Annotated in this window: 90 protein-coding genes, 3 tRNA genes and 2 pseudogenes (2 of these 95 cut by a window edge); 50 read left to right on the top strand and 45 right to left on the bottom strand. The window is 46.3% G+C overall.

All coding sequences use genetic code 11. The features are described 5' to 3' along the window. The 4 genes from infB to ACTQ16_RS04545 all read right to left on the bottom strand — a co-directional run. Positions 1 to 1,067, bottom strand: the 5' end (the start) of a protein-coding gene (infB, locus tag ACTQ16_RS04530; protein WP_441936312.1) for a translation initiation factor IF-2. 1,843 nt of this gene lie to the left of the window's left edge; 1,067 of the gene's 2,910 nt are visible here — the first part of the coding sequence; its start codon is at positions 1,065 to 1,067; the stop codon falls past the left edge of the window. 64 nt (positions 1,068 to 1,131) lie between these two features. Next, positions 1,132 to 2,394 carry a transcription termination factor NusA gene (gene nusA / locus ACTQ16_RS04535; RefSeq protein WP_153122273.1) on the bottom strand — a complete coding sequence of 421 codons (1,263 nt, stop codon included), beginning with the start codon at positions 2,392 to 2,394 and terminating at the stop codon, positions 1,132 to 1,134. A gap of 3 nt (positions 2,395 to 2,397) precedes the next feature. After that, a complete protein-coding gene (gene rimP, locus ACTQ16_RS04540; protein ID WP_294968781.1) occupies positions 2,398 to 2,865 on the bottom strand; it encodes a ribosome assembly cofactor RimP in 468 nt (155 codons plus the stop codon). A gap of 154 nt (positions 2,866 to 3,019) precedes the next feature. Further along, on the bottom strand, positions 3,020 to 4,684 hold the full coding sequence (locus ACTQ16_RS04545) for a S41 family peptidase (RefSeq protein ID WP_441936421.1): 1,665 nt from the start codon (positions 4,682 to 4,684) through the stop codon (positions 3,020 to 3,022). Between the two features lie 212 nt (positions 4,685 to 4,896). Between ACTQ16_RS04545 and ACTQ16_RS04550 the strand changes: the two genes are divergently transcribed. Next, positions 4,897 to 4,970: transfer RNA gene (locus ACTQ16_RS04550), tRNA-Asn, on the top strand. A gap of 50 nt (positions 4,971 to 5,020) precedes the next feature. Then, positions 5,021 to 5,094, top strand: a tRNA-Asn gene (locus ACTQ16_RS04555). Between the two features lie 163 nt (positions 5,095 to 5,257). On the opposite strand, the gene pnp is transcribed toward ACTQ16_RS04555, so the two are convergent. Beyond that, entirely contained in the window at positions 5,258 to 7,582 is a 2,325-nt protein-coding gene (gene pnp / locus ACTQ16_RS04560; RefSeq protein ID WP_441936314.1) for a polyribonucleotide nucleotidyltransferase, read from the bottom strand. Between the two features lie 194 nt (positions 7,583 to 7,776). Here pnp and ACTQ16_RS04565 point away from each other — a divergent pair, with 194 nt between their 5' ends. The 12 genes from ACTQ16_RS04565 (at position 7,777) to ACTQ16_RS04620 (ending at position 19,501) form a co-directional block, all read left to right on the top strand. Beyond that, complete coding sequence (locus ACTQ16_RS04565; protein WP_441936316.1) at positions 7,777 to 8,955, top strand: thioredoxin-like domain-containing protein; 1,179 nt, start codon at positions 7,777 to 7,779, stop codon at positions 8,953 to 8,955. Positions 8,956 to 9,090: 135 nt separating this feature from the next. Beyond that, positions 9,091 to 10,548: a sialate O-acetylesterase gene (locus tag ACTQ16_RS04570; protein WP_441936318.1), complete on the top strand. Its 1,458-nt coding sequence runs from the start codon at positions 9,091 to 9,093 to the stop codon at positions 10,546 to 10,548. Between the two features lie 63 nt (positions 10,549 to 10,611). Beyond that, positions 10,612 to 11,175, top strand: a complete 564-nt coding sequence (locus tag ACTQ16_RS04575) for an NUDIX domain-containing protein (protein WP_441936320.1) — start codon at positions 10,612 to 10,614, stop codon at positions 11,173 to 11,175. 76 nt (positions 11,176 to 11,251) lie between these two features. Then, positions 11,252 to 13,579 (top strand): type I DNA topoisomerase, encoded by a 2,328-nt coding sequence (gene topA / locus ACTQ16_RS04580; protein ID WP_293631521.1) that lies wholly within the window; start codon positions 11,252 to 11,254, stop codon positions 13,577 to 13,579. A 52-nt stretch (positions 13,580 to 13,631) separates the two neighbouring features. Continuing rightward, positions 13,632 to 14,159, top strand: a complete 528-nt coding sequence (locus ACTQ16_RS04585) for a shikimate kinase (protein WP_441936322.1) — start codon at positions 13,632 to 13,634, stop codon at positions 14,157 to 14,159. 67 nt (positions 14,160 to 14,226) lie between these two features. Next, positions 14,227 to 16,119 carry a biosynthetic arginine decarboxylase gene (gene speA, locus ACTQ16_RS04590; protein WP_294967823.1) on the top strand — a complete coding sequence of 631 codons (1,893 nt, stop codon included), beginning with the start codon at positions 14,227 to 14,229 and terminating at the stop codon, positions 16,117 to 16,119. Between the two features lie 103 nt (positions 16,120 to 16,222). Further along, on the top strand, positions 16,223 to 16,993 hold the full coding sequence (gene argB, locus ACTQ16_RS04595; RefSeq protein WP_153122264.1) for an acetylglutamate kinase: 771 nt from the start codon (positions 16,223 to 16,225) through the stop codon (positions 16,991 to 16,993). 249 nt (positions 16,994 to 17,242) lie between these two features. After that, positions 17,243 to 17,758 carry an RNA polymerase sigma factor gene (locus tag ACTQ16_RS04600; protein ID WP_294967820.1) on the top strand — a complete coding sequence of 172 codons (516 nt, stop codon included), beginning with the start codon at positions 17,243 to 17,245 and terminating at the stop codon, positions 17,756 to 17,758. Next, positions 17,748 to 18,248 (top strand): pyruvate ferredoxin oxidoreductase, encoded by a 501-nt coding sequence (locus tag ACTQ16_RS04605; protein WP_441936324.1) that lies wholly within the window; start codon positions 17,748 to 17,750, stop codon positions 18,246 to 18,248. Before ACTQ16_RS04600 ends, ACTQ16_RS04605 begins: the two co-directional genes overlap by 11 nt. Before the next feature lie 402 nt (positions 18,249 to 18,650). Next, on the top strand, positions 18,651 to 18,944 hold the full coding sequence (locus ACTQ16_RS04610) for a nucleotidyltransferase domain-containing protein (RefSeq protein WP_294967818.1): 294 nt from the start codon (positions 18,651 to 18,653) through the stop codon (positions 18,942 to 18,944). Further along, entirely contained in the window at positions 18,937 to 19,227 is a 291-nt protein-coding gene (locus ACTQ16_RS04615) for a DUF4160 domain-containing protein (protein ID WP_441936326.1), read from the top strand. Before ACTQ16_RS04610 ends, ACTQ16_RS04615 begins: the two co-directional genes overlap by 8 nt. 4 nt (positions 19,228 to 19,231) lie before the next feature. After that, on the top strand, positions 19,232 to 19,501 hold the full coding sequence (locus ACTQ16_RS04620) for a DUF2442 domain-containing protein (protein ID WP_294967814.1): 270 nt from the start codon (positions 19,232 to 19,234) through the stop codon (positions 19,499 to 19,501). Between the two features lie 610 nt (positions 19,502 to 20,111). Here the strand turns inward: ACTQ16_RS04620 and ACTQ16_RS04625 are convergent. The 4 genes from ACTQ16_RS04625 to ACTQ16_RS04640 all read right to left on the bottom strand — a co-directional run bounded on the left by ACTQ16_RS04625 (position 20,112) and on the right by ACTQ16_RS04640 (position 25,573). After that, positions 20,112 to 20,990 (bottom strand): hypothetical protein, encoded by an 879-nt coding sequence (locus tag ACTQ16_RS04625; RefSeq protein WP_441936328.1) that lies wholly within the window; start codon positions 20,988 to 20,990, stop codon positions 20,112 to 20,114. Between the two features lie 80 nt (positions 20,991 to 21,070). Further along, positions 21,071 to 21,904 carry a CPBP family intramembrane glutamic endopeptidase gene (locus ACTQ16_RS04630; RefSeq protein WP_441936330.1) on the bottom strand — a complete coding sequence of 278 codons (834 nt, stop codon included), beginning with the start codon at positions 21,902 to 21,904 and terminating at the stop codon, positions 21,071 to 21,073. A 51-nt stretch (positions 21,905 to 21,955) separates the two neighbouring features. Further along, entirely contained in the window at positions 21,956 to 22,894 is a 939-nt protein-coding gene (locus ACTQ16_RS04635; protein ID WP_441936332.1) for a bifunctional riboflavin kinase/FAD synthetase, read from the bottom strand. Between the two features lie 39 nt (positions 22,895 to 22,933). Beyond that, positions 22,934 to 25,573 carry a calcium-translocating P-type ATPase, PMCA-type gene (locus tag ACTQ16_RS04640; protein ID WP_441936334.1) on the bottom strand — a complete coding sequence of 880 codons (2,640 nt, stop codon included), beginning with the start codon at positions 25,571 to 25,573 and terminating at the stop codon, positions 22,934 to 22,936. A gap of 176 nt (positions 25,574 to 25,749) precedes the next feature. On the opposite strand from ACTQ16_RS04640, the gene ACTQ16_RS04645 reads away from it, so the two are divergent. The 4 genes from ACTQ16_RS04645 to ACTQ16_RS04660 all read left to right on the top strand — a co-directional run bounded on the left by ACTQ16_RS04645 (position 25,750) and on the right by ACTQ16_RS04660 (position 28,411). Then, positions 25,750 to 25,823, top strand: a tRNA-Ile gene (locus ACTQ16_RS04645). A 196-nt stretch (positions 25,824 to 26,019) separates the two neighbouring features. After that, the gene (locus ACTQ16_RS04650) at positions 26,020 to 27,603 is read left to right on the top strand and encodes an AAA family ATPase (RefSeq protein WP_441936336.1); all 1,584 of its coding nucleotides are present in this window, start codon (positions 26,020 to 26,022) and stop codon (positions 27,601 to 27,603) included. Between the two features lie 222 nt (positions 27,604 to 27,825). Next, positions 27,826 to 28,077 carry a prevent-host-death family protein gene (locus ACTQ16_RS04655; protein WP_287562838.1) on the top strand — a complete coding sequence of 84 codons (252 nt, stop codon included), beginning with the start codon at positions 27,826 to 27,828 and terminating at the stop codon, positions 28,075 to 28,077. After that, a complete protein-coding gene (locus ACTQ16_RS04660; RefSeq protein WP_294967801.1) occupies positions 28,067 to 28,411 on the top strand; it encodes an addiction module toxin RelE in 345 nt (114 codons plus the stop codon). Before ACTQ16_RS04655 ends, ACTQ16_RS04660 begins: the two co-directional genes overlap by 11 nt. Before the next feature lie 267 nt (positions 28,412 to 28,678). Here ACTQ16_RS04660 and ACTQ16_RS04665 read toward each other — a convergent pair whose 3' ends face one another. Both ACTQ16_RS04665 and ACTQ16_RS04670 read right to left on the bottom strand, forming a co-directional pair. Beyond that, positions 28,679 to 29,638: a hypothetical protein gene (locus tag ACTQ16_RS04665; protein ID WP_441936339.1), complete on the bottom strand. Its 960-nt coding sequence runs from the start codon at positions 29,636 to 29,638 to the stop codon at positions 28,679 to 28,681. A gap of 53 nt (positions 29,639 to 29,691) precedes the next feature. Next, positions 29,692 to 30,093 (bottom strand): DUF3997 domain-containing protein, encoded by a 402-nt coding sequence (locus ACTQ16_RS04670; protein WP_287562843.1) that lies wholly within the window; start codon positions 30,091 to 30,093, stop codon positions 29,692 to 29,694. 145 nt (positions 30,094 to 30,238) lie between these two features. On the opposite strand from ACTQ16_RS04670, the pseudogene ACTQ16_RS04675 reads away from it, so the two are divergent. The 3 genes and pseudogenes from ACTQ16_RS04675 to pafA all read left to right on the top strand — a co-directional run. Then, positions 30,239 to 30,490 (top strand): annotated as a pseudogene (locus tag ACTQ16_RS04675) (hypothetical protein); the annotation flags it as partial. A 321-nt stretch (positions 30,491 to 30,811) separates the two neighbouring features. Then, positions 30,812 to 32,782, top strand: coding sequence for a heavy metal translocating P-type ATPase (locus ACTQ16_RS04680; RefSeq protein ID WP_441936423.1), 1,971 nt, complete (start codon positions 30,812 to 30,814; stop codon positions 32,780 to 32,782). A gap of 81 nt (positions 32,783 to 32,863) precedes the next feature. Beyond that, entirely contained in the window at positions 32,864 to 34,474 is a 1,611-nt protein-coding gene (gene pafA, locus ACTQ16_RS04685) for an alkaline phosphatase PafA (RefSeq protein ID WP_441936341.1), read from the top strand. A 138-nt stretch (positions 34,475 to 34,612) separates the two neighbouring features. Here pafA and aat read toward each other — a convergent pair whose 3' ends face one another. The 4 genes from aat to ACTQ16_RS04705 form a co-directional block, all read right to left on the bottom strand. Continuing rightward, entirely contained in the window at positions 34,613 to 35,278 is a 666-nt protein-coding gene (aat, locus tag ACTQ16_RS04690) for a leucyl/phenylalanyl-tRNA--protein transferase (protein WP_427876784.1), read from the bottom strand. Between the two features lie 6 nt (positions 35,279 to 35,284). Then, positions 35,285 to 37,519, bottom strand: coding sequence for an AAA family ATPase (locus ACTQ16_RS04695; RefSeq protein ID WP_441936425.1), 2,235 nt, complete (start codon positions 37,517 to 37,519; stop codon positions 35,285 to 35,287). A gap of 167 nt (positions 37,520 to 37,686) precedes the next feature. After that, complete coding sequence (locus ACTQ16_RS04700) at positions 37,687 to 37,989, bottom strand: ATP-dependent Clp protease adaptor ClpS (protein ID WP_153122911.1); 303 nt, start codon at positions 37,987 to 37,989, stop codon at positions 37,687 to 37,689. Positions 37,990 to 37,999: 10 nt separating this feature from the next. After that, a complete protein-coding gene (locus ACTQ16_RS04705) occupies positions 38,000 to 38,506 on the bottom strand; it encodes a flavin reductase family protein (RefSeq protein WP_153122913.1) in 507 nt (168 codons plus the stop codon). Positions 38,507 to 39,348: 842 nt separating this feature from the next. Between ACTQ16_RS04705 and ACTQ16_RS04710 the strand changes: the two genes are divergently transcribed. After that, entirely contained in the window at positions 39,349 to 41,406 is a 2,058-nt protein-coding gene (locus ACTQ16_RS04710; protein WP_441936344.1) for a TonB-dependent receptor plug domain-containing protein, read from the top strand. Positions 41,407 to 41,551: 145 nt separating this feature from the next. On the opposite strand, the gene ACTQ16_RS04715 is transcribed toward ACTQ16_RS04710, so the two are convergent. Next, complete coding sequence (locus ACTQ16_RS04715) at positions 41,552 to 42,535, bottom strand: cation diffusion facilitator family transporter (protein WP_441936346.1); 984 nt, start codon at positions 42,533 to 42,535, stop codon at positions 41,552 to 41,554. Between the two features lie 492 nt (positions 42,536 to 43,027). Between ACTQ16_RS04715 and ACTQ16_RS04720 the strand changes: the two genes are divergently transcribed. The 9 genes from ACTQ16_RS04720 to ACTQ16_RS04760 all read left to right on the top strand — a co-directional run bounded on the left by ACTQ16_RS04720 (position 43,028) and on the right by ACTQ16_RS04760 (position 52,915). Beyond that, a complete protein-coding gene (locus ACTQ16_RS04720; protein WP_441936348.1) occupies positions 43,028 to 44,275 on the top strand; it encodes an ATP-binding protein in 1,248 nt (415 codons plus the stop codon). A 584-nt stretch (positions 44,276 to 44,859) separates the two neighbouring features. Then, positions 44,860 to 45,303, top strand: coding sequence for a DUF1016 N-terminal domain-containing protein (locus tag ACTQ16_RS04725; RefSeq protein ID WP_118201734.1), 444 nt, complete (start codon positions 44,860 to 44,862; stop codon positions 45,301 to 45,303). A gap of 61 nt (positions 45,304 to 45,364) precedes the next feature. Next, positions 45,365 to 46,591 carry a nucleoside recognition domain-containing protein gene (locus tag ACTQ16_RS04730; protein WP_200756657.1) on the top strand — a complete coding sequence of 409 codons (1,227 nt, stop codon included), beginning with the start codon at positions 45,365 to 45,367 and terminating at the stop codon, positions 46,589 to 46,591. 69 nt (positions 46,592 to 46,660) lie between these two features. After that, entirely contained in the window at positions 46,661 to 47,020 is a 360-nt protein-coding gene (locus tag ACTQ16_RS04735) for a four helix bundle protein (protein WP_118201736.1), read from the top strand. Positions 47,021 to 47,099: 79 nt separating this feature from the next. Continuing rightward, entirely contained in the window at positions 47,100 to 48,563 is a 1,464-nt protein-coding gene (locus ACTQ16_RS04740) for an oligosaccharide flippase family protein (RefSeq protein ID WP_441936351.1), read from the top strand. Between the two features lie 50 nt (positions 48,564 to 48,613). After that, positions 48,614 to 49,156 carry a hypothetical protein gene (locus ACTQ16_RS04745; protein ID WP_441936353.1) on the top strand — a complete coding sequence of 181 codons (543 nt, stop codon included), beginning with the start codon at positions 48,614 to 48,616 and terminating at the stop codon, positions 49,154 to 49,156. Between the two features lie 47 nt (positions 49,157 to 49,203). Next, positions 49,204 to 49,365, top strand: coding sequence for a hypothetical protein (locus ACTQ16_RS04750; RefSeq protein WP_287592854.1), 162 nt, complete (start codon positions 49,204 to 49,206; stop codon positions 49,363 to 49,365). 18 nt (positions 49,366 to 49,383) lie between these two features. After that, positions 49,384 to 50,520, top strand: a complete 1,137-nt coding sequence (locus tag ACTQ16_RS04755; protein WP_441936355.1) for a Fic family protein — start codon at positions 49,384 to 49,386, stop codon at positions 50,518 to 50,520. Between the two features lie 253 nt (positions 50,521 to 50,773). Beyond that, positions 50,774 to 52,915, top strand: a complete 2,142-nt coding sequence (locus tag ACTQ16_RS04760; RefSeq protein ID WP_441936357.1) for a S46 family peptidase — start codon at positions 50,774 to 50,776, stop codon at positions 52,913 to 52,915. A 218-nt stretch (positions 52,916 to 53,133) separates the two neighbouring features. Here the strand turns inward: ACTQ16_RS04760 and ACTQ16_RS04765 are convergent, their stop codons facing one another. From ACTQ16_RS04765 to ACTQ16_RS04775, 3 genes are all read right to left on the bottom strand, one after another. Further along, entirely contained in the window at positions 53,134 to 55,881 is a 2,748-nt protein-coding gene (locus tag ACTQ16_RS04765; RefSeq protein WP_441936359.1) for a beta-glycosidase, read from the bottom strand. 14 nt (positions 55,882 to 55,895) lie between these two features. After that, positions 55,896 to 57,068, bottom strand: a complete 1,173-nt coding sequence (locus tag ACTQ16_RS04770) for an ATP-binding protein (protein WP_441936361.1) — start codon at positions 57,066 to 57,068, stop codon at positions 55,896 to 55,898. A 165-nt stretch (positions 57,069 to 57,233) separates the two neighbouring features. Further along, positions 57,234 to 59,192, bottom strand: a complete 1,959-nt coding sequence (locus tag ACTQ16_RS04775) for a DEAD/DEAH box helicase (protein ID WP_441936363.1) — start codon at positions 59,190 to 59,192, stop codon at positions 57,234 to 57,236. Between the two features lie 329 nt (positions 59,193 to 59,521). Here ACTQ16_RS04775 and ACTQ16_RS04780 point away from each other — a divergent pair, with 329 nt between their 5' ends. Continuing rightward, positions 59,522 to 61,105 (top strand): DUF3843 family protein, encoded by a 1,584-nt coding sequence (locus tag ACTQ16_RS04780; protein ID WP_441936365.1) that lies wholly within the window; start codon positions 59,522 to 59,524, stop codon positions 61,103 to 61,105. 165 nt (positions 61,106 to 61,270) lie between these two features. On the opposite strand, the gene ACTQ16_RS04785 is transcribed toward ACTQ16_RS04780, so the two are convergent. Both ACTQ16_RS04785 and ACTQ16_RS04790 read right to left on the bottom strand, forming a co-directional pair. Next, positions 61,271 to 62,719 carry an AAA family ATPase gene (locus tag ACTQ16_RS04785; RefSeq protein WP_441936367.1) on the bottom strand — a complete coding sequence of 483 codons (1,449 nt, stop codon included), beginning with the start codon at positions 62,717 to 62,719 and terminating at the stop codon, positions 61,271 to 61,273. 179 nt (positions 62,720 to 62,898) lie between these two features. Next, positions 62,899 to 64,251: an alpha/beta hydrolase family protein gene (locus ACTQ16_RS04790; RefSeq protein WP_441936369.1), complete on the bottom strand. Its 1,353-nt coding sequence runs from the start codon at positions 64,249 to 64,251 to the stop codon at positions 62,899 to 62,901. Between the two features lie 173 nt (positions 64,252 to 64,424). Here ACTQ16_RS04790 and ACTQ16_RS04795 point away from each other — a divergent pair, with 173 nt between their 5' ends. Continuing rightward, positions 64,425 to 64,958 (top strand): TIGR00730 family Rossman fold protein, encoded by a 534-nt coding sequence (locus ACTQ16_RS04795; protein WP_441936371.1) that lies wholly within the window; start codon positions 64,425 to 64,427, stop codon positions 64,956 to 64,958. Between the two features lie 202 nt (positions 64,959 to 65,160). Here ACTQ16_RS04795 and ACTQ16_RS04800 read toward each other — a convergent pair whose 3' ends face one another. After that, positions 65,161 to 66,348, bottom strand: coding sequence for an FprA family A-type flavoprotein (locus ACTQ16_RS04800; RefSeq protein ID WP_441936372.1), 1,188 nt, complete (start codon positions 66,346 to 66,348; stop codon positions 65,161 to 65,163). 110 nt (positions 66,349 to 66,458) lie between these two features. Next, positions 66,459 to 67,394, bottom strand: a complete 936-nt coding sequence (locus tag ACTQ16_RS04805) for a carbohydrate kinase family protein (RefSeq protein ID WP_153122171.1) — start codon at positions 67,392 to 67,394, stop codon at positions 66,459 to 66,461. A 119-nt stretch (positions 67,395 to 67,513) separates the two neighbouring features. On the opposite strand from ACTQ16_RS04805, the gene ACTQ16_RS04810 reads away from it, so the two are divergent. Continuing rightward, positions 67,514 to 68,860, top strand: coding sequence for a M16 family metallopeptidase (locus ACTQ16_RS04810; protein WP_441936373.1), 1,347 nt, complete (start codon positions 67,514 to 67,516; stop codon positions 68,858 to 68,860). A gap of 133 nt (positions 68,861 to 68,993) precedes the next feature. Next, the gene (locus tag ACTQ16_RS04815; protein WP_441936427.1) at positions 68,994 to 69,656 is read left to right on the top strand and encodes a GDSL-type esterase/lipase family protein; all 663 of its coding nucleotides are present in this window, start codon (positions 68,994 to 68,996) and stop codon (positions 69,654 to 69,656) included. Between the two features lie 1,088 nt (positions 69,657 to 70,744). On the opposite strand, the gene ACTQ16_RS04820 is transcribed toward ACTQ16_RS04815, so the two are convergent. Together ACTQ16_RS04820 and ACTQ16_RS04825 are read right to left on the bottom strand one after the other, a co-directional pair. Then, a complete protein-coding gene (locus tag ACTQ16_RS04820) occupies positions 70,745 to 73,234 on the bottom strand; it encodes a hypothetical protein (RefSeq protein WP_441936375.1) in 2,490 nt (829 codons plus the stop codon). A 208-nt stretch (positions 73,235 to 73,442) separates the two neighbouring features. Beyond that, complete coding sequence (locus ACTQ16_RS04825; RefSeq protein ID WP_441936376.1) at positions 73,443 to 75,155, bottom strand: hypothetical protein; 1,713 nt, start codon at positions 75,153 to 75,155, stop codon at positions 73,443 to 73,445. 690 nt (positions 75,156 to 75,845) lie between these two features. Between ACTQ16_RS04825 and ACTQ16_RS04830 the strand changes: the two genes are divergently transcribed. Continuing rightward, positions 75,846 to 76,424, top strand: a complete 579-nt coding sequence (locus ACTQ16_RS04830) for a hypothetical protein (protein WP_441936378.1) — start codon at positions 75,846 to 75,848, stop codon at positions 76,422 to 76,424. A gap of 61 nt (positions 76,425 to 76,485) precedes the next feature. Here ACTQ16_RS04830 and ACTQ16_RS04835 read toward each other — a convergent pair whose 3' ends face one another. The 4 genes from ACTQ16_RS04835 to dapB are packed head-to-tail and all read right to left on the bottom strand — an operon-like array spanning position 76,486 to position 80,006. Continuing rightward, complete coding sequence (locus tag ACTQ16_RS04835; RefSeq protein ID WP_294972219.1) at positions 76,486 to 77,235, bottom strand: WbqC family protein; 750 nt, start codon at positions 77,233 to 77,235, stop codon at positions 76,486 to 76,488. A 46-nt stretch (positions 77,236 to 77,281) separates the two neighbouring features. Beyond that, positions 77,282 to 77,770: a S26 family signal peptidase gene (locus ACTQ16_RS04840; protein ID WP_441936380.1), complete on the bottom strand. Its 489-nt coding sequence runs from the start codon at positions 77,768 to 77,770 to the stop codon at positions 77,282 to 77,284. 11 nt (positions 77,771 to 77,781) lie between these two features. Then, positions 77,782 to 79,230 (bottom strand): S26 family signal peptidase, encoded by a 1,449-nt coding sequence (locus ACTQ16_RS04845; protein WP_441936381.1) that lies wholly within the window; start codon positions 79,228 to 79,230, stop codon positions 77,782 to 77,784. Between the two features lie 14 nt (positions 79,231 to 79,244). After that, a complete protein-coding gene (gene dapB / locus ACTQ16_RS04850) occupies positions 79,245 to 80,006 on the bottom strand; it encodes a 4-hydroxy-tetrahydrodipicolinate reductase (RefSeq protein ID WP_119248609.1) in 762 nt (253 codons plus the stop codon). A gap of 252 nt (positions 80,007 to 80,258) precedes the next feature. Between dapB and ACTQ16_RS04855 the strand changes: the two genes are divergently transcribed. The 4 genes from ACTQ16_RS04855 to dusB all read left to right on the top strand — a co-directional run bounded on the left by ACTQ16_RS04855 (position 80,259) and on the right by dusB (position 84,793). Beyond that, positions 80,259 to 80,672, top strand: a complete 414-nt coding sequence (locus ACTQ16_RS04855) for an acyl-CoA thioesterase (protein WP_294972226.1) — start codon at positions 80,259 to 80,261, stop codon at positions 80,670 to 80,672. 136 nt (positions 80,673 to 80,808) lie between these two features. Then, entirely contained in the window at positions 80,809 to 82,101 is a 1,293-nt protein-coding gene (locus ACTQ16_RS04860; RefSeq protein ID WP_441936383.1) for a DUF2851 family protein, read from the top strand. 361 nt (positions 82,102 to 82,462) lie between these two features. After that, a complete protein-coding gene (gene dprA, locus ACTQ16_RS04865) occupies positions 82,463 to 83,593 on the top strand; it encodes a DNA-processing protein DprA (protein WP_441936385.1) in 1,131 nt (376 codons plus the stop codon). A 213-nt stretch (positions 83,594 to 83,806) separates the two neighbouring features. Next, positions 83,807 to 84,793, top strand: a complete 987-nt coding sequence (dusB, locus tag ACTQ16_RS04870; protein WP_441936387.1) for a tRNA dihydrouridine synthase DusB — start codon at positions 83,807 to 83,809, stop codon at positions 84,791 to 84,793. Between the two features lie 72 nt (positions 84,794 to 84,865). Here the strand turns inward: dusB and ACTQ16_RS04875 are convergent, their stop codons facing one another. From ACTQ16_RS04875 to ruvB, 6 genes are all read right to left on the bottom strand, one after another. Further along, positions 84,866 to 85,744, bottom strand: a complete 879-nt coding sequence (locus tag ACTQ16_RS04875) for a hypothetical protein (RefSeq protein ID WP_441936389.1) — start codon at positions 85,742 to 85,744, stop codon at positions 84,866 to 84,868. A 67-nt stretch (positions 85,745 to 85,811) separates the two neighbouring features. Then, the gene (locus ACTQ16_RS04880; protein WP_254973618.1) at positions 85,812 to 86,846 is read right to left on the bottom strand and encodes a virulence RhuM family protein; all 1,035 of its coding nucleotides are present in this window, start codon (positions 86,844 to 86,846) and stop codon (positions 85,812 to 85,814) included. 20 nt (positions 86,847 to 86,866) lie between these two features. Next, positions 86,867 to 87,031, bottom strand: a complete 165-nt coding sequence (locus ACTQ16_RS04885; protein ID WP_254973615.1) for a hypothetical protein — start codon at positions 87,029 to 87,031, stop codon at positions 86,867 to 86,869. A 133-nt stretch (positions 87,032 to 87,164) separates the two neighbouring features. Further along, the gene (gene ybeY / locus ACTQ16_RS04890; RefSeq protein WP_006848933.1) at positions 87,165 to 87,599 is read right to left on the bottom strand and encodes an rRNA maturation RNase YbeY; all 435 of its coding nucleotides are present in this window, start codon (positions 87,597 to 87,599) and stop codon (positions 87,165 to 87,167) included. A 93-nt stretch (positions 87,600 to 87,692) separates the two neighbouring features. Further along, the gene (gene coaD, locus ACTQ16_RS04895) at positions 87,693 to 88,178 is read right to left on the bottom strand and encodes a pantetheine-phosphate adenylyltransferase (RefSeq protein ID WP_441936391.1); all 486 of its coding nucleotides are present in this window, start codon (positions 88,176 to 88,178) and stop codon (positions 87,693 to 87,695) included. Between the two features lie 21 nt (positions 88,179 to 88,199). Next, the gene (gene ruvB / locus ACTQ16_RS04900) at positions 88,200 to 89,234 is read right to left on the bottom strand and encodes a Holliday junction branch migration DNA helicase RuvB (protein ID WP_441936393.1); all 1,035 of its coding nucleotides are present in this window, start codon (positions 89,232 to 89,234) and stop codon (positions 88,200 to 88,202) included. 294 nt (positions 89,235 to 89,528) lie between these two features. Between ruvB and ACTQ16_RS04905 the strand changes: the two genes are divergently transcribed. After that, positions 89,529 to 90,500 (top strand): bile acid:sodium symporter family protein, encoded by a 972-nt coding sequence (locus ACTQ16_RS04905; protein WP_441936395.1) that lies wholly within the window; start codon positions 89,529 to 89,531, stop codon positions 90,498 to 90,500. Between the two features lie 220 nt (positions 90,501 to 90,720). On the opposite strand, the gene ACTQ16_RS04910 is transcribed toward ACTQ16_RS04905, so the two are convergent. The 4 genes from ACTQ16_RS04910 to ACTQ16_RS04925 form a co-directional block, all read right to left on the bottom strand. After that, positions 90,721 to 92,304 carry a S41 family peptidase gene (locus ACTQ16_RS04910; RefSeq protein WP_294970603.1) on the bottom strand — a complete coding sequence of 528 codons (1,584 nt, stop codon included), beginning with the start codon at positions 92,302 to 92,304 and terminating at the stop codon, positions 90,721 to 90,723. Positions 92,305 to 92,443: 139 nt separating this feature from the next. Next, positions 92,444 to 94,453 carry a DNA topoisomerase IV subunit B gene (locus ACTQ16_RS04915; RefSeq protein ID WP_441936396.1) on the bottom strand — a complete coding sequence of 670 codons (2,010 nt, stop codon included), beginning with the start codon at positions 94,451 to 94,453 and terminating at the stop codon, positions 92,444 to 92,446. Positions 94,454 to 94,552: 99 nt separating this feature from the next. Next, positions 94,553 to 95,704: an N-acetyltransferase gene (locus tag ACTQ16_RS04920; protein WP_441931902.1), complete on the bottom strand. Its 1,152-nt coding sequence runs from the start codon at positions 95,702 to 95,704 to the stop codon at positions 94,553 to 94,555. Positions 95,705 to 95,946: 242 nt separating this feature from the next. Beyond that, positions 95,947 to 97,251 carry an acetylxylan esterase gene (locus ACTQ16_RS04925; RefSeq protein ID WP_441936429.1) on the bottom strand — a complete coding sequence of 435 codons (1,305 nt, stop codon included), beginning with the start codon at positions 97,249 to 97,251 and terminating at the stop codon, positions 95,947 to 95,949. A gap of 586 nt (positions 97,252 to 97,837) precedes the next feature. Between ACTQ16_RS04925 and ACTQ16_RS04930 the strand changes: the two genes are divergently transcribed. Continuing rightward, a complete protein-coding gene (locus ACTQ16_RS04930; RefSeq protein WP_441936398.1) occupies positions 97,838 to 99,379 on the top strand; it encodes a carboxylesterase/lipase family protein in 1,542 nt (513 codons plus the stop codon). 82 nt (positions 99,380 to 99,461) lie between these two features. Here ACTQ16_RS04930 and ACTQ16_RS04935 read toward each other — a convergent pair. The 5 genes and pseudogenes from ACTQ16_RS04935 to ACTQ16_RS04955 form a co-directional block, all read right to left on the bottom strand. After that, positions 99,462 to 99,564: pseudogene (locus tag ACTQ16_RS04935) on the bottom strand (ORF6N domain-containing protein); the annotation flags it as partial. Positions 99,565 to 99,573: 9 nt separating this feature from the next. Continuing rightward, positions 99,574 to 101,079: a THUMP-like domain-containing protein gene (locus tag ACTQ16_RS04940; protein WP_441936400.1), complete on the bottom strand. Its 1,506-nt coding sequence runs from the start codon at positions 101,077 to 101,079 to the stop codon at positions 99,574 to 99,576. 759 nt (positions 101,080 to 101,838) lie between these two features. Then, positions 101,839 to 102,597, bottom strand: coding sequence for a succinate dehydrogenase/fumarate reductase iron-sulfur subunit (locus ACTQ16_RS04945; protein WP_022120108.1), 759 nt, complete (start codon positions 102,595 to 102,597; stop codon positions 101,839 to 101,841). Between the two features lie 15 nt (positions 102,598 to 102,612). Beyond that, entirely contained in the window at positions 102,613 to 104,595 is a 1,983-nt protein-coding gene (locus tag ACTQ16_RS04950) for a fumarate reductase/succinate dehydrogenase flavoprotein subunit (protein ID WP_217760073.1), read from the bottom strand. Between the two features lie 32 nt (positions 104,596 to 104,627). Continuing rightward, the gene (locus tag ACTQ16_RS04955; RefSeq protein ID WP_006848916.1) at positions 104,628 to 105,311 is read right to left on the bottom strand and encodes a succinate dehydrogenase/fumarate reductase cytochrome b subunit; all 684 of its coding nucleotides are present in this window, start codon (positions 105,309 to 105,311) and stop codon (positions 104,628 to 104,630) included. Positions 105,312 to 105,533: 222 nt separating this feature from the next. Between ACTQ16_RS04955 and mnmG the strand changes: the two genes are divergently transcribed. The 7 genes from mnmG to deoC all read left to right on the top strand — a co-directional run bounded on the left by mnmG (position 105,534) and on the right by deoC (position 112,398). After that, a complete protein-coding gene (gene mnmG, locus ACTQ16_RS04960) occupies positions 105,534 to 107,405 on the top strand; it encodes a tRNA uridine-5-carboxymethylaminomethyl(34) synthesis enzyme MnmG (protein ID WP_441936401.1) in 1,872 nt (623 codons plus the stop codon). Positions 107,406 to 107,699: 294 nt separating this feature from the next. Then, complete coding sequence (locus ACTQ16_RS04965) at positions 107,700 to 108,230, top strand: adenine phosphoribosyltransferase (protein WP_441936403.1); 531 nt, start codon at positions 107,700 to 107,702, stop codon at positions 108,228 to 108,230. A 114-nt stretch (positions 108,231 to 108,344) separates the two neighbouring features. Continuing rightward, complete coding sequence (uvrC, locus tag ACTQ16_RS04970; protein WP_441936405.1) at positions 108,345 to 110,192, top strand: excinuclease ABC subunit UvrC; 1,848 nt, start codon at positions 108,345 to 108,347, stop codon at positions 110,190 to 110,192. Between the two features lie 122 nt (positions 110,193 to 110,314). Next, a complete protein-coding gene (gene dtd / locus ACTQ16_RS04975; RefSeq protein ID WP_295347711.1) occupies positions 110,315 to 110,767 on the top strand; it encodes a D-aminoacyl-tRNA deacylase in 453 nt (150 codons plus the stop codon). Positions 110,768 to 110,788: 21 nt separating this feature from the next. Continuing rightward, entirely contained in the window at positions 110,789 to 111,049 is a 261-nt protein-coding gene (locus ACTQ16_RS04980) for a hypothetical protein (RefSeq protein WP_441936407.1), read from the top strand. Then, on the top strand, positions 111,046 to 111,372 hold the full coding sequence (locus ACTQ16_RS04985; protein ID WP_153122187.1) for a nucleotide pyrophosphohydrolase: 327 nt from the start codon (positions 111,046 to 111,048) through the stop codon (positions 111,370 to 111,372). The genes ACTQ16_RS04980 and ACTQ16_RS04985 overlap by 4 nt, the downstream gene beginning before the upstream one ends. Before the next feature lie 90 nt (positions 111,373 to 111,462). Beyond that, on the top strand, positions 111,463 to 112,398 hold the full coding sequence (gene deoC, locus ACTQ16_RS04990; protein ID WP_441936408.1) for a deoxyribose-phosphate aldolase: 936 nt from the start codon (positions 111,463 to 111,465) through the stop codon (positions 112,396 to 112,398). A gap of 152 nt (positions 112,399 to 112,550) precedes the next feature. Here the strand turns inward: deoC and ACTQ16_RS04995 are convergent, their stop codons facing one another. Further along, on the bottom strand, positions 112,551 to 113,528 hold the full coding sequence (locus ACTQ16_RS04995; protein WP_441936410.1) for a polyprenyl synthetase family protein: 978 nt from the start codon (positions 113,526 to 113,528) through the stop codon (positions 112,551 to 112,553). Between the two features lie 107 nt (positions 113,529 to 113,635). Between ACTQ16_RS04995 and polA the strand changes: the two genes are divergently transcribed. Further along, positions 113,636 to 115,343, top strand: partial view of a DNA polymerase I gene (polA, locus tag ACTQ16_RS05000; protein WP_441936412.1) — the 5' portion only. The gene runs 1,055 nt beyond the window's last position; 1,708 of the gene's 2,763 nt are visible here — the first part of the coding sequence; the start codon lies at positions 113,636 to 113,638; its stop codon lies off the right edge, out of view.

The raw sequence follows: 115,343 nt of genomic DNA on the forward strand, positions 1-115,343 counted from the left end.
CTCTTGCTGGTCAAACGGGCAAGAGTCTCCTTAACCTGGCGTGCTACAGCCTCGTCGTCCACCTCTATCTGGCGCTGGTTGCCGCGGTTGTTGTTATTGCCCTTATTATTATTGTTATTATTATTTCTGTTCTTGTTTCTGTTCTTTTTGTTGCCACCATTATTACCTCTATTCTGGCCATTACCACCATCGCCATTATTATTCTTTGCTTCGGCATTGATGTCAACACGCTCTTTGTTAATACGAACACGCTTCTTACGCTCGCTGTGCTGCTGAGCCAATTTTTCCTCACGTTCCTTACGGCGCTCCTCCTTAGACTTCTTCTTAGGACGAGTGCTCTGATTCAAAGAAGAAAGGTCAATCTTACCTAACACCTTAGGTTCGTTAGAAGACATTTTCTTCTCACTTTTCAAAGTAAAGACACTAGAGCCCCCTAAAGCTACAGCAGTCTGATCCTGCTGAGTCTTGTTATCTACCTTAGAAGGTTGGTTGTCTCCCTTGTGATGTGCAGCTTTCTGCTGATTGTGGCCATTCTGCAGCCCCTTAGATTCATGCGATTTTGCCTGTTGTGTTTTTTGCTGATTCTCCTGTTTCATATTCTGTTTATGTTGAGAGACATTCTGTTGTCTCTTCTCATCCTTATTTTCAGCCTTTACTATCTCTTTATTAGGCGCAGGACTGACGGCAGCAGTCTCTTGCTCATGCACCTCTGGCTTATCAGCAACAGACTGAACAGCAGATTTCTTACCGAGACTATCCAAGTCGATCTTGCCCAGCGGCTTATACTGCTGTCTGCCCGACTCCAATACGTTCTCGGAACGATTGTCCTTCTGTTCTGGCGCACGTTTTTTATCCTTAGTTTTTTTGGTAAAGAGCTTCTCTGCCTGATCACGAACTTCCTTATCTTTGCTAAAGGCATCATTCAATGCCTGATACTGCTCATCGCTGATTTTGAAGCTCGGTTCAGCCTTCACCTCTCCCAGTTCTTTTTTATTTTCAAGGAATTCAACTGCCGTTTGAAGACCTATATTTAATTCACGTAGTGCTTTATTTAATCTGATGCTCATATATATTTATTTATCTCCTATTTAATTTAATTAGATTCCCAGCAAGCACTAGCAAGCTAGGGAATTATTGTTCGAATTCGGTACGCAATACATTGATGACATTGTCGACAGTCTCTTCCTCCAAATCTGCCTTCTCAATCAACAAGTTGCGTGGAGCATTGAGTACTTGCTTAGCTGTATCGAGACCAATGCCCTTGATGGCATCAATCACCCACTGGTCAATCTCATCAGAGAATTCATCCAAGTAGATATCCTCATCAGCTTCATTATCATCCACTTCGCGGAATACATCGATAGTATACTCTGTCAGCATGGAAGCCAACTTGATGTTCATACCGCCACGACCGATAGCCTTGCTCACCTGATCAGGCTTCAAGAACACTTCAGCCTTTTTGTTCTCATCATCGATGTTTACAGAAGTAATGGCTGCAGGAGCCAAAGCACGCTGAATGAACAGTTTGGCATTATCAGTATAATTGACAACATCAAGATTCTCGTTGTTCAATTCACGTACGATACCGTGAACACGACTACCCTTCACACCGACACAAGCTCCAACTGGGTCGATACGCTCATCAAAGCTTTCAACAGCAATCTTTGCGCGTTCTCCAGGAAGGCGAGCAATACGACGGATAGCGATCAAGCCCTCTGCAATCTCAGGAACTTCAGCCTCCAACAAACGCTGCAAGAAAGCAGGAGCTGTACGGCTCAAGATAATCTTAGGATTATTGTTATCATTATCAACGCGGTCGATGACTGCACGAACGGTCTCGCCCTTACGATACATATCGCCAGGAATCTGCTCTGTCTTAGGCAAGATAAGTTCATTATTCTCATCGTCTACGATAAGTACCTCACGCTTCCAAACCTGGTAAACCTCACCAGAAATGATCTGTCCTACACGATCCTTGTACTTATTGAAAAGAGAATCGTGTTCCAACTCAAGAATCTTAGAAGCCAAAGTCTGGCGAAGAGTCAAGATAGCACGGCGACCAAACTTATTGAAATCAACCTTCTCACTTACATCCTCACCTACCTCGTAGTCAGGCTCAATCTTGCGCGCCTCAGTAAGTGTTATTTCCTTATTTTCGTCCTCTACTTCACCGTCAGCAACAACAACACGATTGCGATAGATCTCGAAATCGCCCTTGTCAGGGTTAACGATAACATCGAAATTCTCATCACTACCGAAAATCTTAGCAAGAACGTTGCGGAAACTTTCCTCCAACACACTTACCAATGTAGTACGGTCGATATTCTTGGTTTCTTTAAACTCGCGGAATGTATCAATCATACTCGCTGTAATTTCCTGATCTTTTTTAGCCATAGCTTATTTAAAACTGATTAAATATTTTGTATACTTTACTTTATCCATTTGATAAACGTGGTCAACCTCCTGCTTAACAGGACGTTTTTTTCCCTCAACCTTTACCTTTTCCTCTACGCCTACTGTGAAATCATTTCCGTCCACAGCTTTCAAGATGCCCTTTACTTTGACACCATCAGCATCAAGCACCTCTACCTCCTTACCAACGAAGTTGATATACTGCTGTGGAACCTTGAATGGTTGACCAAGACCAGCAGAACCAACTTCCAGTTCATAATCTTCCTCATTACGACTCAAGCGTTCCTCAATATATCTACTGAGGGCAACACAATCCTCAATCCACACACCATCAGCATGGTCTATCTCTACCACGATTCGATTGTCCGGACTGATTTCAACGCTAACCAAGAAATATTCCTTATCTTGGAGCCATTCTTCAACTAATTTTTTAACGACGTTTTTATCAATCATAAATACCTTATTAAAATAAAATGAGGAACTCATTCGAGCCCCTCATTCCACTGAACGTTTGCAAAATTACGAATATTTTTGAAATTCTCCAAAGATTTTCCTGTTTTTTATTCATAACCTGCGCATTTTTAATTGATTGTGCAGGTTTTTATACTTATTTTTTCACTGGATGCAGTATTTTTTCGTATTCTTCAGGTGATTGAAGCAACTTCATAGCAGCCTTCACCTGCTTATCGTAACGTAAAGAATTCTGTATGGCTCCTGCCTGGAAATAGTAAGCTGCCACTATCTCGTTTTCCAAAAGCTGCTTGATATATGTCTTGTTGTAATCCAGATCTTTTGCCACATTGTGACTCAGCTTTTTCTTCAATGCTTCAAACTCGGGCTTGGCATCATCGTAATAGCCCTCAAACTTAGCCAGTTTCTCCAAATCCTTCAGATACTTTTCCGTCTCACGGTCGTACTTAAAATCTACCTTTAGTACACGAGCCTTAAACTCATCATAATCAGCATCGGTAAGAGCAAAGTCTTTAGCTGGTGCAATGGTAGGATGCTTGGCAATATAATCTACCTCATAATTGAGCATCACCTCGTTGCTATCACGGGCACCAGCCAGATAAAATGCAATATTAGGCAACGAATCCGGCTTCACTTCCACATCAGGCTTAACACCACCACCGTCACGCACCTTTCTGCCTCCGGCGGTATAGAAAACCTTGGTAAGAGAATCTGGAACGTGCTCCACATAACCGCCCTTAGCATGCCTGTAGTTGAGCGCCTGCACACATCTGCCACTAGGAATGTAATACTTAGCAGTGGTCAACTTCATCTGACCATTATATGGCAAATCCATGGTTGACTGTACCAATCCCTTTCCATACGTGCGCGTACCTAATATAACTGCACGATCATAGTCCTGTAAGCTACCACTCATGATTTCACTGGCACTCGCCGTATTGTTGCTTACCAACACAACCATTGGCATCAGAGAGTCAACAGGTTCAACCTTGGTCTTATATACATTATTGGAACGCTGCAACTTACCCTTCATCTCCAACACAGTCTTTCCCTTCGGCAAGAACATATTGATAATATTCACAGCCTCACTTACAGAACCACCTACATTGGTACGAAGGTCAAAAATAAGACTCTTAGCCCCCTGCTTTTTCAAATCGATGAAGGCACGACGCACATCCTTGGCGCAATTATCTGTAAAGGAATTGAAGTTGATATAACCGATACCACCCTCCAACATACCGTAATAAGGAATGAACGGCATCTGGATGGTACGGCGAGTAACCTTTACCTTGAGAATCTTGCCTGTACTTGGTCGCTTTACCTTCAATATGAAAGACGTACCAGGGTCACCACGAAGATGGTCGCTCACATAACTCACATCCTTGTCGGTCATACTCTCATCATCGATACTCAAGATAATATCCCCCTTCTTCAATCCTGCCTCAGCAGCCGGCATATTCTCATATGGTTCGCTGATACAGACACGCTGTAACTGAAAGTTATAGCGTATCACAGCACCCACACCCGCATATTTACCGGTGAGCATATTTTTCAACTCATTGACTTTCGATTCCGGATAGTATGTGGTATAAGGATCAAGACTTCCCAACATCGCCTTGACACCATTGCCTACCACTTCTTCCGCATCGAGCGTATCCACGTACATCAAATCAAGATTCTTATAAATGGCATTGAATATATCCATGTTCTTCGCCACTTTAAAATCGTGATTCTTATCTATTTGTGCAAAAGTTGGCGCTGCAAGGAGCACCATAAGCAATGAAATCAATAGTTTTTTCATCATTATTTTATTGTATTATATATTCGCCTACAAAATTACTCATTTCTTCTTGAAAACCGCCATCTTTGATACAAAAAGTAGTGAAAACTGCTCAAAAATGCACTTTTTTAAGAAAAAAATAAAAAAAGTTAGAGAAAAATTTGGTTGAATGAAGAAAAGTTAGTACTTTTGCACACGCAAATAAGGAACGTTATGTTCTTGATGCAAAAAACGCTTCAATAGCTCAGTTGGTTAGAGCACCTGACTGTTAATCAGGGGGTCGTTGGTTCAAGCCCATCTTGAAGCGCAAGAGAGTTTCAGGTTAGCCTCGTAACTCATCTTCTTTCATAGCAAATTGCTTCAATAGCTCAGTTGGTTAGAGCACCTGACTGTTAATCAGGGGGTCGTTGGTTCAAGCCCATCTTGAAGCGCAATAAGAGTCATAAGTTTATCTTATGACTTTTTTTGTATCTATTTCCCAATATACTTTTCCATTCAACTATAACAGACCACTCCACACCCATCAAAACATAAAAAAGATGCATCTCCTCCTTTCGGAAAAGATGCACCCTAACATATTTCACTTATAATGTACTATTCTACATCATTGTTATGGTCCAAAGAATCGTTAAAATCCTTTGGAGCCTGCTCTTCGTTATGATGCTCATAACGACGTGGCTGACGAGCAGGACGCTCACCGCGACCCTCACCATGGCGCTCATCACGACGGCCGCCACGACGCTCACCGCGCTCAGGACGTGGACGACGCTCACGCTCAACATAACCCTCTGGCTTCTCCATCAACACACGGTGAGAGAGCTTGTACTTGCCAGTCTTAGGATCAATCTCCATCAACTTCACCTTGATCTTGTCGCCTTCCTTGATGCCAGCCTCTTCAACTGTCTCAAGACGCTTCCAATCAATCTCAGAGATGTGGAGCAAACCATCCTTACCAGGGAGAATCTCTACGAAGCAACCGTAAGGCATGATAGAACGGACAGTACCCTCGTAAACCTCACCAACCTCAGGAACAGCTACGATAGCCTTAATCTTAGCCAAAGCTGCATCGATAGAATCCTTGTTAGGAGCAGATACCTGTACGTGACCCTTGCCATCAGTCTCCTCGATAGTGATAGTAGCACCAGTATCCTCCTGCATCTGCTGGATAATCTTACCACCAGGGCCGATAACAGCACCGATGAACTCCTTAGGAATATCGAATGCTACGATACGTGGAACCTGTGGTTTCATCTCAGCACGTGGCTCAGAGATTGTCTCCATCATGCAGTTGAGGATGTGCTCACGACCAGCCTTAGCCTGCATCAAAGCCTCCTCAAGAATCTCGAAGCTCAAACCGTCGCACTTGATATCCATCTGTGTTGCGGTCAAACCATCGCGGGTACCAGTGGTCTTGAAGTCCATGTCACCCAAGTGGTCCTCATCACCAAGGATATCACTGAGGATAGCGTACTTGTCCTCACCTGGGTTCTTGATAAGACCCATAGCAATACCTGAAACTGGCTTCATCATAGGAACACCTGCATCCATCAGGGCGAGAGTACCGGCACAAACAGTAGCCATAGAAGAAGAACCGTTAGACTCGAGAATCTGGCTTACCAAACGTACTGTGTAAGGGAAGTCAGCAGGAATCTGACCCTTCAAACCACGCCATGCCAAGTGACCGTGACCAATCTCACGACGGCCTACGCCGCGCTGAGCCTTAGCCTCACCTGTAGAGAATGGAGGGAAGTTATAGTGAAGGAGGAAGCGCTGGTAGCTCTTCTCGAGCACACCGTCGATAAGCTTCTCGTCCATCTTTGTACCAAGAGTACATGTAGAGAGAGACATGGTCTCACCACGCTGGAAGATAGCGCTTCCGTGAGGCATTGGGAGTGGAGAAACCTCGCACCAGATAGGGCGGATTTCTGTAGTAGCACGACCATCAAGACGCAAGCCCTCATCGAGGATGCAACGGCGCATAGCATCGCGCATTACGTCATCATAGTAACGGGTAGCCTCAGCGTGCTTCTCCTCCAAGTCTTCCTCAGAAAGATCGGTATGAGCAGCGTCATACTTCTCAAGGAAGTCAGCCAAAACCTTGTCGAAAGCATCCTGACGGGCATGCTTCTCCAAAGCCTGGTGGTTGATATCATAAGCAGGCTTGTAAAGCTCAGACTTAATCTGCTCACGGAGTTCCTCGTCGTTGATCTCGTGGTCGTACTCACGCTTCACGTCAGTACCCTTCTCCTTAGCCAACTCATACTGGAGCTCGCACATAGGCTTGATAGCCTCGGCAGCAGCCTTGAGGGCACCGATAAGATCCTGCTCAGCAACTTCCTTCATCTCACCTTCTACCATCATGATGTTATCCTTGGTAGCACCAACCATGATATCCATGTCAGCCTCTTCCATCTGCTGGAATGTAGGGTTAACGACATACTCACCATTGATACGAGCTACACGAACCTCAGAGATGTAGTGCTCGAAAGGAATATCTGAACAAGCCATGGCAGCTGAAGCAGCGAAACCTGCGGGGGCATCTGGCTGGTCAACACCATCGGCTGAGAGCAACATTACCTGTACGTAAACTTCTGCATGGTAGTTAGAAGGGAAAAGTGGACGCAAAGCACGGTCCACGAGGCGAGAGGTAAGGATTTCCTCATCGCTAGCCTTGCCTTCGCGCTTGGTGAAACCACCAGGGAAACGACCAGCAGCACTGTACTGCTCACGGTAATCTACTTGCAAAGGCATGAAATCTGTACCCGGAACTGCATCCTTTGCTGCACAAACAGTTGCGAGAAGCACTGTGTTACCCATGCGGAGAACCGCAGCACCATCAGCCTGTTTTGCAACTTTTCCGGTCTCAATTGTGATGGTTCTTCCATCAGGCAACTGAACACTTTTTGTAATTACGTTCATCTAAATTAAAAACTTATTGTTTTGTCTAACATCTAAAATATCTAAAACGGTGCAAAGATACCTCTTTAATAATTAATAAACGAATAAATGAGCAACTATTTTCAACTTTTTTAAATATTTTATCTATCTAAGATGCATTATTACCAATTTTATTACTACCTTTGCAGTCGATAATTTTGCAAAATCATAAATTCATGAAGATAACTAAACTCTATTCAGCAGCAGTGATTATGGTCGCTGCCCTGGCTTTAATTTCTTGTAACAACAAGAAATTTCATATCAACGGTATTATTACCGAGGCTAAGGACTCTATGCTCTATCTGGAGAATATCAGTCTTAACGGCCCTGTAAAAATAGACTCCGTAAAACTGGGCGAAGATGGTACTTTCAACTTCCAGGAAAACGCAATGGATTCTATCACTCCAGAATTCTACCGACTCCGCATCGCCAACCAGACCATCAACCTCAGCATCGACTCTACCGAGACTGTTACAGTAAAGGCAGCTTATCCGCAGATGAGTTACAAGTATGAGGTAGAAGGTTCAGAGAACTGCAATACCATCAAGGAATTGTCACTCAAGCAGATGTTGCTGCAGAGCAACATCAACGGCATCGTTAAGAATCCGAATATCGGTGTTGACTCAGTAGATGTCATCGTGGCCCGCATGCTGAACGATTACAAGCAAGATATCAAGAGGAACTATATCTTCAAGGCTCCTATGCAGGCTTCATCTTACTATGCTCTCTTCCAGACTATCCAGCTCGGCAATACGAATTCCCTCATATTCAATCCGCGCAACAACAAGGAAGACGTGAAGGTGTTCGCCGCCGTAGCTACCAGCTGGGACACTTATTACCCAGGCGCAGAGCGTGGCAAGAACCTGCACAATATCGCCATCGAAGGAATGAAGGATATCCGCATCATAGAAAACCAGATGGCTCAGCAAAAGATTGACGCCAGCAAGGTACAGGTTAACGGCTGCATAGAACTTGCCTTACAGGACAATCAGGGACAGATACGCCGCCTCTCTGACCTCAAGGGCAAGGTAGTATTGCTCGATTTCCATGCCTTCGCAAGTAGCGAAAGTACCAAGCGTATCATGATGCTCCGCGAACTCTACAACAAGTACCATGCTGCCGGACTGGAAATCTATCAGGTATCAGTAGACCCGGACGAACACTTCTGGAAAACATCTACAGCAGCCCTTCCATGGATTAGTGTACGCGACGAGAATGGTATTCAGGGGAAAAGCTTGACTTTATATAATGTACAAAGCATCCCTACCTTCTTCCTCATTGACAGAAACAACACCTTGCAGGCTCGCGACGCCCAGATTAAGGATTTAGACGCAGCCATCAAAAATCTCCTATAAATATAGGTAATCAGAAGTTTAAGTTTGAAAGTCAGAAAAGTTTTTCCAGCTTCCAAACTTAAACTTCAAGCTATAGATTTCGCTCTATAAGATAAAGACAATTTATAAACAACAATAAACTTTAAACACTAAAAAATGAATAAGAAATTTTTAGCATTAGCAGCTTTGGCTCTTATCACGACAGGAGCACTGGCTAAAGTAAAGTTGCCACATATCTTAGGTGACAACATGATTATCCAACAAGATTCAGAAGCCAACCTTTGGGGCTGGGACAAGCCAGGCACAACAGTAAAGGTAAGCACCTCATGGTCTTCAAGAATTTATTCTACCCAAACTGGGAAAGACGGCAAATGGGCAGTCAAAGTCTTGACACCCAAGGCAAGCTACACCCCGCTCTCCATTACATTTGATGATGGAGAGAAGACTACCATCAACAATGTTCTTGCAGGCGAAGTTTGGGTTTGTGCAGGTCAGAGTAACATGGAGATGCCCGTAAAAGGATTCGGCAACTGTCCTGTTGAAGGATACAACAAGGTGGTACTTGAAGCCAATCAGTACAAGGGCGTTCACTACGTAAAGATTCCTAGCGTGATGAGCAGCAAACCTCTTGATGACGCCAACTGCGAATGGAAGACCATCAATTCAGAGACGGTAGGCGATGCTTCTGCCACTGGCTATTTCTTTGCCCAGGTAGTAAACAAGGCACTCGATGTGCCTGTAGGTCTGGTCATGGCCAACAAGGGCGGAAGCCGTGTAGAAAGCTGGTTAGACCGTGACTATCTGAAAAAGAACACGAAAGAAGATCTCGACTCCCTCAAGATGACGAAGAATCCTAAGTTCAAGTGGGACTTCCTCTACCCTCTTCTTTGGGGCAACGGAACCTTCCATCCTATCCTCAACTACAGCGTAAAGGGGATTCTCTTCTACCAAGGCTGTTCTAACGTAGGCGACCCGGCAGGTCAATATACCCAGCGCCTTGCTGATCTTGTAGCCCAATGGCGTCGTGATTTCAAACAAGGAGAGTTACCATTCTACTTCGTTCAGATAGCACCATATCATAATGGCGATGTCAATGGTGACTGGGGACCAAGACTCCGCGAGCAGCAGTTTAACGCAGCCAAGGTGATTCCTAACAGCGGCATCGTGTGCACCGAAGACCTGGTTTACCCATACGAAGTGGAGCAGATACATCCATGCCAGAAACAGCCTGTAGGCGAGCGTCTTGCCCTCCAGGCGCTCAGCAAGACCTACGGAGTAAAGGGACTCTTCAGCGAAAGCATGACCTTCAAGGAGATGAAGATAGTAGGCGACACCGTGAAGGTTCACTTCGACAACACCTACGGAGCCTACAACCGTTTTGAAGGCATCAAGGGCTTCGAGGTTGCAGGCGAAGACAAGGTATTCCACCCTGCCACAGCCAAGCATTTCTGGCAGGAAGGTGGCAACGACGGATGGAACGAGTGCATCGTCGTAACCAGCCCAAAGGTAAAGAAGCCTGTGGCTTTGCGCTATTGCTTCCGCAATTTCCAGCTTGGCAACATGGCCAATGCCGGTGGACTTCCGCTCTTTCCTTTCCGTACAGACAACTGGTAATCAACAACATAACGGTCGATCTTGGATTAATCCAAAGACCGACCGTTCTTTAATATATACATTATGAGTCACGTATTAGATAAATTCAAGTTTTGCCCCGTTTGCGGATCCCCGAACTTCGAAATCAACAACATCAAGAGCAAGAAATGCACAGACTGCGGATTCTCCTACTATCTCAACCCTAGCAGCGCCACAGTAGCCTTCATCCTCAACGAGAAAGACGAGCTTCTGGTAGTTCGCAGAAAGAACGAACCTGCCAAGGGAACCCTCGACCTGCCTGGTGGTTTTGTCGACATGGACGAAACCGGAGAAGAAGGCGTGGCAAGAGAAGTAAAAGAGGAAACTGGGCTTGACGCCATAGAAGTAAACTATCAGTTCAGCATCCCCAACCTCTACCTTTACTCTGGCTTTCTGGTCCACACCCTTGATATGTTCTACATTGTCAAGGTAAAAGACCTCTCTCACGTTGAAGCAATGGACGATGCCGAAGAGTCCTATTGGATTCCTCTTAAAGCCATCCATCCCGAAGAGTTCGGATTAGGTTCCGTAAGACAAGGAGTCATCAAATTTCTTGCAAAAACACAAGACGAAATAATGAAAAAAGCCCCGAAACATTTAAAAAACTAAAAAAATCGCTATATAATAAGGTATAAGCAAAAAGTTTATTTACTTTTGCAGACCAAAAGAAATTGTGTAGAAGCGTATGCAAGAAAATTTAGTAATCGTCGAGAGCCCTGCAAAGGCCAAGAAAATCGAAGAGTTTTTAGGTAAAGACTTTAAAGTAATGTCTTCTTACGGTCATATCCGTGACCTGAAGAAGAAGGAACTCAGTATAGACGAGAAGTCCATGGAACCTTGTTATGAGATTCCAGAGGAGAAGAAAAAACTCGTCACAGAATTAAAAGCTACAGCGAAGCAAGCCAAGAAGATTTGGTTAGCATCCGATGAGGACCGCGAGGGAGAAGCCATCAGCTGGCACCTTTGCGAAGTTCTCGGATTGGATGAGGAGAAGACAAGCCGTATCGTCTTCCATGAAATTACCAAACCTGCCATCTTGGACGCTATTGAGCACCCACGACATCTGGACATGAACCTGGTGAATGCCCAGCAGGCTCGCCGTGTACTCGACCGTCTGGTAGGTTTCAAGCTTTCGCCTGTATTGTGGAGAAAGGTGAAGCCTGCACTCTCTGCCGGCCGTGTACAAAGCGTTGCCGTACGTCTGATAGTAGAACGTGAGCGTGAGATTCAGAAGTTCAAGAGCGAACCATACTACCGTGTCAACGCCATCTTCGCTCTCATCAATGAGAATGGTGGTGCTACAGAGGTAAAGGCAGAACTTGACCAACGTTTCAAAACCCATGAAGAAGTAGAAGCCTTCCTGGAGAAGTGTAAGGACGCCAACTTCTCTGTAGAAACAGTGAGCAAGAAGCCACTGAAGCGTACACCGGCGCCACCTTTTACCACCTCAACCTTGCAGCAGGAAGCTGCCCGCAAGCTCGGCTTCACCGTAAGCCAGACCATGATGGTAGCACAGCGCCTATACGAGAGTGGACGAATCACCTACATGCGTACCGATAGCGTAAACCTCTCTTCCCTCTGCACCAATGCAAGCAAGGATGAGATCATAAAGGTTTACGGCAACGACTACAGTAAGCCACGCACCTATCATACCAGCTCTAAGGGAGCACAGGAGGCTCACGAGGCTATCCGCCCTACATACATGAACGAGACAAGCATCGATGGAACCAGTCAGGAAAAACGTCTCTATGAACTGATCTGGAAGCGCACACTCGCTTCACAGATGGCTGATGCCTTGATTGAGAAGACAACAATTACCATCAATATCGACAATGCAAGCGAAAAGTTCATTGCCAATGGCGAAGTTGTTTCTTTCGATGGTTTCCTCAAGGTTTATCGTGAATCTACTGATGAGGATGAAAATGCAGAAGATGCAACTCATCTCCTGCCTGCCATGAAAGAAGGCGATGCTTTGCAGCGCCGTGAGATTATTGCTACAGAGAAATTCTCTCTGGCTCCTGCAAGATATACAGAGGCCAGCCTCGTCAAGAAACTGGAAGACTTAGGCATCGGCCGTCCATCAACCTATGCTCCAACCATCAGTACCATCCAGCAGCGTGAATACGTGGTGAAGGGAGACAAGCAGGGCGTGGAACGTTCATTTACTGTAGATTCCCTGAAGGGTATCAAGGTTACCCAGAAAACCAAGAAGGAAATGGCTGGTTCGGAGAAGGGCAAGCTCCTCCCTACAGATATCGGCATCGTGGTAAATGACTTCCTGATTGCCAACTTCCCTAGCATCATGGACTATAACTTTACAGCAAACGTAGAGCAGAAGTTTGATGATATTGCTGCAGGAAAGACTGAATGGAACAAATGGATGAAAGACTTCGACAAGAGTTTTGAGCCAGAAGTGAAAGAAGTCATGAATGCACGCAGCGAGCACAAAGCCGGCGAACGCGAACTGGGCAAGGATCCTAAGACAGGACGTCCTGTATACGTAAAGATAGGCCGTTTCGGTCCTGTGGCACAAATTGGAAGTGCAGACGATAAAGACAAGCCTCTGTTTGCCCAATTGCCTTCCGACAAGAGTATCGAGACCATTACGCTGGACGAGGCGCTGGAGCTCTTTAAGTTACCAAGAGAAGTTGGTGAGTTTGAAGGCACTACCGTTACCATCGGTGCCGGCCGTTTCGGTCCATACGTGCTCCACAACCGCAAGTATGTAGCCATTCCTAAGGAAGATGATCCACTGACCATTACTTTGGAAAGAGCTATCGAACTCATCCAGGAAAAGCGCTCCAACGAGGAAAAGCGTCATATCAAGACCTTCGAGGAAGACGACAAGCTGGAACTCCTGAATGGCCGTTACGGTCCATACATTGCCTATGATGGAAAGAACTATCGCATTCCTAAGGCAAAGCAGGAAAACGTTGAAGCGCTCAGCTATGATGAATGCATGACCATCATCAAGGAAGCTCCTGAGCCAAAAACCAGAGGTCGTAAGAAATAAGAGAATCTGCCATCGCCCCAAAAAGAGCGATGGCAAGAAATAAACTGAAGAAATGAAGTCAATCATCATTATTGGATATATGGGTGCCGGCAAGACTACAGTCGGGAAAGCCCTCGCTAAAGAACTTGGCGTAATGTTCTATGATCTCGACTGGTATATCGAGAGTAGAATGAGAAAAACCGTGAAGCAGATTTTCGATGAAATAGGCGAAGAAGGGTTCCGCAAAATTGAACGCAACATGCTCCACGAGGTAGCTGAGTTTGAAAACGTAGTAGTGAGCTGCGGTGGAGGAACACCATGTTTCTTTGACAACATGGACTACATGAATCAATTAGGTGAAACCATCTATCTGAAAGCATCACCAGAGACACTCCATACCCACTTGAAGATGGGCAAGGGAGTGAGACCTCTCCTGCTCAATAAAACACCCGAAGAGGTTGAAATCTTCATCCGTGAGCAACTGAAGCTACGTGAACCATTCTACAACAAGGCAAAACACATCATAGACATCAATGTGATGGACGACTTCAACAAAATCAACGGGATGGTTGAGCAGATACGGAAAATGCTGAACGTATAATCGTGGCTATAATAATAAGGTAATATCATAAATAAACAAACAGATTTCTAGCAAGACAAGAACAGAAATGAAGAAATGGACTATTGAAGACTCGAAGGAGCTCTACAACATCGGTGGCTGGGGCACTTCTTACTTTGGCATCAACGACAAGGGTGATGTCTATGTAACTCCATGCAAGGATAACACGCAGATTGATTTGCGCGACATCATGGACGAGTTGGCATTACGCGACATCAACGCTCCCGTACTGCTCCGTTTCCCAGACATCCTCGACAACCGCATCGAGAAGACAGCCAGCTGTTTTCAAAAGGCAAAGGAAGAGTATGGATACAAGGGAGAAAACTTTGTCATCTATCCTATTAAAGTGAACCAGATGCAACCAGTCGTTGAGGAGATTATTTCTCACGGCAAGAAATTCAACCTCGGTCTGGAAGCAGGCTCCAAGCCTGAACTCCACGCCGTTATCGCCGTACAGGCTCAGAGCGATTCGCTCATCATCTGCAACGGCTACAAGGATGAGAGCTACATCGAACTTGCCTTGCTGGCACAGAAGATGGGTAAGCGCATCTTCATCGTGGTAGAAAAGCTCAATGAGCTCGACATCATCGCCAAGGTGGCAAGCAAGCTCAACGTGAAGCCAAACATCGGCATCCGTATCAAGCTCGCTTCTTCCGGCTCAGGAAAATGGGCTGAGAGCGGTGGCGATGCATCGAAGTTCGGTTTGACAAGCGCCGAACTGCTCACCGCCCTCAACAAGATTGAGGAGATGGGATTCCACGACTGCCTGCGCCTCATCCACTTCCACATCGGAAGCCAGATTACCAAGATCCGCCGCATCCAGACGGCTCTCCGAGAGGCTGCACAGTTCTACATCAATCTCCACAAGATGGGCTACGATGTAGATTTCGTTGATTGTGGCGGTGGTCTTGGCGTAGATTACGACGGCACCCGCTCTTCCAGCAGCGAGAGCTCCGTGAACTATTCTATCCAGGAGTATGTAAACGACTGTGTCTACACCTTCGTTGATGCAGCCAACAAAAACAATATCGAGCATCCTAACCTCATCACCGAGAGTGGCCGTTCGCTCTCTGCCCACCACTCCGTATTGGTGATTGATGTCTTGGAGACTGCTTCCCTGCCGGAAATGCCAGAGGAGTTTGAGGCAAAGGAAACTGACCACCAGCTGGTGAAGGACCTTTATGAGATATGGGACAACCTGAATCCACGCAACATGCTGGAGGACTGGCACGATGCTGAGCAGATTCGCGACGAGGCTTTACAGCTCTTCTCTCACGGCATCGTAGACTTGAAGACCCGTGCCGAGATTGAGGCGATGTACTGGAGCGTGTGCCACGAGATCAACAGTCTTGCCAAGCACATGAAGCACGTGCCTGAGGAGCTCAGAGGATTGGATAAGATTCTTGCCGACAAGTATTTCTGTAACTTCTCACTGTTCCAGAGCCTGCCAGACAGTTGGGCCATCGACCAGCTCTTCCCTATCATGCCTATCCAGCGCCTGGACGAGCGCCCTACCCGCAACGCTACCTTGCAGGACATCACCTGCGACAGCGACGGAAAGATAGCCAACTTCGTAACCGACGGTCATATCGGCAACGTTCTCCCACTTCATCCATTGAAGAAGAACGAACCATACTATCTCGGTGTGTTCCTCGTAGGTGCCTACCAGGAGATTCTGGGCGATATGCACAATCTCTTCGGCGACACCAATGCAGCCCACATCTCTGTAAAGGATGGCAAGTACTGCATCGACCAGATATTCGATGGCGAGACCGTGGAGGAGGTTTTGGATTACGTACAGTACAATCCTAAGAAGCTCGTCCGCCAGTTGGAACAGTGGGTAACCAAGAGTGTGAAGGAAGGCAAGATTTCTCTCGATGAGGGTAAGGAATTCCTGGGCACCTATCGCAATGGTCTCTTTGGATACACATATCTTCAGTAAGTGAAGAACGAAGAGTGAAGAGTGAAGAATTCAATTGCTTTACTAATCATAAAGTTCAATGTTCAAAGCTCAAAGTTCAATGTTCAAAGTTCAAAGTAACAATATGGAAAAAGTAACAGTAGTAAAGGTTGGCGGTGCCATCGTTGAAGACAGCGAGCAGCTGGCACGGCTCCTGAAGGATTTTGCAGCCATTCCCGGCAAGAAAGTATTGGTACATGGCGGTGGACGCCGTGCCACCAAGGTAGCCGCAGCCCTCGGCATTGAGAGCAAGATGGTAAACGGCCGTCGCATCACCGATGCAGATATGCTGGAGGTGGTAACCATGGTTTATGGCGGTTTGGTCAACAAGAACCTGGTTGCCAAGCTTCAGGCTAACGGCGTGAATGCCCTCGGCCTGACAGGTGCTGATATGGACGTAATCCACAGTCATAAGCGCCCATTGAAGGACGGCATTGACTTCGGATTCGTAGGCGACGTGGAGCGTGCCAACGGCAAGATGCTCCAGACCCTGATTAACGAAGGCATTACCCCCGTGATGGCTCCATTGACCCACGACGGAAAGGGCAATATCCTCAATACCAATGCCGACACCATCGCAAGCGAGACAGCCAAGGCTCTGGCTCCTTACTACGACGTGACATTGATATACAGTTTTGAAAAGAAAGGCGTACTCAGCAATCCTGAGGATGACGACAGCGTGATTCCAGTGATTACCCATGCCGATTTTGAGAGATACAAAGCAGACGGTACCGTGGCAGGCGGCATGATTCCGAAACTGGAGAATGCCCTTGCAGCCATCGACGCAGGTGTGAAAGAGGTGATTATCACCCTCGCTACCGCCATCGACGGGAAGCACGGAACTGTTATTAAGTGAAAAGTGAAGAACGAAGAGTGAAAAATTCATCACTCTTCTTTTTTACTCTTTCACATGTGGTTCAAGTACGGGCTAAGGCCCAAAAGCTCTTAGCCAAGGGTAGCCCCCTGGGGTTAGGAATGTGGGCTGCTATCGCCCTGTAAGGGCAAAAGCTTTCCACGCCAAATTTGTTAGAGATTGTTAAATAATAACTTTTTTAGTACTGGCCTGTAACTTTCTTACTGGTAAGTCGTCATTAATTATAGAGGGATGAAAAAAATCAGTTTCCAAAACGATGTTTTGCCACTGAAGAATAAACTCTTCAGGCTGGCCCTTCGCATTACTCTCAACCGGGAGGAAGCGGAAGACGTTGTGCAGGATACGATGATTAAAGTCTGGAATGCCCGCGAAAGATGGCAGGAGCTTGACTCAATCGAGGCCTACAGCCTCACCATCGCCCGCAACCTCTCGATCGACCGCATCAAGAAGATGGATAATCAGAACGATTCACTGGAAGAGCAGACCACGGAAAGGCTCGACGAGACATCATCCACTCCTTCCGAACGCATGATTCAGAAAGACAAGCTGGACATCGTAAGGAACATCATTAATGAACTGCCCGAGAAGCAGCGTAGCTGTCTGCAACTTCGAGACATCGAAGGAAAATCCTATAAGGAAATAGCAGACATCCTCAGCATCACCGAAGACCAGGTCAAGGTGAATATCTACAGGGCTCGACAAACAGTTAAACAAAGATTTCAACAATTCGACAGTTATGGATTATAAGTACATCAACCAACTTTTGGACCGCTATTGGAAGGCAGAGACTTCTCTCGAAGAGGAGGAGATTCTCCGCGCATTCTTCAGCCAGGACAAGTTGCCTGCCGAGCTGAAGCCATATAAAGCCCTCTTCTCTTACGAAATGGGCGAGGCTAAGCATGAGACATTGGGTGATGACTTCGACCAGAAGATGATGGCGATGATTGAGGATGAATACACCAAGGAGCCAAACAAGGCGAAGGTGGTTTCATTGACAGAGCGCCTGAAGCCGCTCTTCAAGGCTGCTGCCGTAGTAGCTATCGTCCTGACCTTGGGCAATGCTGCTCAGGTTCCTTTCCAGAACGATGTCGATAATCAGATTGAAAACGTAGGATATACAAAGAGCGGAAAGGGTGTTTCCGTAGCCATGGGCGATTCTGCTGCCGTTGATTCCATGCAGCGCACGGGCATCGACCAGGTGAGCACCACCAATGCAACTCCTACGATATTGAAGTAGTTATTTCTATGCTTTCTCTATATAAAAATCATGTTTAGTAAAACAATTATGAAACTGTGAAGTTTCAATTCTCTCAAATTTTTCATAACATACTAACGTATTAGGGCTGCCAGGATGTACTGGCAGCCCTTGCTATATGGTAAGAGGCAGCCCTCACGGGTTGCCTTTTATCGGATAATACGCACCAAATGGACTTATTACTTAAAACGAATGATAAATGAAAATATTTTCCTCATTCATGCGAGAGTTTAGAAAAAAGTTTGTATTTTAGCAGTGGGTCCGTAATAAGGCGTCTTACAAGATGAAATCACGTAACCGAGAAGTCATCTTCAAGGGCATCGAGCTGTCGTACTATTACGAAGGGTATAAAAGAGTGAAATGAAGGACATAAATATTATAACAATGAAGACAACATCTGAAATACTAAACCTTTTGAAGTCGTACAAGAGTATCGCTACTTCAAAATATGGATTGACAAAGATTGGCATCTTTGGCTCAGTAGCTCGTGGTGAACAGATTGACGAGAGTGATGTTGACGTTTGTTACGAAGGCAAGGCTCCTTCTTTCTTGACATTAGACTTGATACAAACCGACTTGGAAAAGTTGTTTGGAGCCATGGTCGATATGGTTAGGGTAAGAGACAGGATGAATGGCTTGCTTAAACAAAGAATCATGAAGGAGGGGATTTATGCCTAAAGTTCTTCTATACATAACAGCCAAAATCATTTGGAACTTTCTGTTCTATAACACAAATTTCCATGAGAACAGAGCTCATGTTCATGTAGGTAAGCGAGGAACAGAAGAACTCTGTAAGATTTGGTTGGAGCCAGAAGTAGAAATGGCAAAACAAGGAGACCTCACTGACAAACAAGCCAAAGAGGTTCTTGATATAGCAAAGAGATACCAAACTAAACAGCTTTACCAATGGAAGCAATTCAAGGAAGGTAAAACTATAAGAATAATAAAAATAAAAAAGTAAAAATATGTATCAGAATGAAGGTTATTGGAATGTGAAGCCTAAAATCAAGGCTGTATCTTTCCCAAAGAGAGGTAAGTTTGAAGTTACCCTGCAAGACGGTCGTTCTATAACGATGCCTATTTCTGCTTTTCCAAGCATGAAGAAAGTGCCTGTTAAAGAAAGAAACAACTGGTATCTAATGGGAGGTGGCTTCACATGGGATTCATGCCCAGAAGTAATCCATATCGAACAAATTTTAGGTAACTACGCTAATTATGCACATGAAGAGGCATAAGTCCTTACTCCCATAAACTATAGATATAATGCCAACACTTAATTGGATAGGAAAAGACAAAGTGGTGGGGCATCATAATGATGTGCCCTATCATGTATTGGAACATCAATACGGTTATTCTGCCGAAAAAGGGCAGACAACAGAACCAACCCATAGTGGCAACATGATTATCCATGGGGAGGTTTTCCTGATGGGGGTTAACAGGTTAACAGTTAACAGTCCGAAAATGCATACTACTCCCCACTCACATATAATAATAAGTATATATATTTATATATAACATAAGGTATGGGAAAGAGGGGGAGGATGCAAAAAACAGCTGTTAACTGTTAACCTGTTAACTCCTTGCCCTCTTTGTTAACGAATCTAACTCATAGTTTTCTTCCCCAAAACTCACCGTTTCTCGGTACAGAAGTCATCGTTTTCTTCTTGGCAACTCATCGCTTACCAAATCAAAATCCTTGTTTTTTTAATGATTTCATGTTAAAAAAATAACACGGACAAATTCAATTTGTCCGGACTAATTGTCCGATGACTTATAAACAACTGATTATTGGATAGTTACAAGCATCCGGACAAAAGAGCCGGACAAATTCAATTTGTCCGTGTTTTATTTTTCAACCGAAAATCGAATATAAGTTCTATCATCGAAGCTCTTATTGCCCTCTACGATGCCCTTGGTGGCGATAAAGGAATGGATGTTCTGAGGGTCGTTGGCAATCTGCTCTACCAATGCCACCTCGCTCGCTGCCAAGGTTGGCTCCAGGAACGGATAGCCATCGCTCGCCAAGACTATCTCGGAGGAGGAGACAAAAATTGTACCTGATGCAGAAACAGAGTCAGAACAAGGGACTGAATCTGATGCTGGGACAGAATCTTGAACAGAACAAGAATCTGAAACAGAGACAACCTTCACTCCCTCCCGATAGATAGGAAATCCATCGATAACCGTATAGGTCCGGTTCTGCCCCGAAAGCATCGCCTTGATAAGCAATGGCTCTATCTGCTTTCTAGCCACAGCAGGCGAAAGTCCCTGCTCTATCAGTTCTACCCTCTTTCTGGCAATCTCCTGCTCATAAGGCTTGCCGTTCTCATAGAGCTTTCCATCGATGATGGCCTGGCAATCGCCCAGCATCCAGACTTCATTTCTTGTCCGGCTATAAAGGATAGCCGAGGCGGTAAGCCGCTCTTCCGGATGTTCCTGCAACCGCTCTTCCACCCCTAGCTTTTCATACACCTTATTATAAATATAGGCAGTAACGTCCTGGCAGAAATCATCTACCGAGGCATCCGCCTTCAGTTCCTCCCGGATGTATTCCGAGATAAGCATCATGGCGTATCTTCCGTTCTTCATATCAGGATTGAGATGCTTCGGAGTCTTGCTCGTACTGCCATCAATCACAGCGATGAAATCATCGGTAACTACCATTCCATCCTCACAAGCCTCCTGGCTCTTCTTTCCTATAATGCTGCTTTCTATTATCTTCATAAAATCTACTGATCTATCTGATTATATATCTGAAAAAAGGCTACCCATTCAGGTAACCTTTTTACTCGTTTATTTATCTCTTAAGCCTTTGCTTTCTTTAATCTGATAATCATCTGTATAAAACTTGGAATCATGATGCAGAGAGAGAAGCCTACGGCATAATACATGGTCTTCTCATCGCCATGGAAGAGGTCGATGAGCTTGCCATCGCTCTGCGGCATGATATTGGAAAGTACATACGCCATCGTGTTGTTCACCCAGTGGAGCAGGATGCCCGGAACAAGACTCCCGGTGCGATAATACATCCAACCCAGGAGTAAGCCCAGCAGGAGGGCATTGACAAACTGCGCTACATTGGCGTGAGCCAGACCGAAGATGGCAGCCGAAATCATGATGGCTACCCAATGGTTCTTCTTGCTCATAAGACCCAGCAGGGTGCGGAGAACGGCTCCACGGAACACAACCTCCTCAGCAAAAGGCGCCAAAACGCCGATAGCCACATAGCCCCAAGGCTCCTTCATGAGCGATGCGAGTATCTGCTCGGCATTCTCGTCCATCTCGATGCCTATCTGCTCATAGATGAACTCCAGAGGAATGATGGTTCCCAGGGTGAACAATGCCACCCAGAGAAGCGTTGCCCAAGGCTTGGAAAGCAGATAATCGCGGGTCAGCGGTGTCCACTTCGTCTTCAGGAAGATGACGAGGGTGATAACGTTGCTGAACGCTGAGGTAAGCGCCGTCAGGATAGGATTGCTGCCCGAACTGATAGCCAGGAGCGTTGCCTGGTAACCTTCGCCCTTAATGCCCGCCCAGATTCCTACGCCAGCATACATCACGATAATCTGTACTACTATAAATATAATAAGGTAGAGGACGATATCCGTCAAACCTCTCTTTAAATTAATCTTTGCCATTGCTTTTACTGTTTTATAATTAATCGTTTATAGTTAATAGCATTCTCGCTATCATTCCGGTTCCTTTTCAAAGAGATCCAGCACGGTCTGCTCATCCTCTTTCAGCTGCGCCGCCAACTCCTCGGGACTGTCAAACTTCTGTTCGCCCCTTATTCGCTTCACGAAGCTTACGAGCAAGAGCTGGTCGTAAATATCGCCTTCGAAATTGAAGATGTGCGTCTCTAGCGTCAGTTGTCTGCCATTGAAGGTTGGGCGATTGCCCACATTCATCATTCCCCGTTTCCATACCACCGTATTCTCCAATCTTACTTTTACGGCATAGACACCAGGAGCAGGAATCAACTGTCCGAAATGCGAGATATCGAGATTGGCTGTAGGGAAGCCGAGTTTTCTGCCTTCATGGAATCCATTCACCACCTTTCCGATGAGGGTGTAAGGGAAACCGAGGCACCGGGCTGCCATCTCCACTTCTCCCTCTTTCAGGAATGAGCGGATTACGGAAGAAGAGATGTTGATGCCATCTATCTGGAAGGCCTCGTTCCTGATTACCTCAATGCCCATCTCCCTGCCGTAGCGCACGTAATCTTCGAAAGTCTCCTCACGGTTGTGACCGAATCGATGGTCGTAGCCGATGAAGAGTTTCCTTACGTTGAGATGGTCGTGGAGCACCTGCTGCATAAACTCTCTTGCCGACATCGCAGCCATCGCCTTGTTGAAATGCAGCACCACGGCATTATCCACTTCCGCCTTCGAAAGCAGCAGCAGTTTGGAATCGAGCGTGCTCAGCATCTCAGGCTGATAATCCGCCTGCAATACCTTGCGGGGATGCGCATCGAAGGTGATGACGGTAGATTGCAAGCCATCCTTTCGTGCTGTCTCTACGAGATGATGAATCAGGAACTGATGTCCCCGATGCACCCCATCGAAGAAACCGATGGTTGCCACACATGGCGGCAACTGCACGGTATCGTTATAATGTATTGTATTCATTCTATCTTTATCGTTCATATCAGAAGAATCCCCTGTGGGTTATCTTCTCTTTGCCATCATTCTCTTAAAAGCTCTCCATAGCTCGCCCACCCAGAGCACAACAGAGGTTGAGCCGATGATGAGCAGCCACTCGTGGAGCGACAATGGTGTGGTGCGGAACATTTCGCCACCAAAGGTGACGATAATCCACTGACCCACCAATACCAGTACAAGCACCAGTATCATTCCCTTATCCTTCAGGAAATGGCGGAAGGCGGTGTGATGACTCATCAGCGCCTTGGCATTGAAGAGGTTCCAGAACTGGATCATCACGAAGGTGGTGAAGAACATGGTCAGCTCATGCACATCTACTCCACCCTTGCCTCTGCGCTCACAGTAAACCAGCAGGGCAAACATCACGAGGAAGAAGACGATGCCGCAGAACAGGATACCGAAACCGATGCTCTTGTTGATGATGAAATCGGATGCCTTGCGTGGCTTATCCTTCATCACCTCGTGAGATGGAGGCAATGAGGCAAGTGCCAAGGCTGCGAAGGTATCCATGATAAGGTTCACCCAAAGAATCTGGGTTACCGTCAACGGCATTTCAGTTCCGATAACTGAGCCGCCAAGCACCAGCAGGAGGGCTGCCACATTGACTACCAACTGGAAGAAGAGGAAACGCTGCAGGTTGCGATAGAGCGAGCGTCCCCACATCACGGCGTTGGCGATAGACTTGAAGGAATCATCGAGCAGGGTCATATCCGAAGCCTCCTTAGCCACGGAAGTTCCCGAACCCAGCGACAAGCCCACGTGGGCATAGTGAAGTGCCGGAGCATCGTTGGTACCATCGCCTGTTACAGCAACCACCTCGCCACGCTTCTGGAGCATCGCCACCAGTCGCTGCTTATCGGTAGGACGGGCACGGCTCATCACACGGATATCCTTCGCCCGTTCGTAAGCCTCTTCATCAGAAAGAGCCTCCCACTGTTCACCCGTAATCATCTGCTGGTCGAGCGAGGTAAGAGAGCCATCTGCTCCGATATTCTCAGGTTCATCTTCGAAGACACCTATCTGCTTGCCTATCTCCAAGGCGGTGGCAGCCGTATCACCCGTAACCACCTTCACCTCGATACCCGCATGGCGGCACTCCTGCACGGCAGCAGGAACATCAGGACGGATAGGATCGGCAATGGCTGCAATGGCCTGCAACTGAAGATCGTTGGCATCGAGAAGTGCTACCACTTCGGCAGTAGAGGGTCTGGAAGTTCTCATGATAGAAGTTTCTATCTTCTTATAGGCGAATGCCAGGGTTCTCATCGCCTTATGCTGCCACTCGTCGAGTTCTTCGGCTGACTGTCTCAGCATTCTATCTTCGATGATGCATTTCTTCATCACGATTTCAGGCGCACCCTTCACGAAGAGATAGGTCTCGCCATCAACTTCTGCCAAGGTTGCCATCATCTTTCTCTCGGTAGAGAAAGGCAACTGCTTGAGCACATTCACCTGCTTGCGGAGTTCTTCATAATCCTTGCCCTGGGCATCGAGCCAGAGCAGGAGAGCCGACTCGGTAGGGTTTCCGATAGGTTTGCCGTCATTCAACTCGGCTGTAGAGTTGAGGGCGATGGCAGTATCGAGCAGCGCCTCATCGCCCTGCTTGAGTTCCAGGGCGCTCACCTGCATCTTGTTCTGGGTAAGCGTACCGGTTTTATCGGTACAGATCACGGTAACGGCACCCATGGTTTCGCAGGCATGGAGCTTGCGCACCAGATTGTTCGATTTCAGCATTCTTCGCATGTTGAGCGCCAGAGAAAGGGTAATCGCCATCGGCAATCCCTCAGGCACCGCCATCACAATCAGGGTAACAGCCATCATAAAGTATTTCAGCACGATTTCTGCCATATAGAAATAATCCTTGCCGCCCCATGCCGGGTTGGTGAGGATATCATGAATCAGGAAGATGAAGAAGGCTGCCACAGATACTACGGAGCCTACCTTGGAAATCATCTTTGCCAACTTATCGAGCTGCATGTGTAGCGGTGTCTCCACCGAAGTCTGCTCGGTAGATTTCTTCGCCACCTTACCAATCTCGGTAGCATCGCCCACGGCAGTAACCACGAACTCGCCCCTACCATTCATCACCATGGTAGAACGGAGGATGATGTTGCGTGGATAGGCTCCATCGCCACCGCCCTCCAGAGATTTCTCGGTAACGGGTTCGCCCGTAAGGGCAGATTCATTAATCTGCAGGTCGTTGCAGACGATGAGTTCGCCATCGGCAGGCACCTCGTCGCCCACTTCCACGAGTACCACATCTCCCACCACCACATCGTGGCGCGGAATTTCCATCACCTTACCATTGCGGCGCACCTTAACCGGCTGCTCTTCGCTGAGTGCCGTGAGCAGATTAAACTTCTTGGCCGCATCGCGCTCAAAGTAGAAGCCCACGGTAGTAGCAAGGAAAACAGCCACGAAGATACCGATGGTCTCCATGAAATTCTTTTCGATAAAAGCGAGGATGAGGGATACGAAAGCCGCCACAAGAAGTATCTGGATAATCGGATCGCGATACTTATCCAAATACAGTTTCCATAATGAAGTACGTTGAGGAGGGGTTAGCACGTTTTTGCCATGCTGTTCCCTACTCTGTTTTACTTGTTCGTCGGTAAGACCGATTCTTTTGTTTTTGTCTATGTCCATTTCTGAATAGAAATACTTTTCTTTTGTACGATTAATAAGTACATACGCACGTGTGCGCACATAATTTTGGTGCAAAGATACGCTATTTTTCTGATTCAAGGAAAATTTTTAAGATTTTATTTGGTTATTTGCCCAAAATCTAGTATCTTTGCACTCGAATTTGATAAAAATTCAATGGACTTGTAGCTCAGTTGGTTAGAGCAACAGACTCATAATCTGGAGGTCCTAGGTTCAAGCCCTAGCTGGTCCACTTTGAAAATCAAGCAGTTAAGCAGAAAGTGCTTAACTGCTTTTTTCGTTTCTGGGAAACAATGATTGAAACCGCGCATTCAAGCATGCAGAAAGAATGTACATCCTAAAAGCAACACCGTAATTCCTCTTTTAAAATTTGGTGGTTTCAATTATTTGCCGTATCTTTGCGCCATACAAATAAAGGAGAAAGGATTATGGCAAACAATGAATACAGAAAGCTGCCTATAGGCATACAATCTTTCAACAAGATAAGAGAAGAAAACTATCTCTATGTTGATAAGACTGACATCATTTGGGATTTGGCGAACAAAGGTAGAAGGTATAATTACTTGAGCCGTCCTCGCCGATTCGGAAAGTCTGTGCTCATTGATACGCTACAATGTTACTTTGAAGGAAGAAAGGAACTCTTCGAAGGTCTCAAAATCATGGACTTGGAGAAGGATTGGAAGGCATATCCTGTGATTCGACTCGACATGAGCCGTGGAGGAGCCAATGCAGAAACCTTGCGTTCGTACCTGAATCTGCGATTCGGATACTACGAAGAGAAATATGCCATCACTCCCGATCCTACCGCCCAGCTTGCCGACCGCTTTGATGCCATCATTACGACGGCATACAAACAGACGGGCTTGAAGGTTGCCATCCTCATCGACGAATATGACTCTCCACTCCAGCACTCTTGGAAGACCCCGGAACACGAAGCATGCACCGAGGTATATCGTGAAGTCTTTGCCATTTTAAAGGCCGATGATGAATACGAGCGTCTGGTCTTTATCACGGGCATCACCAAGTTTACGCAAATTTCCCTTTTCTCCGTGCTCAACAATTTAACCAACATCAGTTTCCTCCCTGAATATGCAGCCATCTGCGGCATCACTGAGGAGGAGATAAAAGAGAACTTCAAGCCTGAACTTGAAAAAATGGCAGAGGTAAACGGATGGACTTTACAGGAAACCCACGACAAGCTGAAGGACTACTACGACGGTTACCATTTCAGTCGCAGAAACATGGTTGACGTCTACAATCCTTTCAGCCTCATCAATGCGCTTGACACCCAGGATCTCAACAGTTATTGGGCATCATCGGGAGCCACTTCCATGCTGCCGAAGTTCATCAAGGATGCAGAGTTGCGCCTACCTGATTTTGAGGATTGCATGATTCTCCGCAACACATTGGAGACTTCCGATGTTACTGGCGGAGGTCCAGAACTCTTCTTATATCAATCAGGTTATCTCACCATCAAATCGTGCGTAGGAAATGTCTATCACCTAGGTTTCCCAAATGAAGAGGTAAAACAGGCTCTCTACGAATGCGTACTGCCTGCATTGACCATGCGAGAAGAGGCTGATACGCAGTCTCTGCAAGCGCAGTTGTACCAATATTTTGAATATAAAGAGTTAGACAAAGCGATGAAAGCGCTCAAAGCATTGGTTGCCGATGTGCCTTACAGCAACAAGAAGTTGGCATCCATGGATATGGAAGAGCGTTACCGACTGATCATCAGTACCATCTTGAATGCCATCGGCTTGAAGGTGGAAGTAGAGCACATGCTTTCTACTGGCAGAATCGACCTCATTGTCAAAACCACTCATCACATCTACGTAATAGAGTTGAAGTTAAGAAACAATGGAGGCAAGGAAGCTGCCATCAAGCAAATTCATGACCGACAATACCTGGAGCCTTTCAAGGCCGACAAGCGAGAGGTAGTAGGCTTAGGCATAGAACTAGACGAAGAAGGCAAAGGCGTTTTGGATTGGGAAATGGTAAATGAAGAATAAAGCAATAAACTACATTGGCAATAAATTCGGGAACTTCATTGTATGGATAATACTGCATGAAGAAATTCTACATTAAACACAAACCAACTTCTACTATTATGTGGAGGTTGGCTTTGTTTTTTAGCTAATTATCCATAAAAACAAAAATTTGGTTACCAAAATGGTTGGCAAGTCAAATAAAAACATTATCTTTGCACCGTAAACTTTAAAACATTTAAGATTATGTTAGTAGTCAGTACAAGAGATTTCAGAACAAACCAGACCAAATACCTTAAAAAGGCAAACGCTGGTGAACACGTGATTTTAAAGTCACGTACAGGTAGCTTCAAGATTGTACCTATCAGCTCAGATGATATTGTGAGCAACAAGAGAGACCTTGCAGCTGAACTTCGTGGTGCTTTGCAGGAAGTAAAAGACCATATGGAAGGAAAGAAACAACTTCAATCCTTAGACAGTCTTCTCGATGAGCTATAATCTTCACGTTTCTTCTTACTTTGCCAAAGAAGCCAAACGACTGAGTAAGAAATACCCAAGTTTCAAACATGACTTGGATAAATTCAAAAAGAGCTTGCAAGAGAATCCTCTTCAAGGAACAGAACTATCACCTGGCATCCGCAAGATACGAATGGCTATTGAGTCCAAACATAAAGGACTCTCGGGTGGAGCAAGAGTTATCACTTACAATGTTCTAGCACAAGAACAAAATGGAGAGATAGAACTCCTGTTGCTCTATGACAAGGGCGATACTGAGACTGTAAAACTCAGCGTGGTGAAAGAGATTATCAGAGAAATGGGGTTCTCTCTATAAAATGAATCCCTAAAAACTTTGCATCATGCAATCTATCGTTGCACCTGCAAAAAGGATGATTGTTGACTAATTTCATTCTATCAGTGTTCATTAACAGGTTGATAAATAGCATAAAAAGACTTGTAGCTCAGTTGGTTACACCTTGCTAAGTTCGCGGGAGTTAGTAAGGCTCGGCACAGACTCATAATCTGGAGGTCCTTGGTTCAAGCCCAAGCTGGTCCACTTTGAAAATCAAGCAGTTAAACTATTGCGGCTTAACTGCTTTTTTCATTGCAAGTTTGCTTGAATTTGGTCGATTTGTTTTTGCGTTTTCCGCAAAAGTTTCTTTGCCCATCTTACTCCTTCACCATGTTCAGAGAATGCGATATAATCTAGCCCTAACGCAACTAATTCTTTAAACTGCAAAAGAGCATCTTCAGATAAACCGTTAAACATCAACGCAACAGCATAGTCATACTTAACAAGAGGGTCATTGGGTTCTTGCTCAAAAGCTGCTTTTGCATAAGTTAAGCAACCTGCCTTATCCCCAATAGTCTTATAGGTCTCGGCAAGAATCGTCTTCAAATAATACTCTTTGGAATAACGCTTGCAAATGACACGAAGATAACGCACTAGTTTCTCCTTATTGTTACTCTCTTCCAAAGCATCAATCTTTTTCAAGATTCGATTCCGCTGAGATTCTGAAGCATATCCTATATCTGAAGCTTTTGCAACAGTCCTTGGATGACTATACTTTAATACTTTATAGAAAAGAACAGCTTCCTTTTTTGAGAAATCACTTTCAATACCTTTTCCTCGGTGTGACAAATGCTCTTCCATGAGAGCCAAGGCCTCCTTATCTTTAAAAAGGTGATAGAAACAATCTGCCTTATAATATCTGGAATCATTGATGACAGACTTTGCCCATCTGACACCATAGCCATTTTCCGCAACCTCCTCAATAGTCATATTTAAAACAACATCCCACTCTTCTATGGATTGCTCATATTTTTCTAATGACCAAAGGATTCTGCCACGAGTATAATTCAAGAGAGGCATGACAGGGCATACCTCTTTTGCTTTATCGGCATAAGACAAAGCTTCCTTATCTTTGCATCTGTTCCATAGGACATTTGCAAGTTGAGTCAACAAATAGCAGTTATTTGGTGACAAAGCAAGTTCCTTTCTCAACAGTTTTTCTGCTGCTGAGAAGGAATTGCTTTTTATGAGTTCTATCAACCTATCCATCTTACTGTATTATCTTCTTTTAGTATGAAAATGTTCCACTGCTCTTCACCGTATCATTTCTTATGTAAAGCTAGCTGAATTCTTAAAGAATCTACAATACAGCCATATCTACTTTTATCCAATGGACCATAAATCGTATCCTTAACTTTATCTATAATCCAAAACGTTCTTCCTTGCAGTTTCATTTGCTGATAATATTTAATATCCTTTCCGAACCAAACAGTATCATTGTCAAGTGCTGCTGAGTCAAAATTTTGATGTGCCACGATAAACTGTTCATTATAAGCATAATCTATAATTTCAGGAAATAGCACCAATGTGTCAACACCTTGCTCGTTTTGTTTATAAATGCCTTTTTCACAAAAAGAGTAACCGTTGCCTAAATCCCAGTAATCACCATGAATGCAACTTGTTACCAATAGCCCTATTAGTATAAATATCACACAATGTTTCATCTTAAAAGATTTTTATTATTCCTAATTTCCGTAACACCATAATTTAATTTTATAAGAGCAACACATAGTTGCTTTGGATTTTACCATGTCAGAAATTTCACTTATCTTAGTGTTGTATATAAAAACAAATAAAACTCTGAATGACATGGCAAAAATACAAATAAAATCTAAGAAACTTGCTCCTTTTGGAAGAATTCTTTCGTTTATGGAGTTATTTAATGCTCTTTTGGATCAAACAATAGATTTCACCTTGGGATTGAGATGTACATTGTATGGCTATTAATATAGTGAGATTCTACGTTCTCTAATGTTGGTATATCTTTGTGGCGGCTCATGTATTGAGGATGTTACAACACACCTTATGAAACATTTGTCACTCCATCAGTTTCTTCTTACTTTGCCAAAGAAGCCAGACGATTGAGTAAGAGTATCCGGCAAAAAAGAGGGCAACTGGAGCTTTTGCAACCAAGTTGCAGAAACCTTTTCGTAATTTTGCAACCGAAATAGAAAAAGGAACTGAATGTTCCTGGTTATATAGAACTAAAAGTATTGCAAAATTATGGAAGAAATGAAACATTCTCACGAACATCATCATGAATGCCATTGTGAAAATTCTCACGAACATCATCATGAACATCATCATGACTGCTCATGCTCCACAGAAGAACATGAGCACCAGGGATGCGGTTGCCACCATCATCACCATGAAGAAGGCGGTTTGAAATCCAAACTCATCCTTATCGGTGTAACTGTTATTCTCCTGATAACAGCTGTTTTCATCGAAAAGAATTACGACCTGGCTACCTGGCAGTTACTCCTCGTCTATCTCATTCCTTATTTATTAATAGGACACGAGACGCTGGGCGAAGCTGCAGAAGGCATTGCCAAGGGCGATATGTTTAACGAAAACTTCCTGATGGCTATCGCTACCATCGGAGCCCTTTGCATCGGATTCTTTCCTGGATCAGACACAGAATTCCCGGAGGCAGTCTTTGTGATGCTCTTCTTTCAGGTGGGCGAACTCTTCGAAGGATATGCGGAAGGAAAGAGCCGCGACAGCATTTCACATCTGATGAATATCCGACCGGATGTTGCAAATGTTGAAAGAAACGGAAAAGTAGAGTCGGTTTCGCCGGAAGATGTAAAGATTGGAGAAACGATTGTAATCCGTCCGGGAGAGAAAGTGCCTTTGGATGGTGTTGTTGTAGAGGGCAATTCAGCCTTGAATACCGTTGCCCTGACGGGAGAAAGTATGCCACGGGATTTGAACGAAGGCGATACTATCATGTCCGGTTGCATCAATCTTTCAGGAGTAGTTCGTGTACGCACCACCAAGAGTTTTGGCGAAAGTACCGTATCCAAGATTATTTCTCTGGTAGAGAGTGCAGACAAGAACAAGTCGAAGAGCGAGGCTTTCATCACCCGTTTCGCCCGAGTCTATACTCCTATCGTTGTTTTCGCAGCCATTGCCCTGGCGGTTATTCCTCCATTCCTGGCAGCAACAGGAATCGTAGGTGAAGGAACCTTTGGCGAGAACTTTCCGTTATGGCTCAACCGCGCCTTGATATTCCTGGTAGTATCCTGTCCTTGCGCCCTGGTCATCAGCGTGCCCCTCACCTTCTTTGGCGGCATCGGCGGAGCATCCCGGAACGGTATTCTCATTAAGGGCAGCAACTATATGGATGCTTTAGCCAAGGTGGGAACCGTTGTGTTCGACAAGACGGGTACCTTGACCCACGGAGAGTTTGCCGTGGCAGCTGTTCATGCTGATGATTCCTGCCCAGACCATTCATCCCACAATGCAGATAATGTGCATATTGGCGAATATTCAGACAAGGAGAAAATCCTGCTTCATCTGGCAGCTCATGCTGAACATTTCACTACCCACCCTGTCGGTGCAGCCCTGCGGACTGCCTTCCCGCAAGAAGCAACAGATGGCTGCGAGGTGACCGATGTAGAGGAAATTGCAGGACAGGGTATCCGTGCCCAAGTGAACGGAAAGGTGGTTTGCGTGGGCAACAAGAAGATGATGGAAAGCATCGGCGCCCAATGGCACGACTGCAACCAGGTGGGAACCATCATCCACGTCGCCATTGATGGCAAGTACGCGGGACATATTGTAATCAACGACACCCTTAAGGAAGAAAGTGCCCACGCCATCAGAGAGCTGAAAGAACTGGGAGTGGAGAAAACGGTAATGCTGACGGGTGACCGCAGAGAAGTGGGAGAAGATGTTGCCCACAAACTGGGACTGGACGAGTGCCGCGCAGAACTGCTGCCAACCGACAAGGTTTCGCATGTAGAACAACTGCTGAAGACGAAACCTGCAGGCAAGACGCTCGCTTACGTAGGCGATGGCATCAACGATGCCCCTGTATTGAAACGTGCCGATGTGGGCATTGCCATGGGTGGACTTGGAAGCGATGCAGCCATCGAAGCTGCCGATGTAGTACTGATGGATGATGACCCTAGAAAGATTGCCCTTGCCGTAAAGATAGCCAGAAGAACCATTCATATCGCTCACGAGAACGTGATATTTGCAATCGGAGTGAAGGTTGCCGTACTGATTCTCGCCACCATTGGTCTTGGAACCATGTGGATGGCTGTCTTTGCCGATGTAGGTGTTACGGTACTGGCTGTTTTGAACGCCATGAGAAGTTTGGGTAAAAATCGTCTTTTTTATCGTTAAATACCAAAATAAGTTGTATCTTTGCAACCGAATTATAATATACAATACTGAATGGTTATGTATAAAAAAGACATTTTGACTATGAATAAGATTTTTAAACTCATCTTCGTGCTCTGCTGCTTCTGCGGCATCGCACAGGCTCAGCCTCAACGACCTAAGCTCGTTGTAGGCATCGTTATCGACCAGATGCGATGGGATTATCTCTATCGCTACTACGCCCGCTACGGCGAAGGCGGATTCAAGAGAATGCTCGGAGAAGGATTCAGCGTAGAAAACTGCAAGATTCCTTACATTCCTTCGGTTACAGCCATCGGCCACTCTTCTATCTGGACCGGTTCCGTTCCTTCCATCCACGGAATTGCAGGAAATAACTTCGTGAAAGATGGAAAGGTAGTGAATTGTACTGCCGACGATACCGTTAACCCTGTAGGTTCCGACAGCAAGGCTGGCAAGATGTCGCCTCACAATCTGTGGGTAACCACCATCGGCGATGAACTCCGTCTGGCTACCAACAACCGCTCTAAGGTGATTGGTGTAGCCTTGAAAGACAGAGCATCCATCCTCCCTGCGGGCCATCACGCCAATGGCGCTTTCTGGTTTGATGACAAGTCGGGTAAGTTCATCACCAGTACTTTCTATATGGATAAGTTGCCAGAGTGGGTGAACAAGTTCAACAAGCAGAAACTCCCAAACAAGTATCTTTCCAAGAAATGGGAGACGCTCTACCCTATCGATTCCTATAAGGAGAGCACCAGCGATGACAACAACTACGAGAATGGAATCGCTGAGGGCGAGAAGGCTGTATTGCCACTCGACCTGCCTACCTTATATAAAAAGCATGGTTACAAGATTCTCCGCAACACTCCATTCGGCTGCAACCTGACTTTCGATATTGCCAAGGCTGCCATCGAGGGCGAGAACCTGGGTAGAAACACAGATACTGACCTGCTAACCATCAGCTGCTCTAGCACCGATTACATCGGTCATCAGGTGGGCGTAAACGCTATCGAAACTGAAGATTGCTATCTTAGATTAGATAAGGCTTTGGCAGATTTCTTCGCTTATCTCGACCAGACCGTGGGCAAGGGAAATTATCTCACCTTCCTCACCGCCGACCATGGAGGCGTGAACAACGCTACCTTCCTGCAGGATCAGCGAATCCCTGCCGGCATCTGGAACAAAAAGGGATTGGTAGATGAATTGAACAAGAGTCTGAAGACAAAGTTCAACACCGACAAGGATCTCGTGAAGACCATCATGAACAATCAGGTATTCTTCAATACAGACATCATCGAGGAAATCGGTCTGGATTACGCAGCCATCAAGCAGGTGGTAGTAGACAGATTGAAGAAAGACAAGGACGTGCACTATGCCTTCGACATGGAGAAGACCTCCACAGAGAGCATTCCTGAAGAACTGAAGTTCCGTGCCATCAACGGTTACAACCGTGAGCGCAGCGGAAGCGTCCAGATTGTACTGAAGCCAGCCCACTACGAATACGGCAACGGAAAGGGAACTACCCACGGAGCATGGAATCCATACGATATCCATATTCCTTGCCTGTTTATGGGTTGGGGCATCCAGCACGGCGAGAGTGCCCAGCCTCACTATATGACGGATATTGCCGCTACCGTCTGTGCGATGCTGCATATTCAGGCACCTAACGGTTGCATCGGCACACCGATATTCTAAATAAAATAAAGGCTAGGTTTCCCAGAATCGGGAACCTAGCCTTTATTATTTATTTCCTCTTCAAAAGAGAAACTCTTTTATTCTTTCATGCAGATTGTATTCTTCATGCATGATTATATTCTTTCATGCATGATTTTCCTAATCATCATTCATGATTTCCATATATTCCTCGTAGGAAATATATCTGCCACCCATCGACTTGAGATGCGGGGTTTCCAGCTGACAATCTATCATCTTACCTCCATGCTCCTGCAGATAACGAGCCAGGAAGATGAGGGCTATCTTTGAACCCGACGGAACCCTGGAGAACATGCTCTCGCCAATGAAAACCTTACCGATGGTAACGCCATAAAGTCCACCTACCAGTTCACCGGTCTCATTATCCCATACCTCCACGCTTGCCGCAAAGCCCTGCTCATGAAGGGCGGTGAATGCCTGGATGATGTTTTCGCCCAACCAGGCACCCTCTTCCTCATAGCGGCCATTGGTCTTGCTGCAGGCACGAATCACAGCATCAAAATCTTCGTTGATTCCTACGCTGTATCGGTTCTTCCTCAGCAAGGTACGCATGGAATGACTGATGTGGATTTCGTCCGGGAAGATGACGAAGCGCTTCATCGGACAGAACCAGAGAATCTCCGGCTGGTCGCGAAAGCTATACCAGGGAAAGATGCCGTTGCTGTAAGCCAGCAGCAGGCGGTCGATACTCAAGTCGCCACCTATCGCAAAACATCCGTCGTCATCGCCGTAATGCGGATCGGGAAAATAAATCTCTTCCGCATTTTCATCTATCTGTAATATCATCGCTTTCTAACAATTAATCACCAATTCCTTACCATCGAAATCTACGCAGCCCTTGCCTGCCTTCTTGAGCTTGCCGAAGAGCAGCGCCTTCATCAGGATTGGCTTCAGGCGGTTGCCGATGACACGGTCCATCTCGCGGGCTCCATATTCCTTGGTGAAGCCCCACTCCAGAATCTTCTCTCTTGCCGCATCGGTAAGCGTAATAGAAACTCCCTTTGCTGCCAACTTTGCATCGAGCTGACGAAGCTTCTTGGCTAGAATCAGTTCTGCCATGTGCTTATCCATATCGTTGAACACCACGGTATCGGAAAGTCGGTTGATAAACTCTGGCTTAAAGGTCTTCTTTACCTGAGCCAACATCGCCTCACCACGGGTTACATTGCCGCTGAAACCTACATTTGCCTGCGAAGCATACTGCGCTCCGGCATTCGATGTCATCACGAGGATCACGTTGCGGAAGTCTGCCTTCTGCCCCTTGTTGTCGGTCAATCGGGCATAGTCCATCACCTGCAGCAGGATGTTGTAGATGTCGCTATGCGCCTTCTCTATCTCATCAAGCAGGAGTACACAGTTTGGTGTCTTGCGGATGGCATCGGTAAGAAGACCGCCATCTTCATAACCCACGTATCCGGCAGGCGAACCGATGAGCTTAGCCACGGTATGCTTCTCGGTGTATTCACTCATATCGAAGCGCACCAGCTCGATGCCGAGCTCCTTAGCCAGCACACGGACCACCTCGGTTTTACCTACACCCGTAGGACCCACGAAGAGCAGCGAAGCCATCGGTTTGTCATCGTCCACCAGTCCTGCCTTCGCCATCATCACAGCCTCAACCACCTTATCCACAGCCTTGTCCTGACCATAGATCTTGTCGAGTATGCGCTGGCGGAGTGTAGCCAGAGAATCATTGTTTTCATCCTTGATGGCTGCCGCATCTATCTTGCAGACCTTGGTGAGAATCTGCTGGATAATCGCCTTGGTAACGTAAGAACGCTGGCGATATTCCACAGGATGCACCTCCAGATAAGCACCCGCCTCATCCATCAGGTCGATGGCCTTGTCTGGCAGACAGCGGTTGCTGATGTATTTGGCACTGGCACGGACGGCATATTCCAGAGCGTCCTTGCGATAAGTCACGTTGTGGAACTTATTGTATTTATATTGCAAGCCCTCCAATATCTTGATAGCCTCCTCCTCGGTAGGTTCCTTGATATCTATTTGCTGGAAGCGGCGCACGATGCCCTTGCTCTGAGCCATGTAGCGGTTGAACTCCTCATAGGTGGTGGAACCGATGAATCGGATGTCGCCTGCCTCCAGATACTGCTTGAGCATATTGGAAGCATCAGGTCCACCATCAGAGCCACGACCTGCACCTATCATATTATGAATCTCATCAATATAGATGATGGTGTTGCCTTCCTTGGCGGCTCCCTCCATCACCATCTTGATACGCTTTTCGAAATCGCCACGATACTGGGCGCCGGCAAGCATCTGTCCCATATCCATACCATAGATGCGGGCTCCCTTAAGACGATTAGGAACCTGATTCTCATTGATGAGCTTGGCAAGACCATAAACCAGGGCGGTCTTGCCTACACCCGGTTCACCGATGTGAAGCGGATTATTCTTTTCGGCACGACAGAGCACCTGGATGGTTCTATCCAGTTCCTGCTCTCTGCCGATAAGCGGATTATGCTCCTCCACCTTATCAGAGATACAGGTAACCAGATGATGCCAATCCTGAGGCTGTCGGTTTCTGCCTTCCTCCTCGTCTTCATCATAGTCATTGTCATAATCGTCGTCATCATAGTCGGCGCCTATGCCTATATTAGCCTCCGCAGCCTCGTTTTCCAGCGGATAATAGCTATCCACACTCGCCAGGAACTCGCCCTGCCGGTCGCCCACATTCTTGCACAGCAGGAAGGCGGCTTCTGAATTCTGCAAGCCAAACATTGCCTGTACGAAATGAGGCACGTTCACGAGTTTTCGGTCAGCGGCAGCAGCCAAGGCGCAAGCCGTACCAAACATCGTCTTGAAGAGCGATGAAGGCTCAGGCAGATATTTGATATTTTCAGGCACACGCTCCTGCTTGGCGAGCCATCCCACCAAGTCCTCGTGCATCTTGAAACTATCCACGCCCTCCTCCTGCAAAGCCTGGCAGAAGGCATACTGGCGGAGCAATGACAGGAGCATGTGCTCCGGCATCACAAACTCATGGTCGAAGAACCGAGCCTGCTTCATTGCGTCATCCATCAAGACACTCATATATCGGGTTAATCCCATACTATCCATCTATTCTTTTCCCTTCTTTTTTATGGGGAAAGCGAAAAAAGTAAATATCATTCTAGGAGCTATCGCCCCCAAAAATCACTCTAACTTGCCTTCACTTCCCTCTAAATTCCCATTTATTATTCTGGCATATAAGTGAGCTTCAGGGGATACTTCTGCGTACGGGCTTTCTCCATCGCTTTCTCCACTTTGCTCTTGGCGATGTCATAGCTGTAGGTGCCCACCACGGCTTTCTCTTCGTGATGAACCTTGAGCATGATTGCTTCAGCCTCAGCCTGCGACTTGAAGAAGATGGTTTCGAGGATGTCTACCACGAAGTCCATCGGTGTAAAGTCGTCGTTGAACATCATTACCACGTAACGCCCCGGCTCCTTGAGCCTCGTTTTCTGGCGTTCACGAATTGCTGTCTGTTCTTGAGCCATATTTGAATTATTACTTTGTATAAGCATTGGTAATCTCCACGACATAGACATCGTGGAATCCACCCTTGGCACCATACCACTGCAGCAAGTCCTTGTCGAGGAACTTCTCCGCTGTCATATTGTCCTTATAGAGTTTGCGGCATTCCAGGGTGAGTCGAGACTGTTCGAATGCAATGCTGCCGTTATCGGTCTCTACAGGAGTCAATCCTGTTTCCTTTGCCTTATCGAAATCACGTCCACTCTTAGAACCGCAGAAGTTATATATCTTTCGAGCCTCCTCGCTATTTCCGAGGAAAGAGAGGGTCATGAATTCATTCTCCTCGATGATGCCGTGAGTAAAGCGCTCCGGACGGATAAAAACTACTGCCACCGGCTTGTTCCAAAGCCATCCCAGGCAGCCCCATGAGGCGGTCATCATATTGAATTTCTCCTTATTGCCGGCACAAACCAGCATCCACTCCTTACCTATCGTGTCAAAGATATTATCATTCAGTTCTTTTACGTTGATCTTTTCCATTTTATCTGTTCCTTTCTTTTTATTTACTAATAGTTTTAATGATGAAATCATACAGCATTCAGCAAAAGCCATGCCAAGTCATTGCCGAAGGCTGCTCATATCAGTTGCAAAGATACAAGAATAATCTGAAAAAGCAAATGATTCTCCAAGAAAATCGCAAAATAGATAGGAATAGATTGCATCCTGCTCAAAACAATTGGCATAAAAGCCACTCTCGATTTTACTCTTCACTCTTCACCAAATCGCCGGGAACCCCTGTATTTATCGGCATTACGGGAGGTGAAGAGTGGTCCTTCACTCTTCACAACTCTTCACAACCCTTCACCACTTCTTACCTTCCTTCACCGGCAACTGCGTCCTGACGTTCAGCTTTTTATCTCAGGAGAGCAAAATATTGCCCTTGCCGTGGCAATATTTTGCCCCGACCAGGCACAAAACGAAACGTCGTGACAGAAAAAAATCTTCTACAGGACGATTATTTTTTCCTAGTAAGAGAATCCTCACATTTGGTACAGGAACGGACAGAAAGCCCTAAGACTATTAATTCTGAAAGGAAGAAAACTTCAAAAAAAGGTGAAGAGTAGTGAAGAGTGGTGAAGAGTGAAGGACCACTCTTCACCTCTCACACCCCCAGTGTTTATCGGCATTTCAGGCGAAAAGGTGAAGAGTGAAGAGTAAAATACAAATTCGCTTGATTTAAATTAAAACTTTACGATGGAAATAAAATAAATCACATTTTGCTTTGCCATTTCAAGGAAAGGCAGTACCTTTGCACCCCGAATGCCGAAAACCGAGCTGGCTTGCGGCTTCGATTTATTATTCATTTATAAACATTTTATTTAATGTACAAAACAATTTACAACAAGCGCAACAGCTTGAAGTTCAACCGATTCTCTAACAAGAACTACTCACTCTTCGCAGTTTTGGGAAGAGAGGTACTTGTTGGTGCACTCAGCGTTGCTACCCTGAGCCATGCCAAGGCAGCAGGCGTAAGCACAGAGGGAGCCAAGGTTGATTCTACCCTCTACAAGGGCGGAAAGGCTTACGAGCTGGATGCGGTGAGCGTTACCGGATCTCGTGCGCCGATGACTGTAGAGCAGTCACCTAAGATTGTGTCTGTCATTACCCGCGACGATATTCATCGTGCGGCTGCGCAGACTATCAACGATGTATTGAAATTAGCTACCGGCGTGGATGTCCGTCAGCGTGGTGGCTTTGGTGTTCAGACGGATATCTCCATCAATGGTGGAACCTTCGACCAGATTACCATTCTCCTGAATGGCGTCAACATTTCCAATCCACAGACTGGTCACAATGCTTCTGATTTTCCTGTAGCTCTTGCCGACATCGACCACATCGAAGTGCTAGAGGGGGCAGCATCGCGCGTATTCGGAACTTCAGCCTTTAATGGTGCCATCAATATCGTGACCAAGAAGGCAAAGAATGATGGAGTATCTGCAAGTGTAGAAGGCGGAAGCTTTGGAAGTTTCGGAGCACAGGGGCGTGTGCAGACGGCTTTTGAAACGGGCAAGTGGACTCAGGCTTATTCCGTAAGCGGAGGCTACAAGCGCTCGGATGGCGGCACGGAGAACAGCGACTTCGAGAAGGGACAGGGCTACGGCAATCTCTCGTTCTCTTACGACCAGCGTTTCGACATAATCGCCCAGCTGGGTATTGCTACCCAGAGCTACGGTGCCAACACTTTCTACAGCGCCAAATACAACAACCAATATGAGAAGACAGACCACGGTATGGCTTCTCTCAACCTGAGTCTGCACAACCAGGAGAAGACCTGGGAGATTGCGCCTCAATTCTATTATAACAAATTCAAGGATCACTATCAGTTGATTCGTGGAAAGGCTGGAGCTGCAGCAGGCGAGAACTATCACGACCTAGATGTTTATGGTGGTGGTCTGAATGCCAACGTGGCTTGGGCTTTGGGTAAGACCGCAGTGGGCTTCGATATCAGCAAGGAGTGCATCTACTCTACTGCATTGGGCGAGGAACTCGCAGAGAAAGACTATAAGGACATCTCGGGTTCCGACCGTCAATATACCCGAAAGGGTGAGCGCACCAACACCAACATCATGTTGGAGCACAACTTCATCTTCGGCGGCTTCACCTTGTCGGCTGGTGTCTTGGCTAACAAGAATACTGGTCTTGACAACGACTTCCGTTTCTATCCTGGTGTAGATATGAGTTATCGTCCTAACGACAACTGGAAGTTCTACGCATCCTGGAACAAGGCTCTGAGAATGCCTACCTACACCGACTTATATATAAGTAATGTGGTGCAGCAGGGCGACATCAACCTGAACCCGGAGAAGAACTCCACCTTCAAGGTAGGAACCCAGTATCGCCAGACCGGTTTTGCCGCAACCGTAAGCGGATTCTACGCACACGGCACCAACATGATTGACTGGGTTCAGACATCCGTGACCGAGCAGAATGACAGCAAGTATCACGTGATGAACATCGGAAAGCTCAACAACATGGGCTACAACGTAGATGCTACTATCTACATGAGAGAATTGGTACCAAACAGTTTCATCACCCGCATCAAGTTGGGTTATGCTTACATCTATCAGGATCATAAGACCGAGACAAACATTCTGAAATCACTCTATGCATTGGAGTATCTCAAGCACAAGGCTGTATTCGGACTGGATCATCAGATCTGGAACAAGCTTTCAGCTTCGTGGAGCGTAAGATGGCAGCAGAGAATGAATGGCTATCATCCATACACCAAGGTGGATTGTAAGCTGATGTGGGACGAGAAAAAATACAATATCTTCGTGAAAGCCGACAACATCACTTGCCACCGCTACTACGACCTCACAGCTGTTAAGCAGCCAGGTTTGTGGATTATGGCAGGAGCCAGCGTAAATCTCGGCCGATAATATAATCAGATAATAATCATCCCAAAAGATGATAAATATCCGAAACACGATTCGGATATCAAATAAAAGAACGAGCCTTGATGGAAGATTCATCCTACCGTCAAGGCTCGTTTCCTTTTATTCCGGCTATTTCCTTTTATTTCAGTTATTCCGGTTTCTGATATTTTCCGTTCACTTTAATCGGTTCGAGATGGATTCCCACATGGGTATCTGCGCCGAAGTGCTGCTTCAATCTTCGTTCGATATGGGTAGCATGCTCATGAGCCTCATAAAGCGAAAGAGAACCCGGCATGCGGACATGCATTTCTATCGCAATCTTGTTTCCGATGCGACGGGTACGCAGGTTATGAATCTCTCCCACTCCCTCTTCTTCATTTGCAATCTTCAGGATTTCATCTTCCTCCATTTCCGGAAGACTGGCATCCGTCAGTTCTTTCACAGACTGCGTCACCAGTCCCCAGGCAGCCTTGATGATGAAGGCACTCACGATGATGGCTGCAAGCGGATCGAGCACCGCCCACTTTTCTCCCAGGATGATGGCGCCACCAATACCGAACATCGTTCCGATACTCGATAAAGCATCGCTGCGATGATGCCAGGCATTTGCCACTACAGCCTCGGAATGATATTTCTTTCCGGCTTTAACCGTAAACTGATAAGCCCACTCCTTCATCACGATACTTACGATGGCAGCAATCAAGGCTACAATGCCCGGCTGCTGGAGTGTCTCGCCGCAGATGGCACGATAGGTCTTGGTAACGCCAGAATAACAGATCATCACACCCACCACGAAGAGCGAAATACCGATGATCGCTGTGGCAAGCGTCTCGTATTTGCCATGCCCATAATCATGGTCCTTATCCTTCGGCTTATTGCTCAGTTTTACGAATACCAGTACCACCACATCGGTGGCAAAATCGGTAAGCGAGTGGATTGCATCCGCTATCATGGCTGCCGAATGTCCGAGAATACCTGCAGCAAACTTCAGCACGAGCAGCACCACATTGATGATGCTTCCCGCTATCGTCACCTTATATACTTCCTTTACTCTATCCGCATCTGCGGAATGATTCTTTTTCGTTTCAGTGGGCATCTCTTGCTCGTTATTTATTCTCTCATTCTTGTCCATACTATAAAATATAACAGAAGTCCTTTGCTTCCTTAATAATGTTTTTGTATAACCAAATTCCTGTCTTTCATTAATTGAGCGGCAAAAGTACATCTTTTTTCTGAAATCGGATAAAAAGAGAGATTAAAAAAGTATAACGAATAGGGAATAATGTGATAGCGAAGAGAGAAAAGCATGGAATTCGACAAATCACCGAACTTAAAATATCAAGCCGTAACCGTTAATTCTGCGAAAGAAAACTGCGGAAATCCGCAACAATCTTTCCTGTTATGATTGTAAATATAGAGACTAATATCTACCTTTGCTACGTATAGACGATAGTTTTATGATTCTGTATTTACCATTATAAGTTAACGAACTTAAAATATCAAGCGGTAACCGTTAATTCTGCGAAAGAAAACTGCGGAAATCCGCAAAAATTCTACATAGAATTAATAAAAGTATTATCTTTGCAAAAGAAAAATGCGGAAATCCGCAAAAATCTTTCCTGTTATGATTGTAAATAGAGACAAATATCTACAAGAGTTGGTTAGTTCACGCCATAATGGACTGGTAAAAATCATTACCGGTATGCGCCGTTGCGGAAAATCCTTTCTGCTGTTTCGTCTCTTCAAGCGTTTCCTTGAAGACGATGGAGTCATGCCCGACCACATCATAGAAATGGCATTCGATGACTATGCATTCAAGGAGTTTCGCAATCCTGACAAGTTTTATAAGTATGTAAAAGAGAAGATTGCTGACGACCAACCTTATTACATTCTGCTTGATGAGGTACAGATGCTTGACGAGTTTGAAGATGTACTAAATGGATTATTGCATATTCCCAATGCTGATGTTTATGTGACGGGAAGCAATGCACGCTTCCTATCCAAGGATATAATAACCGAATTTCGTGGACGAGGATACCCAATACACGTTTCACCACTCAGCTTTGCTGAATTTATGACCGTATATGATGGCAACAAGCAGGATGGTTGGAACGAATATTTGCTTTATGGTGGTCTTCCGCCTGTTGTTTTACAAAAGACAGAAGAAGAAAAAGTGAGACTTCTGAACAGCCTCTTGACTGAGACTTACATGATAGATGTCATCAACAGAAACAAGATAAAGAACGATGCAGAACTCAACGATTTATTCAAGATTCTCGCATCGGGAATTGGCGGACTTACCAATCCGCAACGACTTGCCAATACTTTCCAATCTGTAAAGAATGTCTCTATAAGCTCTGCAACCATCAAGAAATACATCGAATATCTTGCAGATGCATTCTTGCTTGAGCCATGCAATCGCTATGACGTAAAAGGCCGTAAGTATATCGGAACGCCATTGAAATATTATTTTTCTGACTTAGGCATTCGCAATGCACTTCTCGGCTTTCGCCAACAAGAGAAAACCCATCTGATGGAGAATGCCATCTATAATGAAGTTCGCTACCGTGGATATAGTGTGGACATTGGCAACGTAGAAATCAACGGCGTGGACGAAAAAGGAACCAAAGTGAGACGGATGCTTGAAGTTGACTTTGTTTGCAACCAAGGCTACAAACGCTGCTACATCCAGTCGGCTCTCAGTTTGCCAGACAAGGAGAAGACGAAACAAGAACTTGCCTCTTTGCTACGTATAGACGATAGTTTTATGAAGTATGTGATAACAGGCGACCTCATCAAAAAATACCAAAACGATGACGGCATCGTATTTATGGACGTATTTGATTTCTTGTTGGATAAAGATTCTATATGAAAACATAAATAAAAGGAGGGTGTGTCATAAGTTAATGATTCACCCTCTTTTTGTTGGAATATTACTGATATGTTGTTGAAAAACATAGTATATGTTGTTGAGAAAGTTAGTATCTTCGGTCGCACAACAGCTGTTGTGCGCTTGCATAGCAGCTGATATGCGCATGCACAACAAGTGATGTGCATGCGGTGGTCAACTGTTATGCGCCAATTATTATCCAGACTTATGACACCCCCTCTTTTCTAAATAAAGGGATGTGAATTAACACATCCCGAGAGCACCTACCGTTGCTATGTTCTGACAATGCATGAAGTTTGCGAAGTTTCAGAAAGTCAAGAACAAAGCGCTAAGTATGCGCCTTTTCCATTATGTCGTGATCCTTACTCAGAATCATCGGCAAATATACGAATAATGTTTGAAAGAACAAAAGTTGTTAGCAAAAAATCCTCATTGAGGGATAAAAATCATCAAAATCCTCCATCTCTGAGGGATTTTTCTGTATTTAACCACGCTATGCGAAATTTTTATTGTACTTTTGCACCCGTGCTTGGAAAAGCAACAAATAAAACAGAAGAGTAAACGATATGGCAGAAAAGAATAGCATACCCCAATTCGTGAATAGCGAATCTATTATGTCGGATAGCAACTATGTGAAGTGGCTCTCCGATTTGAAAGGTCGTATTCGCATCGCCCAACTCAAAGCGGCTATCAAAGTTAATGAAGAGTTGCACAAGCTTTATTGGAGTTTGGGAGAAGACATTTGTAACAAGCAAAAGCTATATAAGTGGGGCACTAATTTTATAAAACAGCTTAGTTTGGACTTGCGTTCTGCATTTCCAAATGTAGAAGGATTTTCTTGGTCAAATCTTTATAAAATACGCAAGTGGTATCTCTTCTATTCTTCGCAAAATGAATTTTTGTACCAAGCTGGTACAAAATTAGAAACCTTAGAAAGTACTAGCGTTCCTATGCCTGCGATTTTGCTTCGTGTACCCTGGAGGCATCAGACTGTCATTGTCTCGAAATGAAAGAGCAATCCGCAAAGAATTCCACTAGCAATAACAACGATTAAGAAAGCATAAACAGAATATGGTTTTAAATTACATTTGGATAGCATTTTTCGTGATTGCGTTCATCTTCGCACTCATCGGATTGGCAATGGGAGATACGACTATCTTCCAGAAGATTGTAGATTCCACCTTCGATTCTTCCAAGAATGCCTTCGAGATTTCTCTCGGACTGACGGGCGTGCTCGCCCTCTGGCTTGGCATCATGAAGATTGGAGAGAAGGCGGGAGTAGTGAATGTGTTGGCACGAGCACTCAGCCCGGTCTTCACCCGTCTCTTCCCCGATATTCCGAAGAACCATCCGGTGATGGGAAGCATCTTCATGAACATCGCTTCGAATATGCTGGGACTCGATAATGCAGCAACACCAACAGGATTGAAGGCGATGCAGCAGATGCAGGAACTCAACACGAAGAAAGATACGGCGACGAATCCGATGATCATGTTCCTGGTTCTGAACACCTCTGGACTCACCATCATTCCTACCACCATCCTCGCCTTCCGTGCCTCCTACGGAGCAGCCCAGCCTACGGATGTCTTCATCCCTATCCTGATGGCTACGCTCGTGGCTACACTTGCCGGAATCATTATCACTTCGCTTTGGCAGCGCATCAACATCCTGCAGCCGGTATTGCTCGCTACTCTGTTGGGAATGTGCGCCTTCGTAGGCATCATCATCTGGGGATTCGGACAGATGGACAAGGATACGATGAACACGGTTACCACCTTGGCTTCTAACATGATTCTCCTGGGCATCATCCTCTGCTTCATCCTGGCGGGATTCTGGAAGAAGGTGAATGTTTATGATGCATTTATCGAGGGAGCGAAGGAAGGTTTTACTACTGCGGTGAAGATTATCCCTTATCTCGTAGCTATCCTTGTGGGCATCGGCGTGTTCCGTGCTTCGGGAGCGATGGATATGGTGATTCAAGGCATTTCTTGGTCGGTAGAACAATGCGGCTTGAATGCCGATTTCGTAGGCGCCCTACCTACCGCCATCATGAAACCGCTGTCGGGAAGTGGTGCACGAGGCATGATGCTGGAGGCGATGAAGAACTATGGTCCAGATTCGTTTGTGGGCAGATTGAGCTGCATCTTCCAGGGTTCCACCGATACCACCTTCTATATATTGGCTGTATATTTCGGAAGCGTAAGCATCAGGAATACCCGTCACGCCGTGGCTTGCGGCTTGCTCGCCGATTTGGCAGGAGTCATCGCAGCAATCGCTATAGCATACCTTTTCTTTTAAAGGTAAAAAAGTAAAAGGGTAAAAAGGTAAAAAAGACTTATATTATATATTCATCTAAAAAATGAAAATATGGGCAATAATGTCATTTATGAATTAAGTAAAAAGTTTGCCATACGAATAATCAAACTTTATGTTTTCCTCAAAGAAGAGAAACATGAATTCGTTATGTCTAAACAAATATACAGATGTGGTACAAGCATTGGAGCAAACATTGCAGAAAGCACTTATGCTCAAAGTACACCAGATTATATAAGCAAACTTAGCATCTCCCTAAAAGAAGCAAGTGAAACTCAATATTGGCTGGACTTACTTCAAGAAAGCAATTATATAACAACAGAACAATACGAATCAATATCCAATGATGTTAAGACAATCATAGGAACTCTCGTAAATATCATCAATAAATTGAAACAAAAAAATAATCAATAAACAAAAGTAAAAAGCGAAAAGGCAGAGAATCAAGCTTTCTTTTACCTTTTTACCTTTTTACCCTTTTACTTTTAAACATATGGCAAGTTTAAAATCACTCGCAAAGGATACCGCCATCTATGGTTTGAGCAGTATCATCGGCAGATTCCTCAACTATCTGCTTGTACCACTCTATACGGCAAAGATCAGCGCCGCCAGTGGTGGTTATGGTGTCATCACCAACATGTACGCCTATACGGCGTTACTCCTCGTTATCCTGACCTACGGAATGGAGACCACCTTCTTCCGTTTCGTCAACAAGGAGGGAGAAAACTCAGAAAAGGTTTATCACACAGTATTGAGCATGGTGGGCTTCACTTCCCTACTCTTCATCGCCCTGGTATTCCTCTTCATCACGCCTTTGAGCGATGCGATGGGCTACGCCGACCATCCGGCTTATGTATGGACCATGTTCGTAACCGTGGCTATTGATGCCTTCCAGTGCATCCCGTTCGCTTACCTCAGATACAAGAAGCGCCCATTGAAGTTTGCTGCCTTCAAGTTACTCTTCATCGGTCTGAACATTGCGCTCAACCTGGTTTACTACGTCATCATGGATGGTCACGATGTGGGCTATGCTTTCTACATCAACCTGGTTTGTACCGCCTCCATCACCTTCTGTTTCTACAAGGAACTGAAGGAAGGATTCATGGGCGAGAAATGCTCCTGGAGCGAATGTAAGGTGCTCGTCAGGAAGATGCTGGGCTACAGCTGGCCTATCCTCGTGCTCGGTATTGCCGGTATTCTGAACCAGACAGCCGACAAGATTCTCTTCCCTTACATCTATGAGAAGGGCGATGCTCATGCGCAACTCGGAATCTACGGAGCAGCCAGCAAGATTGCGATGATCATGGCGATGATTACCCAGGCTTTCCGCTATGCTTACGAGCCATTCGTATTCGGCAAGGCAAAGGATAAGGACAACCGACAGACTTACGCTTCAGCGATGAAGTATTTCGTCATCTTCACCCTGCTCGCCTTCCTGGTGGTAGTAGGTTATCTGGATGTATTGCGCCATATCATCGGTCGCGACTACTGGGATGGTTTGAAGGTAGTGCCTATCGTAATGGCTGCCGAAATCATGATGGGAGTATATTTCAACCTCAGTTTCTGGTACAAGCTCATCGACAAGACCATCTGGGGTGCTTACTTCTCGGGCATCGGTTGCCTGGTATTGATTGCCATCAACGTTATCTTCGTACCAGTTTATGGCTACATCGCATGTGCATGGGCTGGTTTCGCTGGATATGGAACAGCCATGCTTCTCTCCTACTTCGTGGGTCAGAAGAAGTATCCTATCAACTATCCGGTGAAGGAGATTATGATTTATGTGGTTCTCGCCCTCATCCTCTTCGCAGGAATGACCGAGGCAAACAAATACTTCTCTACCGCCATCGCCTGCCTCATCAACACGGTGCTCATCCTCATCTTCGCCGCCTATCTCGTGAAGAAGGATTTCCCATTGAAGAGTCTGCCGGTAGTTGGAAAGTACTTTAGAAAGTAAAGCATCTTATGAAATTATAAGAGCTGAAAAAAGAAGTTATAAGAACCGAAATGATGAGGAATCAACTCATAAACAGATTAAGTGTAAACGATATTTATTCTCTTTGCCTTCAGACGCAAGGCAAAGAGAATAATTGTTTAAAGGAAGAGCTTTACCAACTCACCTTCGATGAAAACGACCGTGTATCGTTCAATGCGCTTTGGGCTTTAACCCATTTCGACGAAGCCAACAACCCGTGGCTCTTTCAGAAGCATGATGCCTTGATAGATAGGGTTCTCGCAGAGAAGAATGAGACCAAGCGCCGCCTGATGCTTCAACTCCTTCTCCGTCAGCCTTTCGAGGAAGAATCACTCCGCTCCGATTTCATCGATTTCTGCATCGCCAAGATTACCGCCTGTTCCCAGCCCTACGCCATCCGCAGCTACTGCATGAAACTCGCCTACGAGCAGATGAAATACTATCCCGAACTCCTCGAAGAGTTAAGAATGGCTCTGGATATGCTGGAGCAGGAGGTTCTATCACCAGGAATGTTATCGGCAAAAAGGCAAATTATGAAGAAAATCAAGCGAAGCCTTGGAAGTTTCGGGAAATAGTCGTAACTTTGCAAACGTAATATTCTAACAATATAATACATAAATGGATGGAGATACAACTGAACGATTATCACAAAAAAGTCAATGCCCAGAAGATGGCTTCAATGGCTTATTGGCGAGAGCATCCGCTTTCGCTGGAGGAGTGCTTAGCTCAATTCAAGCGCTTGCGGGAACAACGGCTTGCAAGGGAGTCAAAATCGCAAAGTTAAATATCAAGCATTACATCTATGAATAAAGATAATATCAACGAGTTCGCATCCTTCGATGAATATCTTCGACAAGGAGAGCCTTTGCAGAAGGAAAGGGCCGAGAACTGGAAGACGGCTATCGGATTGCAGGCTGTAGATGGGCTGCAACCATCGGCGTATCTCATAGATGTGGCTAAACGAAATATCGAAGGGGAAATCACTCTGGATGAAACCAGAAAACTGATTGACTCTTACTATCAGAGCAAGACGGTCCGTACACCTAAGGATGAAGACGAGGAAGAGGCAGATAAGGTTTCTGCCAACATCGCAAAGATTCTCGCCAGCAAGACCTTTGCCTTCAATACCAACGGATATGTTTCCCTGCATCGAAGAATATTCGAGGGAGTATTCAAGCACGCAGGAGAAATCCGCCAATACGATATTTCCAAGAAAGAATGGGTGCTCGAAGGAGATTCCGTAAACTACCTGAATTGGGAAGACTTGCGAAGAGCCTTGGATTGGGATATTGAGCAGGAAAAGAACTTCCAATACAAAGGACTTTCGGATGATGAGAAGATTGAGCATATTGCCAAATTCATTTCAGGCATCTTGCAAATCCATGCTTTCAGAGAGGGAAACACCCGAACCACGGCGATCTTCACCATCCAATATCTCCGTTCGTTAGGATATGAAGTGAACAACGAAATGTTTGCCAAGCATTCCTGGTATTTCCGCAATGCCCTGGTTCGTGCCAATTATCGCAATATCAATAAAGATATAGAGTACTCTCCTATCTACCTTGTTCGTTTCTTCAGAAACTTGCTGCTAGGCGAAAGTTGGGTTCTCAAAAACAGATACTTGCATATAAATCCTACAGATGAATGGAAGGTACAGCCAAGACTTGCTACCCCACAAGCACCCCATACGCCTCATCAAAAGGTGGACAGAAAAGGTGGACAGAAAACAGAAAAGGTGGGCAGAAAAGGTGGACAGAAAACCAAAGACTCTATCCTTTCCCTTATCGCATCCGACCCATTTGTCACCACCAATGAGATGAGTAAACGATTGGAAATCAACCGAAGTGCCATCTCTAAACATATAAAGAAACTGAAAGAAGATCACATAATAGAACGAATAGGACCAGACAAAGGAGGGAAATGGATCATCAAAAAATAAGAAACACTTTTTTATGGCGCAAAGATAGCACTAATTTTTCACTTATACAAGAAAAACTCGCTACTTTTGTAACCTTTTTCATGTATAAGTGAAAAACATTGTGTTTTTATCGAATATTTCTAGTATAAGTGAAAGAAATAACTCTAAAAAGGAAACTTTGATGGAATTTTTCGCTTTTTTCTGTTCTACTTGATGTTATCTCGCAGAAAAATCGTAACTTTGCAAATCATATAACAACAACACAAAGAATAAAATGAAGAAAAAAGCAACGGTCCTTATCGCCTCTATCTTGGCGTTCTGCGGAATCAATACCGCACACGCTGACGAGGGAATGTGGACGATTTACAACTTGCCTAACGCTGTGTATGAGATGATGCAGCGCGAAGGCTTCAGTATGACTTACGACCAGCTCTACAACGGCGAGAACGCCTTGAAGAACGCTGTGGTTAACTTCTCTGGCTATTGCTCAGGCGTAGTCGTTTCTCCAGACGGTCTGGTATTTACCAACCACCATTGCGGTTTCGAGGCTATCAGAAGCCACTCTACCGTAGAGCACGACTATATGCTCAACGGTTTCTTTGCTAAATCTTACGCAGAGGAATTGCCTAACGAGAATATGTTCGTCAGCTTTATGGTTGACCAGAAGGATGTAACCGATAAGGTGATGAGCCTCGGATACGAGAAACTCGACAACAAGAAGCGCGATGAACTTATCGATTCTCTGGAGAACGAGATGACTACGGAGGTGAAGAAGAACGATTCTACCCTTCATATCACCGTTCAGCCATTCTACGAGGGCAACAAGTGGTACGCTACTACTTACCGCGACTTCACCGACCTGCGTCTGGTTTTCACCGTACCAAAGTCTATGGGTAAGTTTGGTGGCGATACAGACAACTGGATGTGGCCTCGCCAGACCTGCGACTTCTCTGTATTCCGCATCTATGCCGACCCTAAGACCAATGGTCCTGCTGCCTACAGCAAGGACAATGTGCCTTATCATCCAAAGCGTTGGGCACAGGTTTCTCTCCAGGGTTATAAGGATGGCGACTATGCGATGACCATGGGTTACCCAGGCAGCACAGAGCGCTATCTTTCAAGCTACGGAATCCAGACCATGCGCGATGCAGAGAATGCGCCTCGTGCCCAGGTTCGTGGCGTAAAGCAGGAGGTGATGCAGAAGCACATGCGTGCCGACGAGGCTGTACGCATCAAGTACGACAGCAAGTATGCCAGCTCTTCCAACTACTGGAAGAATGCCATCGGTATGAACAAGTGTATCGACTCTATCGGCATCGTGAATCTGAAGCGTGAGTACGAAACCCGTCTCCGTGCTTGGCAGGATACAGCCAAGGCAGCCAACGACCTCGCCCACAAGGTAGATTTCGACAAGCTCGCCAAGCTCTACAAGGAGAGCGCAGACGTGAAGTATGCCTGGACCAACTTCTCTGAATCTTTCACCAGAAGAAGCAACATCGAGTTCTCTACCCGTGCCATCAAGCTCCAGACCAACATGGAGGTGAAGGGTCCTGAGAAGAACAAGAAGAAGCAGTATCATGAGTTTGAAGATAACTCTGCAGAATGGGATATGGCGCTCGATAAAGAAGTGCTCGCTACCCTCTTGAAGAATTACAAGGAGCACGTAGACAGCAAGTGGTTGCCTAAGTTCTACAAGACCATCGACGCTGAGTTTGGCGGCAACTACGCCAAGTATGTGGATTATCTCTGGGAGAAGTCGCTCATCATGAAGAAGGGTGCCAAGCTCTACTTCAACAAGAAGGGATATGAGAAGGATCCAGGCGTCATCTTCGGTATGGATCTGAACGATGTATATGGTGATTTCGCTGCTCAGATGGGCAGCATCAACGATAGCATCGCCGAGCAGGAGAAGTATCTCTGTGCTGCCAAGCTCCGTATGGAGGAAGACATGCCTCACTACAGCGACGCCAACTTCACCATGCGATTGAGCTATGGTCAGGTAGGCGGTTTCGACCTCGGTGGCAAGCCATCAGGCTATTATACCACAGCCGAGAGTATCGTTGAGAAGATGAAGCAGGGCGATAAGGTCATCGATTACTACGCTGAGCCTATCATGCACGAGCTTCTCTCTGAGAAGGATTTCGGCAAGTATCAGGACAAGACGACTGGCAAGATGCAGCTCTGCTTCCTCACCAACAACGATATTACCGGTGGTAATTCTGGTAGCCCAATGTTCAACGGCAAGGGTGAGTTGATTGGTCTTGCCTTCGATGGCAACTGGGACAGCCTCAGCTCTGACATCAATTTCGACAAGCGCCTGGCTCGCTGCATCGGTGTGGACATCCGCTACGTGCTCTACCTGATGGATAAGTGGGGACACGCAGACCGCCTCTTGAAGGAGATCAATGCGAAGTAAATCCTATCTCTGTATCAACAGAGATGATAATAAAGGTTTATCCTGGGATAAAGATTAATCCCAGGATGATATAAAAAGAGCGGAAAATCAGCTGTTAACTGTTAACCCTGTTAACTCCTGGCTTTCCGCTCTTGTTTTATTTAGTCTTCCTATTCTTGTTATCTTGCTGATTTTCAGCTTATTTTTATCTTACAGATTCGCAACTTACAGAATTCCTATTAATATTGCGAGATATTATTCAGCTCCTTCAATGAAACCTGACGAGGCTTCTCGACAAGTTTCTTTTTCAATTCATCCACCGTTATTTCTGCAGATGGATTGAAAGAAGCAGAGCGCATATAATCAATTACACTCTGATAGAAAGCCTTGCCTTCCGGATATTTGGCTGCCTTCTCCAAATCACTCATGCAGACGAGAAGCTTTCCGGCTCCCACCTTCCATTCCATTACCAAGCCCAACTTATGATTCCGCTCGATATTATCTATCACCTGAACTATCGGGCGATAATCCTTGGCGAAGTTGTCAAGCACCAGCGGATGCGATTCCTTAATAACCGGGAACCATTGCCAGTTGGTGTGCATTTCCGTAGGGAATCCCTTGAATATCGGATGTTCCGGATTCGTCAGAATGCCCAGGGTTCCTGGAGAAACCTTCTTCTTGTTGTTCTCGCAGATGGTCTTGAACATGCGATAGTTCCAGTAATCGGTCTGGAAGAGTCCGCCCACTGTATAAGGCGTGGCGTTATCTGACTGCAAAACCGAATTATCAGCCTGCAAAGCCTTATCATCGGCAGCCACGAAATGGCTGGAAGCCGTAGGCATCCAAAGCACCTTTCCGCCCTTTTCCAAGACTTTCACTACTTCCTGGTTCAAATCTCTGGCAATGATAACGCCCTTCTTTTCCAAAGCCTTCTTCGGATAAATCCAAAGTTCGTAGGAGTTTCTCGCCTCTGTTCCTTCAATGTTTAATGTAAGAAGCAGCTTGGTAGGTTTCTGCACGTGGAAGACACCATTCAGTTCACCCATATCCACCAAACCTTCATCGTATGAAAAGATGTTCAATACTCCCTCATCCTCAGCCATCAAGTCGCCCACATTCTTTCTCACTTCACCATCCTTGGTGCTGAAAGTTCCATCATCCATACAGAACAATCCGTTCTCGGCAGCCAGATGCCATTTCAGTTTCTTGCCCTTCAGCGAAGAACCACCATAATTGGCTACCTTTACTTTAGCCAGAATCTTCTCGCCATCCTCGAAGCAGAACTTCTTCATTTCCAGCAGAGGAACCACAGGCGAGCACCACTGGCGCCATTCCTCGGGCGTAGTGATTCCCTTGCTCTCCATAAACGCATCCAGGATGCCTACGAAAGCACTTCCCTGACCGGGATAATCCTGAATATCGAGCAGTTGAAAGCCCGCCATATTCCGGGTTCTCAAATCCATCTCTATATCGGCTTTATAGAGTTTCACGCTCCATAAGCCCGAAGCCTTGTGGAAATCATCAGCCTGCGAAAGCATTCCGGCTGCAGCCAGCCTGCGGCGGAACACTTCAAAGTTATAAGGATGAAGCACTCCGGTGTATTTCTTCATCTCCCGATAATCAGGATAGGTCTGAAACTGGCCTGTTTCGTGAGAGATGATTGGGATTCCGGCTTTATCGCAAGCCTCATCAAATTTCATCGTAGAATTAGGATGGAAATGATTGATCATTCCTCCATCGTAGGCGTCGGCAAACGAGAAGGAACCACGGGTATGAGTATTGTATTTGCCCCATCCCTCGCCTCCGATGCGGCAAGTGGTGAAGTAATCCATTCCTTCTTTTATTCCCTGATAACCGAGATAGTAATTGCTTCCGAAGGTATAGTATTTATCTGGCGCAATCTTGCGGAAATCATCCACAAACTCCTTCATCTTGTCGATGTCGCCCCAGAGTTCATTCCCCAGCGCCATCATTCGGAAAGAAGGATGATGACCATATTCTCTGAGGATATTTTCGCCTTCCTGATGCAGGAACGCCATCAGCCTTTCATCCTTCTTGTCGAAGGAACCCCAGAAAGGAAGTTCCGGCTGGAGATAGATTCCCAGACTGTCCGCAGCCACGAAAGCCGCCTCCGGTGGGCACCAGGAATGAAAGCGCACATGGTTGATTCCATACTCCTTGCAGGTTCCGAGATACTTCATCCAGCCTTCCACGCTCATCTCCACATGTCCCGTCAGCGGCCATACAGCCGCATCGTGCTTGCCACGGAGGAATATCCTATGGCCATTGGCGTAAAAGTGGGCGCCCTTGATATGAAAATCCTTGGCGAAATCAGGCATCTGAAGGGCGGAAGGAGAAACAACAGAACGGCTAGGGATTGCTCCTGTTAGAGTTTCTGCAGATTTGCTCTCTACAGAGCTGGCTAGCTGGAGTTCTATCCTTCCGATAATTCCATTCCAGTTGGTCTGCGTATCTTCCGTATAAGCATGGCTGGAACCGTAAACCTGCTCAGGCACACTTCTTCCATTATCCACCACGATTTCCAGGAAATGCTTGCCCGGCTTCACCTTCTTGGGCAGAAGATAGCGCTGAGGAGTAGAGATGAAGTTGCAGGAGTCCACCAGTTCTCCATCCACATACACCCATGTCGGTCGGGTACGCTCCAGGAAGAGTTCTACCGGCTTCTTCTTCCAGTCCTTCGGGATATTGATGGTTCTGGAATATCTAGCAGCACCTTTATAGGCATAGAGTCTCGTAAGATGCGTTGTTTCCATCGTATCTTTCGGAGCGAATCCCAGATGGTTCGTATCGATGGTGCCGGGAAGGATGGCACGCTTCAACTCACCCTGCGAGGCACGCTTACTCTTGGCAAAAGTACTACCGCTCTTTCCCAACTCCACATTCCATTCACCAGCGAGCGAAATGCTCTGTGCTTGCAAGCCCAGACTTACCAGTCCCAGACAAGCGATAAGAATAGTTTTCTTCATTAACTTATAATTGTCTAATAGTTCATACCAAAAGCCCAGAGTGGAATAACATTACCCATGCCTGTCTCTATATCATCCTTCACAACATATCCCTCTTTTGCCTCAGAAATCTGCTTCTGACCTTTCTTTTTACCACCAATCTCAAAAGTCTTGTCTTCTATCATGAAATCAGAGATTGGAGAATTGAAGACAGCATGATTCACACGCATCTGATTAAAAAAGAAAGTCTCTCGTTGATTGCCAATATCAGGCACCGAAGAAGAGAGAGCAAAGGAGAGGTTGGTATTATCAAGATACACCTTTTCTACCTTGCCCAAACCACGCACACCTTCTGTGGACTCGTGAAGTTGGGCTATCAAACCTGCACGCTCCATAAGTTCGAAGTAATCGGGCAGATTATTGCGATCTACCTTGATAGTTGTAGCAATGGTACTCATGTTTGGCTTGAAAGGCACACTATCAGCTATTACCTGCATCAGTTCCTTCAATTTTCTGGACACCATCACCGTATAATTGGCATATTGTGGAATATCCGTCTCCAAAGTCATACTCACTACTTGATTCAGTCGCATCCTATAGCCCTCATCCTTAGAAAAAGGATAGTAGCCCTTGCACAGATATTCATTAAACAATGCCAACGGATGCTCAATCTCCTCCGGCAAAACGACTTCATTATTTACGATTTGTTCCAATGTAGAGACAGGAATGTCTATGTCCTTTTCCATACCGATGTATTCACGAAAAGACAAACCTTGCATCGTAAAGACCAGTACTCGTCGACTTAAATCTGCTGTACCTTTATAAATATCAAGCACAGAAGAACCGGTAAAAACCACCTGCAAGGTTGGCAGATTATCGTATATCATTTTAAGTTCTGTAGCCCATCCCTTATATTTATGTATTTCATCGATAAAAAGATGCTTGCCTCCAAGTTGGCTAAACTTCATTGCAGTTTCAAAGAGAGTATGATTAGCGAAATAGATGGATTCCGCACTCACGTAGAGTGTGTCTTTTATCTGAAGATTCAATTTGATATACTGCAAAAGAAGTGTTGTCTTGCCGACTCCACGAGGTCCAACAAGGGCCGTCATCCGATTCGACCAAGGAATCCGATGATACATATATCGTAGGTATCGAGTATCGATACGCTTGATAAGATTGTCTGAAAGTTGCTTCAATAATTCCATATTTCTTGCCTTATTTGATGTTTACGGCTGCAAATATACAAAAATTGCGGTAAAAATACCGCAAAACGCCAAAGAAATTGCTGTATTTTTACCGCAAAATATAAATATCGCATCAAAACATCCCTTTGATGCAGGCTTTCATCTTATAATAAATCGCTGCCTAAATTACTTCTTCTTAGGTCTGCGGCGAGCCCAACCTTCTTCCTCGAAGTTTGGCTCCTCGCCCTTGAACTTCACGTTGTCGTTGTTCTGGAAGAACTGGCGCCAATCGCCTGTATCCTCCTGGCTGCGTGATTTTCTTCCGCCACGAGATTCGCCTCGGCTTCCACGTCCTCCCTTTCCACGAGAATCACGAGAGTCTCTTGCATCATCAGAAGAACCTCTGCGGCTGCGTCCGCCTCTTTCTGAAGAACGGCCGCCACGGCTCTCAGCATCACGTCCGCCACGGGCTGCTCTGCCATGACCTTCCTCATCAGCATCGTTACATCTTACGGTTCTGCCCTTGTACTCAGTACCGTTCAATGCCTTCATCACGCGCTTCGCATCCTCCTCAGGCACCTCGATGTAGGCAAACTTACTCAGCAGGTCGATGTGACCCACCTCCTGACGACCCTTCACGTGCTTGTTCAGATACTGCATGATTTCGCCCGGATAGAAACCATCTGCCTTACCCAGGTTGATGAACAGTCTCTTGAAACCAGCCTCAGTCTCATGCTTCCTACGACCATTAGAAACCTTACCACGGCCTTCGCCACGATTTCCACGACCCTCACCGCCACGGGAACCCTTGCCTGTTTCAGGCTTGATAATCTCAGGAGCGTTCTTATAGTAATCGAGGAACTTACCGAAGGTGATGGTCACCATCTTCTTGATAATGTCCTCCTTGTCGATGTACTCAAACTGGCGGTTGATTTCTGCCATGTATGGTTCAATCTGATCCTCGTCCACATCGGTCTTCATGATGTCGTCCATGGTCTTGAAGAGCTGCTTCTTACAGATTTCCTCTGGGGTTGGCAAAACGCCGTCCACGAAATCCTTGCCAATCTGCTTCTCAATCTGGCGAACCTTGAACTTCTCTCTGGTATGGATGATAGAGATGGATGTTCCCTTCTTTCCGGCACGACCCGTACGACCGCTTCGGTGGGTGTAGCTAGCCACATCATCAGGCAAACCGTAGTTGATAACGTGAGTCAGATCCTCTACGTCCAGACCACGGGCAGCCACATCGGTAGCCACCAGGAACTGAACGGTATGGTTGCGGAACTTCTGCATGGTGAGGTCACGCTGCTGCTGACTCAAGTCGCCGTGCAGTGCCTCTGCATTATAACCATCCTTAATCAGCTTATCTGCAATATCCTGAGTCTCCAGCTTGGTGCGGCAGAAGATAATTGCAAAGATGCGCGGATAGAAATCCACCACACGCTTTAGGGCGAGATACTTGTCCTTGGCATTTACCAGATAGTAGATGTGGTTTACATGCTCAGCACCCTCGTTGCGCGAACCCACTACGATTTCCTTGTGGTCGTGCAGATAGTTGAGGGCAATCTTCTCGATGTCCTTGCTCATGGTAGCCGAGAAGAGCAGAGTGTTTCTATCTTCCGGAACGTTCTCGAAGATGGCATTGATGCTCTCAGAGAAGCCCATGTTCAGCATCTCGTCAGCCTCATCAAGCACCACGTTGTTCACGTTCTCCAACTGAGCCACGCCACGATTAATCAAATCGAGCAGACGACCAGGGGTAGCCACGATAATCTGCACACCATGCTTCAGGGTGCGAATCTGGCTTCCGATGTCGGTACCGCCATAAACAGCGACAATATGCAAACCGTTGATGTACTTGGCAAAACTGTTCAAATCGTCTGCAATCTGGAGGCAGAGCTCACGTGTAGGACTGAGGATGATAGCCTGTGTCTGCTTGCTGCTGGCATCAGTTTTCTGGATTACCGGAATACCGTAAGATGCTGTCTTACCCGTACCGGTCTGCGCCAACGCAATCACGTCGTTCTTATTACCAAGCAAATATGGGATTACTTCTTCCTGAACTGGCATTGGATTTTCAAATCCAAGCTCTTCGATGGCACGGCGAATCTCCTCGCTCACGCCCAATTCTTCAAATGTCTTCAAATCTTTTTAACCTTAATTCATTATAATCAAAATGGAAGGCCGAATTCACCCTCCCTGCCATGAATTAGGGTGCAAAATCCTTCCGAAACGCTTGCGGCAATCGTACGTATTTATTAAGATTGCCTAAATTCGGGTGCAAAGATACGAAAAAAATGTGACTTTCTTGCATTTTTTGCGCAGAAATCATTATCTTTGCATTATCTTTACAGATAATTCGGACGACATTTCATGCCGAACGACTAACAAATAGATATAATAACCCGAGAAATAACGACATCGCATCACAACGAATATCGATTATAACCTCGAATAACAAAGAATCGAAAGATATGAAAAAGGTAATTTTCACCCAAGAATGGATGACAATGCATCCATACGAGAAACCAAATGAAGTAGATCAGTACTATACAGAACTGGCTAACGAAATATACCATGCCCTCGATGAGGCGTGCTTCACCCACCAGTTTAAGAACGTGGAAGAAGCCAAGCAGCTTGCACTCAGCATCGCCGGCTACTTTGAGGACGTCATCTCTGGTACCTGCATCTGGAAGACCTTTACTGCAGAATGCAAGAAGCGCTATGGCACTTACATTCCTTTCTACGAGAACGAGAAGGAATTTATCCAGAATACGCTGAACGATGATGAGTCTCCATACGATCCTGACGAAATCAACTATGCAGACATCAAGTTCCTGTGCTGGCACCATTACCAGCAGAGCAGTTATGTGCAAGAACCTGTGCCATTCCTGTTCAGCACCCTGGAGCTGGCAGCCAAGATGGCTTATAATGTGCTCGACAAGGAATACGAGACAGCGCCGGAGAACGAGCGTCTCTACGATTTCCTTTGCGAATTGCCAACCGATGAAGACAAGTTCTATGAATATCGCGATGCCTTAGCCTGGTTCCACTATGGCTGCTTCTTCAACGTGGGAAACCGCTTCCGCCTTCAGATGGAGCTGGAGCGCCTCGCCCACTCTCCACAGGGCTTCAATGATGTCATCGCCTACTCTATCCAGATAGAGCATACGATGAACAGCCGCAACAACCTCCTCGCCCTCACCTCTGCCGAATGGCTTGCCAAGGTGAGCGAACATCATCCTGCCCACAAACTCTGGACAGAAATCGACTACAAGGGCACCCGTGCCTTCAAGATGATCAAGGAGGATGAGAACTTCTTCTATCTGAAGGATTTGTATGATGCTTCTGAGAAAGATGCTTCTGATAAGGATGCTGAGGAAGAGAAGTTATATAGAGTTCGAAAGGATTCTACCAATATCGAAGATGCCAGCGCATTCCTCAGTGGCGAGCAGCTGATGGTTACCAATCTCTTCTACTTCGGTGGCGACTGGTGGCAGACGGGTGCTTTGCTGAACCCAAACTACGAGGAGAACAAGGAGCAGATTGAGGCAGAGAAGGCTCAGATGAACCACGAGCAGCCTATCAACGATTACAACCTGCTCAAGGCAAAGGGCTACGGTGATAAGTTCATCTTCCTGGAGGATGTCAAGACCTTGAAGAGTTTCCTAAAGGAAGTTGGTTTCGAATTACCAGCCAACATCAAGTTCCCTCCAAAGTACGAGAAGGGAATCATCGTTTGCGGAAGTCCATATACCGGAATCAATATCTGCTTCGGTATGGCTCACTGCATCGCATCGCCTGAGAATCCATATTACAACGCTGAGCATGCAGAGCTCGACAGCTTCAATATCATCTCTGGCTTGGGCCGTCCATTCCCTTACGAGATTGTGTGCAAGCTGATAGAAAACAATATGTTGCCTGATGCCAACCTCTTCACCAGCAAATATGTAAGAGAAATCGGTTTGAAGGTTACCCAGGCTTACATCCAGTTCCTTGCCGATTACTATCTGATGGGCAGAAAGGACAAGGATCTGTCGCCTGCTGAATTGTGGTAAATTCATATTGAAAAGAGCGGAAAAACAACTGTTAACTGTTAACTCTGTTAACCCCCGGTTGCTCTTCCGCTCTTTTATATTCTAGTATTTTCTCAGTTAGTTATTTCAAAATCACTAATTTAAAAATTGCTTGCAATAAAGAAATACTACAGCATAAAAACCATGTTATTCTAATTTGAACAAATCATCCAGCACCACCTCGTTCTGAATGTTTTGCCAACCGGCATTATGCTCCACACCATACGAAGTTATCATCGTTAGATGGAGAGTCTTCTTCGTTCCTGTAGCTTGCTTGAACAACTCCCTGCGCTTGATTAACCAAGCCGCATAATCGGGAGTGATAGAATAAGGATGATTCACGAATTTCATCTCACAGAGATTAATCGTCTTGTCTCCCCTATCAATTATCAAGTCAATCTGTGCCCCAGGTTGCTTATTACCCTCTGCATCCGTAAAAGCACGGCACGACCACGTGCAGATATTCGACAGAATACCACCGATTCCCAACTTCCTCTTGATTTGAGGAATATGATGCAGACAAACCTGCTCGAAAGCATAGCCCTCCCAACTGGAAATATCCATCTGGCGATGACTCCAATAATGCTCATCCTCACCATGATAATTCTTCACATACTTCAGATAGAAAAGCGAATACAGGTCGGTCAACTGATACATGAAATCCCTATCCGTCTTGCCAAAAGCCGAATATTTGCGGATGAAATCACAGTTGCATAAGTCGGAGAGCACGGTAGAAACATACCCAGAATCCTCCACCTTCAGCTCCTCTATCAACTCAGGGCGAGTCATTCCCTTCAGTTTCTTAGCCAAAGCCTCCACCACCCTTCTATAGAGCGTGGATTCCTTGAAGAGCGATTTGAAGAGAAAGCCATATTCGCTTCTCAAAGGGGCACTGGATGAGAAGAAGAGTTCATCGATATTCTGCGCCACGCTCAGCGAACGATTCAGCATATTGAGATAAAAAGGGGTTCCACCTATCGCCATATACAAATCGGCTATCTGGAAGCGCTCCATCGAGAATCCTCTTGAAACCAGAAACTCCTCCGTCTCTGCCAGATTGAACGGACGGAGATAGATGGAGCGAGTCACACGATTGTGCAAACCGCCCTTGTTGCCCAGCAAAGTATTCGTCATCCAGGTGGTTGCCGAACCACAAACTATCAGTTTCAGATTGTCCTGCTTCGAAGCCCACTCGTTCCAAAACAGTTCGAAAGCCTTGAGAAAGCGAGAATAACGGGTATCCAGCCAAGGCATTTCATCAAAGAACAAGAGTACTGGCTTTTCCTTTTTTAATGTCTCCAGATACTTGCGAAGCATAAACAGAGCCTCCATCCAGTCTTTTGGAGTTTTCTGATCCTTATGAGAATAAAACTCCAGCTGATGGGCAAAGTTTGCCAACTGCTCCTTACGGGTACCCTCATAGATACCCGTCATATAAAAGTCGTACTTATCGCCAAAGAACTTGTCGATAAGATAGGTCTTACCGATACGTCTTCTGCCATAAACAGCCACGAACTCCGCCCTAGGAGATTCGTAAATCTCCTGCAACAGAGCCATCTCACGCTGTCTTCCTATAATTCCATTAAAAGTACCCATACTTGCAAACTTTATATTTTGTTGGGTGCAAATATACAACTTTTTCTCGGGAAACACAAGCAAAACGCAAAAGTTTACTACGCTAACGCCTTTTTTTTAGGGGTTAGCGTAGTAGACTTTTGATATTTAAGAGAAGAAGGTACAGAAAAACAGCTGTTAACTGTTAACTCTGTTAACCCCTATTTCAGATTCTTATCCAGAAACTCCAGCATTTTCTCCTGCGCTTTCAATCCGCAGGAATGAGGAATTTCCCAAAGTTCCGTATCCAGCAGATTATCTGCTCCCTGACTCTTCCAAACCTTGCGCATTTCGGCGAAAGCATCCTTTACACCAGGCACAGGGAAGAGCTTGTCTTTTGTGCCGTTGATAAAGAGCATCGGCTTCGGACAGGCGAGGGAGGCGATGTGAGGATAGTCGAGATATTGGCGGAGAGCGGGGATGCAATTCGCAAAACCGCCATTCTCCTTTCTTCCAAATCTTCGGGTAAGCTGAGCGTCCGTAGTAATCATCCAACAGATAGAAACACCCGCCTTGATTCTATCCGATAATGCAGAGAGCATCCACGAGCGATAGGCTCCCATCGAACAGCCCACGCATCCGATACGCTTCGCATCTACCATCGGCAGAGAAGCCAGGAACTCGGTGCTGGAAATATCATCGTAAGTCATGAAGGCAGAGAGGTCTCTACCCAGCATCATCATGTTGCCGGCTATCAGGTCGTATTTGTTTCTATCCACGCCCTCCTTCCGGCCTCGTTCTCCCCACATCGGCGCATCAATCGAAAGCACCACATAGCCATGCTTCGCCAGGTAATCGCCCACGTACTGCCCCTCATAAAGCTGGTTTACCCACGCATCCGCATCATCCAATATTTCCTGGTTGGCAGCCTTCTTCTTTTCAGAAATCTTCCCATCCGCATCCTGCTCTTCAGAAGCGATAAAGAAAGGGCGAATCATCTTCTCCTTTCCGATAAAGAGATGGGCACCATGGTCGTGAAGCGCCACCACGGCTGGGAATTTTCCAGCTTTCTTATTCTGAGCAGAAAGCAGCAATCCATCTTCTGCTTTCGAGTTCTTTCCATCTTCTGCGTTCGAGTTCTTTCCGTAATCAGAATCCGGAATCAGGAGATAAGCCGTAATTCGGGAATAGGCGTTGATATTGAAGGCAATTTTCTGCGCTTTATATCCGTCTCTCTGTTCCTCGCCCAATACTTCCATATCCCAAGCCGCAGCCGCTTTCGGAGGCGTCATCATGCATTCGAATACCTTCGCCCTTGCCGCCTTCTTCCACTTCTTGAAGTTCTTAATCGGACTGTTTCCCCAAGCCATCGGATAGGTCAGTTCCTTCTTCAGCGTTTCTACATAGGTAGGAATCTCTCCCTGCCATTCATACTTCTCCCGCTTCTGAAGCTTCGGCTTCGAAGGGGTTTGTGCAAGCGACACAGGTGTTTTTGCAAGCGACACAGAGGTCTGAGCAAGCGACACCGACGCCTGCAACAATGCAATAATACTATATGTGATAATCCTTTTCATTCTCTTGTATCGTTTATAAGATTTCTATCTTTTTGTTTATAAGATTAGTTATAGTTTGCAAAATTAAGAAATTATCCGCAAAAAGAGCCCAATTATCTCGATATTTTTGCGTACCTTTGCCTAAACATCAATAAATAACGGATAAAACATTATCAAATAGAAGATAAAGCAATATGAAAATAGCAGTTTTTTGTTCAGCAAATAAGAATATCGACCCCGACTTCTTCACATTGACAGAAGAGATGGGAAAGTGGATGGCTGAGAACGGACACGACCTGGTTTTCGGCGGCTGCAACTCCGGTCTGATGGATTGCATCGGCAAGGCAGTGAAGGCGAATGGCGGCAGAACCATCGGTGTGGTTCCTACGCTTGTAGAGCGAGGCGGCAGAACCTTCCCAGACCTCGACATCGAGATTCCGTGTGATAATCTCAGCGACCGCAAGGACCTGATGCTCGCCCAGAGCGACATCTTCGTAGCCCTTCCTGGCGGCGTCGGCACCCTGGATGAAATCTTCACCATCGCCGCCGCCCACACCATCGGCTACCACCACAAGATGGTGATTCTCTACAACATGAAAGGCTTTTGGAACTCCACCATCGCTCTGTTGGATGATATGGCAGAGAAAAACATGATTCGCGGCGATTGGCGAGATGTGATTGAAGTGGCGGATAACCTGGAAGAGCTGGCTAAGTTCTGCGAGGCATAGAACCCTCTATGGACATCATTTCACTGAAAATTTTCGTGTCAAGACACATATTTTTGCAGCAAAAGTACACTTTTTACTCGACTTCACCAAGTTTTATCGTAATTTACACGGAATATTTAAGGTATTTAAACAAAGAAAGAGCGGAAAAACAACTGTTAACTGTTAACTCTGTTAACCCAGTTGTTCTTCCGCCCTTAAACTTTTATTCCGCCAGCAGCTTCTCAGCCATTGCCTTACCCAGAGCCTCGCACTGCGCCTTGACCTCTGGAGTAATCGCCTGCTTCATATCTACCGGCTCACCCACTGGCTCGTAGTGGAGCTTGGTTTCGTTCCACTCCTGAATCTTAGCCACAGCCTTGCTTGCCCAGCAATGAGAACCGTACCAGCCAAGGAGATGGTTCTTGATGTCCTTATTGGCAAGCTCGGAGAGGAGAACCTCCATCTCGTGATAAAGACCGGCATTGTAGGTTGGAGCACCCACGATAAGACCCTTGTAGCGGAAGATGTCGCGCAGGATGTAGCTGTGGTGAGTCTTCGAGATATTATACATCACGATGTTCTTCACGCCAGCCTTGCTTGCTGCACGGGCGATGATTTCGGCCATACGCTCGGTGTTGCCGTACATGGTGCCGTAGCAGATAACGAGGCCCGGCTCAGTCTCGTACTTCGACATCTTATCATACATGCCGATTACCTTCTCAATATGCTCGTGCCAAACAGGACCATGGGTTGAGCAGATATAATCCAGCTCCACGCCAGCCAACTTCTTCAAGGCATTCTGAACAGGGATTCCATACTTACCCACAATGTTTGAGTAGTAGCGAACCATCTCCAGCCAGAAAGTCTCGCAGTTGATTTCCATATCGATGATTCCGCCGTTCAGCGCGCCGAAGCAGCCGAAGGCATCGCCCGAGAAGAGCACCTTGTTCTTCGCATCGAGGGTTACCATGGTTTCTGGCCAGTGAACCATAGGGATGAGAACGAAGCTCAGCTCGTGGTTGCCCAGAGAGAGGGTTTCGCCATTCTTCACCTCTACCACGTCATCAGTTACGCCATAGAAGCCTTCGAGCATTCCCAGGGTCTTCTTGTTGCCCACAATCTTGATGTTAGGGTAATATTTCTTGATGAGGGCGATGGAACCGCTGTGGTCAGGTTCCATGTGGTTGATGATGAGGTAATCGATTTCACGGTCACCAATCACCTCGTGAATGTTCTCGAGGAACTGGGTGAAGAAATCTACCTCTACAGTATCTACCAGCGCTACCTTCTCATCGTCAATGATATACGAGTTGTAGCTCACTCCGTTAGGCAATGGCCAGAGGCCCTCAAAACGATGCTTGTTGCGGTCGTTAACGCCTACGTAATAAATCTTGTTTGTAATTTCTGTCATATTATTTACTTTGAACTTTGAGATTTGAACTTTGAACTTTGAGATTTGAACTTTATGATATGCTGTTTCTCAAACAACTTCTACTAATCATAAAGTTCAAAGTTCCCAGTTCAAAGTTCCAAGTTTTTTCTTTCTCCGAATTCCTTGGAAACATAATTGTAGATGTCCTTGCAGCATTCGGTGGAGAAATCCTGGGCCGATGCAAGCAGGCTATCCCATTGCGCCTCAGATAAGCCGCGGTCGATATCCTCGCGGGTGATTCCATCCTTGATCAGTCCGAACACGAAACCGGCATTGAAGTTATCGCCGGCACCGATGGTGCTCACCGGCTTCATCTTCTCCGAAGGATAACTCTTGGCAAAGCCGTTCTCGGCACGAACCTCTACAGGCTCAGCGCCCTGGGTGCAGATAAACTTCTTGCAGTAGAAACTGATTTCGGCATTATACACCTTGTCAGCCTCCGGTTTCTTATAGAGGATTCCGAAGTCCTCGTGGCTGCCACGAACGAAATCGGCGTGCTCCAGGTTCTCTATCAGATTAGGTGTAATCTTCATAATCTCATGCTGATGAGAAGAGCGGAAGTTTACATCATAATAGAGGATGGCGCCACGACTCTTGGCGTACTCCAGGAAGCCTGCCACCTGAGGACGGACCACAGGATTCAGGGCGAAGAACGAACCGAAGAGCACGATGTCATCGGGATTGATTTCGGGAGTGGCAAACTCCAGCTGGTCGTGAGGATGATCCTTGTAGAAAATGTAGTCAGCATTGTTGTTCTCGTCGAGGAACGCCAGCGAGAGTGGCGACTTCGAATCAGGGAAGATACTCACGTTGTCAGCATTCACCCCATTATCTCTCAAGAACTGAATCACATACTCTCCGATACGGTCGTTGCCCGCCTCGCTGATAAACGAAGCATTCACGCCCGCACGTCCCAACGAGATGACTGCATTGAACGATGAGCCACCCGGTACTGCCTCTATCGGCTTGCCGTTCTTGAAGATGATGTCAAGCACGGTCTCTCCTATTCCTATAACCTTACGCATTGTTTATGTCTCTTTTATATTGTTTTTGGGGACAAAGATAAGTCTTTTTGGCGATAATGCAAAATAAATGCCCAATATTTTGGATAAATTACATTTTGAATGTAACTTTGCACCTTGAAATGAAATACAATACTTATACATTAGACAACGGACTCCGCATCATCCATCTGCCATCAGATAGCAAGGTGGTGTATTGCGGCTACCAGATAAACGCCGGCACCCGCAACGAGGAGCCGGGCGAGGAGGGGTTGGCGCATTTCTGCGAGCACGTCACCTTCAAGGGCACCGAGCGACGCAAGGCGTGGCACATTCTCAACTGCCTGGAGAGCGTGGGCGGCGACCTGAATGCCTACACCAACAAGGAGGGCACGGTTTATTACTCTGCCATCCTGAAGGAGCACATCGCAAGAGCCGTGGACCTGCTTTCCGACATCGTCTTCCACTCGGTTTATCCGCAAGCGGAGATAGACAAGGAGGTGGAGGTGATCTGCGATGAGATTGAGAGCTATAATGATTCGCCAGCCGAACTGATATATGATGAATTCGAGAATATCCTCTTCAAGGGTTCGCCGCTGGGGCATAATATCCTGGGCACTGCCGAGCAGGTTCGCTCCTTCAAGACGGAGGATGCGCTCCGCTTCACAAGGAAGCTTTATCGGCCGGATAATGCGATATTCTTCGCATACGGGGATATCGATTTCAAGAAGCTGGTGAAGCTTATCAGGAAGGCTTTGGGAGAGTGCCCAAAAGTCCGAGAGCTTGCTTGCTCGGCGGATTGCAAATCCGCCGAAACGCCTACGGAAGAAAGGATTGCAGAAGAAACGCCTACAGGCGAAACACCTACGGAAGAAATGGAAGCAGGCGATGCAAATCATAAAGTTCAAAGCTCAAAGTTCAATGTTCAAAGTAAAGTCGCGGGAAAGACGATTGTAATGCAGAAGAATACGCATCAGGCTCATGTGATGATAGGAACCCGCGCTTACGATGTGAACGACGACCGCCGAATGCCGCTCTATCTGCTCAATAATATGCTGGGCGGACCGGGTATGAACGCCAAGCTGAACCTCGCCCTCAGAGAGCACAACGGACTGGTTTACACCGTAGAAAGCACGATGGTGGCTTATGGCGACACGGGCACCTGGAGCATCTATTTCGGATGCGATGAACACGATGTGAAGCGCTGCCTCAGACTGGTCCGCAAGGAGCTGGATAAGTTCATGCAGAAGCCATTGAGCGATGCGCAGCTCAAGGCTGCCAAGAAACAGATTAAGGGCCAGATAGGCGTGGCCTGCGACAACCGTGAGAACTTCGCCCTCGACTTCGGCAAGAGCTTCCTGCACTATGGCTGGGAGAAGAACGTTGACCGCCTCTACGAGCAGGTGGATGCGATTACCGCCGCCCAGATTCAAGCCGTGGCTCAGGAGCTGTTTGATAAAGACAGACTCACCACCCTGATTTTCAAGTAGTTCTTAACAGGAAGCCAAAAAGCAGAAGCCATTGCCCACACGCCCTGAAAGGCAGAGGCAACGCCCCAAACGCCCTGAAAGGGCAAAAGCTTTAAAATACACATTTAATAACTAACTTAATATAAAATTTATGATGAAAAAAATCATGTTATCAATCTGCCTTCTCTGCGCCTGCACTACCTTACAGGCTCAAGGACGCAAGCACACAACTTTCTTTGATCAGAGAGCTACACTCTTTGAAGTTCTCCCAACCAGCAAGAAGGACATCATTTTCCTGGGCAACAGCATCACCAACGGAGGTGAATGGGCAGAACTACTTGACAACCCACACGTCAAGAACCGAGGAATCAGCGGCGATAGAGCCGATACCATGCTCGACCGCCTCCACGTCATCACCAAGGGCAAGCCAGCCAAGATCTTCCTGCTCATCGGCATTAACGACCTCGCCGGCGGCCGCAGCGTCGAGGACATCGCCAAGGACATCGATGAGATTGCTGAACGGATCAAGAACGAATCTCCTTCTACCCGACTCTATCTGCAGAGCGTTCTGCCGCTGAACCCAAAGTTCAACATGTTTGTTGACCACATGAGCCGCAAGAAGGATGTTCCTGCCCTCAATGCCCTGATCAAGGAAATCGCCAACCGACGTGGCTTGACCTACATCGACCTCTTCTCTGAGTTCGTGGCTCCTGGAACCCAGGACATGAACCCGGATTATACCAACGATGGCTTGCATCTGCTCGGAAAAGGCTACCAAAACTGGGTAAGAATCCTGAAGCCATATCTTGGAAAATAAATTCAAAAGAGATATATTTACCTACATATCAATAAGTTACGTAATTTCTTCTATGTAGTAAATCTCAAAATCATCCTCGAATAGGGATATAAACAAAGAAAATCGGGCTGTTAACTGTTAACCTGTTAACCAAACCGATTTCCTTTTATATATATGTATGTCTGTCTGATATTCAATGTTAAACGAAAAAAGGAGCATCATCCGCTCCTCAATCCCAGGAAAGCCCTGTTGACTCTCCCTCTGCATCTCGGAAGCCCATATTGGCTTCCTACTTTGCTTCAATTACTGTTTTCTGAACTTTTAAAGTTCCTTACCTCGTTGGCTTATTACTTAAGCGAGCTTGTTGCTTGCTGCACCAACTGTTGCAGCAAATGCTACTACTGCTGCGAATGCAATTCCTAATACTAACATAACTTTTCCCTTTCTTAACTTTAAATCAAACTTATCCTTTTTATTAACAATCTTTTATTGTTATCCCTTTTTCAATCTTTACCTAGATTCTAATACCTTCGTATCCTGATGTAATCAATCTTTCTTCCTTATAATCAATACCTTTCGTATCCTGATATTATCAATCTTTTATCCTTTTTTCTTATTTCCGATGCAAAGGTACGAGCTTTTGTGTTCGCGTACAAATATTTCAGGAGAAAAGTTTCAGAACACCCCGATTTCTTGATTAAGGTCAAGAACCTTTACATTTCCGTTACAGAAGAAGGCGATATTTTTAAAGCTTTTGCCCTTTGCCTTCGGTCGGTGACCGTTGGTTCAGGGCGAACTGATAAAAGCGAAGGAGAGCCTTTCGCTAGGCATCAAGCAAAAAATACGTCCGATAGGCGTCCCGCCGGATTTGAAATCCGGCGTTAAAAAAGGTCCTTACCTATTGAAGATCTGCGGATTTGAAATCCGCAGCAAGCAAGATTGCTTTCCCTATTGGTGTTGGGGGATTGCAAATCCCCCGATTTTAATAGGTCGAATCTTTTTGACGGCGGATTGCAAATCCGCCGGGACACCTGACGGGAGTCAATCAAAACGCATTCATAATCTCATAGAACATCCGTGTAATCCGCATAATCCGTGCCTAACCTATTCTACGCAGCCATTCCCGGCGTTCCGTAGTGCCCGTACTTGCCGATGAACTTGGCGGTCTTGGAGAAGGTGCCGTCTTCGTTCTTCACGATGAAGCCACGCTTCTTCCAGGTGCACAGGAGAACGGCAAGCTTGGTCTTGGTGCCATGAACCATGCAGACTTCCTGAATCTCTGCCTTATCGAAAGTATCATGAACGAAGAGCAGAAGATTGCTCACACCGGATGCATGATAGATAGAACGGTTGTCTGCATCTATCGCCTCCTGCATCTGATTGCCGAAGAAACGCATCTTGCACCACAAATCATACTTCACGCTCCATACGATGAAATCCTCTATCGCCTTCTCCCACTTCTCGCCATTCGCCAGATAGAGCACCATCGCCCTGCGGAAACCATTCGCCAAACCACGCTTGGCAAACTCGGCGTAAGGCTTGTTGTAAGCCAGCTGAGCCAGCTCCATGAGCTCACTGCCCAGGCGCTCGATAAGCTGGCGAGCCTTCCTGCACTCCTTGAAACCGCTGGCGGCATTCAGCTGATGGATGTAAGGAGCCAGCTGCGACTTGAACTGCGCATCATATTCCCCCACAACCGGACAAGGAGCAAACTCTGAACGGAAGATGGTGGCAAGTGACAGGCGGCTCACGGCTCCATCAGCCACCTCACGAACCGAGAAGAACTTCTGGGTAACGGCGATGGTACTGGAAGCATTCCAGTTGAAACGGGTCTTCACGCGGGCAGTAACGCTCTTGGTGCCCACACGCTCCTGACCGTCCTCTGAATTGTCCCAGCAGAGACGAATCAGCTGGCTAGGGTCGTTGAACTTCCTGAGCATGTCCACCTCGTCCATCTTGCAGTAGAGATAGGCATCGCCAGCCTTCTGCGCATCGTCCAGACGCTGGATGTAGGCTGCACGGGTAAGGTCGGGCGAAACGATGCGGATGCAGATGTCTTCCGGGCGCACCGGCTTCTTCTTGTTGTCGCCCATGGTGTTCACCTCGTCCTTCCATTCCTGCTCCTTCTGACGGTTCACTTTATCCATCTGCACCAGGTCTTCGATGATGCTGTTGATAGGTCCGTTTACCGCCGATTTGCCTGACGACATCGGCGCTACGAGCAGATTCATCATCGCCGCCTCATGCACCTGATTGTCGATGTAGCGGAAGTTGACGCCCTTGAGATGAGCAGCCAGCGGAGGGAAGACCGCCATCGCCACAGGTGCCTTGAAATCATCCTCTACCTTGCTGGTGAGCAGCTTGATGAGCTTAGGCAGCTTGGCAGGCAACTGAGGCGGAACTTCGGCGTAGATTCCTGCCTTCTCGGTGGCTTGCTTGGCAAGATAGTTCTTGCGGGCGAGCTCCACCGCCTGCTTCACGAGCTGGGGCATTTCCGAGGACTGAGCCACCTTGCAGGCGCTCTCTACAGAGGCGAACGCCTTCGCCTCGTCTTCGCCGAAGATTTCGATTACCTGCTTTATCCAAGCCGCCTCGCTATTGCAGATGTATCTGAGCAGGCAGGCTTCACGATAGATGAAGTTGTTGCGGTTGCCATGGGCAGGAGCGCCGCCCATCAAATCCACCAGCGCCTTGGTAATCTCCTCATAAGGAACGCCATCGTAGGTCTGCTCATACTGCACGGTATTGGCAGCCCTTCTCGCCTTCTCCTCCTCGCTCTCGACAGGCTGGAAATCTACGGTTGGAGCGGAATCAATATCCATCGGACGGCCGTCGATATCCAGTCCTCTCTTTCTGTAAGCCTCACGATATTCAGCCACAGCTTCCTTATCCAGGTGCTTGTACCAGTCGTCGGCAGTATAGATCTGGCTGGCAGCATCAGTGATGAAGATGATGCGCTCAGGCGTAACGCAGCTTGGGTCTTCGGTGGCATGGATGAGCTTGCAGAAGGCGCTCTGAGCCTCAGCGATGGTCATCCCTACAGGGATGCGGATGTCGATGTGGGCCTTGTTGCGTGCCGAGCGTTCCACGTGAAGCACTTTTCCCTTCCAAAGCTCGATTTCATCGGCGGTGAACATCTGCTCACGGGCGGCTTTCTCCTGGGACTCATCAAACATTCCGTTCAGGAGCAGGGCTCTCTTCACGGCTCCTTCTACCTCCTCCGGATTATCGATGTCTACGGTAGTCTGGAAGGTGAAGGCCTCCGGGTCGATGGACTTCTGGGCACGGTGGTCGTCCAGGAAGTGGAAGTAGTGAGGCGAACGGAAAGGCAGCTGCTTCTTGAGTGCAGTAATCTGCTTGTCGAGCTGCTTGTAGGCCTCAGTCTGCTTCTGCTCCTCGCCCATCAGATTCTGCTTGGCGGTAAGGTCGCGAATCTGCCCCACGAGGGTGCTGAGCCAGGACTGCTTGGTGAGCTCGGTGTAGTAATCGAGGAGATAAGTAGCAATCTGCCCCATGTTTGCATTGCGATTAGGGTTCATTGCGATGAGGCGGCTGCTCATCTGCTTGCATTCATCAAAAGAAAGATTGTTGTTTACCATTTGAATATTATTTAGATTATACAATGACTGGATTATTGAAAACCAGCCACTTCTCTTCCGAAAAGCGATGCAAAGATAAACAAAAAAAAAGCCGTTTACAAGTTTTTTCTGAAATAAAAAAGCAGGGGTATAAGGAGGGTATAAAACAAGGTATAAAGAATCATCAAAGGGTATAAGAGGGGTATAAGCGAGGTATTAATATACCCCGCTAGCTACCATCTCCCGCCGTCATCTCGTCATCATTCTTGGTGTCCGGGGCTGGCACTTCCTTATCCACCAGTTTCGGCAAGATTTCCTTCAAATCCACATTCTCCAAATAGGATGTTTCGCCCAAAATCTTCTTGAAAGCATTCACAATATCGCAATAATGATTGAATCTTTCTATGCTTACCGAGCCCAACTTATCTGAATCAAGTTTCCACCATTCCAGAGCCGCATATTCGAATGGTGTAGATTTCACCTGCGCAAGATCCTTCCATTTGCAGAGCGGAGCACGCTCCGTATTCTCCGGAGGTAGTTTTTCATACAGGTGGGCCAGATGTTTGCAGAAGGCTGTAGGAGTTCCCATATTGAATAGCCCCCACCCGTTTAAGAGGCGGAACACAGGGAACCAGTCGGATTGACTTTTCACCAGCACTTCAGAACAGCCTTTTTTCTTATAAACCGCTATCTTCGGAATTACCAAATCAACCAGTTCTAAGAATTTCTCTTTCTTCACTTCGTTCGAAGGCTTGGCACCCACCGCCTTCATCGCCTTCATCGCCTCCAGCGATGCTGCATCACCGTGTTTTCCCCACTGCTTCACGTCATTCACCCTGCCGTTTATAATCATCAGGACGATGCCGGAAAGCAGCTGGAGCATCTTCTTGCGGGGCACACGCTTATAGAACATCTGGCGGAGGAAATCTACCGGGTCGGCCTTGAACGTGGGATAGAGCGAATAGGGGAAGGCGTGCAGCTGCTGTTCTATGGCGTCCAGCTGGTCCTTATAGTCGTAGGCGCCCGTCTGCTTCTTCTTGATGGCGATAGGCGCTTCTACGAAGAAAGACTGGGCTGCTCGCTCACGGTAAGCGGAACTGGTAATGAATCCCATCTCCGTATACAGTTGCTCGCCCATGCGATGGATTTCCTCATCGTCTATGAGGTCGAGGTTGTTGAGAATGCGGTTTCTCGTCTGCGTCATCTCGCGCGAATAATCGCTTCGCTGTATTTCCATAAAGCTGCTGAGCCGCTCCCTAGCCTCTTCCAGGTTGTCGCGCAGCTCTGCCTCCAGCGCCGCCCGGGAATCGGCATCAAGAGGGTTCTTATCGGCTTCAGCGGAATCTGAATCACGAGAGGAATCTGAATCATGAGAGGAATCTGAATCACGAGAGGAATCTGAATCATGAGAAGAATCTGAATCATGAGAGGAATCTGAATCCCGTGAGAGTTGCTCCTGGATGCTGATGATGTCGTTGATGACGCCTTCCAGCATCATGGTGCAATCGCTGAAACGGGTCAGCTTGTCGATGGGCAGAATGGGTCCGGAATAGTGCCAGTCGTCATAGATTCCGTCATCATAGATTTCCCTGCGCGCCTGCTCTATCTCCTGCTCAGATACATCTACCCGCGCCTCCACTATCAGCTGGAGTCCCGACTTCTCATCGGCTCCCTCCTTGCTGTTGCTTCCCAGGCATCGGGTGCGCAGGTTCCTGCCCTTCCGGGCGATGATGAGGGTTCTTACGTCCTCGCCTTCCAGGGCTGAGACATAGCCGATGAAAAGCTGCTTGTCGTAAGCTTTCACAGCCAGCATATCAAAGGGATTGGCGTCATCGGGCACAAGGCAGATGGTTCTGCCCTCTGCCTCCCTGGCGTATTCTACCTCACGACCTTTCACGTCGTTGTGGGTAAGACCTACTATATGGAATTTCAGTTTCTTCATTGTCGTTTTTATGTTTGATATTGTTTGTTGTCAGCCGCAAAAGTACGGTTTTTTGATGACACCACCAAGCATACTTGTTTAAATTTCCTAAAAGGGCATCTGGGAGCAGCAGGGTTAACAGGGTTAACAGTTAACAGCTGTTTTTTCCTACCTCCCCCTTGCGTACCTTATTATATTAAATATATATATATACTTATTTTTATATGTGTGGGAGGGGGAGTATGCATTTTTGGGGTGTTAACTGTTAACCTGTTAACTCTGCCCGGTTGATGAGGAGGAGAATGGAGCAACGGGAGATGAGGGCTAAATGGGCTTATATGAAGGCTTTAACGGGTCATAAATGATGACCAGGGCCGGTCATCATTTATCGTTAGAATAAGGACAAGAGAAGGCAGAATACTACGATTTCACATCGGCCAACCCATGACTTCCCTGGCAGAAAACCATGAGTTGCGGGGCAGAAAACTATGGATTAGTTTTTTTAACGTTACATTTTCTATATATTTTTCATGCATGTTCTATGGGATTCCGTTTTTTTTAATACCTTTGCTGCCAAATTATTAACAATAAATTTTTAAACGTATGAATTCAAAATCAGCAGCAAAATTGGCTGCATGCGCCTCACTAGCGCTATTTTTGAGTGGAATTCCTTCACAGAAGGCCTGCGCGCAAGAGCAGGAGAAGAAGGTTGTGGTAGAAGATGCAGACAACGAGAAGCGCTATCTGCCAGCCAACAGCATCAGCGTAAGCAGCGGATATTCATGGCTCAGCAACGAAATTCTTACGGCCAACGGCGACAAGTTGGGCAGAACGCCTACCGGCTTCGACGTGACCATGGAATACGCCCATCTGTGGAAACTGAAGAACACCCGCCGTCCTTTTTATATCGGCTTCTCCATTAATGGCATGGGCAGCAGAACCAAGGTGAAAATCCCTAGAAACGGCGGCAATGACGTCAACGATGTAATCATGAACTATTTCGTCGGTGCGGGTTACAAAATGGCCTACAAGACCAACAAGCGCTTCATCTGGAATCTGCTGCTGAGCCTTGGCTACGCCTGCACAGACGACGATTTCGCCACCGTAGATGGCTTTGGCGTCTATGCGGAAATGGGATGCGAATACATGCTCAGCAAGCACTGGTCGGCTGGCGTGAATCTTGGCGGCATGTCCTCCGCTTACAAGCAGCCGGCAGGCTGGGACGGCAGCAAATATAAATACGGAATCGATCACAATGGCTTGCGCGCAAAGCTGGCCTACTACTTCTAATTACAGAACCAGGCTCATTGAATTATAAGAAAGCAGCGAGGCGATACTCTACCTTGATGATTTATAGGTAGAATATCGCCTCGTTTCCTTCATTGAAGAGGAGGTCCAGGATGCTCATATTCGGCTGGAAACCGTGCTTCTGCCCGTAGACCTGATAATAGCGCTTGGGAACGAATTCTGCGTCAGGAAGCGGCTTCTTAGGGCGAATAGCATCGCGGAAATCAAATATACTTTGAACTTCTTTACTTTGAACTTTGAGATTTGAACTTTGAACTTTATGATCAGCAATGCTATCAAATTGGCTTTCCCCTTGGCCGCCGAACGTTGTTTCTTCACTCTTCACTCTTCGTTCTTCACTTTCTTCGCTCTTCACTCTTCGTTCTTCACTTAAAATATACTCCTCCGTGATTGAAATCTTGGGACGGATGTCGAGGAGCTCTATCATCTTCTCAGTAGTCTCCATGTTGAAATCGAAGAGGAACTCGTATTTCTTCTCGTAGAAGGGGCGGATGTCGTCCTGATAATACTCGAAGAAAGGGCTCTCGCCATAGGCGGAGAGAAGCGCATTCCAGTGGACGTGGCGCCAGTTGGCGTGGTCGGAGATGCGGATGTCCTTCATCGACAGGGAGATGTCGTGATTGGTGGGAATGGTGAGCGAGAGAGGACCGTTGGTGGTCGGGATGATCATACGGTTGCGATAGGTTTGCTTGATAAAGCTCTCGTGGCGCTCTATCAGGCATTCATCGTAGCGGTTCAGCTTCTGATACCACTGGATGGGACCGAAATATGTGGAGGAAAGAAGGGCTTTCAATTTACTTTGAACTTTGAGATTTGAACTTTATGATTACTCTTTACGTTTAGAACAGCTTGTAAGCCTTGCCTATCATCTGATGCTTATGCACCACCTGCTGCCCGGTTGGGGTCTTCAGGAGATAGAAGCGGCAATCCTTGCAGCCACAGCGCTTACAGCACACCGTAGGAATGATATACTTCACCATATCGATGCAAATCGTATCGCCCGGCAGCTTCTCTATCCTACCGATGAAATAAGCCTCTGAGACGAATTTCCGGGGGTTAGGCTGAACTTGATTTCCAGTCTGTCTCTGACCTTTGACCTTGGCTTGATTCTTAGCCGGAGCAAACACGGAATCGGTGAAGACAACTACATCGCCGCGATTGAAAAAATCGCAGTCAATCCTATCCACTATCACCCGAGTGCCTGCTTTCAGCTGCGGAGGAAGACCTCCGGCGGGCACCGTGAAGACAGTGAAAGCAAAGGTTCGCACCGCCCATACCAGGAGCAACGACAAACCTAAAGCTATTAGGAATTTAACTGCGATTTTCAAATCTATCTTTCTTACTTGATGTTATCTACGAAGTTGAACAGGCGGTTCCAGCGGATGCCTGAGAAGCCTGGATGATCAGGACTGTGGCTCCACCAGATGAAGATAGGCTTGCCCACGATGTGGTCCTCAGGAACGAAGCCCCAGTAGCGGCTGTCGGCTGAGTTGTGGCGGTTGTCACCCATCAACCAGTAATAGTCGAGCTTGAAGGTGTAGCTCTTCGCCAACTTACCGTTGATGAAGATGTTGCCCTGGCTGTCTACCTTCAGGTCGTTGCCCTCGTAAACCTTGATGCAACGCTCGTAAACAGGCAGGTTCTTCAGCGTCAGAGCGATGCTCTTGCCCTTCTTCGGAATCCATACAGGACCGTAATTATCGCATGTCCAGCCGGTGTAGGCATTGAGCGGATACAGGTCGCCGTATCTTGCATCAGTGTTGATGGAGATGCTCTCCACGAGGTTCTTGTCCGCCTTCAGGGCGAGATAAGCCTTCTTGGTGAGTGGAATCACGCCGCTCTGATTATACATCAGCAGGTCTTCGTTGGTGATTCCCAGCTCATCGGCAAGGTCGATAGGGAACTCGCCCTTGAGCTTCATCTTGTAGGTATATTGCACATTATCAGGCTCCTTGTTTGCCTTGCCGTCAAGATAAACGATGCGGTTCTTGATCTGCAGGGTCTGTCCCGGCAAACCAACGCAGCGCTTCACGTAGTTCTCGCGGCGGTCGGTAGGACGGCTGATGATGTCGCCATATTCGCCCGGCATGTTCAGGATGTAGTTTCTACCGGCAGCATACACTTTCTCGAAGTAGTGGCGCTGCTGCAATGGGTTCAGCACGCGGACATCCTGCTGCTGGCCGTTCTGCTCCAGTATCTGGTCGCCGATGGAGTAAACCATCTGATAGTAATCGTTCGCCTGATAGCGCTCCTCGTTGCAGAGGGTGTCGCCGGCAGGATAGTTGAACACAACGATGTCGTTGAGCTTCACGTTGCCCAATCCCTTCACGCGGCGATAATCCCAGTGAGGCCACTCAATGTAGCTCTTCACGTTGACCAGCGGCATAGTGTGCTGGGTTAAAGGCATGGTGAGCGGAGTCTGAGGGATGCGAGGTCCGTAGCTTACCTTGCTCACGAAGAGATAATCGCCCGTGAGGAGACTCTTTTCGAGAGAGGAAGACGGAATAACGTAGTTCTGGAAGAAGAAGAGGTTGATGAAATAAACCGCTACGAGCGCGAACACGAGCGCATCAACCCAGCTCATGATGAAGCGCACAGGGCCTTCTTCATCCTTCCACCACTGCCAGTGAACCTTCTTGGTGATGTAAACGTCGAAGATGAACGGAACCACGATGAGTCCCAGCCAGCTCTCTACCCAAACCAGAAAGAGAAGATAGAGGGCGAGAACTACTACGAACTTCGCCCACTGCACCTTCATATTGAGTTTTTGTTTCTGCTTGTCAATCATATTTATTAGATTTATTAGAACTTAAACAAATCTGAGGTTGTGAGCAAACCGGAATGGTTGGCTGTGAACTCAGCAGCGAGAACAGCTCCGAGAGCAAATCCCTTGCGTGAGTGGGCACTGTGCTCGATGGTAATCATATCAGCATCTGAATCATACATCACGGCGTGGATTCCAGGAACCTCGCCATCGCGTACGCAGTTGATGACCAAATCCTCATCGGTGATGTTTGCATCGCCCTCATCGTGATGACCATCCTCTGTCCAATAAGTAACGCCACGCTTCCAATCTTTCTTTCTGTCGATGTTGTCGATGATTTCCTCGGCAAGCGTGATGGCTGTGCCTGATGGCGCATCGAGCTTATGAACGTGGTGGGTTTCCTGCATGCAGACAGAGTACTGTGGGAAACCGTTCATGATCTTAGCCAGATAGCGGTTTACGGCAGAGAAGATGGCTACTCCGATGCTGAAGTTAGACGCCCAGAAAAGGGTCTGCTTACCGTCGGCGCAGAGTTTCTCCACGTCTTCCTTATGGTCTTTCATCCAACCTGTAGAACCAGAAACCACCTTCACGTTGTGGGAGAAAGCCTTCAGATAGTTGCCGTAAGCGGCAGTAGGGTTGGTAAACTCGATGGCAACATCGGCAGAGCAGAACTCCGGACTGTCGATATCCTCAGGGTTATTCACGTCAATCTTACATACGATTTCGTGGCCACGCTGCAGGGCGATCTCCTCGATCATGTGTCCCATCTTTCCGTAGCCGATCAAAGCAATTTTCATCTTTATCTAAATTTTATTTGTTTTACTCTAACTGATATTTCCGTATGGCAGGGAGAAGGAGAAAGCTTGCCATTGCGTTTTTGCATCGTCATTCTTTGCCTCCTCAAACCAAACGTTTCGGCAAAAATACAATTTTTTCTTCGAAAAACCTTGAAAAATCCTTGTTATTATAATAATAAATAGAAAATTTTGGTTATTTTTGCAGTGATTTAAGGCTTTTAGCCTCATTTAGTAACTAAAAAAGAGAAAATGATGAGCAAATACATATTCGAGACAAAGATGGAAGTGAGGGATTACGAGTGCGATATTGAGGGCATTGTGAACAACGCCAACTATCTGCACTACATGGAGCATACCCGCCATCTCTTCCTGAAGGAATGCGGCCTCAGCTTTGCCGAAATGCACAACAAGGGCGTGGATGCTGTGGTGGCGAGAATGAACCTGCAGTACAAGATTCCGCTGCAATGCGATGATGAATTCCTCTCGCGTCTGTGGCTGGAGAAGCAGGGCGTGAGATATGTCTTCCATCAGGACATCTTCCGTGCCAGCGACGAGAAGCTCTGCCTCAAGGCAACCGTAGAACTCGTCTGCCTCATCAACGGCAAACTGGGCAACAGCGAGGACTACGACAAGGCATTCGAGAAATACCTCTCTCCTCAGGGTTAACAGGTTAACAGTTAACAGCTGATTTTTCAATACTCCCCTTCCGCACACGAGCGAAGAACTTGCATCCATCAAGGTCAAGCAAAAGAACTTGCGTTCCGAAAGAGGCAATCCTATAAACCATAAAAGCCGAAACAATATGGAGCAACTACTTCACTACGTGTGGAAGCACAAACTCTTCCCACTCTCCCCTCTTACCACCACCGACCAGCGGCAGGTGGAAGTTATCGACCCCGGACTCCACAACCGCAATGCAGGGCCCGACTTCTTCAACGCCAAGCTGAAAATCAACGGAACCCTATGGGTGGGCAACGTGGAGATTCACGACAAGGCGAGCGACTGGTATCTTCATGCTCACGACAAGGACGAAAGATACGACAATGTGATACTGCACGTCTGCGGCATCATCGACCTCGACGCCAAAAACTCGAAGGGCGAACCCCTTGTGCAGATGCAGCTCAACATCCCCGAACACGTACTGAAACACTATCAGGAACTCTTAACCATCGACCAATATCCTCCTTGCTATCAAATCATTCCATCGCTCACCAGGCTCACCATCCACTCGTGGATGAGCGCCCTGCAAACCGAACGGCTCTCGCAGAAAACAGAGGCGATAGAAGAGCGCGTCCGACAATGCAACGGTGATTGGGAAAACGCCTATTTCGTGACCCTGGCGCGCAATTTCGGCTTCGGAATCAATGGCGAAGCCTTCGAGCAGTGGGCGCTGAACCTGCCGCTCAGAGCCGTGGACCATCACCGGGACGACCTCTTCCAGATAGAAGCCATCTTCATGGGGCAGGCGGGACTGCTGGAGCTCAACACCATCCCCGAACACTATCAGAAAGACGCCCTGAACGACGGCTATTTCGCAAGATTGAGGAATGAATATCTCTATCTCTCGCATAAGTTCTCGATGCAGCCGATGGATTACAAGCTGTGGCGATTCCTGAGACTTCGCCCTCAGAACTTCCCTCATATCCGCATCTCGCAGCTTGCCAATCTTTATTACAACCGCCGTGCCAGCCTCAGCCAGCTGCTGGAGGCCACCACGGTGAAAGAGGCGAAGAAGGTGCTTTCTACCAGCGTCACGGAGTATTGGGAAACCCATTACACCTTCGGCAGCACGAGCGTAAAGAACGAGAAACACATCTCCCCTTTCTCGCTCAATCTGCTCATCATCAACACGGTAGTCCCCATCCTCTTCGCCTACGGCAGGCACCGCGGAGAAGAGAAATACTGCGACCGCGCCTTCGACTTCCTGGAGGAGCTGAAGGCCGAGAACAACCACATAGTAAGGATGTGGCAGCAATGCGGCCTGGTGGTGGAAAACGCCGGCGACAGCCAGGCCCTCATCCAGCTGAAGAAGGAATACTGCGACAAGAAGGAATGCCTCCGCTGCCGCATCGGTTACGAATACCTGAAGAGGTAAAGGGGAAAGAAAAAGAAAAGAAAAGGAAGGACCGAGGAAAGACCAGGGAAGGACCGAGGAAAGACCGAGGAAAGACCAGGGAAGGACCGAGGAAAGACCAGGGAAGGACCGAGGAAAGACCAGGGAAGGACCGAGGAAAGACCAGGGAAGACCAGGGAAGACCAGGGAAGACCAGGGAAGACCAGGGAAGACCAGGGAAGGACCGAGCGATGAAATCGCTCGGAACTGTGGTGCAGAAATAAAGGAGCAGCGTAGCCCCCTCGCGCTCCCGTTCCGAGCGATTCCATCGCTCGGTCCCCCGTGCTCCCTCCTGCTTCTCCATCCTTCCTCCCATCTATAACCCCATAAAAAGATAAAGCTTATGGCTGACCAACAGGAAATATTAAACACCATCCTCCTGACAAGGCTCAACTACTTCAGCCTTGCAGGGATGCTGGAGCTATACAGAAGAACAGGCTCCGCCACGCTCATCATGGAGCATAGAAACGACATCCGAAGCCTTCTCCCAGATGCCTCGGATAAGCTCGTGAATGCCCTCAAGAACTGCGACGAGGCGCGCAAACGCGCAGAAGTAGAACTGGAATACGACATCCGATACGGCATAGAGCCGATAACGATGAACGACCACCGCTATCCCCAGCGACTCAAGGATTGTGACGACGCCCCTCTGATGCTCTTCTATAAAGGCAACGCCAACCTCAATCAGCAGCGGGTCATCAACATCATCGGAACCCGCCACTGCACCCCGTACGGCGAAGACCTCATCCGCCGCTTCATCTCCGACCTGAAGCAGCTCTCCCCTCGTGTGCTCATCGTGAGCGGCCTGGCCTATGGCGTAGACATCATGGCACACCGACAGGCGCTCGCCTGCGGCTACGAAACCGTGGGCGTACTGGCTCATGGCCTCGATGACCTCTATCCCCGCCAACACAGGGATACGGCAGTGAGAATGATAGAGCAAGGCGGATTGCTCACCGAATTCCTTACCCAGACAAACGCCGATAAGATTAACTTCGTGCGCCGCAACCGCATCGTGGCGGGAATGTCGGATGCCTGCATCCTGATAGAGAGCGCTTCTCATGGCGGCGGTCTCATCACCTGCGGCATTTCGCAATCCTACGGCCGTGACGTCTTCGCCTTCCCAGGCAGAATAGGCGACCACTACAGCGAAGGCTGCAACAACCTGATAAGGGACAACGGCGCCACCCTCATCACCAGCGCCGAGGACTTTGTGAAGGACATGCGCTGGCAAGATGACGCAACCCTGATGAGAGCCAAGCAGCAGGGCATCGAGCGCTGCCTCTTCCCGGAACTATCGCCCGAGGAGGAGCTCATCGTCCAAATCCTCTCCAGGACCAACGACCTGCAGATCAACATCATCAGCGTGAAGTCGAATATCGACATCTCCCGCCTCACCTCCCTCCTCTTCCAGATGGAAATGAAGGGAATCATCCGCACCCTGGCAGGAGGAATGTATCATCTTTTAAAGTGAATCAAAGGAGGAGTTAAGGAGTTAAAGGGAGTTAAGGAGTTAAGACAACAGTTATGAGATACTCATGTTTTTTTGTATATCATGGCAATTTCTCATAAAAAAAGTGTAACTTTGCAGCCGAAATTTTGGAGAAGGAATATCAAGGATTATCATTTTCGAAGCATTTGTCTTAACTCCTTTAACTCCTTAACTCCTTTAACTCCTCATAAAACGATGAAAATAGGTAATATAGAATTTGGGCCTCAGCCCCTCTTCCTCGCTCCGATGGAAGACGTAACGGATATTGGCTTTCGCATGCTCTGCAAGCGATTTGGAGCAGCCATGGTTTATACAGAGTTCGTATCGGCAGAAGCCTTGGTGAGAAGCATCAAGAGTACTGTCAGCAAGCTTACGATAAGCGATGAGGAGCGACCTGTAGGCATTCAGATTTACGGCAGAACCACCGAGGATATGGTGGAAGCTGCAAAAATCGTAGAACAGGCGAAGCCGGATGTGATTGACATTAACTTCGGCTGCCCGGTAAAGAAGGTTGCCGGAAAGGGTGCAGGAGCCGGAATGCTCCGAAATATCCCGCTGATGCTGGATATTACAAGAGAAGTGGTGAAGGCGGTAAACGTGCCCGTAACCGTGAAGACCCGACTGGGTTGGGATTGCGAAAACCTCATCATCACCGAGCTTGCCGAGCAGTTGCAGGATTGCGGAATCCAGGCGCTCACCATCCACGGCAGAACCCGAAGCCAGATGTACACGGGTGAGGCTGACTGGAGCCTCATAGGAGAGGTGAAGAACAATCCCCGCATCCATATTCCTATCATCGGCAACGGCGATATTACCACCCCGGAGGAAGCCAAACTTGCCTTTGATCGCTACGGCGTAGATGCAGTGATGATTGGTAGAGCTACCTTTGGAAGACCATGGATTTTCAAGGAAATCCGTGATTATCTGGATAATACAGGCACAACTCCATTAACCGTAGATGAGAAGATTGACCTCCTGGAGGAGCAGCTTCGCATCAACGTGGAGCGCATCGACGAGTACAGAGGCATTCTCCACACCCGTCGCCACCTTGCCGCCTCCCCTATCTTCAAAGGCATTCCCGATTTCCGTCAGACGAGAATCGCCATGCTGAGAGCCACGACCGTGGAGGAATTGAAAGAGATATTGAAAGAATGCCGAGAGAGGATTAAGGCGATAGAATAATATAAGTAAAGGGAGACTCCAGCCATCATTGCTGGAATCTCCCTTTATTCTTTTTATTACTAGCTTTATCACTTAATTATTCAATGTTTGTCTTACTATTACATTAAATAAACCTATCAAATCATTAGCTAGAGTAGCATCCTCTTTACAAGGAATATGTCTAACAGGTTCATCCAAACTATTTACATTTATTAAAACTGTATAGTCATGAATCGTTTTATCGCAACTCTTTGGTATAACCTCTGTCTTTTTACTAGCAGTTGCACCACCGACAATGGCACCTACGCCACCTGTAAGCATACCCCCTACTACTGCTCGTCCAACCATACTACCTGTAGATGTTTTTGTTTTATATTCCACTTCTCCTTTTTCCAAATAAAAGTTATCGGAAAGGCTACAACCAAGAATGTCTTTAAAATCATAAATGGTACCACAAATCCATATCTTTCTAGCTTCACCAAACAGAAAAATACAATCTTCTTTTGCTGGTATAGAATAAACATTGTTGTTACTTGGCAAAAAGAATTCTTTGGTTATTTTTCCATACTGATTTGTTAAATCAGCTTTATGATTTTCCAACTGCACTTTAAGAGCTTGTTCTTCTTTATCTCTAATTGCTCGTTCTTCTTTCAATTTTTCAGCTCGCTTATCCTCATTCCTTGCTTCACTAGAAATCCATGCAAAAAGAAATAACAATAATCCTATTACCCCCAGAACTAATGCCAATATCAGAAGATAATCAGACATTGTTGTTTCTCCCCATTTGGTATAATCATAATCTTCTGTCATACGAACATTATCACCTATATACAAAGATACCAATGCTCCTACAACAAATAGCAAACCGAATAACCCAAAATTCAAAGGCTTAAATTTCTTTAATATACCACCCAGTAATATATACAAGATAGCAGCCACACCAAAGCACAGAATTGTTAATATTATACCCATAATTATTTACTTTAAATTATTATCGTTTCACTGATGAGGCCAATACATAAATAGATAGATAGACTTTTTATGTATCACTTCCATCTTTATGTTTCTTTTTATTGTTTAACTTTTTCAAGTCTTCATCTAATTGCTTCAAACTTTCCAAATGCTCTTTATCATGAAGAATCTTTTTATATTTATCATACTCTTCTCTTGCTTTTTTCTTTGCAACATTCATCGCAATTTTCCCTTTTGTATCAAGAATATTTTTGCGATTCATCGTCAAAATGATATTGAGATTGTTTTCCCAATCAACCATTCTCATCGGAATATGATTCAACGCTTGAGCCTCTGCAAAAGAAAGATACTGGTCAACAATTAGCTTAAGATTGTCAATTTCCTCTTTTGTCAGATAATTCTTGCCTATACCAATATCTGCTACTCGAACAACATCCTTTTTATCTGTTGATGTTAATCCCATCATTGGAAATTCTGCATTTGAACGATAATAAATCAACTCAGCAGCGGTCTTGCCACTTACCGCCCAAAGCAACTTGTTCTGAACAGCAGCAAAGAAATCCAACGTACGCTGATCATTTTTATCATAATCTATACTAAGCATATAGATATCTTTAATTTGTTGATAGAATAATTTTTCTGAGATTCTAATTTCTCGAATTCTATCTATCAGCTCTTTGAAATAAGTCAACGATTGACCTTTCTTAAAGCGATTATCGTCAAGCAAATATCCCTTTACCAAATACTCACGCAAAGTTTTTGTCGCCCAAATACGAAACTTCGTAGCTTGTTTGCTATTTACTCTATAGCCAACAGCAATTATTGCATCGAGATTATAGAATTTTGTTTTTCTCTTTACTTGTCTAGAGCCTTCATTTTGAACTTGTAAGCATTCCTTACAAGTTGCAGTTTCTTGCAATTCTCCATCTTCATAAATACCCTTTAAATGAAGAGTTATATTTTGTGGTGTAACCCCAAACAATTGAGCCAAACTCTTCTGAGTAAGCCAAATTGTTTCATTTACAGCATCTATCTGTACATTTACTTCACCATTATCTCCATTAAAGATGATGATTTCTCCGAAATTTTCATTATCTTCCATATCCTTCAACATTAAAGTTATTACATTCCTGCCTTTTCCAAAATATTACGAGCCATTACGCAATATGGATGTTTCTCGATATTCTTGAATCCCTTAAAGTTACGCTCGGCCTCTTCTGCATGGCGCAAAAACTCTTTTGCTTCTTTACCATGCAATGTTGGTATTGCTTTGATTGCTGTTGCCATAATCTTATCTCCTATCATTATGTCAACTGCCAACCTATAACAAAGTTAACAGGTTAACAGTTAACAGTTGTTTTTTCTATACTTCTACCTGAAATTGAAGAAACCTAGCTTCCTCAAATGATAGAGAAGGGCTTTACTTCTTCAATATCGAAGCACCTTCGAGCAGGGCGAGCGCCTTATTCTCGTTCTCCTCCATGATTTCGCGCTCTCCCGGGCCTTTGTCATTGATTCCGCAGAGGTGCAGGATGCCATGGATGATGACGCGATGAAGTTCATCATCGTAGGTCTTGCCAAACTGCTCGGCATTGGTGCGGACGGTATCGAGCGAAATCACGATGTCGCCGTTAATCACATCATCCTCATCATAATCGAAGGTGATGACATCGGTATAGTAATCATGACCCAGATACTCGTTGTTCACTTCGAGAATCTTCTCGTCATCTACAAACATATAGCCTATCTCTCCCACCTTGCGGCCATGAGAGGCAGCCACCTTGCGAATCCAGGCACTGGTGTCACGCTTCTTGATCTTTGGCATTTTCACGCCATCTACATTGTATGTTATCATACGCAATTCAATTTAAAATTATAATTTACAATTAATAATCAGGCTCGCCAAGAGCCCCTTATTAATTATTCATTATTAATTCTACATTATTCATTATTTCGCCTTCGGCAGGAATTCATCTACTTCTCTTCCGAAGAATCTCAATTCCCTAACCAGCGTTGAGCTGATGCTGCTGTATCTTGGGTCGGAAAACAGCAGGATGGTTTCTACGCCGCCCAACTGCCTGTTGATGTCAGCCTGCTCTCGCTCGTACTCGAAATCCTTGGCAGAACGGACACCGCGAACCAGGAACCTGGCTCCCAGGCGATGCGCCAGGTCGATGGTGAGGTCATCGTAGGCAACCACCTCAAGGCGGTGGCCCTTGGATGCATCCTCCGCATCCACCAATTCTGCACATTCCTTCGGGAAAACCTTTCTGATATCTTCTACACGCTTCGAGATTTCCTCGCTAGCGTGCTTCAGCTTGCTCATCGCCACTGCAATCACGAGCTTGTCGAACATGGGCAAGGCACGCTCGGCGATGTTCTGATGTCCTATCGTAAATGGGTCGAATGTACCCGTAAATATTCCTATCTTCATGTTTTCTTCACTCTTCGTTCTTCACTCAAACAAGTCTCCCTGCATAATATTGCTTGTATACGGATTTCTGCCGAGATGCTCATAGGCAAGCTTGGTGGCCATTCTGCCTCGTGGCGTGCGCTTGATGAAACCCTCCATGATGAGGAACGGCTCGTAAACCTCCTCTACGGTGCCGCCATCTTCACCGATAGCCGTGGCGATGGTGCTTACGCCCACCGGACCTCCACGGAACTTGTCGATAATGGTGGTGAGAATCTTGTTGTCAATCTCGTCCAAGCCATACTGGTCGATATTCAGCGCCTTGAGCGCCACCTGGGCAATCTCGAAGGTGATGGTTCCGTTGCCCTTCACCTGAGCGAAATCACGCACTCTTCTGAGCAGCGAGTTGGCGATACGAGGAGTTCCGCGCGAACGGCGGGAGATTTCCACTGCCGCCTCATCCTCTATCGGCACCTTCAGGAGCATCGCACTTCGCTTGATAATCTTCTGAAGCGTAGCCGGGTCGTAATATTCCAGATGCAGATTGATTCCGAAACGGGCACGGAGAGGAGCCGTGAGAAGACCGCTGCGAGTGGTGGCTCCCACGAGCGTAAACGGATTCAGATCTATCTGGATGCTTCGTGCCGAAGGACCCTTGTCTATCATGATGTCAATGCGGTAATCCTCCATCGCCGAATAGAGATACTCCTCTACCACTGGCGAAAGGCGGTGGATTTCATCGATGAAGAGCACATCGTTAGGCTCCAGGGAGGTAAGGATACCTGCCAGGTCGCCCGGCTTATCGAGCACAGGGCCTGATGTAATCTTGAATCCTACGCCCAGTTCGTTGGCGATGATGTTGCTCAGCGTAGTCTTACCCAATCCGGGAGGACCGTGCAAGAGGGTATGGTCGAGCGGTTCGCCACGATACTTGGCTGCCTCAACAAAGACTTCGAGATTATCCACCACGCCATTCTGTCCGCTGAAGTCGGAGAACTTCAGTGGGCGCAGCGCCTTCTCGAATTCCTTTTCGGCAGGCGAAACCGTCTCTTGTCTTATATCAAAATCTTCGTTCATTCTATGACTATTATCGATAATATGGGTGCAAAGTTACACATTTGTTGCGGAATTAAAGAAGAAAAGCCGAATTATTTTGTCTCAGATATTGCACAATCCAAGATGATTCGTGCAGATTTGTAAGCTCAAACCAAGAAAAATGTTATAATTTGATATTTAATTATTAAATAATTTGTTTATTCAGTAGAAAAGACGTACTTTTGCACACAATATTGAAAGAGAGGAAAGAAGGAGGATAGTAAGAGAGATTATATAATAAGAGAGAAATATCAGGATTTTAAAAGAAATAGAATTATGCTTAAGTTATTTCAAGAGCTCAGCAAGCTGCTGGCCAATTACACTTCTATCTTCGTGATAGGCGTTGCAGTGTTCACATTCTTCTTCCCACATACCTTCGACTGGGTGCGCGGAACTACTCAAACCGTCATTCTCGGCATCATCATGCTCACCATGGGTCTGACCTTGACCACCAACGACTTCAAGATTCTGGCTCAGCGCCCACTGGATGTCTTCATCGGAGCCTGTGCCCAGTTTATCATCATGCCGGGTGTGGCTTACACCCTGGTTCATGTGTGGCATCTTGACCCAGCCCTGGCACTCGGAATCCTGCTGGTAGGTTGCTGTCCGGGCGGCGTTTCGAGCAACATCATGAGTTATCTCTGCCATGGCGATGTGGCTTTCTCCGTTGGAATGACCTGCGCCTCTACCATTCTTGCACCAGTGATGACTCCGCTGCTGATGAAGATTACGGCAGGCGAGATTATCCATGTAGATGCTGTGGGAATGTTCATCAACATTCTGATAGTTACGATTATCCCTGTGGCCATCGGCTGCGCTTTGAATTATATCTATGGCAAGAAGGATTGCTTCCCTACCATCCAGAGTCTGATGCCGGGCATCAGCGTTACGTGTCTGGCAATCATCGTGGGAGGTGTGATTTCTACGGTTCACGATGACTTGGTGGCTCGTGGCTTATCACTTTTCCTCTGGACTTTTGCAGTGGTTTTCTGCCACAACACGCTGGGTTACTGTCTCGGTTGGCTCGCCGGAAAACTTGCCGGATTCAATACCGCCAAGAAGCGTACCATCAGTATTGAGGTGGGAATGCAGAATGCCGGTCTTGCTACGGTACTTGCGGGCAATTTCTTCGCTGCCCAGCCTCTTGCCGTATTACCTTGCGCCATCAGCTGTGCCTGGCACAGTATTTCGGGCACCATCCTTGCCGGAATCTATCTGAAATGGGATCGTATGCATGAGAAGAAGTAAATGATTTCGGAAAAAGATAAATGCACAATAAAAGGTCGTGAAGTTCTATCAGAAACCTCACGACCTTTTATTATATCATTACCTCACGGGTTACGGGTTAACAGGTTAACAGTTAACAGCCGTTTTTTCTATAGTTACATGAGCAAAGCACTTGAATTGGCTTTCCCTTCGGACGCCGAACGTTGTTTCTTCACTCTTCGTTCTTCACTCTTCACTTAATCTACTTCCCCGTAGTCAGCAGCTGCACAGCTCGCTGAACTATCTCATTGGTCTCGTTCCAAACCTGGAAGTATTGGCTCATATCCCAGATATCTCGCGCTACAAGGGCTTTCAGCTGCACAGCCAGGTATTTCTTCGTCTGAGCCAATTCAGCCTCATCCTTAGGCTCTATCTTCTCCTTCTTGCCCTCTGCAATAATGCCTTCAATGAGCGAAGAAGGAACCTCGTAAGTTGCCAGGAACTTGTTGAAGTCCTTATACTGGCTCTTCAGCTCCTTGCGGTGAGCATCGATAAACTTCAGACTGTGGTTGATGACAATGCTCTTGGCTGCCAGCTGACGGTGCATCTTGGTGTACTTGGTAGTATCCAGCGGAACGAAATAATCAGGCATGATTCCGCCGCCACCATAAACCACACGATGCTTGCGTAAAGTATAATACTTCAAGCTATCTGAAAGATGGATGCTGTCCTGATTGGTAAACTCGCCATGCTTGTAACGGTTGTCGAGATCCATCGCATAATCCAGTCTGTCGCCCTTCTTATAAGGCTTCTGGATGCATCTGCCGCTAGGCGTATAATAATGGGCGATGGTGAGACGAATCTCGCTGCCATCATCGAAGGTAAGCGGGCGCTGCACCAATCCCTTGCCGAAGGTTCTGCGACCTACCACCACGCCACGGTCCTGATCCTGGATGGCTCCGGAAACAATCTCTGCGGCAGAAGCGGTAAACTCGTTGGTAAGCACTACCACCTTGCCCTTGCGCCATCTGCCGTTAGCCTGCGCCTTATACTCCTGACGGGGAGCTGCACGACCGCTGGTATAAACGATGAGATCGCCCTTCTGAAGGAATTCATTGGCTATCTGAGCCGCAGCCTGCAAGTAACCGCCACCATTATCCTCGAGGTCGAAGATAAGGTCTTTCATTCCCTTCTTTTTCAGCGAATCCATCGCTATCGTCACTTCCTTATGACTGGTAAGGCCGAAGCTTCCCAGACGGATGTATCCGATGCCCGGGCGAATCATATAAGCCGCATCCATCGTGGTTACAGGAATCTTGTCACGTTTCACCTTGAAGGTGAGCTTATCCTTGATGCCCCGGCGCACGATAGTAAGATTCACCGTTGTTCCCTTAGGACCGCGAAGGCGTTTCATGATTTCCTCCTTGCTCATCTTCACGCCCGAAATGGCTGTATCATTCACCGCAACGATACGGTCGCCGGCAATGATTCCAACCTTCTCGGAAGGACCATTCACTACGGGCTGGATGACGAGCAAAGTATCGTCTACCATGTTAAACTGCACGCCAATGCCATCAAAGCTTCCATTCAACGGCTCGTTCATTGCCTTGGTTTCCTTGGCCGTGGCGTAAGAAGAATGAGGGTCCAGCTTCTCGAGCATACCTCGGATGGCGTCCTCTACGAGCTTGTTCTCATCCACACTATCCACATAGAGGTTGGTAATGGCGATTTCCGCCCTACCCAACTTCTCTATCGGGCTGTTCTTGCCCATCTTGATGCGCAGCTGGGCACTGGCAGAAGTTACTGCCAGGAACGCCAGGAGCGCAAATAAAATTATCTTCTTCATTTCCTAAAAACTTAAAGCTTATGAAAGAGAGAAATCCTTCAAGAGTTAACAGGTTAACAGTTAACAGCGCTTTTTTCAATGGTTACCCCCCCTAAAGCACTTGAATTCTTCACTCTTCGTTCTTCACTCTTCACTTCACCTAATCCAGCAGTGCTGAGTCTTCCTCCGGAATATCCTCTTCAATCACCAGGTTGTCGATGATGAAGTTCTGACGTTCCATCGTATTCTTACCCATGTAATACTCCAGGAGCTTCTGCACCTGGTCGGTCTTGTGCAGCGTTACCTGCTCCAATCGCATATCCGGACCGATGAAATGGGCAAACTCTTCTGGCGAAATCTCTCCCAATCCCTTGAATCGGGTGATTTCCGGGTCAGGACCCAGCGCCTTGATGGCCTGCTGGCGCTCCTCATCGCTGTAGCAGTAATGCGTAATGAAGTCGCCCTTCTTCTCCTTAGGTCCCAGCTTGGCATCAGCATCCGCTACAGCCTGCTTGTTCTTGATTTTGGTTCGCTTGTTGCGCACTCGGAACAATGGAGTCTGAAGCACATAAACATGTCCCTTCTTGATGAGATCTGGGAAGAACTGCAGGAAGAAGGTGATGATGAGCAGGCGGATGTGCATTCCGTCAACATCGGCATCGGTAGCCACAATCACCTTATTATATCTCAATCCGTCCAATCCGTCTTCTATATCCAGGGCAGCCTGCAGCAGGTTGAACTCCTCGTTCTCGTAAACCACCTTCTTGGTCAGGCCATAGCAGTTTAATGGCTTTCCTCGCAGCGAGAATACCGCCTGGGTGTTCACGTCGCGGCTCTTGGTGATGCTTCCGCTGGCAGAATCACCCTCGGTGATGAAGATGGAACTTGCCTCCTTCTGCTCGTTCTTGGCGTCACTGAAGTGGATGCGGCAATCGCGCAGCTTGCGGTTGTGAAGGTTCGCCTTCTTGGCACGCTCACGCGCCAGTTTGGTTACGCCAGCCATCGCCTTGCGCTCACGCTCGCTCTCCTTGATCTTATTCTCCAGAATCTCAGCCACATCCTTGTGGATATGGAGATAGTTATCTACTTCCTTCTTCAGGAAATCGCCCACATACTTATTGATGGTTTCGCCTCCGTTCGGAGACATTGTGGTACTTCCGAGCTTGATCTTCGTCTGACTCTCGAACACCGGCTCCTCTACGTTCAGTGCAATGGCAGCCACCAGTCCGTTTCGGATGTCGCCATACTCATACTTGCCGTAGAACTCCTTGATGGTTCTGGCGATATGCTCCTTGAAGGCACTCTGATGAGTACCGCCCTGGGTGGTGTGCTGACCATTCACGAAGGAATAGTACTCCTCGCCATACTGATTGGTATGGGTAAAGGCAATCTCGATGTCTTCGCCCTTCATGTGGACAATCTCATAGAGACCCTCGTTGGTCATATTATCGGTCAGGAGATCCTTCAAACCATGACGGCTGAGGATGCGGCGACCATTGTGCATGATGGTAAGACCGGTGTTCAGATAAGTATAGTTGCGGAGCATCGTCTCCACGAAATCATCGTGGAAAGAATAGTTCTTGAACAGGGTATTATCCGGTTCGAAGAAGATGAAGGTACCATTCTCGTCCTCCGTATCTTCGGTCTTGTCGCTCTGCAGGATACCTTTCTCAAACTTCAGATGGCGCACCTTGCCGTCACGGAATGACTTTACCTCGAAGTGAGAGCTGAGGGCATTCACCGCCTTCACACCCACACCGTTCAGTCCGACACTCTTCTTGAACGCCTTGCTGTCATACTTACCTCCGGTGTTCAGCACGCTTACTGCCTCTACGAGCTTTCCCTGAGGAATACCACGGCCATAGTCGCGCACGCTGACACGCAGATTGTCTTCGATATCAATCTCCAATCTGGCTCCAGCGCCCATCTTGAACTCGTCGATAGAGTTATCTACCACCTCCTTGAGGAGCACGTAGATTCCGTCTTCCGGCAGATTACCGTCACCTAGACGACCGATGTACATACCCGGACGGGTACGCACATGCTCCATATCGCTCAAGTGTCGGATGTTGTCGTCGGTATATTCTACCGGCTGCTGCTCCTGAGGGGCATTGGCAAGCTCATCAGCGGCATTCAAATCGTTATTATTTAAGTTTTTATCTTCTGCCATGATTTCCTCCTTAGTAATTCTTATTTATTTTCTTATAATATAGCAAATGATATTGCAATATTCTGTTTATCAGACAATTCCAAATACAACAATTGCTATTTACTTGATATTCTTAATATAGCAGTTGCGGCGCTTGTGAAGAATTGGAGCCAAGGCGCCCCATTGTCCCTGCACAGCAGCATTATCTTCCATTTCCACCTGTGTTTCTCCCCACTCGATTCCATACTTCTGATAGATAGGAATCAGGTCGGCAAAGAGCAGCGCATTGGCACCCTTTGCACGGTATTCCGGGTGGATACCGATGAGCAGGAGGTCGACAATCTTGGTCTTATGGAACTTGATGGCACGCAACAGATGCCACCAGCCAAAAGGAAACAGCCTGCCCCTATGGCACTTCTGCAGGGCTCTGGAAAGGGAAGGCATCGTAATGCCGATACCTATCATCTTATGATCCTCGGTAGTCCAGTCTTCTATGGCTGTTACAAAGTTCAGGTCGAGCAAAGACAGATACATCTTGATGTACTGGTCTATCTGCTTCTGTGAAAGTTCGGAATAACCATAGAGATGCTTGTATGTATCATTGATGAGGTCGAAAATCTTCTGTCCGAATCCGCCCTCATAAATATCCTTACGGGTAAGTTTGCGGACATGGAGATTGTATCTTTTCTCTATCATCGCCGCTATCTTGGAATATTTCTCCGGGATGGTATCTGGCACCATCAGTTTATACTCTACATACTTATTATCAATGGTAAAACCCTCCAGGGCCTCAATGTGCTCCGGATAATATGAATAATTATAAATGGTAGGCATTGTGCCGAGCTGGTCAAAGCCCCAGGTAAGCATGCCTTCTGGATCCATATCGGTAAAACCCAGCGGACCTACAATATCTTCCATTCCCTTCTCCTTACCATATTTTTCTACAGCATTGAGAAGAGCCTTGGAAACCTCGCGGTCGTCAATGAAATCAATCCAGCCGAAACGGACCGACTTCCTGCCCCATTTATTGTTTGCCTTATGATTGATAATGGCAGCGACGCGACCTGCCAACTTGCCGTCCTTATAGGCAAGATAATACTCAGCTTCGCAGAACTCGAACGCTGCGTTCTTGTCCTTGCTCAGAGTATTCATGTCGTCGCTGAAAAGATTAGGCACATCATATTCGTTGCCTTCGTAGAGGTCGTAATGGAAGTCGATGAACGTCTTCAAATCCTTCTTGCTTTCGACCTTTTTAATTTCTATTAATGACATGATTTCAAACTAGTTTGCAATATTATAGGATGCAAAAATAGCAATATTTCGCCAAATGACCAAATATTGCTACTTTTTTTGCAGTTTTTTAGGGGTTTATTTTTAATTACAGCCCCCCAAACTAGCCTATATCACCCATTTAGTGGTGGTTTTGGCGGAATATCTTTACCTGATGAGATTGCTTCGTTTCGGAAAAGGAATCTCTTTATTTGACGAGATGTTCGTTCCGGAAAAGGAATCCCTTACTTGATGAGATGCTCCTTGATCCAGACCATCTGCTGGTAATTGGTCTCGCTGGTAGTCCAGTGCTCATTGATTGGCGTGAGCAAGGCTTCCTTCTCACACTTCAGCGTATTCCATACCGCATAACTGGTTGTCGGCGGACAGGTTATGTCGTTGTAGCCCCAGGTAAGATAGGTTGGAACCGTTACCTTGCGGGCAAAGTTTACCACGTCATAATAAGCCATCGTGTTGAGACAATCCTGGTTCTTCAATATCTCATGATATTTATTGAAGTGAGGATAACCGCCCGTTCTTCCCTTCTCGGCATAAGCAGCCATATCGCTGAGCGCAGGATGATTAGCCACGCACTGGGTAACGCGCTTGTCTAAACCAGCTGCGATAATAGCCAAGGCTCCACCCTGGCTTCCGCCCTGCACAGCCACATTCTTACCATCCCACTCTGGCAGAGAGGTCAGGAAGTCGATGCAGCGCACCAATCCCAGATAAACATGCTTCATATAATAGCGGTTCTTATCTTCCAATCCGTTAGACAGATATCCGCCGTTTGCATCGTTGAATCCCCTGCTTATCTCCAGGAAAGTTTCAGCAGGGATGCGTGGATCAAGACCATGAATCTCTATCTCGAAGCGGATAAATCCATTCTCGGCATAATACTTATTGCGCATAGGTTCCTTGATGGTTTTGATGCCGGCTCCTGGAGGAGTGAGAACCACAGGATGACCGCCCTGCTTGGCATTCTTTGGATAGAAGAGGTAGCCATACATCGCATGACCCATCTTATCTATCTGAAGCTTAACGAGATAGCAATCTATCTTATCTGTACAATATTCCTTGGCGAGTTCCTTGGTATAGCTCAAAGGAACGTTCTTCAGTTCGTCCTTTGCCTGCTGCCAGAATGCATCAAAATCCTTAGGCTCCTGGGTATAAGGCTGAATTTTATCTACCGAGAATCCTACTTTTATATGATGCTGGTAGGTTTTACCATCGAGCTTATAGAATAATCTCAAATCTCGGAAGCCCGGAGTCTTTCGGGTTCCCATGTTCACGATGGCACGCCCGTTCTTCAGCCTGAAGCTTCCCTGCTTGTCTGCCATCAGCATGTCATCGCCAATTTCATAGTTCACCTCGCCGTCACGGGGAATTCCATACTTATAGAAACTTACTTCCACCTTAGCCTGCTCGCCCGTCTTGTAGAGCCAGTCGGCATGGTCGGGCACGGTTAGCCAAAGATAATCACTGCGATAGGGATAGTTCTCCGCCTTCACACTTAACACACTCGCCATGTTCATCGCCATGATAAACATGAACGACAGATAGATAGTTCTTAATTTGTTCATAACTTTATAGTTTGTTTTAAATTATAATATGCAATTATCATTATGAGCGCAAAAGTACAACATTCCATTGAGATAACAAAACGATTTCAAGGATATTTTTGTTCAAGATACCCTCAATAGGCATCTTGAACAAACAAATATCCTTCCCGATAGTTTTAAGCACTGGCGGAAAACTAACATTCTCCAAGGAATCACAATAAGAAAAAGCTCGATCATCTATTCTCTCCAACACTGGCGAGAAGTGCGAAGTGTCGGATGAGCGAGAGATGGTTCATCAAATGAGTAGTGAAATTATGAGGGTGGAGTCGATTACAGAAGACAATATGGAGTCAAATTGCTCCATGACCCGAAAATATTCCTCCAAAAGGAGTGAGTTTCTCAGATTTAATTTGTATCTTTGCCATGTCATATCAGAGTTTTGCTTGTTTTCTTTTCGCAACACTAAGATAAGTGAAAATTCTGACATGGCAAAATCCGGAGAAACTTTTTGTTGCTCAGGCGCTTAAAATGTTTAATTGATAATAGTGTTGCGGAATTAATGGAATAACCTGAAATGAAATTGAAAAGACATCTACTGACAGCTGCCCTGACACTCTTTTGCCTATCGGCAGCTAAGGCCCAACTGCTAAGAACAACAGTGGAGCAAGGAGAAATTGAAGGTGTGGAACATGAAGGATTCGCCCTATACAAGGGAATCCCATACGCTGAAGCACCAGTGGGCAACCTCAGATGGAAAGCTCCAGTGAGCAAGAAGCCTTGGAAGGGAGTATTCAAAGCAGATAAATGGGGAGACCGTCCACCACAGCCCATCGACCCTAACCAAAATGGTGGAGAGCTGGGCATGAGCGAGGACTGCCTATACCTCAGTGTGGAAACGCCAGCCAAGAGTAAGAATGACAAACTCCCTGTATTTGTGATGATTCATGGAGGAGCCTTTCTTACTGGCTCCTACAGTGGAACTCAGGAAAGCTTTGTCAAGGAAGGCATCATCTATTGCAGCATAGAATACCGCTTGGGAGCCTTGGGATTCATGGCACATCCAGAGCTGAGTAAGGAATCAGGCAAGAACATATCTGGTAACTATGGCATCCTTGATCAAGTGATGGCCTTAAAATGGATTCACGACAATATCGCTGCCTTCGGTGGAGACCCAGACAAGATTACCATTGCTGGAGAATCTGCCGGTGGTATCTCGGTAAGTATACTATGCGCCTCTCCCCTTGCCAAGGGACTCTTCCGAGGAGCCATCAGCGAAAGTGGTAGCTCCTTCTGGCCTGTGGGTGAAAGCAGAAAAGGTAACACAGCCATGCTCACCTCCAAAGCGGCAGAAGCAGGTGGACTTCTCCTTCAAAAGAAACTCAAGGCTAAGAACTTGAAGCAGCTAAGAAAAGTTCCGGCTATGGACATCGTGAAGAATACCGCCTTTGAGTCCTTCTGGCCGAACGTTGACGGCTACTCCATCACCGATGACCAGTATAAGCTCTATGAAAAGGGAAACTACAATGATGTTAATGTCGTCATAGGAACCAACAGCGACGAAGGAAGTATGTTTACACGCCCTGTCAGTGTAAGTGACTATGAGAAAAGAATCCATGAGATATATGGAAGTTGGGCAGACCAGGTTCTCAGTCTCTATCCTGCCAAGACAGAGGAAGAAACCTACTTCGCTCAATCCGACATTTTCCGTGATGGCTCCTTTGCATGGGGAACGTATGCCTGGGCTAACCTGCAGAGCAAGACCGGCAAGGGCAAGGTGTATATGTATTACTTTGACCAAGACTCAGAGAACACCATCGTGAAAAGCCGCAAGGGAGGAGCCAGCCATGTGGCAGAGATGCCATTCATCTATGGCTATAAGTTTGGCTCTGGAAAAATGACCGAGACGGAGCTGCACATGGAGCAAATCATGTCACGCTACTGGATCAACTTTACCAAGACTGGTAATCCAAATGGGGATAGCCTTCCTTTCTGGACTACCTACCAGGAAGGTAAACCAACGGTGATGATTATGAAGGAAGGACTGCATTTGGGTCCTGTTCAAAATCAAAAGCAAATGGACTTCTTCGAGGAGTTCTTCAAGGAAAAAAGAAAATAATACGTCAAGTTCCAAGTGGCATTTCTCCCACTTGGAACTTTTTCATTAAAGAGATAAAACGCCGCATTGTTCACCATAAAATGGCGCATAGATACGAATGCTCGCATGATGCGGATGTTTGCTTCAACAGCAGTCGGAGACTTCAAAACTCCACTAAGCATAGCAACTCCTTGCTCTGTGAATGCGTAAGTTTTCTAAGCTTTCTCCGTTATTACCAGCACATGGCTTTCGTCGCTCAATGTGGTGGCGAAGATATAGATTTCGCCACCATCCTTCAGCTTCAATCGCTTGCGCAATTCCGCTACGGAGAGGGGAAAGTTGCGGGTAGCGATGTTCGCCTTGGTGATTCCTGACAGATGACGCTTCAACTCCTTTTTATTAAATGAGGATACGGCGATAATGCGGAAACTTCTGCCTGGGAAGGCGGCGATAGGTTCACGGCTCACGAAAAGATGGCTGTTCTTGGAAAGCATCCTTGCATCATAGCGCCCGGAAAGAACGCCGAAACAGCCGGCTTTCATCAACGACGCATTCGGCTCGTAAAGATACTGCATCTCTTCAAGCGTGGATGGGGCAATCTTGACGGAAGAAGCCTCCATATCCGACTCTTTGCAGACGAAGGACTGGGCATCATTGACACAATAAATGCGGAGATTGCCCATATTTCGCGCTGAGAGCACTAAAAGAAGCTCCTTGCACTCATTGTTCACGGAGATGATATGAACCTCTCTTACGTGGCTTAATTCGCTTATAGCACGGTGCCAGTCGAGCATCGGAGAGAGTTTGACGATGACGTAATCAGCCTTCGAAAGCATCTCTTCCTGCAAAACGGTGACATCGGGCGTGCAATCCTTCAAGGATACCACCTTGTTGCCCGCATCGTCTCTACGGGCAGGATCAATGAAGATTATCTTAAGACCAAGGTTGGTCTTAAGTAATGACAGAGGTTGGTCATAAGTGATGCCTAAAGAATCATCAGCTGATGCTACATCTTTTTTCTTTGGATGAAAAGAATGAAGAACCTCTATTCCATCCCCATTCTTCACGATGGCGTTCTTCAAGCCCAATCGCCCGAAATTCTCCTTCGCCGCCTCGCAGAGATGAGCCTGACGCTCCACGTACATCGACTTCACTCCCAACCGGGCTGCAATATAAGAGAAATCTACTCCAAAGCCACCAGTCAAATCTACAAACCCGATTTCTTCTGAAAAATCTGCTTTGCTGACATCTTCTTTTGTTTCGTTAACATCCTCACCTGGTTTTGTTAATATCTGTTGATTTTCAGAAGTGGCTCCATTTATGGCGAATTCTGAATCAACCGCTCTATCGCCCGCAAATTCGCGAATTTTGGAAAAATGAGAATCGGAAGCTTTTGCAACCTCATTTTCATTTGCGCTCTCATTTTCTTTTTCTACAGAAGATGAAGAAGCCGGCAAACCGAGCAATCTCGCAGCCAGTTCTGCCTTGTAAAGCGCAGTAGATTCAGAGGAGCATTGCTCCATAGAAATATGAGGAGGATAGATGATGCCTTCGAGACTTGCCCAACGAGGCAACTTGATGCGAGCCATCTTTCGCCCGCGAATCTGATCGAGAGCGAAAGGCATATCTACTTCCGGATACTTGCTTCCGAGAAAAGCCAGCTGGCGGACATCATCGTCCTGATGCTGGCGAATAAAGTCTTGAGTCGCTTGGTTCATCATTTATGCTCTTTTTATATCTTTATAGAATAATACTTTATTTATTATAGAGTAATACTTCTCTTAAACTGGTTTTATACTGACTGTATTTCGAGATGATACTTACTGCATCTCGAGTCGCTATTTACTGAATTAACTATGATAGTTACTGTATTCTACAGCTCTCTCACGACATAAGGATTATTGCCTAGCAATGGCAATAAATTGCCCTCCTATAGGGCAAAAAGATGCCATCACTAGGCAATAATTGGAATGAGGCCTAAACCAAAACGGGATGTAGCCTTACTGCCGAACAACGTACTCCTTAACCTTCAGGATGCAGCATTAGTTTTATCAGCTGTTACTGCATTTTTGAATGATGCAAGGTATAAATGCGGGGCAGCTTACGTTTCCGTCGTAAAAAGCCTACTCTCGTTTTCACTCTTCACTCTTCACCATTTAGCCTGAAACCCCGATAAACACAGGGGATTTGAGAGGTGAAGAGTGACGCAGACTCTTCACCACTCTTCACTACTCTTCACCTATAAATGTAAATCGCTGACTCACAATGGAATAGCTACAGAGCCGAAGAGCCCAAAAAGCTCCAGTCCTATAAAAAGGTGAAGGGTGGGTGAAGAGTCAATTCAACTCTTCACCCACCCAACTGCCTATCCTTCAACTACTTACGCCCAAAAAGTGAAGAGTGAAGAGTTGTTTGGAAAATTCTCTCGCATCCGTAAAGATGCAGAGAGAAAATTTCTGTGTCTTAAGAGATACGGTGGATTAGTCAGCCAACTTAGCCTTCAAGAACTCACGGTTCAAGCGGGCGATGTTAGCGATAGACTCGTTCTTAGGACAAACAGCCTCGCAAGCACGAGTGTTTGTACAGTTACCGAATCCGAGCTCGTCCATGCGTGCAATCATCTTCTTAGCACGGGCAGCAGCCTCTACACGACCCTGTGGGAGAAGTGCCAGCTGGCTAACCTTTGAGCTGACGAAGAGCATGGCAGAACCATTCTTACATGCAGCAACACAAGCACCGCAACCGATACATGTAGCGCAATCCATTGCCTCGTCTGCATTCTCCTTAGGAATCAGGATAGCGTTGGCATCCTGAGCCTGACCTGTACGGATGCTGGTGTAACCACCTGCCTGGATGATCTTGTCGAATGCTGAACGGTCTACCATACAGTCCTTGATGATAGGGAAACCTGCAGAACGCCAAGGTTCAACGGTGATAACGTCACCATCGTTGAAACGACGCATGTAGAGCTGACATGTTGTAGCACCACGCTCAGTCTTACCGTGAGGTGTACCATTAATATAGAGAGAGCACATACCGCAGATACCCTCGCGGCAGTCGTGGTCGAAGACGAAAGGCTCCTGACCTGACTCGATGAGCTCCTCGTTCAAGATGTCGAGCATCTCGAGGAATGAGGTATCATCTGGGATGTTCTTCATCTCGTGTGTATCGAAGTGACCCTGTGCTGTAGGGCCGTCCTGCTTCCAATACTTAACTGTGAAACTTATATTTCTTGCCATTGTCTTGTTCGCTTTTTAATTCTTGTAATTTCTTGTCTGTACCTTAATTGCCTCATACTCGAGAGGTTCCTTGTTGAGCACTGGAGCAGTTGTATCGTTGCCCTGATACTCCCAGCAACCTACGTAGAAGAAGTTTGCATCATCACGCTTAGCCTCGCCTTCCTCTGTCTGGTACTCCTCACGGAAGTGACCACCACAGCTCTCGTTGCGGTGCAATGCATCGTAAGCGATCAACTCGCCCATCAAGATGAAGTCACGCAAGTGGATAGCCTTATCCAACTCTACGTTCAAGCCTTCCTTCTTGCCAGGGATGAAGAGGTTCTTGTTGAATTCCTCGCGGAGAGCCTTCATCTTCTTCAAGCCTTCCTCAAGACCTTCCTTGGTACGACCCATACCTACGTGCTCCCAAAGGATGTGACCCAACTCCTTGTGGATAGAATCTACAGAGCGCTTGCCCTGGATACCCATCAGGCGGTCGATTTCCTTCTGGACACCTGCCTCTGCCTCTGCGAACTCTGGGAGATCGGTAGAGAGCTTTGGCCACAATGCCTGGTCGGCCAAGTAGTTCTGGATAGTGTATGGCAATACGAAGTAACCGTCAGCCAAACCCTGCATCAAAGCAGATGCACCAAGACGGTTAGCACCGTGGTCAGAGAAGTTACACTCACCAATAGCGAAGAGACCTGGGATTGTGGTCATCAACTCGTAGTCTACCCAGATACCACCCATTGTATAGTGGATAGCAGGGAAGATCATCATTGGGTTGTAGTACTTCACGCCGTTAATCTCGTTAGCCAACTCACCTGGGTTAACGTCGGTAATCTCCTCATACATATCGAAGAGGTTGCCATAACGCTGAAGGATAACGTCGATACCGAGACGGTTGATAGACTCAGAGAAGTCGAGGAATACGGCAAGACCTGTGTTGTTGACACCGAAGCCCTTGTCGCAACGCTCCTTAGCTGCACGAGAAGCCACGTCACGAGGAACCAGGTTACCGAATGCTGGGTAACGGCGCTCCAAGTAGTAGTCGCGGTCTTCCTCAGGAATATCAGAACCCTTCTTTGTACCTGCCTGCAATGCCTTGGCATCCTCAATCTTCTTAGGAACCCAGATACGACCATCGTTACGGAGTGACTCTGACATCAAAGTCAACTTACTCTGGTTTGTACCGTGAACAGGGATACATGTAGGGTGAATCTGAACATAAGATGGGTTAGCGAAATCAGCACCCTTGCGGTAGCACTGGATAGCTGCTGTACAGTTACAACCCATAGCGTTTGTAGAAAGGAAGTAAGCGTTACCATAACCACCGGTAGCGATAACTACGGCATTGGCAGAGAAACGCTCCAACTTACCTGTAATCAAATTCTTAGCGATGATACCACGAGCGTGACCGTCAACGATCACAATATCCTCCATCTCGTAACGGGTGAAGAGCTTAACCTTACCTGCCTCAACCATGCGGCTCAAAGAAGAGTAAGCACCGAGGAGGAGCTGCTGACCTGTCTGACCCTTAGCATAGAATGTACGAGATACCTGAGCACCACCGAAAGAACGGTTAGCCAGCATACCACCGTACTCACGAGCAAAAGGAACGCCCTGAGCTACGCACTGGTCGATGATGTCGTTGCTCACCTCAGCCAAACGGTAAACGTTAGCCTCACGAGCACGGTAGTCACCACCCTTTACTGTATCGTAGAACAGACGGTAAACAGAGTCACCATCATTCTGATAATTCTTAGCTGCATTGATACCACCCTGTGCTGCGATAGAGTGAGCACGACGTGGAGAGTCCTGGATGCAGAAGTTCAAAATGTTGAAGCCCATCTCGCCGAGAGAAGCAGCAGCAGAAGCACCTGCCAAACCTGTACCTACAACGATAACGTCGAGCTTTAACTTATTCTTTGGGTTAACCAAACGCTGGTGAGCCTTATAGTTGGTCCACTTCTCAGCAACTGGTCCTTCAGGTATTCTAGAATTTAATGTTTTTGCCATAATCTTTTTTAATACTTAAATGATTACACGAATTATGCGCAGCACAAAGATGGAGCGCAACCGAAAGCGAATGCCAATACAACTACGATGAAGAGGAGAAGCAGGATGGTAGAGTAAATCATACCAATCATCTTCCAACGGCAGAACCAAGTCTTACCGCTCCAACCGAGAGTCTGAATAGCACTCCAGAAACCGTGAGTGAGGTGGAACCAAAGAGCTACCAACCAGATGATGTAGAGAACTACGAATACTGGGTTAGCGAAGGTGTCCTGAATGAATGCGAAGCCATCTGATGGGCAGTGGCCGAAGCTTGTACCCAAAAGCTCAGCAAACATCATGTTGTACCAGAAGTTGAAGAGGTGAAGCAACAAACCGAGAACGATGATGATACCGAGCACCAACATGTTCTGGCTAGCCCACTCTACTTTCTCTGGCTTTGCTGTTACCTCGTAACGCTGGTTACCGCGAGCACGACGGTTCTGTGCTGTCAGGATGAAAGCGTAAACGATGTGACAAACTGCCAAAGCTGCCAAACCCAAAGTTGCAACTACGGCGTACCAGTTAGCACCCAACAATTCGCAAATCATGTTGTAAGCATCTCCTGAGAAGAGAGCAACAACATTCATGCAACCGTGGAATGTCAAGAATAGAATAAGAGCGATACCAGTTACTGACATCACTACCTTTCTACCAATAGATGAATTGATTAACCACATAAATGATTGAATTTTAATTATTTAACTGTTTGAAACTAATTTATATTCCACATTTTTCGTCCCTGCAATACCTATTTTTAGGCATTCTGCAATCCTCATTTCTAGGTATATTTTCGCAAGTCTGCTGCAAAATTACTATATTTTAATGATTTATCAAAGTATTTTTGCTAAAATTTCGATTTTATTTCTTACTTTTGCCGAAAATTAGAAAAAATATAGATTATGAGATTCAATTATGACGTTCTCGTTATCGGTGGTGGTCACGCCGGATGCGAGGCTGCAGCTGCCTCCGCAAACATGGGAGCCAAGACCTGCTTGATAACGATGGACATGAACAAGATTGGTCAGATGAGTTGCAATCCTGCCATCGGAGGCATAGCAAAGGGACAGATTGTACGAGAGATTGACGCACTGGGCGGACAGATGGGTATTGTCACTGACAAGACCGCCATCCAGTTCAGAATGCTGAACATCGGCAAGGGACCAGCCGTATGGAGTCCTAGAGCACAATGCGACCGTGGTAAATTCATCTGGGAGTGGAGAACCATGCTCGACCACACCGACAACCTCGACATCTGGCAAGACCAGGCCGACGAGTTGCTCGTTGCCGACGGAGAAGCCATCGGTGTGCGCACCATCTGGGGCGCTGAGTTCTACGGCAAGAGCATCATCATTACTGCCGGCACTTTCCTCAACGGACTGATGCACGTGGGCAGAAAGATGGTAGAAGGTGGCAGATGCGCAGAACCTGCCGTTCATCATTTTACAGAAAGTATCACCCGATGGGGAATCACCACTGCAAGAATGAAAACGGGAACACCGGTCCGCATCGACAAGCGCAGCGTCCACTTTGAAGATATGGAAGAGCAACCTGGCGACAGCGACTTCCATCAATTTTCATACATGGGCGATCATCGCATACTGAAGCAACTTCCTTGCTGGACATGTTACACCAACAAGAAGGTTCACGACATTCTGAAAAGCGGACTCGATGACTCTCCTTTATATAATGGTCAGATTCAAAGCACCGGTCCTCGCTATTGTCCAAGTATCGAGACCAAGCTCGTCACCTTCCCAGACAAGGAACAGCATCCGTTATTTCTGGAGCCAGAAGGCGAAGACACGAATGAAATGTATCTGAACGGATTTTCATCAAGTATGCCGATGGACATCCAGCTGAAGGCTCTCCATGAAATCCCGGCATTGAGAGACGCCAAGATTTACCGACCAGGTTACGCCATCGAGTACGATTACTTCGACCCTACCCAACTCAAGCATTCGCTGGAGTCGAAAATCATCAAGGGTCTCTTCTTTGCCGGACAGGTGAACGGAACCACCGGTTACGAGGAAGCTGGAGGCCAAGGCACCGTTGCAGGAATCAACGCAGCCCTACATTGTACAGGCGACAAGACTTTCGAAATGAAACGAGACGAAAGTTACATCGGCGTACTCATCGATGACCTCACAACAAAGGGAGTTGACGAGCCTTACCGAATGTTCACCTCAAGAGCCGAATATCGCATCCTACTCCGACAAGACGACGCCGACTCCCGACTCACCGAGAAAGCATACGAGCTGGGCATTGCCAAACGCGACCGTTACGACTGGTGGATGGAGAAGAAAAATGCCATCGAAAGAATCATTGACTTCTGCGCAAACTATCCTATCAAGAAAGACGAGATCAATCCAAAACTTGAGGCTCTAGGCACAACACCACTTCGAGCAGGCTGCAAACTTATCGACCTCGTTGCCCGTCCTCACTTGAACCTTCAAAATCTATCGGAGATTATTCCCGACCTGAAGACAGCGATGGATGCGTCAGCCAATCGAAAAGAAGAGATTGCAGAAGCGGCAGAAATCAAAATGAAGTACAAAGGATACATCGATCGAGAACGACTCTTCGCAGACAAGATGCACCGACTGGAGAACATCAAAATCAAAGGACGCTTCAAGTATTCCGAGATACTGGAAATCTCCACAGAAGGCCGTCAAAAGCTTGAACGAATCGATCCGGAAACCTTAGCTCAGGCAAGTCGAATTCCAGGAGTTTCTCCAAGCGACATCAACGTACTGCTGGTACTGCTAGGGAGATAATCGGTCATACGGAGAAAGCTGCGCCAGACCCAATTGTTCCACGTGAAACGCAACACGCATAAAATACTTGATATATAGACAATTAAACGTGGTTACATCAAGTGTTTTATAGTTAAAGTAAAACTTTATGTTTCATGAAACAAAAGAGGATAAAACCGAAGAAAAGGAATAAGAACAGTACGTATTAACGGGCAAAATGGAGGTACAAGACCAAGAAGTCACAACCCGTTTCATACGATAGGAAACAAGATAAAAAAGAAAGAGAATAAGTATTAATAAATAAACAAAAAAGTAATGAATAATCAGCTATTATTAGACAATCTGCGTTGCATTCCAGATTGGCCAATCAAGGGTGTAAACTTCCGCGATGTAAGCACCCTTTTCAAGAATCCAGATTCTCTCAAAGAGATTTGTGACGAGATGTACGAGATCTACAAAGATAAGGGAATTACCAAAATCGTAGGCATCGAATCACGTGGTTTCGTGATGTCTTCTGCCCTCGCAATCCGTCTCGGCGCAGGCGTAGTTTTATGCCGAAAGCCAGGTAAGCTTCCATGCAAAACCGTACAGGAAAGCTATGCGAAAGAATACGGTATGGACACCATCGAAATCCACGAAGATGCCATCAACGAGAACGACATAATCCTCCTTCACGACGACCTTCTCGCTACCGGCGGAACCATGAAGGCAGCCTGCAATCTGGTGAAGAAATTCCACCCAAAGAAGGTGTATGCAAACTTTATCATCGAACTCGTAAACGAGAATTTCGAAGGCAAAAAGAACTTCGATGAGGATGTAGAAGTATCTACGTTATTGCAGTTGTAAAGCATGAAAAATGCTTGATTAATGCATATAATTCTGCAGCTATAAAGCATACGGGCGTTGCCGTTTCACGTGAAACAGCAACGCTCTTTCACCCTATTTTAACCCCATAAAGGTATGACGAAACAAGAAAATGAGGAAAGATTAGCGCGGTTAAAAAGCATCGTTTTAAGCATGCCGGAGAAACCGGGAAGCTATCAATATTACGACGAGAATCACACGATTATATATGTAGGAAAGGCGAAAAATCTGAAGAGAAGAGTATCTTCCTACTTCCATAAAGAGGTAGATAGATACAAGACAAAGGTACTTGTTTCTAAGATTTTCGACATCTCATACACCGTCGTCAATACCGAAGAAGATGCACTTTTGCTGGAAAACAGCCTTATTAAAAAGTATAATCCAAGGTATAATGTTTTGCTGAAAGACGGCAAAACCTACCCCTCTATATGCGTTACAAACGAGTATTTTCCACGCATTTTCAAGACTCGCCATATCAATAAAAAGGCGGGAACATTCTTCGGTCCTTACCCTCATATAGGCAGTATGTATGCAGTTTTAGAGGTCATCAAAAAGCTCTACAAACCACGCACATGCCGCTTTCCCATCACAAAACAAGGCGTTGCTGAAGGCAAATATAAACCCTGTTTAGAGTATCATATTCACAACTGCGGAGCACCTTGCATCAACAAACAAAGCTACGAGGAATATCAGGAAAACATGCGCCAAGCACGTGAAATTCTGAAAGGAAACACCCGGGAAGTTGGCAAATATCTCTATGACTTGATGATGAAAAATGCCGAACTTCTCCGCTTTGAGATAGCAGAAGAATACAAAAAGAAGTATCAGTTGCTGGACGAATTTGAGGCAAAAAGCGAGGTGGTAAGCCATACCATTACCGACGTAGACGTCTTCACCATCGTTAATGATGACGCCATGAAGAATGCCTTCATCAACTATATTCACGTGAAAAACGGCACCATCAACCAGAGCTTCACCTACGAGTATAAGCGCAAGCTGGAGGAGAGTGACGAGGAACTTCTGATTACTGCCATACCGGAAATCAGAGAGCGTTTCCACTCTACTTCGAAAGAGATTATCGTGCCTTTCGAGATGGAATGGAAACTGAAAGATGCCATCTTCTTCGTGCCTCAGAGAGGCGACAAGAAACACCTTCTGGAGCTATCGGAAATGAACTGCAAGCAGTATAAATTCGACCGTCTGAAGCAGGCAGAAAAGCTCAATCCGGAACAGAAGCAAACTCGATTGATGAAGGAATTGCAGGTAAAACTAAAGCTGCCAAAACTGCCTTATCAGATAGAATGCTTCGATAATTCCAACATATCGGGCACGGATGCCGTAGCTGGATGTATAGTATATAAAGGTATGAAACCATCAAGAAAGGACTATAGAAAATACAACATCAAGACGGTGGAAGGACCAGATGACTATGCTTCGATGCAGGAGGTGGTAAGACGAAGATACAGCCGCATGATAGAGGAAGAGACTCCCCTGCCAGACCTTATCATAACCGATGGTGGCAAGGGGCAGATGGAGGTGGTAAGAGAGGTGATAGAAGACGAACTGCACCTGGAAATCCCTATCGCAGGTCTTGCCAAGGACGATCGCCATCGCACCAACGAACTCCTCTACGGTTTCCCGCCACAAACCATCGCTCTACCACCAGAAAGCGAGCTTTTCAAGGTATTGACGCAGATACAGGACGAGGTACATAGATACGCCATCACCTTCCATCGTGACAAGCGCAGCAAGCACGCCCTGCATTCGGAACTAGACGATATCAAAGGCATCGGTCCCAAGGCAAAAGAGGCGCTCCTAAGCAAGTTCAAGAGCGTGAAAAAGATAAAAGAAACATCACAGGAACAGCTTTCAGAGGTATTAGGACCTCATAAAGCTGAGATTCTCGTGAAATATTTCACAGAAAAGAGCGAGAATATGAAATAAAAGTCGTATATTTGCAGTTGAAACTAAATAATAATAATAATAAAGATTGAACAGAACCCAGGATTCCACAAAATGCTATTCATAAAGTTCAATGTTCAACATTCAAATTTCAAAGTAGTAATATGAGAATAGTAATACAGCGTGTCGGCCATGCCTCTGTTACCATCGAAGGAGAAGTAAAATCAGCCATCAAACAAGGCTATCTTATCCTTCTTGGCATTGAGGAAAGCGACAGATCTGAAGACGTAGATTGGTTGGTTAGAAAGGTCATAGGCCTTCGTGTTTTCGACGACGAAAATCACGTAATGAACCGCTCTATCATGGATGTAAACGGCGAGGTTCTGGTGATTAGCCAGTTCACCCTTTTCGCCAGCTACAAGAAGGGTAATCGCCCTAGCTGGCTAAGAGCTGCCAAGCACGAAATCAGTGTCCCACTCTATGAAGAGTTCTGCAAGAAGCTATCCGATGCACTCGGAAAGCCTGTAGGAACAGGCGAATTTGGTGCCGACATGAAGGTAGAATTACTGAATGATGGTCCTGTTACCATCATGATGGACACCCATAATAAGGAGTAAAAAACAAACATTCGAGAATAGATGGAAAAGATTTTAAAATATAAAAGTTGGTTCCTAGCTATAGGAATAATCATAACGTTTACCTTTTCTCAAAGGTTCTTAAACAATCCATGGGCAGAGTATGCAGGTGAAACCCTCGTTACCATTGGCTTGAATATGGAGTTCATCAGCGACAAAATGGAGAATGGAAAAATCGGTATCTATAACACCATTGCCGCTATATTCATGACTGGATTATGGCTATGTTTGACTTATTTCATAATTAAAGATCATCTGTTATGACTATAAAAGAAGCACAGGAAGCAGTAGATAAGTGGATCAAGGAATATGGCGTTCGCTATTTCAGCGAACTTACCAATATGGCTTGTCTTACGGAAGAAGTAGGAGAACTGGCTCGTGTCATCGCCCGAACATACGGCGACCAGAGCTTCAAGAAGGGCGAAAAGCCTAACCTCGGCGAGGAAATGGCAGACGTTCTCTGGGTTCTCATCTGTCTTGCCAATCAAACGGGGATAGATCTTACAGAAGAACTTCAGAAAAGTATCGACAAAAAGACCCAAAGGGATTCGGAAAGACATAAGAATAACCCGAAATTGAAGGAATAAACAACCCGAAATTGAAAGGAATAAAACACCCGAAATGAAGGGAATCATATAAATAACTTAACTTTAATAATTAAAAAAGTAACATCAAGTATGAGCAGTATTAAAGAACAGGTTCTTGCACAGCAGGGACAGTATAGCGAGTCGGACGACAAGTATTTATCTGTATTGAAACAGTATAATTGCGACCTCAACGATGAGGAAATTGCAGCAGAAGTGAAGAAGATTCTCGATGAGAAGGTAGCTGAGAATGAGACTATGGAGGTGAAGAAGTTCCTCTTCGGCAGTATCGAGCTTACTTCTCTTCACACAGAAGATACAGAAGAAAGCATCCTGGCAATGATTGAAAAGGTAAACCAGTTTGCAAAGGATTATCCAGAACTTCCTCATGTAGCAACCGTATGCACCTACCCTAACTTTGCAGGTCTTATCAGTCAGAGTTTGGAGGTAGATGGCGTAGAAATCGCAGTAGTAAGCGGCAATTTCCCATCTTCACAGACATTCATCGAGGTAAAGATTGCCGAGACAGCCATGGCTATTAAGGATGGAGCTACAGAGGTAGATATCGTAATGCCTGTCGGTAAGTTTTTCAGTGAAGATTACGAAGGTCTCTGCGATGATATTCAGGAACTCAAGGAAACTTGTGGTGAGCATAAGATGAAGTGCATCCTGGAAACAGGAAACTTAAAGAACTGCAGCAACATCATGAAGGCTTCAGTTCTGGCAATGTATGCTGGTTCAGACTACATCAAGACTTCAACCGGTAAGGAGAAGATTTCTGCTACTCCAGAGGCTGCCTACGTTATGTGCCAGGCTATCAAGGCATACTACGAGAAGACGGGCATCCAGATTGGTTTCAAGCCTGCAGGTGGCATTAACACCGTTCACGATGCTGTGGTATACTATACTATCGTAAAGGAAGTCTTAGGCGAGAAATGGTTGACCAACCAGTGGTTACGACTGGGAACATCACGCTTGACAAACATCCTTTTGAGCGAAATCGTAGGTAAGGAAATCAAGTACTTTTAAAGATACGCCAAGAAAGAATAAAAGTACTTAGAATAGGGGTAAAACCCTAAGTATAAGATTAATAACAAAATCGCCCTGAAATGGTAAAAGCATTCATAGACAATGCTTTTGTCTTCTCAGGGCGACTATTTTTATAAGAGTCAACAAGCGAATTATGCTTTGCGCTCAATCACAAAATCAAGATAAGCCTTCAAGGCATTATATACATCCTTGTCTTCAACATAGTTATCAAGGAAATCCATAGCCTCAGCATGAAAATCCCACATGCGCCTGTCTGCATATTCAATACCGCTATTCTCCTTTGTGAAAGCAACTAACTGAGCTATTTCATCTTGGGAAACCGTATGCGCTTTAACCTTTCTTGCCAACTTTATCATCTCCTCATCACCAGTAGCTTTCAAAGCATAGATAACAGGAAGAGTGAGTTTACCTTCTGTCATATCATTACCAGTAGGTTTACCTATCTCCTTAGAATCGTAATAATCAAAAATATCATCACGAATTTGGAAGATAATACCCAGATTCTGACCAAAGCGCTTAGCCGCTTCTATCTGCAATTTTGAAGCATTTGCTGACATGGCACCGATACCGGCACAAGCCTCAAAGAGAGCAGCAGTCTTCTGTTTAATAACCTGATAATAGATATCTTCCGAGATTTCTTCATTACTGATACTGTTCAACTGAAGTATCTCTCCATTTGACAAGATACGTCCCAACTCAGCAAGATCTCGAACAATCTCTTCAGAATGAGAATAAGAAACATGAAGCAAGGCAGTAGAGAGAATAAAATCACCTACTAACACTGCAACCTTATTATTATATGTGGCATTGACGCTAGCTTGGCCACGGCGCTCCCCACTCTCATCCACAACATCATCATGCACAAGAGAAGCTGTGTGAAGAAGCTCCAATCCTACTGCAGAATGCTGTGTGACGGTAGAAATTTTACCAAAATTACGGGCCATCAACAAGATGAGCATAGGTCGCATACGTTTTCCTGCACGCTGACGTATGTGATCGAGCACCTGAGAAAGAAGCCCGTCACTATGCATCAAAGACTTGTTGAACAAATCTATGAAATCTGCCAATTCAGCCTCAATAGGCTGCTTGATAAGTGATAAATAGTCCATTGAATATGAGTAAATCTACTAAATTTCTAAATTTTGATACAAAATTAATCAATTCTTCTTGAAATATCGCATTTTTTTAGTAATTTTACACCACAAAAATGAATATTATGGATAAATTGTTCCTTTTAGACGCTTATGCGCTCATTTATAGGTCGTATTACGCCTTTATGAAGTCTCCTCGTATCAATTCGAAGGGACTCAATACTTCGTGTGTCATGGGATTTTGCAATACCCTCAACGAGATACTTACCAAGGAGAAACCTACCTATATTGCGGTGGCTTTCGACCATGGCAAGACCTTCCGTCATGAGGCTTTTCCTGCATATAAAGCTCAGCGAGAAGAAACTCCTGAAGACATTAAAATCTCAGTCCCTATCATCAAAAATATCCTGGAAGCCTACCATATTCCAATCCTACAGGTAGACGGTTTCGAGGCAGATGACATCATTGGAACTATAGCAATTCAAGCAGGAGAAAAAGGTATTGAAACCTATATGCTGACACCAGATAAAGACTATGGTCAGCTGGTTCGAGACAACGTATACATGTTCCGACCAAGGCATGGTGGTGGATATGAAAAATTAGGAGTGGAAGAGATTGAAGAAAAATACAGCATCGCTTCCCCACTTCAGGTAATTGACCTACTTGCTTTAATGGGAGACTCTGCTGATAATTTCCCGGGCTGCCCAGGTGTTGGAGAAAAGACAGCTGTCAAACTCATCAATGAGTTTGGTAGTGTAGAAGGCTTGATTGAAAATTCATCTAAAGTAAAAGGCAAACTTCGAGAAAAAGTAGAAGGAGCTATTGAAGATATCAAGATCTCGAAATTCTTGGCAACCATCAGAACGGATGTTCCTGTTGACTTGAAAATGGAAGACTTGAAATTGGTAGAGCCAGACAACGCCAAGTTGGATGAAATCTTCACAGAACTAGAGTTTAAGTCGTTCGCTAACCGAGTTCTTAAAAAACCTCAAAAGGTGCAAACAAAACCTATGGGAGAGCTCGATTTATTTGGCGCACAGCCAGCAGATGGTCAAGAAGAGCAAAAAAACACGAGTTTTGACACCATTAAAACTGTTGAGCATTCATACAAACTCATTGAAACAGAGGAAGATGCAAAATCTCTTTATGACTATTTAATTACAAAGCAAATTTTAAGTCTAGATACAGAGACCACATCTACGGTTGCAATCGATGCAGAATTGGTAGGATTAAGCTTTGCAGTCAAAGAGAAAGAGGCTTTCTATGTAGCGATCCCAGCAAATCGTGAAGAAGCCTTAAAAATCGTAAACATCTTTAAACCACTCTATGAAAACCCTGAAATCTTGAAAGTGGGACAAAACATCAAGTACGACTACGAGGTCTTGATGAACTATGGAGTAGAGATTCAGGGAAAGATGTTCGACACGATGCTCGCCCACTACATCATCCAACCAGAACTCTATCACAACATGGATTATCTGGCAGAGGTATTCCTTCATTACCAAACTGTCCACATCGAAGAGTTGATTGGCCCAAAGGGAAAGAATCAGAAATCAATGCGCGACCTCGCTCCATCCGAAGTTTACGAGTATGCAGCTGAAGATGCAGATATCACACTGAGATTGAAAAATGTATTGGAACCAAAACTCAAGGAGATAGATTGTGAAGACCTGTTCTGGAATGTAGAAATGCCACTGGTACCGGTTCTTGCCCACATGGAGATGAACGGAGTATGCATCGACACGGATACTTTAAAGGAAACGTCTAATAATTTAACCAACCGACTCTCAGAAATAGAACACCATATCTATGAGTTGGCTGGCGAATCCTTCA

The organism is Prevotella sp. LCP21S3_D2, from assembly GCF_052118345.1.
Lineage (GTDB): Bacteria > Bacteroidota > Bacteroidia > Bacteroidales > Bacteroidaceae > Prevotella.

Excerpts from the sequence above, each read along its gene's own strand:
- nusA (WP_153122273.1), bottom strand. The coding sequence starts at position 2,394 with ATGGCTAAAAAAGATCAGGAAATTACAGCGAGTATGATTGATACATTC.
- rimP (WP_294968781.1), bottom strand. The coding sequence starts at position 2,865 with ATGATTGATAAAAACGTCGTTAAAAAATTAGTTGAAGAATGGCTCCAA.
- ACTQ16_RS04545 (WP_441936421.1), bottom strand. The coding sequence starts at position 4,684 with ATGAAAAAACTATTGATTTCATTGCTTATGGTGCTCCTTGCAGCGCCA.
- pnp (WP_441936314.1), bottom strand. The coding sequence starts at position 7,582 with ATGAACGTAATTACAAAAAGTGTTCAGTTGCCTGATGGAAGAACCATC.
- ACTQ16_RS04565 (WP_441936316.1), top strand. The coding sequence starts at position 7,777 with ATGAAGATAACTAAACTCTATTCAGCAGCAGTGATTATGGTCGCTGCC.
- ACTQ16_RS04570 (WP_441936318.1), top strand. The coding sequence starts at position 9,091 with ATGAATAAGAAATTTTTAGCATTAGCAGCTTTGGCTCTTATCACGACA.
- ACTQ16_RS04575 (WP_441936320.1), top strand. The coding sequence starts at position 10,612 with ATGAGTCACGTATTAGATAAATTCAAGTTTTGCCCCGTTTGCGGATCC.
- topA (WP_293631521.1), top strand. The coding sequence starts at position 11,252 with ATGCAAGAAAATTTAGTAATCGTCGAGAGCCCTGCAAAGGCCAAGAAA.
- ACTQ16_RS04585 (WP_441936322.1), top strand. The coding sequence starts at position 13,632 with ATGAAGTCAATCATCATTATTGGATATATGGGTGCCGGCAAGACTACA.
- speA (WP_294967823.1), top strand. The coding sequence starts at position 14,227 with ATGAAGAAATGGACTATTGAAGACTCGAAGGAGCTCTACAACATCGGT.
- argB (WP_153122264.1), top strand. The coding sequence starts at position 16,223 with ATGGAAAAAGTAACAGTAGTAAAGGTTGGCGGTGCCATCGTTGAAGAC.
- ACTQ16_RS04600 (WP_294967820.1), top strand. The coding sequence starts at position 17,243 with ATGAAAAAAATCAGTTTCCAAAACGATGTTTTGCCACTGAAGAATAAA.
- ACTQ16_RS04605 (WP_441936324.1), top strand. The coding sequence starts at position 17,748 with ATGGATTATAAGTACATCAACCAACTTTTGGACCGCTATTGGAAGGCA.
- ACTQ16_RS04610 (WP_294967818.1), top strand. The coding sequence starts at position 18,651 with ATGAAGACAACATCTGAAATACTAAACCTTTTGAAGTCGTACAAGAGT.
- ACTQ16_RS04615 (WP_441936326.1), top strand. The coding sequence starts at position 18,937 with ATGCCTAAAGTTCTTCTATACATAACAGCCAAAATCATTTGGAACTTT.
- ACTQ16_RS04620 (WP_294967814.1), top strand. The coding sequence starts at position 19,232 with ATGTATCAGAATGAAGGTTATTGGAATGTGAAGCCTAAAATCAAGGCT.
- ACTQ16_RS04625 (WP_441936328.1), bottom strand. The coding sequence starts at position 20,990 with ATGAAGATAATAGAAAGCAGCATTATAGGAAAGAAGAGCCAGGAGGCT.
- ACTQ16_RS04630 (WP_441936330.1), bottom strand. The coding sequence starts at position 21,904 with ATGGCAAAGATTAATTTAAAGAGAGGTTTGACGGATATCGTCCTCTAC.
- ACTQ16_RS04635 (WP_441936332.1), bottom strand. The coding sequence starts at position 22,894 with ATGAATACAATACATTATAACGATACCGTGCAGTTGCCGCCATGTGTG.
- ACTQ16_RS04640 (WP_441936334.1), bottom strand. The coding sequence starts at position 25,573 with ATGGACATAGACAAAAACAAAAGAATCGGTCTTACCGACGAACAAGTA.
- ACTQ16_RS04650 (WP_441936336.1), top strand. The coding sequence starts at position 26,020 with ATGGCAAACAATGAATACAGAAAGCTGCCTATAGGCATACAATCTTTC.
- ACTQ16_RS04655 (WP_287562838.1), top strand. The coding sequence starts at position 27,826 with ATGTTAGTAGTCAGTACAAGAGATTTCAGAACAAACCAGACCAAATAC.
- ACTQ16_RS04660 (WP_294967801.1), top strand. The coding sequence starts at position 28,067 with ATGAGCTATAATCTTCACGTTTCTTCTTACTTTGCCAAAGAAGCCAAA.
- ACTQ16_RS04665 (WP_441936339.1), bottom strand. The coding sequence starts at position 29,638 with ATGGATAGGTTGATAGAACTCATAAAAAGCAATTCCTTCTCAGCAGCA.
- ACTQ16_RS04670 (WP_287562843.1), bottom strand. The coding sequence starts at position 30,093 with ATGAAACATTGTGTGATATTTATACTAATAGGGCTATTGGTAACAAGT.
- pafA (WP_441936341.1), top strand. The coding sequence starts at position 32,864 with ATGAATAAGATTTTTAAACTCATCTTCGTGCTCTGCTGCTTCTGCGGC.
- aat (WP_427876784.1), bottom strand. The coding sequence starts at position 35,278 with ATGATATTACAGATAGATGAAAATGCGGAAGAGATTTATTTTCCCGAT.
- ACTQ16_RS04695 (WP_441936425.1), bottom strand. The coding sequence starts at position 37,519 with ATGAAGCAGGCTCGGTTCTTCGACCATGAGTTTGTGATGCCGGAGCAC.
- ACTQ16_RS04700 (WP_153122911.1), bottom strand. The coding sequence starts at position 37,989 with ATGGCTCAAGAACAGACAGCAATTCGTGAACGCCAGAAAACGAGGCTC.
- ACTQ16_RS04705 (WP_153122913.1), bottom strand. The coding sequence starts at position 38,506 with ATGGAAAAGATCAACGTAAAAGAACTGAATGATAATATCTTTGACACG.
- ACTQ16_RS04710 (WP_441936344.1), top strand. The coding sequence starts at position 39,349 with ATGTACAAAACAATTTACAACAAGCGCAACAGCTTGAAGTTCAACCGA.
- ACTQ16_RS04715 (WP_441936346.1), bottom strand. The coding sequence starts at position 42,535 with ATGGACAAGAATGAGAGAATAAATAACGAGCAAGAGATGCCCACTGAA.
- ACTQ16_RS04720 (WP_441936348.1), top strand. The coding sequence starts at position 43,028 with ATGATTGTAAATAGAGACAAATATCTACAAGAGTTGGTTAGTTCACGC.
- ACTQ16_RS04725 (WP_118201734.1), top strand. The coding sequence starts at position 44,860 with ATGGCAGAAAAGAATAGCATACCCCAATTCGTGAATAGCGAATCTATT.
- ACTQ16_RS04730 (WP_200756657.1), top strand. The coding sequence starts at position 45,365 with ATGGTTTTAAATTACATTTGGATAGCATTTTTCGTGATTGCGTTCATC.
- ACTQ16_RS04735 (WP_118201736.1), top strand. The coding sequence starts at position 46,661 with ATGGGCAATAATGTCATTTATGAATTAAGTAAAAAGTTTGCCATACGA.
- ACTQ16_RS04740 (WP_441936351.1), top strand. The coding sequence starts at position 47,100 with ATGGCAAGTTTAAAATCACTCGCAAAGGATACCGCCATCTATGGTTTG.
- ACTQ16_RS04745 (WP_441936353.1), top strand. The coding sequence starts at position 48,614 with ATGATGAGGAATCAACTCATAAACAGATTAAGTGTAAACGATATTTAT.
- ACTQ16_RS04750 (WP_287592854.1), top strand. The coding sequence starts at position 49,204 with ATGGAGATACAACTGAACGATTATCACAAAAAAGTCAATGCCCAGAAG.
- ACTQ16_RS04755 (WP_441936355.1), top strand. The coding sequence starts at position 49,384 with ATGAATAAAGATAATATCAACGAGTTCGCATCCTTCGATGAATATCTT.
- ACTQ16_RS04760 (WP_441936357.1), top strand. The coding sequence starts at position 50,774 with ATGAAGAAAAAAGCAACGGTCCTTATCGCCTCTATCTTGGCGTTCTGC.
- ACTQ16_RS04765 (WP_441936359.1), bottom strand. The coding sequence starts at position 55,881 with ATGAAGAAAACTATTCTTATCGCTTGTCTGGGACTGGTAAGTCTGGGC.
- ACTQ16_RS04770 (WP_441936361.1), bottom strand. The coding sequence starts at position 57,068 with ATGGAATTATTGAAGCAACTTTCAGACAATCTTATCAAGCGTATCGAT.
- ACTQ16_RS04780 (WP_441936365.1), top strand. The coding sequence starts at position 59,522 with ATGAAAAAGGTAATTTTCACCCAAGAATGGATGACAATGCATCCATAC.
- ACTQ16_RS04785 (WP_441936367.1), bottom strand. The coding sequence starts at position 62,719 with ATGGGTACTTTTAATGGAATTATAGGAAGACAGCGTGAGATGGCTCTG.
- ACTQ16_RS04790 (WP_441936369.1), bottom strand. The coding sequence starts at position 64,251 with ATGAAAAGGATTATCACATATAGTATTATTGCATTGTTGCAGGCGTCG.
- ACTQ16_RS04795 (WP_441936371.1), top strand. The coding sequence starts at position 64,425 with ATGAAAATAGCAGTTTTTTGTTCAGCAAATAAGAATATCGACCCCGAC.
- ACTQ16_RS04800 (WP_441936372.1), bottom strand. The coding sequence starts at position 66,348 with ATGACAGAAATTACAAACAAGATTTATTACGTAGGCGTTAACGACCGC.
- ACTQ16_RS04805 (WP_153122171.1), bottom strand. The coding sequence starts at position 67,394 with ATGCGTAAGGTTATAGGAATAGGAGAGACCGTGCTTGACATCATCTTC.
- ACTQ16_RS04810 (WP_441936373.1), top strand. The coding sequence starts at position 67,514 with ATGAAATACAATACTTATACATTAGACAACGGACTCCGCATCATCCAT.
- ACTQ16_RS04815 (WP_441936427.1), top strand. The coding sequence starts at position 68,994 with ATGAAAAAAATCATGTTATCAATCTGCCTTCTCTGCGCCTGCACTACC.
- ACTQ16_RS04820 (WP_441936375.1), bottom strand. The coding sequence starts at position 73,234 with ATGGTAAACAACAATCTTTCTTTTGATGAATGCAAGCAGATGAGCAGC.
- ACTQ16_RS04825 (WP_441936376.1), bottom strand. The coding sequence starts at position 75,155 with ATGAAGAAACTGAAATTCCATATAGTAGGTCTTACCCACAACGACGTG.
- ACTQ16_RS04845 (WP_441936381.1), bottom strand. The coding sequence starts at position 79,230 with ATGATTGACAAGCAGAAACAAAAACTCAATATGAAGGTGCAGTGGGCG.
- dapB (WP_119248609.1), bottom strand. The coding sequence starts at position 80,006 with ATGAAAATTGCTTTGATCGGCTACGGAAAGATGGGACACATGATCGAG.
- ACTQ16_RS04855 (WP_294972226.1), top strand. The coding sequence starts at position 80,259 with ATGAGCAAATACATATTCGAGACAAAGATGGAAGTGAGGGATTACGAG.
- ACTQ16_RS04860 (WP_441936383.1), top strand. The coding sequence starts at position 80,809 with ATGGAGCAACTACTTCACTACGTGTGGAAGCACAAACTCTTCCCACTC.
- dprA (WP_441936385.1), top strand. The coding sequence starts at position 82,463 with ATGGCTGACCAACAGGAAATATTAAACACCATCCTCCTGACAAGGCTC.
- dusB (WP_441936387.1), top strand. The coding sequence starts at position 83,807 with ATGAAAATAGGTAATATAGAATTTGGGCCTCAGCCCCTCTTCCTCGCT.
- ACTQ16_RS04875 (WP_441936389.1), bottom strand. The coding sequence starts at position 85,744 with ATGGGTATAATATTAACAATTCTGTGCTTTGGTGTGGCTGCTATCTTG.
- ACTQ16_RS04880 (WP_254973618.1), bottom strand. The coding sequence starts at position 86,846 with ATGGAAGATAATGAAAATTTCGGAGAAATCATCATCTTTAATGGAGAT.
- ACTQ16_RS04885 (WP_254973615.1), bottom strand. The coding sequence starts at position 87,031 with ATGGCAACAGCAATCAAAGCAATACCAACATTGCATGGTAAAGAAGCA.
- ybeY (WP_006848933.1), bottom strand. The coding sequence starts at position 87,599 with ATGATAACATACAATGTAGATGGCGTGAAAATGCCAAAGATCAAGAAG.
- coaD (WP_441936391.1), bottom strand. The coding sequence starts at position 88,178 with ATGAAGATAGGAATATTTACGGGTACATTCGACCCATTTACGATAGGA.
- ruvB (WP_441936393.1), bottom strand. The coding sequence starts at position 89,234 with ATGAACGAAGATTTTGATATAAGACAAGAGACGGTTTCGCCTGCCGAA.
- ACTQ16_RS04905 (WP_441936395.1), top strand. The coding sequence starts at position 89,529 with ATGCTTAAGTTATTTCAAGAGCTCAGCAAGCTGCTGGCCAATTACACT.
- ACTQ16_RS04910 (WP_294970603.1), bottom strand. The coding sequence starts at position 92,304 with ATGAAGAAGATAATTTTATTTGCGCTCCTGGCGTTCCTGGCAGTAACT.
- ACTQ16_RS04915 (WP_441936396.1), bottom strand. The coding sequence starts at position 94,453 with ATGGCAGAAGATAAAAACTTAAATAATAACGATTTGAATGCCGCTGAT.
- ACTQ16_RS04920 (WP_441931902.1), bottom strand. The coding sequence starts at position 95,704 with ATGTCATTAATAGAAATTAAAAAGGTCGAAAGCAAGAAGGATTTGAAG.
- ACTQ16_RS04925 (WP_441936429.1), bottom strand. The coding sequence starts at position 97,251 with ATGTTTATCATGGCGATGAACATGGCGAGTGTGTTAAGTGTGAAGGCG.
- ACTQ16_RS04930 (WP_441936398.1), top strand. The coding sequence starts at position 97,838 with ATGAAATTGAAAAGACATCTACTGACAGCTGCCCTGACACTCTTTTGC.
- ACTQ16_RS04940 (WP_441936400.1), bottom strand. The coding sequence starts at position 101,079 with ATGATGAACCAAGCGACTCAAGACTTTATTCGCCAGCATCAGGACGAT.
- ACTQ16_RS04945 (WP_022120108.1), bottom strand. The coding sequence starts at position 102,597 with ATGGCAAGAAATATAAGTTTCACAGTTAAGTATTGGAAGCAGGACGGC.
- ACTQ16_RS04950 (WP_217760073.1), bottom strand. The coding sequence starts at position 104,595 with ATGGCAAAAACATTAAATTCTAGAATACCTGAAGGACCAGTTGCTGAG.
- ACTQ16_RS04955 (WP_006848916.1), bottom strand. The coding sequence starts at position 105,311 with ATGTGGTTAATCAATTCATCTATTGGTAGAAAGGTAGTGATGTCAGTA.
- mnmG (WP_441936401.1), top strand. The coding sequence starts at position 105,534 with ATGAGATTCAATTATGACGTTCTCGTTATCGGTGGTGGTCACGCCGGA.
- ACTQ16_RS04965 (WP_441936403.1), top strand. The coding sequence starts at position 107,700 with ATGAATAATCAGCTATTATTAGACAATCTGCGTTGCATTCCAGATTGG.
- uvrC (WP_441936405.1), top strand. The coding sequence starts at position 108,345 with ATGACGAAACAAGAAAATGAGGAAAGATTAGCGCGGTTAAAAAGCATC.
- dtd (WP_295347711.1), top strand. The coding sequence starts at position 110,315 with ATGAGAATAGTAATACAGCGTGTCGGCCATGCCTCTGTTACCATCGAA.
- ACTQ16_RS04980 (WP_441936407.1), top strand. The coding sequence starts at position 110,789 with ATGGAAAAGATTTTAAAATATAAAAGTTGGTTCCTAGCTATAGGAATA.
- ACTQ16_RS04985 (WP_153122187.1), top strand. The coding sequence starts at position 111,046 with ATGACTATAAAAGAAGCACAGGAAGCAGTAGATAAGTGGATCAAGGAA.
- deoC (WP_441936408.1), top strand. The coding sequence starts at position 111,463 with ATGAGCAGTATTAAAGAACAGGTTCTTGCACAGCAGGGACAGTATAGC.
- ACTQ16_RS04995 (WP_441936410.1), bottom strand. The coding sequence starts at position 113,528 with ATGGACTATTTATCACTTATCAAGCAGCCTATTGAGGCTGAATTGGCA.